Origin of the sequence: Nonomuraea sp. CA-143628 (assembly GCF_050942315.1) — a bacterium.
GTDB lineage: Bacteria > Actinomycetota > Actinomycetes > Streptosporangiales > Streptosporangiaceae > Nonomuraea.
In genome coordinates, this window is sequence record NZ_CP192072.1 from 7,658,948 (window position 1) to 7,771,608 (window position 112,661).

Annotated in this window: 109 protein-coding genes and 1 pseudogene (1 of these 110 cut by a window edge); 58 read left to right on the forward strand and 52 right to left on the reverse strand. The window is 69.0% G+C overall.

The window, feature by feature from the left end:
- The first annotated feature begins 242 nt into the window (after window positions 1-242).
- Window positions 243-1,574: an IS200/IS605 family accessory protein TnpB-related protein gene (locus ACQP2T_RS34985; RefSeq protein ID WP_433509160.1), complete on the forward strand. Its 1,332-nt coding sequence runs from the start codon at window positions 243-245 to the stop codon at window positions 1,572-1,574.
- 32 nt (window positions 1,575-1,606) lie between these two features.
- Here the strand turns inward: ACQP2T_RS34985 and ACQP2T_RS34990 are convergent, their stop codons facing one another.
- Window positions 1,607-2,440: a siderophore-interacting protein gene (locus ACQP2T_RS34990; RefSeq protein ID WP_433509161.1), complete on the reverse strand. Its 834-nt coding sequence runs from the start codon at window positions 2,438-2,440 to the stop codon at window positions 1,607-1,609.
- A gap of 211 nt (window positions 2,441-2,651) precedes the next feature.
- Window positions 2,652-3,626, reverse strand: coding sequence for an alpha/beta hydrolase (locus tag ACQP2T_RS34995; protein WP_433509162.1), 975 nt, complete (start codon window positions 3,624-3,626; stop codon window positions 2,652-2,654).
- Between the two features lie 120 nt (window positions 3,627-3,746).
- On the opposite strand from ACQP2T_RS34995, the gene ACQP2T_RS35000 reads away from it, so the two are divergent.
- The 5 genes from ACQP2T_RS35000 (at window position 3,747) to ACQP2T_RS35020 (ending at window position 6,903) form a co-directional block, all read left to right on the forward strand.
- A complete protein-coding gene (locus ACQP2T_RS35000; protein ID WP_433509163.1) occupies window positions 3,747-4,643 on the forward strand; it encodes an ABC transporter permease in 897 nt (298 codons plus the stop codon).
- A complete protein-coding gene (locus tag ACQP2T_RS35005) occupies window positions 4,636-5,424 on the forward strand; it encodes an ABC transporter permease (RefSeq protein ID WP_433509164.1) in 789 nt (262 codons plus the stop codon). Before ACQP2T_RS35000 ends, ACQP2T_RS35005 begins: the two co-directional genes overlap by 8 nt.
- Before the next feature lie 2 nt (window positions 5,425-5,426).
- Window positions 5,427-6,188: an ABC transporter ATP-binding protein gene (locus tag ACQP2T_RS35010; protein WP_433509165.1), complete on the forward strand. Its 762-nt coding sequence runs from the start codon at window positions 5,427-5,429 to the stop codon at window positions 6,186-6,188.
- Between the two features lie 65 nt (window positions 6,189-6,253).
- Window positions 6,254-6,466, forward strand: coding sequence for a hypothetical protein (locus tag ACQP2T_RS35015; protein ID WP_433509166.1), 213 nt, complete (start codon window positions 6,254-6,256; stop codon window positions 6,464-6,466).
- The gene (locus ACQP2T_RS35020; RefSeq protein ID WP_433509167.1) at window positions 6,463-6,903 is read left to right on the forward strand and encodes a MarR family winged helix-turn-helix transcriptional regulator; all 441 of its coding nucleotides are present in this window, start codon (window positions 6,463-6,465) and stop codon (window positions 6,901-6,903) included. The genes ACQP2T_RS35015 and ACQP2T_RS35020 overlap by 4 nt, the downstream gene beginning before the upstream one ends.
- On the opposite strand, the gene ACQP2T_RS35025 is transcribed toward ACQP2T_RS35020, so the two are convergent.
- Window positions 6,897-7,334: a hypothetical protein gene (locus ACQP2T_RS35025; protein ID WP_433509168.1), complete on the reverse strand. Its 438-nt coding sequence runs from the start codon at window positions 7,332-7,334 to the stop codon at window positions 6,897-6,899. The two genes, ACQP2T_RS35020 and ACQP2T_RS35025, sit on opposite strands and share 7 nt — an antisense overlap.
- Window positions 7,335-7,499: 165 nt before the next feature.
- Between ACQP2T_RS35025 and ACQP2T_RS35030 the strand changes: the two genes are divergently transcribed.
- Both ACQP2T_RS35030 and ACQP2T_RS35035 read left to right on the forward strand, forming a co-directional pair.
- Window positions 7,500-8,033, forward strand: coding sequence for an MFS transporter (locus ACQP2T_RS35030; RefSeq protein WP_433509169.1), 534 nt, complete (start codon window positions 7,500-7,502; stop codon window positions 8,031-8,033).
- A 49-nt stretch (window positions 8,034-8,082) separates the two neighbouring features.
- Window positions 8,083-8,826 carry a YcnI family copper-binding membrane protein gene (locus ACQP2T_RS35035; RefSeq protein ID WP_433509170.1) on the forward strand — a complete coding sequence of 248 codons (744 nt, stop codon included), beginning with the start codon at window positions 8,083-8,085 and terminating at the stop codon, window positions 8,824-8,826.
- Between the two features lie 98 nt (window positions 8,827-8,924).
- Here ACQP2T_RS35035 and ACQP2T_RS35040 read toward each other — a convergent pair whose 3' ends face one another.
- From ACQP2T_RS35040 to ACQP2T_RS35065, 6 genes are all read right to left on the reverse strand, one after another.
- Window positions 8,925-9,878 (reverse strand): ABC transporter permease, encoded by a 954-nt coding sequence (locus tag ACQP2T_RS35040; RefSeq protein WP_433509171.1) that lies wholly within the window; start codon window positions 9,876-9,878, stop codon window positions 8,925-8,927.
- A complete protein-coding gene (locus ACQP2T_RS35045; protein ID WP_433509172.1) occupies window positions 9,865-10,848 on the reverse strand; it encodes an ATP-binding cassette domain-containing protein in 984 nt (327 codons plus the stop codon). Before ACQP2T_RS35045 ends, ACQP2T_RS35040 begins: the two co-directional genes overlap by 14 nt.
- Window positions 10,845-12,020 carry a LolA family protein gene (locus ACQP2T_RS35050; RefSeq protein ID WP_433509173.1) on the reverse strand — a complete coding sequence of 392 codons (1,176 nt, stop codon included), beginning with the start codon at window positions 12,018-12,020 and terminating at the stop codon, window positions 10,845-10,847. Before ACQP2T_RS35050 ends, ACQP2T_RS35045 begins: the two co-directional genes overlap by 4 nt.
- Before the next feature lie 173 nt (window positions 12,021-12,193).
- Window positions 12,194-12,640 carry a hypothetical protein gene (locus tag ACQP2T_RS35055; protein ID WP_433509174.1) on the reverse strand — a complete coding sequence of 149 codons (447 nt, stop codon included), beginning with the start codon at window positions 12,638-12,640 and terminating at the stop codon, window positions 12,194-12,196.
- A 187-nt stretch (window positions 12,641-12,827) separates the two neighbouring features.
- The gene (locus ACQP2T_RS35060) at window positions 12,828-13,184 is read right to left on the reverse strand and encodes a hypothetical protein (protein ID WP_433509175.1); all 357 of its coding nucleotides are present in this window, start codon (window positions 13,182-13,184) and stop codon (window positions 12,828-12,830) included.
- A gap of 34 nt (window positions 13,185-13,218) precedes the next feature.
- Entirely contained in the window at window positions 13,219-13,806 is a 588-nt protein-coding gene (locus tag ACQP2T_RS35065) for a hypothetical protein (protein WP_433509176.1), read from the reverse strand.
- A 195-nt stretch (window positions 13,807-14,001) separates the two neighbouring features.
- Here ACQP2T_RS35065 and ACQP2T_RS35070 point away from each other — a divergent pair, with 195 nt between their 5' ends.
- The 3 genes from ACQP2T_RS35070 to ACQP2T_RS35080 all read left to right on the forward strand — a co-directional run bounded on the left by ACQP2T_RS35070 (window position 14,002) and on the right by ACQP2T_RS35080 (window position 16,383).
- On the forward strand, window positions 14,002-14,247 hold the full coding sequence (locus tag ACQP2T_RS35070; protein ID WP_433509177.1) for a winged helix-turn-helix domain-containing protein: 246 nt from the start codon (window positions 14,002-14,004) through the stop codon (window positions 14,245-14,247).
- A gap of 122 nt (window positions 14,248-14,369) precedes the next feature.
- Window positions 14,370-15,044 (forward strand): response regulator transcription factor, encoded by a 675-nt coding sequence (locus ACQP2T_RS35075; protein ID WP_433509178.1) that lies wholly within the window; start codon window positions 14,370-14,372, stop codon window positions 15,042-15,044.
- Entirely contained in the window at window positions 15,037-16,383 is a 1,347-nt protein-coding gene (locus ACQP2T_RS35080; protein ID WP_433509179.1) for a sensor histidine kinase, read from the forward strand. Before ACQP2T_RS35075 ends, ACQP2T_RS35080 begins: the two co-directional genes overlap by 8 nt.
- Window positions 16,384-16,500: 117 nt before the next feature.
- Here the strand turns inward: ACQP2T_RS35080 and ACQP2T_RS35085 are convergent, their stop codons facing one another.
- Entirely contained in the window at window positions 16,501-17,370 is an 870-nt protein-coding gene (locus tag ACQP2T_RS35085) for a LysR family transcriptional regulator (RefSeq protein ID WP_433509180.1), read from the reverse strand.
- Window positions 17,371-17,769: 399 nt separating this feature from the next.
- Between ACQP2T_RS35085 and ACQP2T_RS35090 the strand changes: the two genes are divergently transcribed.
- Together ACQP2T_RS35090 and ACQP2T_RS35095 are read left to right on the forward strand one after the other, a co-directional pair.
- Window positions 17,770-18,981: a neutral zinc metallopeptidase gene (locus ACQP2T_RS35090; RefSeq protein WP_433509181.1), complete on the forward strand. Its 1,212-nt coding sequence runs from the start codon at window positions 17,770-17,772 to the stop codon at window positions 18,979-18,981.
- A 135-nt stretch (window positions 18,982-19,116) separates the two neighbouring features.
- A complete protein-coding gene (locus tag ACQP2T_RS35095) occupies window positions 19,117-20,988 on the forward strand; it encodes an LCP family protein (protein ID WP_433509182.1) in 1,872 nt (623 codons plus the stop codon).
- A 257-nt stretch (window positions 20,989-21,245) separates the two neighbouring features.
- Here the strand turns inward: ACQP2T_RS35095 and ACQP2T_RS35100 are convergent, their stop codons facing one another.
- Complete coding sequence (locus ACQP2T_RS35100) at window positions 21,246-22,004, reverse strand: maleylpyruvate isomerase family mycothiol-dependent enzyme (protein ID WP_433509183.1); 759 nt, start codon at window positions 22,002-22,004, stop codon at window positions 21,246-21,248.
- A 174-nt stretch (window positions 22,005-22,178) separates the two neighbouring features.
- Entirely contained in the window at window positions 22,179-22,673 is a 495-nt protein-coding gene (locus ACQP2T_RS35105; protein WP_433509184.1) for an ATP-binding protein, read from the reverse strand.
- Between the two features lie 793 nt (window positions 22,674-23,466).
- Between ACQP2T_RS35105 and ACQP2T_RS35110 the strand changes: the two genes are divergently transcribed.
- The gene (locus ACQP2T_RS35110) at window positions 23,467-23,742 is read left to right on the forward strand and encodes a hypothetical protein (protein WP_433509185.1); all 276 of its coding nucleotides are present in this window, start codon (window positions 23,467-23,469) and stop codon (window positions 23,740-23,742) included.
- A gap of 36 nt (window positions 23,743-23,778) precedes the next feature.
- Complete coding sequence (locus ACQP2T_RS35115) at window positions 23,779-24,108, forward strand: hypothetical protein (protein ID WP_433509186.1); 330 nt, start codon at window positions 23,779-23,781, stop codon at window positions 24,106-24,108.
- Between the two features lie 141 nt (window positions 24,109-24,249).
- Here the strand turns inward: ACQP2T_RS35115 and ACQP2T_RS35120 are convergent, their stop codons facing one another.
- The gene (locus tag ACQP2T_RS35120) at window positions 24,250-24,567 is read right to left on the reverse strand and encodes a hypothetical protein (protein ID WP_433509187.1); all 318 of its coding nucleotides are present in this window, start codon (window positions 24,565-24,567) and stop codon (window positions 24,250-24,252) included.
- A 279-nt stretch (window positions 24,568-24,846) separates the two neighbouring features.
- Window positions 24,847-25,614, reverse strand: a complete 768-nt coding sequence (locus tag ACQP2T_RS35125; RefSeq protein WP_433509188.1) for an alpha/beta fold hydrolase — start codon at window positions 25,612-25,614, stop codon at window positions 24,847-24,849.
- Between the two features lie 180 nt (window positions 25,615-25,794).
- On the opposite strand from ACQP2T_RS35125, the gene ACQP2T_RS35130 reads away from it, so the two are divergent.
- The 4 genes from ACQP2T_RS35130 (at window position 25,795) to ACQP2T_RS35145 (ending at window position 28,656) form a co-directional block, all read left to right on the forward strand.
- Complete coding sequence (locus tag ACQP2T_RS35130) at window positions 25,795-26,415, forward strand: DUF6891 domain-containing protein (RefSeq protein ID WP_433509189.1); 621 nt, start codon at window positions 25,795-25,797, stop codon at window positions 26,413-26,415.
- A 132-nt stretch (window positions 26,416-26,547) separates the two neighbouring features.
- Window positions 26,548-27,159 carry an AAA family ATPase gene (locus ACQP2T_RS35135; protein WP_433509190.1) on the forward strand — a complete coding sequence of 204 codons (612 nt, stop codon included), beginning with the start codon at window positions 26,548-26,550 and terminating at the stop codon, window positions 27,157-27,159.
- Window positions 27,160-27,179: 20 nt separating this feature from the next.
- A complete protein-coding gene (locus ACQP2T_RS35140) occupies window positions 27,180-27,887 on the forward strand; it encodes a nucleotidyltransferase domain-containing protein (RefSeq protein WP_433509191.1) in 708 nt (235 codons plus the stop codon).
- A 199-nt stretch (window positions 27,888-28,086) separates the two neighbouring features.
- Window positions 28,087-28,656 carry a hypothetical protein gene (locus tag ACQP2T_RS35145; protein ID WP_433509192.1) on the forward strand — a complete coding sequence of 190 codons (570 nt, stop codon included), beginning with the start codon at window positions 28,087-28,089 and terminating at the stop codon, window positions 28,654-28,656.
- Here the strand turns inward: ACQP2T_RS35145 and ACQP2T_RS35150 are convergent.
- Entirely contained in the window at window positions 28,623-29,846 is a 1,224-nt protein-coding gene (locus ACQP2T_RS35150) for an MFS transporter (protein WP_433509193.1), read from the reverse strand. The two genes, ACQP2T_RS35145 and ACQP2T_RS35150, sit on opposite strands and share 34 nt — an antisense overlap.
- A 172-nt stretch (window positions 29,847-30,018) precedes the next feature.
- Between ACQP2T_RS35150 and ACQP2T_RS35155 the strand changes: the two genes are divergently transcribed.
- From ACQP2T_RS35155 to ACQP2T_RS35165, 3 genes are all read left to right on the forward strand, one after another.
- Window positions 30,019-31,188: an extracellular catalytic domain type 1 short-chain-length polyhydroxyalkanoate depolymerase gene (locus ACQP2T_RS35155; RefSeq protein ID WP_433509194.1), complete on the forward strand. Its 1,170-nt coding sequence runs from the start codon at window positions 30,019-30,021 to the stop codon at window positions 31,186-31,188.
- An 83-nt stretch (window positions 31,189-31,271) separates the two neighbouring features.
- Window positions 31,272-32,111 carry a helix-turn-helix domain-containing protein gene (locus ACQP2T_RS35160; protein ID WP_433509195.1) on the forward strand — a complete coding sequence of 280 codons (840 nt, stop codon included), beginning with the start codon at window positions 31,272-31,274 and terminating at the stop codon, window positions 32,109-32,111.
- Between the two features lie 65 nt (window positions 32,112-32,176).
- On the forward strand, window positions 32,177-32,758 hold the full coding sequence (locus tag ACQP2T_RS35165; RefSeq protein WP_433509196.1) for a dihydrofolate reductase family protein: 582 nt from the start codon (window positions 32,177-32,179) through the stop codon (window positions 32,756-32,758).
- A 30-nt stretch (window positions 32,759-32,788) separates the two neighbouring features.
- Here the strand turns inward: ACQP2T_RS35165 and ACQP2T_RS35170 are convergent, their stop codons facing one another.
- Window positions 32,789-33,961, reverse strand: coding sequence for a hypothetical protein (locus tag ACQP2T_RS35170; protein WP_433509197.1), 1,173 nt, complete (start codon window positions 33,959-33,961; stop codon window positions 32,789-32,791).
- A 222-nt stretch (window positions 33,962-34,183) separates the two neighbouring features.
- Here ACQP2T_RS35170 and ACQP2T_RS35175 point away from each other — a divergent pair, with 222 nt between their 5' ends.
- Window positions 34,184-34,927, forward strand: coding sequence for an SDR family NAD(P)-dependent oxidoreductase (locus ACQP2T_RS35175; RefSeq protein WP_433509198.1), 744 nt, complete (start codon window positions 34,184-34,186; stop codon window positions 34,925-34,927).
- A 145-nt stretch (window positions 34,928-35,072) separates the two neighbouring features.
- On the opposite strand, the gene ACQP2T_RS35180 is transcribed toward ACQP2T_RS35175, so the two are convergent.
- From ACQP2T_RS35180 to ACQP2T_RS35195, 4 genes are all read right to left on the reverse strand, one after another.
- Window positions 35,073-35,339, reverse strand: coding sequence for a hypothetical protein (locus ACQP2T_RS35180; protein WP_433509199.1), 267 nt, complete (start codon window positions 35,337-35,339; stop codon window positions 35,073-35,075).
- Window positions 35,340-35,566: 227 nt separating this feature from the next.
- Window positions 35,567-36,790, reverse strand: coding sequence for a serine hydrolase domain-containing protein (locus ACQP2T_RS35185; protein ID WP_433509200.1), 1,224 nt, complete (start codon window positions 36,788-36,790; stop codon window positions 35,567-35,569).
- Window positions 36,791-36,958: 168 nt separating this feature from the next.
- Window positions 36,959-37,627, reverse strand: coding sequence for a hypothetical protein (locus ACQP2T_RS35190; RefSeq protein WP_433509201.1), 669 nt, complete (start codon window positions 37,625-37,627; stop codon window positions 36,959-36,961).
- 775 nt (window positions 37,628-38,402) lie between these two features.
- Entirely contained in the window at window positions 38,403-39,587 is a 1,185-nt protein-coding gene (locus ACQP2T_RS35195; protein ID WP_433509202.1) for an alpha/beta hydrolase family protein, read from the reverse strand.
- A 102-nt stretch (window positions 39,588-39,689) separates the two neighbouring features.
- Between ACQP2T_RS35195 and ACQP2T_RS35200 the strand changes: the two genes are divergently transcribed.
- The gene (locus tag ACQP2T_RS35200) at window positions 39,690-40,307 is read left to right on the forward strand and encodes a TetR/AcrR family transcriptional regulator (protein WP_433509203.1); all 618 of its coding nucleotides are present in this window, start codon (window positions 39,690-39,692) and stop codon (window positions 40,305-40,307) included.
- Between the two features lie 36 nt (window positions 40,308-40,343).
- Here the strand turns inward: ACQP2T_RS35200 and ACQP2T_RS35205 are convergent, their stop codons facing one another.
- Window positions 40,344-41,072, reverse strand: a complete 729-nt coding sequence (locus ACQP2T_RS35205) for an AAA family ATPase (protein ID WP_433509204.1) — start codon at window positions 41,070-41,072, stop codon at window positions 40,344-40,346.
- Window positions 41,073-41,308: 236 nt separating this feature from the next.
- Between ACQP2T_RS35205 and ACQP2T_RS35210 the strand changes: the two genes are divergently transcribed.
- Entirely contained in the window at window positions 41,309-42,025 is a 717-nt protein-coding gene (locus tag ACQP2T_RS35210) for an NADPH-dependent F420 reductase (RefSeq protein WP_433509205.1), read from the forward strand.
- A 170-nt stretch (window positions 42,026-42,195) separates the two neighbouring features.
- On the opposite strand, the gene ACQP2T_RS35215 is transcribed toward ACQP2T_RS35210, so the two are convergent.
- Complete coding sequence (locus ACQP2T_RS35215; protein ID WP_433509206.1) at window positions 42,196-42,432, reverse strand: putative quinol monooxygenase; 237 nt, start codon at window positions 42,430-42,432, stop codon at window positions 42,196-42,198.
- 71 nt (window positions 42,433-42,503) lie between these two features.
- Between ACQP2T_RS35215 and ACQP2T_RS35220 the strand changes: the two genes are divergently transcribed.
- Both ACQP2T_RS35220 and ACQP2T_RS35225 read left to right on the forward strand, forming a co-directional pair.
- Window positions 42,504-42,791, forward strand: a complete 288-nt coding sequence (locus tag ACQP2T_RS35220; RefSeq protein WP_433519866.1) for a MerR family DNA-binding protein — start codon at window positions 42,504-42,506, stop codon at window positions 42,789-42,791.
- A 468-nt stretch (window positions 42,792-43,259) separates the two neighbouring features.
- The gene (locus ACQP2T_RS35225; RefSeq protein WP_433509207.1) at window positions 43,260-43,766 is read left to right on the forward strand and encodes a hypothetical protein; all 507 of its coding nucleotides are present in this window, start codon (window positions 43,260-43,262) and stop codon (window positions 43,764-43,766) included.
- Window positions 43,767-44,277: 511 nt separating this feature from the next.
- Here ACQP2T_RS35225 and ACQP2T_RS35230 read toward each other — a convergent pair.
- Entirely contained in the window at window positions 44,278-45,249 is a 972-nt protein-coding gene (locus ACQP2T_RS35230) for a helix-turn-helix transcriptional regulator (RefSeq protein WP_433509208.1), read from the reverse strand.
- Window positions 45,250-45,341: 92 nt separating this feature from the next.
- On the opposite strand from ACQP2T_RS35230, the gene ACQP2T_RS35235 reads away from it, so the two are divergent.
- From ACQP2T_RS35235 to hemE, 3 genes are all read left to right on the forward strand, one after another.
- Window positions 45,342-46,325, forward strand: coding sequence for a zinc-binding dehydrogenase (locus ACQP2T_RS35235; RefSeq protein ID WP_433509209.1), 984 nt, complete (start codon window positions 45,342-45,344; stop codon window positions 46,323-46,325).
- Window positions 46,322-47,446, forward strand: coding sequence for a winged helix DNA-binding domain-containing protein (locus ACQP2T_RS35240; protein WP_433509210.1), 1,125 nt, complete (start codon window positions 46,322-46,324; stop codon window positions 47,444-47,446). The genes ACQP2T_RS35235 and ACQP2T_RS35240 overlap by 4 nt, the downstream gene beginning before the upstream one ends.
- 97 nt (window positions 47,447-47,543) lie before the next feature.
- A complete protein-coding gene (hemE, locus tag ACQP2T_RS35245; protein WP_433509211.1) occupies window positions 47,544-48,650 on the forward strand; it encodes a uroporphyrinogen decarboxylase in 1,107 nt (368 codons plus the stop codon).
- A 167-nt stretch (window positions 48,651-48,817) separates the two neighbouring features.
- On the opposite strand, the gene ACQP2T_RS35250 is transcribed toward hemE, so the two are convergent.
- Window positions 48,818-49,408, reverse strand: coding sequence for a helix-turn-helix domain-containing protein (locus tag ACQP2T_RS35250; protein WP_433509212.1), 591 nt, complete (start codon window positions 49,406-49,408; stop codon window positions 48,818-48,820).
- A gap of 117 nt (window positions 49,409-49,525) precedes the next feature.
- On the opposite strand from ACQP2T_RS35250, the gene ACQP2T_RS35255 reads away from it, so the two are divergent.
- Window positions 49,526-50,344: an MBL fold metallo-hydrolase gene (locus ACQP2T_RS35255; protein ID WP_433509213.1), complete on the forward strand. Its 819-nt coding sequence runs from the start codon at window positions 49,526-49,528 to the stop codon at window positions 50,342-50,344.
- A 63-nt stretch (window positions 50,345-50,407) separates the two neighbouring features.
- Here the strand turns inward: ACQP2T_RS35255 and ACQP2T_RS35260 are convergent, their stop codons facing one another.
- A complete protein-coding gene (locus ACQP2T_RS35260) occupies window positions 50,408-50,824 on the reverse strand; it encodes a hypothetical protein (RefSeq protein WP_433509214.1) in 417 nt (138 codons plus the stop codon).
- 377 nt (window positions 50,825-51,201) lie between these two features.
- Here ACQP2T_RS35260 and ACQP2T_RS35265 point away from each other — a divergent pair, with 377 nt between their 5' ends.
- The 4 genes from ACQP2T_RS35265 to ACQP2T_RS35280 all read left to right on the forward strand — a co-directional run bounded on the left by ACQP2T_RS35265 (window position 51,202) and on the right by ACQP2T_RS35280 (window position 55,033).
- Entirely contained in the window at window positions 51,202-52,098 is an 897-nt protein-coding gene (locus ACQP2T_RS35265) for an aminoglycoside phosphotransferase family protein (protein ID WP_433509215.1), read from the forward strand.
- A 200-nt stretch (window positions 52,099-52,298) separates the two neighbouring features.
- A complete protein-coding gene (locus tag ACQP2T_RS35270; protein ID WP_433509216.1) occupies window positions 52,299-52,607 on the forward strand; it encodes a hypothetical protein in 309 nt (102 codons plus the stop codon).
- A gap of 294 nt (window positions 52,608-52,901) precedes the next feature.
- A complete protein-coding gene (locus ACQP2T_RS35275; protein WP_433509217.1) occupies window positions 52,902-53,585 on the forward strand; it encodes a response regulator transcription factor in 684 nt (227 codons plus the stop codon).
- A complete protein-coding gene (locus ACQP2T_RS35280; RefSeq protein ID WP_433509218.1) occupies window positions 53,582-55,033 on the forward strand; it encodes a HAMP domain-containing sensor histidine kinase in 1,452 nt (483 codons plus the stop codon). The genes ACQP2T_RS35275 and ACQP2T_RS35280 overlap by 4 nt, the downstream gene beginning before the upstream one ends.
- A 67-nt stretch (window positions 55,034-55,100) precedes the next feature.
- On the opposite strand, the gene ACQP2T_RS35285 is transcribed toward ACQP2T_RS35280, so the two are convergent.
- Both ACQP2T_RS35285 and ACQP2T_RS35290 read right to left on the reverse strand, forming a co-directional pair.
- Window positions 55,101-55,790: an FAD-dependent monooxygenase gene (locus ACQP2T_RS35285; RefSeq protein WP_433519867.1), complete on the reverse strand. Its 690-nt coding sequence runs from the start codon at window positions 55,788-55,790 to the stop codon at window positions 55,101-55,103.
- A 4-nt stretch (window positions 55,791-55,794) separates the two neighbouring features.
- Window positions 55,795-55,938, reverse strand: coding sequence for a hypothetical protein (locus ACQP2T_RS35290; protein ID WP_433509219.1), 144 nt, complete (start codon window positions 55,936-55,938; stop codon window positions 55,795-55,797).
- Between the two features lie 324 nt (window positions 55,939-56,262).
- On the opposite strand from ACQP2T_RS35290, the gene ACQP2T_RS35295 reads away from it, so the two are divergent.
- Entirely contained in the window at window positions 56,263-57,468 is a 1,206-nt protein-coding gene (locus ACQP2T_RS35295; protein ID WP_433509220.1) for a monooxygenase, read from the forward strand.
- A gap of 160 nt (window positions 57,469-57,628) precedes the next feature.
- On the opposite strand, the gene ACQP2T_RS35300 is transcribed toward ACQP2T_RS35295, so the two are convergent.
- The 6 genes from ACQP2T_RS35300 to ACQP2T_RS35325 form a co-directional block, all read right to left on the reverse strand.
- A complete protein-coding gene (locus ACQP2T_RS35300; RefSeq protein ID WP_433509221.1) occupies window positions 57,629-58,372 on the reverse strand; it encodes a response regulator in 744 nt (247 codons plus the stop codon).
- Window positions 58,369-58,725, reverse strand: coding sequence for an ATP-binding protein (locus ACQP2T_RS35305; protein ID WP_433509222.1), 357 nt, complete (start codon window positions 58,723-58,725; stop codon window positions 58,369-58,371). The genes ACQP2T_RS35300 and ACQP2T_RS35305 overlap by 4 nt, the downstream gene beginning before the upstream one ends.
- 231 nt (window positions 58,726-58,956) lie before the next feature.
- Window positions 58,957-59,631 (reverse strand): hypothetical protein, encoded by a 675-nt coding sequence (locus ACQP2T_RS35310; protein ID WP_433509223.1) that lies wholly within the window; start codon window positions 59,629-59,631, stop codon window positions 58,957-58,959.
- A 469-nt stretch (window positions 59,632-60,100) separates the two neighbouring features.
- Window positions 60,101-61,117, reverse strand: a complete 1,017-nt coding sequence (locus tag ACQP2T_RS35315; protein WP_433509224.1) for a hypothetical protein — start codon at window positions 61,115-61,117, stop codon at window positions 60,101-60,103.
- Window positions 61,096-62,145: a hypothetical protein gene (locus ACQP2T_RS35320; RefSeq protein ID WP_433509225.1), complete on the reverse strand. Its 1,050-nt coding sequence runs from the start codon at window positions 62,143-62,145 to the stop codon at window positions 61,096-61,098. The genes ACQP2T_RS35315 and ACQP2T_RS35320 overlap by 22 nt, the downstream gene beginning before the upstream one ends.
- A 27-nt stretch (window positions 62,146-62,172) precedes the next feature.
- Window positions 62,173-63,042 carry a LysR family transcriptional regulator gene (locus ACQP2T_RS35325; protein WP_433509226.1) on the reverse strand — a complete coding sequence of 290 codons (870 nt, stop codon included), beginning with the start codon at window positions 63,040-63,042 and terminating at the stop codon, window positions 62,173-62,175.
- Between the two features lie 166 nt (window positions 63,043-63,208).
- On the opposite strand from ACQP2T_RS35325, the gene ACQP2T_RS35330 reads away from it, so the two are divergent.
- Entirely contained in the window at window positions 63,209-64,576 is a 1,368-nt protein-coding gene (locus tag ACQP2T_RS35330; protein ID WP_433509227.1) for an MFS transporter, read from the forward strand.
- A gap of 95 nt (window positions 64,577-64,671) precedes the next feature.
- Window positions 64,672-65,799, forward strand: coding sequence for an NAD(P)/FAD-dependent oxidoreductase (locus tag ACQP2T_RS35335; protein WP_433509228.1), 1,128 nt, complete (start codon window positions 64,672-64,674; stop codon window positions 65,797-65,799).
- A 54-nt stretch (window positions 65,800-65,853) separates the two neighbouring features.
- On the opposite strand, the gene ACQP2T_RS35340 is transcribed toward ACQP2T_RS35335, so the two are convergent.
- Window positions 65,854-66,522, reverse strand: coding sequence for a response regulator (locus ACQP2T_RS35340; protein WP_433509229.1), 669 nt, complete (start codon window positions 66,520-66,522; stop codon window positions 65,854-65,856).
- A 27-nt stretch (window positions 66,523-66,549) separates the two neighbouring features.
- The gene (locus ACQP2T_RS35345) at window positions 66,550-67,713 is read right to left on the reverse strand and encodes a sensor histidine kinase (protein ID WP_433509230.1); all 1,164 of its coding nucleotides are present in this window, start codon (window positions 67,711-67,713) and stop codon (window positions 66,550-66,552) included.
- Window positions 67,714-67,924: 211 nt separating this feature from the next.
- Here ACQP2T_RS35345 and ACQP2T_RS35350 point away from each other — a divergent pair, with 211 nt between their 5' ends.
- Window positions 67,925-68,632, forward strand: a complete 708-nt coding sequence (locus ACQP2T_RS35350; RefSeq protein WP_433509231.1) for a hypothetical protein — start codon at window positions 67,925-67,927, stop codon at window positions 68,630-68,632.
- A 264-nt stretch (window positions 68,633-68,896) separates the two neighbouring features.
- Here ACQP2T_RS35350 and ACQP2T_RS35355 read toward each other — a convergent pair whose 3' ends face one another.
- Window positions 68,897-69,466 (reverse strand): TetR/AcrR family transcriptional regulator, encoded by a 570-nt coding sequence (locus ACQP2T_RS35355; RefSeq protein ID WP_433509232.1) that lies wholly within the window; start codon window positions 69,464-69,466, stop codon window positions 68,897-68,899.
- Between the two features lie 90 nt (window positions 69,467-69,556).
- Between ACQP2T_RS35355 and ACQP2T_RS35360 the strand changes: the two genes are divergently transcribed.
- On the forward strand, window positions 69,557-70,522 hold the full coding sequence (locus ACQP2T_RS35360) for a ketopantoate reductase family protein (RefSeq protein WP_433509233.1): 966 nt from the start codon (window positions 69,557-69,559) through the stop codon (window positions 70,520-70,522).
- Between the two features lie 211 nt (window positions 70,523-70,733).
- Here ACQP2T_RS35360 and ACQP2T_RS35365 read toward each other — a convergent pair whose 3' ends face one another.
- Both ACQP2T_RS35365 and ACQP2T_RS35370 read right to left on the reverse strand, forming a co-directional pair.
- Window positions 70,734-71,408, reverse strand: a complete 675-nt coding sequence (locus tag ACQP2T_RS35365; protein WP_433509234.1) for a hypothetical protein — start codon at window positions 71,406-71,408, stop codon at window positions 70,734-70,736.
- Window positions 71,409-72,150: 742 nt separating this feature from the next.
- Complete coding sequence (locus tag ACQP2T_RS35370) at window positions 72,151-72,978, reverse strand: helix-turn-helix domain-containing protein (RefSeq protein ID WP_433509235.1); 828 nt, start codon at window positions 72,976-72,978, stop codon at window positions 72,151-72,153.
- 111 nt (window positions 72,979-73,089) lie between these two features.
- Between ACQP2T_RS35370 and ACQP2T_RS35375 the strand changes: the two genes are divergently transcribed.
- Complete coding sequence (locus ACQP2T_RS35375; protein WP_433509236.1) at window positions 73,090-73,866, forward strand: alpha/beta fold hydrolase; 777 nt, start codon at window positions 73,090-73,092, stop codon at window positions 73,864-73,866.
- A gap of 345 nt (window positions 73,867-74,211) precedes the next feature.
- On the opposite strand, the gene ACQP2T_RS35380 is transcribed toward ACQP2T_RS35375, so the two are convergent.
- Complete coding sequence (locus tag ACQP2T_RS35380; protein ID WP_433509237.1) at window positions 74,212-74,481, reverse strand: hypothetical protein; 270 nt, start codon at window positions 74,479-74,481, stop codon at window positions 74,212-74,214.
- A gap of 314 nt (window positions 74,482-74,795) precedes the next feature.
- Here ACQP2T_RS35380 and ACQP2T_RS35385 point away from each other — a divergent pair, with 314 nt between their 5' ends.
- Complete coding sequence (locus ACQP2T_RS35385) at window positions 74,796-75,092, forward strand: NucA/NucB deoxyribonuclease domain-containing protein (RefSeq protein ID WP_433509238.1); 297 nt, start codon at window positions 74,796-74,798, stop codon at window positions 75,090-75,092.
- A gap of 115 nt (window positions 75,093-75,207) precedes the next feature.
- Entirely contained in the window at window positions 75,208-75,744 is a 537-nt protein-coding gene (locus ACQP2T_RS35390; protein ID WP_433509239.1) for a hypothetical protein, read from the forward strand.
- A gap of 294 nt (window positions 75,745-76,038) precedes the next feature.
- On the opposite strand, the gene ACQP2T_RS35395 is transcribed toward ACQP2T_RS35390, so the two are convergent.
- From ACQP2T_RS35395 to ACQP2T_RS35405, 3 genes and pseudogenes are all read right to left on the reverse strand, one after another.
- Window positions 76,039-76,344 carry a hypothetical protein gene (locus ACQP2T_RS35395; protein ID WP_433509240.1) on the reverse strand — a complete coding sequence of 102 codons (306 nt, stop codon included), beginning with the start codon at window positions 76,342-76,344 and terminating at the stop codon, window positions 76,039-76,041.
- Between the two features lie 58 nt (window positions 76,345-76,402).
- Window positions 76,403-76,624: pseudogene (locus ACQP2T_RS35400) on the reverse strand (IS256 family transposase); the annotation flags it as partial.
- Between the two features lie 314 nt (window positions 76,625-76,938).
- The gene (locus ACQP2T_RS35405; RefSeq protein WP_433509241.1) at window positions 76,939-77,502 is read right to left on the reverse strand and encodes an ATP-binding protein; all 564 of its coding nucleotides are present in this window, start codon (window positions 77,500-77,502) and stop codon (window positions 76,939-76,941) included.
- Window positions 77,503-77,931: 429 nt separating this feature from the next.
- Between ACQP2T_RS35405 and ACQP2T_RS35410 the strand changes: the two genes are divergently transcribed.
- Both ACQP2T_RS35410 and ACQP2T_RS35415 read left to right on the forward strand, forming a co-directional pair.
- A complete protein-coding gene (locus ACQP2T_RS35410) occupies window positions 77,932-78,759 on the forward strand; it encodes a helix-turn-helix domain-containing protein (RefSeq protein WP_433509242.1) in 828 nt (275 codons plus the stop codon).
- 27 nt (window positions 78,760-78,786) lie between these two features.
- On the forward strand, window positions 78,787-78,993 hold the full coding sequence (locus ACQP2T_RS35415; RefSeq protein ID WP_433509243.1) for a DUF397 domain-containing protein: 207 nt from the start codon (window positions 78,787-78,789) through the stop codon (window positions 78,991-78,993).
- Window positions 78,994-79,633: 640 nt separating this feature from the next.
- Here the strand turns inward: ACQP2T_RS35415 and ACQP2T_RS35420 are convergent.
- Both ACQP2T_RS35420 and ACQP2T_RS35425 read right to left on the reverse strand, forming a co-directional pair.
- Entirely contained in the window at window positions 79,634-80,773 is a 1,140-nt protein-coding gene (locus ACQP2T_RS35420; protein ID WP_433509244.1) for an acyl-CoA dehydrogenase family protein, read from the reverse strand.
- A 37-nt stretch (window positions 80,774-80,810) separates the two neighbouring features.
- The gene (locus ACQP2T_RS35425) at window positions 80,811-84,359 is read right to left on the reverse strand and encodes an indolepyruvate ferredoxin oxidoreductase family protein (protein ID WP_433509245.1); all 3,549 of its coding nucleotides are present in this window, start codon (window positions 84,357-84,359) and stop codon (window positions 80,811-80,813) included.
- 155 nt (window positions 84,360-84,514) lie between these two features.
- Between ACQP2T_RS35425 and ACQP2T_RS35430 the strand changes: the two genes are divergently transcribed.
- Complete coding sequence (locus ACQP2T_RS35430; protein WP_433509246.1) at window positions 84,515-84,991, forward strand: Lrp/AsnC family transcriptional regulator; 477 nt, start codon at window positions 84,515-84,517, stop codon at window positions 84,989-84,991.
- Window positions 84,992-85,116: 125 nt separating this feature from the next.
- Window positions 85,117-85,461 carry a histone-like nucleoid-structuring protein Lsr2 gene (locus ACQP2T_RS35435; RefSeq protein WP_214643165.1) on the forward strand — a complete coding sequence of 115 codons (345 nt, stop codon included), beginning with the start codon at window positions 85,117-85,119 and terminating at the stop codon, window positions 85,459-85,461.
- A gap of 249 nt (window positions 85,462-85,710) precedes the next feature.
- On the opposite strand, the gene ACQP2T_RS35440 is transcribed toward ACQP2T_RS35435, so the two are convergent.
- Window positions 85,711-86,724 carry a LacI family DNA-binding transcriptional regulator gene (locus ACQP2T_RS35440; protein ID WP_433509247.1) on the reverse strand — a complete coding sequence of 338 codons (1,014 nt, stop codon included), beginning with the start codon at window positions 86,722-86,724 and terminating at the stop codon, window positions 85,711-85,713.
- A gap of 117 nt (window positions 86,725-86,841) precedes the next feature.
- Between ACQP2T_RS35440 and ACQP2T_RS35445 the strand changes: the two genes are divergently transcribed.
- The 6 genes from ACQP2T_RS35445 to ACQP2T_RS35470 are packed head-to-tail and all read left to right on the forward strand — an operon-like array spanning window position 86,842 to window position 95,341.
- A complete protein-coding gene (locus ACQP2T_RS35445) occupies window positions 86,842-88,749 on the forward strand; it encodes a glycoside hydrolase family 127 protein (protein WP_433509248.1) in 1,908 nt (635 codons plus the stop codon).
- A 13-nt stretch (window positions 88,750-88,762) separates the two neighbouring features.
- Window positions 88,763-90,133, forward strand: a complete 1,371-nt coding sequence (locus ACQP2T_RS35450) for an ABC transporter substrate-binding protein (RefSeq protein WP_433509249.1) — start codon at window positions 88,763-88,765, stop codon at window positions 90,131-90,133.
- A complete protein-coding gene (locus ACQP2T_RS35455; RefSeq protein ID WP_433509250.1) occupies window positions 90,133-91,014 on the forward strand; it encodes a carbohydrate ABC transporter permease in 882 nt (293 codons plus the stop codon). The genes ACQP2T_RS35450 and ACQP2T_RS35455 overlap by 1 nt, the downstream gene beginning before the upstream one ends.
- The gene (locus tag ACQP2T_RS35460; RefSeq protein ID WP_433509251.1) at window positions 91,011-91,913 is read left to right on the forward strand and encodes a carbohydrate ABC transporter permease; all 903 of its coding nucleotides are present in this window, start codon (window positions 91,011-91,013) and stop codon (window positions 91,911-91,913) included. Before ACQP2T_RS35455 ends, ACQP2T_RS35460 begins: the two co-directional genes overlap by 4 nt.
- Window positions 91,914-91,925: 12 nt before the next feature.
- The gene (locus ACQP2T_RS35465; RefSeq protein ID WP_433509252.1) at window positions 91,926-93,839 is read left to right on the forward strand and encodes an Ig domain-containing protein; all 1,914 of its coding nucleotides are present in this window, start codon (window positions 91,926-91,928) and stop codon (window positions 93,837-93,839) included.
- The gene (locus tag ACQP2T_RS35470; protein ID WP_433509253.1) at window positions 93,836-95,341 is read left to right on the forward strand and encodes an Ig domain-containing protein; all 1,506 of its coding nucleotides are present in this window, start codon (window positions 93,836-93,838) and stop codon (window positions 95,339-95,341) included. Before ACQP2T_RS35465 ends, ACQP2T_RS35470 begins: the two co-directional genes overlap by 4 nt.
- 44 nt (window positions 95,342-95,385) lie before the next feature.
- Here the strand turns inward: ACQP2T_RS35470 and ACQP2T_RS35475 are convergent, their stop codons facing one another.
- Window positions 95,386-96,651: a hypothetical protein gene (locus ACQP2T_RS35475; RefSeq protein WP_433509254.1), complete on the reverse strand. Its 1,266-nt coding sequence runs from the start codon at window positions 96,649-96,651 to the stop codon at window positions 95,386-95,388.
- Window positions 96,648-98,039 carry a glycoside hydrolase family 43 protein gene (locus ACQP2T_RS35480; RefSeq protein WP_433509255.1) on the reverse strand — a complete coding sequence of 464 codons (1,392 nt, stop codon included), beginning with the start codon at window positions 98,037-98,039 and terminating at the stop codon, window positions 96,648-96,650. The genes ACQP2T_RS35475 and ACQP2T_RS35480 overlap by 4 nt, the downstream gene beginning before the upstream one ends.
- Window positions 98,040-98,284: 245 nt before the next feature.
- Between ACQP2T_RS35480 and ACQP2T_RS35485 the strand changes: the two genes are divergently transcribed.
- Both ACQP2T_RS35485 and ACQP2T_RS35490 read left to right on the forward strand, forming a co-directional pair.
- Window positions 98,285-99,442 carry a cytochrome P450 gene (locus ACQP2T_RS35485; RefSeq protein WP_433509256.1) on the forward strand — a complete coding sequence of 386 codons (1,158 nt, stop codon included), beginning with the start codon at window positions 98,285-98,287 and terminating at the stop codon, window positions 99,440-99,442.
- Between the two features lie 44 nt (window positions 99,443-99,486).
- Window positions 99,487-100,173 (forward strand): TetR/AcrR family transcriptional regulator, encoded by a 687-nt coding sequence (locus ACQP2T_RS35490; RefSeq protein WP_433509257.1) that lies wholly within the window; start codon window positions 99,487-99,489, stop codon window positions 100,171-100,173.
- 21 nt (window positions 100,174-100,194) lie between these two features.
- Here ACQP2T_RS35490 and ACQP2T_RS35495 read toward each other — a convergent pair whose 3' ends face one another.
- The 3 genes from ACQP2T_RS35495 to ACQP2T_RS35505 form a co-directional block, all read right to left on the reverse strand.
- Window positions 100,195-101,208: a LacI family DNA-binding transcriptional regulator gene (locus tag ACQP2T_RS35495; RefSeq protein ID WP_433509258.1), complete on the reverse strand. Its 1,014-nt coding sequence runs from the start codon at window positions 101,206-101,208 to the stop codon at window positions 100,195-100,197.
- The gene (locus tag ACQP2T_RS35500) at window positions 101,205-104,072 is read right to left on the reverse strand and encodes a glycoside hydrolase family 3 C-terminal domain-containing protein (protein WP_433509259.1); all 2,868 of its coding nucleotides are present in this window, start codon (window positions 104,070-104,072) and stop codon (window positions 101,205-101,207) included. Before ACQP2T_RS35500 ends, ACQP2T_RS35495 begins: the two co-directional genes overlap by 4 nt.
- A 161-nt stretch (window positions 104,073-104,233) precedes the next feature.
- Window positions 104,234-105,418, reverse strand: a complete 1,185-nt coding sequence (locus ACQP2T_RS35505; protein ID WP_357952772.1) for an ROK family transcriptional regulator — start codon at window positions 105,416-105,418, stop codon at window positions 104,234-104,236.
- 282 nt (window positions 105,419-105,700) lie between these two features.
- On the opposite strand from ACQP2T_RS35505, the gene ACQP2T_RS35510 reads away from it, so the two are divergent.
- The 3 genes from ACQP2T_RS35510 to ACQP2T_RS35520 are packed head-to-tail and all read left to right on the forward strand — an operon-like array spanning window position 105,701 to window position 109,258.
- The gene (locus tag ACQP2T_RS35510) at window positions 105,701-107,356 is read left to right on the forward strand and encodes an extracellular solute-binding protein (RefSeq protein ID WP_433509260.1); all 1,656 of its coding nucleotides are present in this window, start codon (window positions 105,701-105,703) and stop codon (window positions 107,354-107,356) included.
- Entirely contained in the window at window positions 107,343-108,365 is a 1,023-nt protein-coding gene (locus ACQP2T_RS35515) for an ABC transporter permease (RefSeq protein ID WP_433509261.1), read from the forward strand. Before ACQP2T_RS35510 ends, ACQP2T_RS35515 begins: the two co-directional genes overlap by 14 nt.
- 2 nt (window positions 108,366-108,367) lie before the next feature.
- Window positions 108,368-109,258 carry a carbohydrate ABC transporter permease gene (locus ACQP2T_RS35520; RefSeq protein WP_433509262.1) on the forward strand — a complete coding sequence of 297 codons (891 nt, stop codon included), beginning with the start codon at window positions 108,368-108,370 and terminating at the stop codon, window positions 109,256-109,258.
- An 84-nt stretch (window positions 109,259-109,342) separates the two neighbouring features.
- Here ACQP2T_RS35520 and ACQP2T_RS35525 read toward each other — a convergent pair whose 3' ends face one another.
- Entirely contained in the window at window positions 109,343-112,072 is a 2,730-nt protein-coding gene (locus ACQP2T_RS35525; RefSeq protein WP_433509263.1) for a cellulose binding domain-containing protein, read from the reverse strand.
- 177 nt (window positions 112,073-112,249) lie between these two features.
- Window positions 112,250-112,661, reverse strand: the final stretch of a protein-coding gene (locus tag ACQP2T_RS35530; protein ID WP_433509264.1) for a glycoside hydrolase family 3 C-terminal domain-containing protein. 2,507 nt of this gene lie beyond the right edge of the window; only the last 412 of its 2,919 coding nucleotides appear in the window; its start codon lies beyond the right edge, outside the window — the gene reads right to left on this strand; its stop codon occupies window positions 112,250-112,252.

The following is a 112,661-nucleotide window of genomic DNA, read 5'->3' on the forward strand; positions in this document are numbered from 1 at the left end:
TCAGCGAAGGTCGGGGGTGGGTAGCGGATGATCCGAGTGTGTCGGTGGGGTGATGTCGTGGAGGTGCCGATCGCGTCGTGCGCCCGCCGCTGTGGTCGCCTGCCGGTGGACTTGTTCACCTGTACGGCGCTGGGGACGGTCGGGCATGGCTGAGGCGTTGCGTCCGATCGCTGCGTCGTACGTGGCTGCGGGGCCGTGCGGGGTGGCGATTCGTGACCGGCTCAAGGGCTTGACCTGGCGGGATGAGGCTGGCCCGCCGTTGCCAGGCGGCCCACCTCCGCTCCCTTGAGGCGGGCATCGCGGCGATCGCGCACCGGCTGGCTCAGCCGATCGGCGCGAAGGGTTCGAAGAAGGCGCCGGGCGGCTACCGCAGTAGGCGGGAGTGGCATGCCAAGACCCGCCGCTTGCACGTGCTGACCGACCGACTGCAGCGGGAACGGGTCGACTTCGAGGCCGGGCGGGTGCACGTCGTGCGGGACGGCAAGCGGCTGCTCACCACCCGGCACCACCTGGCCGCCGCCCAGCTCACCGAAACGCAGTGGCGCGAGCGGTGGCAGGCCGAGCGGTGGTTCCTGCAGGCTGATGGCGAGTCGGGCAAGCGCTACGGCAACGAAACCATCCAACTCACCCCCGACGGACAGGTCAGCATCAAGCTGCCAGCGCCGCTGGCTCACCTGGCCAACGCCGGGCACGGCCGCTACGTGCTCGCCGCGAGAGTGTGCTTCGCGCACCGGGGCCAGGAGTGGGCCGACCGGGTGGAGGCAAACCGGGCTGTTGCCTACCGCATCCATCTGGAGGTGGCGCGTGGCCGTTGGTATCTGACCGCCTCCTGGCAGCATCAGCCGACCACGATCATCCCGCTCCAGGCCGCGCTGGCCGGCGGGGTGATCGGGGTGGACACCAACGCCGATCACCTGGCCACCTGGCGGCTGGACGGGCACGGCAACCCGATCGGCAACCCGCGCCGCTTCGGCTATGACCTGTCCGATGCCGCCGGGCACCGCGACGCCCAGGTCCGGCACGCCCTGACCCGCCTGCTGCACTGGGCCCGGGAGTGCGGCGTCGCCGCGATCGCCATCGAAGACCTGGACTTCGCGCACGACAAGACCCGCGAGAAACACGGCCGCAACAAACGGTTCCGGCGGCTGATCTCCGGCATGCCCACCGGCCGCTTGCGCGCCCGGCTCACTTCCATGGCCGAAGGCGCCGGTATCAGCGTCATCGCGGTGGATCCCGCCTACACCTCCCGGTGGGGAGCCCAGCACTGGCAGAACCCCCTGACCAGCCGGACACGCCAGACCACCCGCCACGATGCCGCCGCCGTGGCTATCGCACGACGCGCCCAGCAGTACCCGATCCGGCGACGGACGCCACCGCCCCCGCACGACCAGAGCGATCGTGTGGGGCATCGGAGCATCCAGGCCGAACCGTGTGCCGCCGGGCGTGAGGAATCCCGCCACCGCACACCGGACCACGCACACGATGCGCCCAGCCCGGATACGGCCAGAACGCGGGAGACCAGCGCGCCCAACACCGTTCGGGGCGCGCCAGTGCAACTCACGTTCACTGGTTAGGAACGGTATCGGAGGTAAGGCGCACGCGGGGCCTAGCCGAGCGCCGCGGCCTCCTCGGCCTCGACCTGGCGGTTCCAGTCGCGCTTCGCGGCCCGCCAGCCCTCGTCGTCGGCGCCGAGCCGCCAGTAGCCGGAGATCGACAGCTGCTCCATCGGCACCTTGCGCTCGACCCTGAGGTGGCGCCGCAGCTCCTTGACGAACCCCGCCTCACCGTGGACGAACGCGTGCACGTCACCCTCGGGGAACTCCAGCTCGCGCACCGCCTTCACCAGCGCCTCGCCGACGGGCGCGCCGTCACGGTGCAGCCAGACGAGCCGCGTCTCACCCGAGACCCGCAGTTTCTGCTCCTCCTCCGGCCCGTCGACCTCGAGGAAGGCGTAGGTGGTCGCGCCGTCGGGCAGTGTCTCCAGCGCGGCCGCGATGGCCGGGAGCGCGCTCTCGTCACCGACGAGCAGATGCCAGCCCGCCTCCGGGCGCGGCGCGTAGGCGCCGCCGGGGCCGAGCATGAACAGCTCGTCACCGGGCACGGCCCGCGCGGCCCACGGCCCGGCGATGCCCTCCTCGCCGTGGTAGACGAAGTCGAGCGTCATCTCCCCGGTGTCGGGGTCCCAGGCGCGCACGGTGTAGCTGCGCAGCCGTGGCCAGACCTCCCGTGGCATGGTCTCGCGTACATGCTGGACGTTGAACGGGACCGGATAGTCGACCCCCTCGTGCGGGAAGACCAGCTTGACGTAGTGATCGGTGAGACCCGAGGTGGCGAAGTCCCGAAGATCCTCACCACCGACCACGACACGGATCATGTGCGGCGTGATCCGCTCCGTACGTATCACTACGCCACGATGGTGATCTCTGGGCTTGTCGGCCATCGGAACACTCCTCAAATATTAGGCATGCCTAACCTACACCCTGATCCCCGGGTCCGGTCAGGGCCGGCGACCACGAGTAACGACAAAGACGCCATCTACCCGATTCCCGCACACCATTCACTCGCCGCGACCCGTCCAGCATCGCATCACCAAGACCGCCCTGAGCCCCAAGAGGGCCGACCCACGCCCACCAGCCAGGACGTCCGCGCGGTCAGGCCGCGTCCTCCAGAGAGGACGACCGCACCGCCGCGACCGCGGCGAAGAACCTCGCCATGTGCCGGAAGGCCAGCCTGCCCTCGGGCAGCACGTCGGCCAGGATCGGGAACACGTGCGGCATCCGCCGCCACTCCTCGTACGTCACCGGCACCCCCGCCAGCCTGGCCTTGACCGCCACGCGCCGGGCCTCGTCCCGGAGCACCTCCGTCGAGCCGGTGACGATCATGAGCGGGGGCAGACCGGCGAAGTCGCCGAGCACGGGCGACACGAGGGGATCGCGCGCGTCCAGGCCGGAGGTCCAGCACCGGGCCAGCCAGCGGATGCGGCCGGCCGGCAGCATCGGGTCCTGCCAGCGGTTCGCGCGCTTGGGCAGGTCCGTCAGGTCGGCCCAGGGCGACAGGCAGACGGCCGCCGCCGGGAGCGGCAGACCGCGGTCGCGCAGGGCGAGCAGGGTGACGAGCGTGAGGTGCCCGCCCGCCGAGTCGCCGCCGAACAGGATGTTCTCGGGCGCGTACCCGCGCTTCAGCAGGCAGTCGTAGGCGTCCAGCGCGTCGCTCAGGGAGTCGGCCAGCTTGTGGACCGGCCCCTGGCGGTAGTCGAGGGCGAGCACCGGGCGGCGGGCCGCGACGGACAGGCGCCAGGTGATCGGCCGGTGCGTCCTGGGCGAGCAGGAGAAGTAGCCGCCGCCGTGGAAGTACAGCAGCACCTTGCCCTCGTCGGGCGCCGCGCCCGCGCGTACCCACTCACCGCCGCACGCGGAGAAGGCGGCCGACTCGACGTCCACGTGGCCGGGCGGCCGTAACGGCACCAGCCGGCCCAGCTCGCCGAGCCGGGCCGCGCAGTCGATCGTCACGGGGTGGCGCATCAGGAGGTGCGAGGCCGGCTTGAGAGTCCCGCGCATCAGACCGGTGACCGCGCGAGCCTGCCAGCTCAGTGGATAGTCGGGAGCGACGTCCCTGTCCAAGTCCATATATCCCTCCGATGAATCTTTTCCCCCCAGAACATCGCTCTACTCGCAAGTAAGTATCTCCTCGCTTACGGGACCATTTCGGCGACGTGTCCCGGACACGCCCGCGCGTCGTTTATCGCGTTGCGGATCGCCGACCGTGAAGCAGATAATTCAAGGCTTCCATCGGCTGACCCGCGTGCGGGTCCGGGCACGGTTGGTCACCATGCCATCACTCTCCGGAGGTGCAAAACCATACCGCTCTATGCCCGGCTGGTCCGGTACGGCTTCCGCAAACACGCCACCTACGTCTGGGCCGCGATCGCGGGCGCCTTCACCAACAGCGTCTTCGGCATCCTTCGCGCCTACATCCTCATCGCCCTCTGGCAGGCCAGACCCGGCCTGGCCAGTTACGACGTCACCCAGGCCGTCACGTTCTGCTTCATCACCCAGGCCCTGATCGGCCCGATGCAGCTGTTCGGCACGGGTCTGGCCATCCCCGAGCGGATCCGCAGCGGCGACATCGCGCTCGACCTCGTCCGCCCCGCCTCGCTCCTGCTCTGGTCCCTGTCGGAGGACCTGGGCCGGGCCTGCTACCTGTTCCTGGTACGCGGCATCCCGCCGATGCTGCTGGGCGCCGCGCTGTTCGGCGTCACCTATCCGGCCGGCCCCGGGCAGTGGCTCGCCTTCCTCGCCGGCTTCCTGGCCGGGATGATCGCCAGCTTCGGCTGGCGCTACCTGGTCTCGCTGTCCGTCTGCTGGCTGATCGACGAGCGTGGCGTGGGGGCGTTCTCGCTGGTGCTCACCACGCTCTTCAGCGGGATGCTGCTGCCGCTCAGCCTGTTCCCCGGCATGCTCGGCGACCTGGCCAGGGCGCTGCCGTGGGCCGCGATGGTGCAGGCACCCACCGACCTCTACCTCGGCAAGGCGCCCGTGCTGGAGACCCTGGCCTTCCAGTGCTGCTGGGCGGCGGCGCTGCTGGCCGCCGGCGCGCTCGGCACGCGGGCGATCCGCCACAAGGTGGTGATCCAGGGTGGTTAGGACCTATTTCCTGCTGGCCTGGACCTGGACCCGCGCCGCGATGGCCTACCCGGCCTCGTTCGCCCTCGCGACCGTGCTCGGCCTGTTCGTGGCGGGCACCGACGTGGCGGTGATCCTCATCATCTTCGCCAACACCACCTCCCTGGCCGGCTTCTCCCGCGAGGAGACGCTCTTCCTGTACGGCACGGCGAACCTGGCCTTCTGCCTGTGCGACCTGTTCGTCAGCAACATCGACCGCATCAGCCAGCACATCAAGGCGGGCACGTTCGACACCATCCTGATCAGGCCCGTGAGCGCCTGGATCCAACTGGCGGCCGACCGTTTCCTGCCGACCCGCGCCGGCCGCGTCCTGCAGGCGGCGATCGTGCTCGGCTACGCGATCAGCGCCCTCGACCTCGACTCCGGGCGGCTCTGGATGGTCCCGGTCATGATCGCGACGGGGATGGTCATCTTCGGGGCGCTCTGGACGCTGGCCGGGGCGCTGCAGTTCGTGCTGACCGACGCGCCCGAGGTGACCAACGCCTTCACCTACGGCAGCGGCCAGCTCACTCAATACCCCTTCGCCATCTACGGCCGCGACCTGGTGCGCGGGGTGACCTACGCGCTGCCGCTGGCCTTCATCAACTGGCAGCCCGCCCTCTACGTGCTGGACAGGGACGACCCGTTCGGCACCCCGGGCTTCATGCGCTTCCTCGGGCCGGTCGCGGCTCTGGTCCTCGCCCTGCTCGCCGGGTTCGCCTGGCGCCTGGGCATCCGGCACTACCGATCGACGGGAAGTTAAGGATGATCGAGCTCGACCAGGCCGGGCGCTCGTTCAAGGTGCGCAGGAGCCTCAAGCTCAAGGGGAACCTCGTGCACGCCGTACGCGACCTGTCGTTCACCGTGGCGCCGGGAGAGTTCGTCGGCTACCTCGGCCCCAACGGCGCCGGCAAGTCCACCACGATCAAGATGCTGTGCGGCATCCTGACCCCCACGTCGGGCCGGGTGCGGGTGGCCGGGCTCGACCCCTCGCGCAAGCGCACGACGCTGGCGCGGCGCATCGGCGTGGTGTTCGGGCAGCGTACGACGCTGTGGTGGGACCTTCCGCTGCGCGACAGCTTTGAACTGATCCGGCTCCTTTACAAAGTAGATCGCAAGGTCTTCAAGACGCGGCTCGACGAGCTGACCGAGACGCTCGACCTGGGGAGCTTCACCCGCACGCCGGTACGTCAGCTCAGCCTGGGCCAGCGCATGCGCGGCGACCTGGCCGCCGCGCTGCTGCACGCGCCCGACGTGCTGGTGCTCGATGAGCCGACCATCGGGCTCGACGTGGTCAGCAAGTCGAGCATCCGGGCGTTCCTGCGCCGGCTCAACGCCGAGCAGGGCACGACCGTCCTGCTGACCACGCACGACCTGGGCGACATCGAACGGCTCTGCCGCCGGGTCATGCTGATCGACCACGGACGGCTGGCGTTCGACGGCACGCTCGACGAGCTGATGGCCACGGCACCCGAGAAGTCCACGATCGAGGACGTGGTCACCCACCTCTACACGGGCAGCCGCTGACCATCACGACTATATGGCTTGCCATGTATTATTCATGGCAAGCCATATAACTTGGAGGCAGCGCCATGAAGGCCAAGCAGATCCGTACCATCCAGCGCGCCGTGCATCTCGTCGGCGGGCTGGCCATCGCCACCTACATCTACCTCGCCCCGCCCGCCGATTCCCCCGCGCACACGGCGATACGCTGGTTAATCGTGCCCGTCCTCGTGGCGTCCGGCGTGGCCATGTGGCAGTGGCCGCGCATCCGCCGCCTCGCCCGTACGAAGGAACGTCTGTGACGTCGCTGCCCCGCCAGTCATCCCTCGGCTACCAGCTCAACCACCTGGCCCGGCTGCTCGGCAACGGGCTGCGGGCCGGGATCTCCGCCACTGGCGTGACGCCGGGGCAGTTCGCCCAGCTCCTGGCCCTCTACGAGGAGGACGGGCTGACCCAGCAGGAGCTCTGCGAACGGGTCAGGATCGACCAGTCGACGATGGCCCACACACTGCGCCGCATGGAGCGCGACGGGCTGATCGTGCGCACCATCGACCCGGACGACCGGCGGCGCTCCCGCAACACGCTCACCCCGCGCGCCCGTGAGATCGAGAAGACCCTGGCCCAGGGCGCCCGCGCGGCGAACGCGCGGGCGCTGGAGGGGATCGACCAGGAGGAGATCGACGCGTTCATGCGGACGCTGGCCCGCATGATCGCCAATCTCGAGGACGGCGATCAGTAATAGCCGGCCTGGGGGCTCTCCTCGTAGTCCTCATCCTCGTCCTCGTGCCGCCGTGACCAGCGCGACGGCATCAGCACCGGGATGAACAGGGCGACCCCGAGCAGTGCGAACACGCCCGTGGTCAGCAGGATCTTGTCGCCGGAGCCGATGTCCCTAATGATCTGGTTCACCGACGGCTCGGCGGGGATCAGGGAGATCGCCTGGTTCACGTCGAGGGAGTAGACCACGGTCCAGGCCAGCAGCACCAGCGAGGGCACGAACGTGGCCATCGGCGAGATCCGTCCCGCCACCACGAGTCCCACGACCAGCCCGACCGCCGCCATCGCGCCGAGCGCGATCCACATCTTCTGCCCGCCCACCGGGTTGGCCGACGCACTGGCTAATGCCTGCTGGACGGCCCAGCCGCCGCCTCCCAGCACCGCTGCGGTCACTACGACTCCGACGAGCAATCCTGCAAAGTGCCGCAACGTTCTCACCTCAATGTCAACGTGTTCGGCACGACCCTAGCGACAATTGCCGCAAATCGACCAGCATTGCGCGGCTTGAGAGTAGCGGTCTCCCCGAAGCCTGCCCTCGTGAGAGCATGTGACACACCCATGCGCGCGGAACTTCCCCTCAGGCTCGCGCGGACGGCCGCCTTCGCCGCCGTCTGCGTGGGACTCGCCGCGCTCGCGCACGCGATGGGCGGCGGTTCGGTTCCCCCGCCGCACACGGCCGCGCTCGGCCTCGGCGCCGTGCTGCTGCCGGCCCTGGCGCTGAGCGCCCGCGAGCGCTCGGCCGCGACGATCAACGTTGCGCTGGTGTGCGCCCAGTTCGGGCTGCACGAGCTGTTCGGCGCCGACGGCACCGCCTACGTCATCTCGCACTCGCACGGCCGCGGGCTCGGCCAGGCCGCCGGCATGCTGCTGGCGCACCTGACGGCCACGCTGATCACGGGGTGGTGGCTGGCGCGCGGCGAGAGCGCGCTCTGGGCGCTGCTGCACCGCCTCGGTCACCGTCTGGCGCTGCTGCGCCCGGTCGCCGTTCCCGCCGTGCGGCCGGCCGTCCCGATGGTGATCGTACGGATCGTCCCGGTCGATCCGCTGCTCCTGCACTGTGTCCCCAGGCGTGGTCCTCCACTGCCCGCCTGATCCTCTGACACCTTTTCGACCCCCCCGCTCATTCCAGTGGAGATTCATCATGTCCTTCGTGCGTCGCACGACCACGGTCCTGGCCGCCGCCACCGCCATCACCGCCGGCCTCGCCCTTCCCGCGCTGGCCCACGTCTCGATCAACCCGGGCACCGCCGAGCAGGGCGGCTTCAGCAAGGTCGCCTTCCGGGTGCCCAACGAGCGCGACGACGCCTCGACCGTCAAGGTCGAGGTGTCCTTCCCCACCGACCACCCGCTGGCGTTCGTCTCGGTCAAGCCGGTGCCGGGATGGAGCGTCAAAGTCACCGAGGGCAAGCTGCCCAAGCCCGTCAAGACCGAGTACGGCGATCTGAAGGAGGCCGTCACCAAGGTCGTCTGGTCGGGCGGGAAGATCGGTAAGGGCGAGTTCCAGGAGTTCGAGGTGTCCATGGGGCAGTTGCCCACGGACACCGATCAGCTCGCGTTCCCGACGACGCAGACATACTCCGGCGGCGAGGTGGTCAAGTGGGCGGACGCCCCGAAGGCGGACGGCAGCGAGGCGGAGCACCCGGCTCCGACGCTCAAGCTGACCCCCGCGACCGCGTCCGACTCCCACCACAGCGGCTCCCCGTCGGCCGCCGCGTCAGCCCCCGCGGCCTCGGCCTCCGCTGACGGCATGGCCCCATCGGTCAGCAAGGTAGCGGCCGGCTCGTCCTCGGACGGCACCGCGCGCCTGCTGGGCGGTGCCGGGCTCGTGGTCGGTGTCATCGGCATCGTGGTCGCCATCCTGGCCCTGCGCCGCCGCCCGTCCTGACCTACGAGCGGCTCGGGCGGCTCAGAACGCTTGGGCGGCTCTCGGTTGATGGCGGACCGCCGAGACGGTCCGGGTCGGATCTCACCGGCCCGGACCGCTCAGGAGGTGATGTCCTTGCCCGAGAAGCGGGCCCACGCGATGGAGCCGAACAGCAGGATGTACGCCCCGAAGACCAGCAGCCCCTGAACGAGACCCGCGAAGTCGATGGGGCTGCGCAGCACCGCGTCGAACTTGGTCCACCAGCTGGGCAGCAGATAGGGCGTGATCGCCTCGAGCTGCGGGATCGCCCGGAGCACCTGGGTGACGATGATCAGGACCATCGTCGCCGCGATGGCGCCGATGGACACCTCGGTGAACGTCGACAGTGCCACCGCCACGGCCGCCAGGGCCGCCATGCCCGCGCCCACGTACCCCACGGCGATGAGGATCCGCAGCAGGCCCTCGGCCACCGAGATGGTGCTGCCCGACAGCAGCGTCACCGGCCCCACCGGGAACAGGATCAGCCCGGTGACCAGCGCCGACAGCGCCACCACGACAGTGATCGCGTAGGCGAACACCACCACGTTGAGGTACTTCACGACCAGCAGCCGCGTCCGGCCGGCGGGCGCGGCGAGCAGGTAGCGCAGTGTCCCCGCGCCCGCCTCGCCCGCGATCGAGTCGCCGCCGACCACGCTCACCGCGATCGGCATCAGCAGCAGCACCAGGAAGGAGAACGAGGCGAACGTCAGCATGAGGCTGTTGCCCGCCACCGCGCCGATGAGCCCGCCGACCGCCTCGTCGGCGCTGGCGATGCGCAGCGCGATGCCGATCAGCACCGGCACGCTCGCCAGGACGGCCAGCATCGCCTGATTGCGGGGCCGCCGGAACGTCAGGCCGAGCTCGGAGCCGAGCAGCCGCCAGAACGCCGACGCCAGCCGCACCGGCGGCCCGGCCGGCTCGGACGGCTCGGATGAACCGGGCGCCGAGGACGGCCGCCGCTCGGCGGTGCGCATCGTCTCGGTCACCGGCACCAGCCCCGGCGTCCGGCGCTCCTGCGTCTCAGCCGTCGACATCGAATCCCTCCCCTGTCAGTCCCACGAACACGTCCTCCAGGCTCGGCCGTACGACGGCCAGGCCGCGCACGGCGACGCCCTCCCGTACCAGCGTCGCGTTGATGTCCTCGGGCGCGTGCGCGCCCAGGTCCGCCGTCACCGCCGCGACGCCCCCGTCAGGCGTGCGCACGTCGGCCAGGCCGAGCGTGCCGAGCACCCGCGCCGCGTCGGCGACGTCCGGTGTCTCGACCCTGACGCGGGTGGTGAGGCCGCCGTTGAGCGAGGCGATCGTGCCCTGGGCGACCAGGTTGCCGGCGCGCATGATCGCGGCGTGCGTGCACATCTGCTCGACCTCGGTCAGCAGGTGCGAGGAGACGAAGACCGTGGTGCCGTCGGCGGCGATCTCCTTGACCAGCGCGCGTACCTCGCGGGTGCCCTGGGGGTCGAGCCCGTTGGTGGGCTCGTCGAGTATGAGCAGCTCACGCGGCCCGAGCAGGGCGGCGGCGATGGCCAGGCGCTGGCGCATGCCGAGTGAGTAGTTGCGGAAGCGCTTGCCCGCGGCCGCCGACAGGCCGACCCGCTCCAGGGCCTCGGCGACCCGCTTCTTCGCGGTGCGGCCGAGAGCGGTGGGGTCGGCGGCGTCGAAGCGGTACAGGTTCGCCTCGCCCGACAGGTACGGGTAGAACGCCGGCCCCTCCACCAGCGCCCCCACCCGGGGAAGTGCGTCCGCCAGGGGCAGGCCGAGCACGGAGTACTCGCCGGCCGTGGGCGCCACCAGGCCGAGCAGCATGCGGATCGTGGTGGTCTTGCCCGAGCCGTTGGGCCCGAGGAAGCCGAAGACCGATCCGCGCGGCACGGTCAGGTCCAGTGCGTCGACCGCGACCTGGCCGCCGCGGAAGCGCTTGGTCAGGCCCTGGGTGACGATCGCCGAGTCGCCGGAGGGCGGGGCCGCCCCGAAGGGCGCCCCCGCTTCATGCGTGACAACGGTCACTTGGTGCCCGCCGCCTTGGTGATCTCCTCCGGCGTGACCGCGCCGACCAGCAGCCGGCCGTCGTCGGTCAGCAGCGCGGTGACGAGCTTGGTCTTGATCAGCTTGCCCGAGCCCCACGTGCCGCTGACCGGGGTGGCCGTCTTGAGCACGTTCTGGACGAGCGCGCTCGGGTCGGCGCCCTCCGAGCCGCCCTTCCAGTGGCTGCCCGGCTTGCCGTCGGACGGGGTCTCGGCCGGCTTGGCCGTCAGGTCCGCCAGCGTGGCGGGCAGGACCGCGACCCTGGTCCAGCCGGCGCCGACGACCTTCGTGTCCTTGCGGACCTCCTTGGCCGACTCCGCCTTCTGCTCGACCTGCTCGGCGTCGCCACTGGCACCGAGCGTCTCCTCCTTCACCTTGGCGCCCGCGGGCGGGGTGAAGGAGAAGTTCTCCTCCGCCGGCGGCGTGAAGGTCACCTGGGTGAAGCCGACCTGGAAGGCCGGCTCGGCCGAGCCCTTGGCGAAGACCTGGACCTGCAACGGCATGTAGTTCTCACCGTCGAGCGCCAGCCGCACCTCCTGCACCAGCGAGCCCTCGTCCTTGGGAGCGAGCACGAGCTGGTAGGCGGCACGGCCGGCCACCTGGGCGTTGTTGGTCACCCGGATGGCGGTGTGCTCGTCGGCGTTGGCCAGGATCTTCGCCGCCATCTGCTGCGGGGTCACGTCGGCCGGCCCCGGCGTGGGCAGCTCATGCGGCTTCTCGGCGCCCTTCGCCACCTTGATCTTGGTCGCCGTGTTGTCGCCGCTGTCCCAGTACCAGACCTGGTCGCCGTTGACGATCAGGTTGGACTCGTCGAACTGCGTCGGCATGGCGACCCTCAACTTGTCGCCGGCGCCGTACCAGACCTTCACCTCGTGCGAGCCGGACAGCAGGCTCAACGGCGACGTGCCACCCATGTCGGGCAGTGCGGGCAGACCGAGCGAAGCGGTCTGCTGCACGGTGCCGGACATGGGCGGCGGGCCGGCCTTGTCCTTGGTGGCCGCCGCGGCGTCGGCGAGCAACTGCTGCGCCGTACGCTCGGGCAGCACCGGATCGCCGCTGACCGCGGCGATGACCGGACCGGCCCCCATAGCTCCGGCGATCACGGCCGCGGCCGCGATCGGCACTCCCCATCTCACGAACGTTCCTCTGCGCATCTCACTCCTTAACGGTATGTCGATGACCAGAGCCTGCGTCATGCATGCTTAGGCGAGGCTGAGACCAGCTGAGACGCCTCTCAGCGCGGACGCGTTTCCGCTGGTAGAAGCACTGCTCCGGTGTGGGATCAACCCAACGTCCATGTCGGGAAGGATGCGATCAGAACTTTCGTCTAGGAAAACTTCCCGGTCGAGTACCGCGGGGATTCCCCTCGAATGGGGATGGGGCGTCCGCTTCCCCTCTCAACGATGAGTCGTCCCCCGAGTGGTGCACGCAGCCGGACATCCACGCTGTAGGGATGACCAACCGCCGAACCCCTCACCCTTCCCCAGGACATGACGGGAGCGCACTCGTTGTATACCTGTACGCCCACCGCCACCTGGGCGGCCGACTCCTCCGCTACCGTGTCCACTACTCGCTCGCAGAAGGTGCCGTCGGGCCTCGGCCTGCTGAACAGCAGTTCCGCGCGCAATGTACGCCCGTCGGCCAGCGGTTCCACCTGGGCGATCCACTGCCAGTACGGTTTGTTGATCTGCGCGGTTACGAAGAGGACGGCGACGGCGACCAGCAACAGCATCCCAAGAATGATGCCGAGCCTTCTACCGCGAGTGGCGAACATGGGGTGATGCTTCCTTACTCACGCTTGGCGATGCGGTCGCCGAAAGCCTTGACGACGTCGTGGACATCGGTGAATCCGGCCTCGCAGTCGGATGTTGGTACCACGTCTCCCTCCAGGAGGCCGGCCCAGGACAAGATGCCCTTCGCTGTCACGTATCCATCGCCGCTGCGGATGGTACAGACGGGAATCAGGGGTCCGCCCGCCAAGGGCGATCCTCCCAAAGGCCCGCAGCGAACAGGGCGTGCGAGACCTGCCGCGGATCGAGCTGGATGACCACCTCGCCGCCCTCGGACTCCGTAAGGTCGCCCGCGGCCAGACCGATGAGAGCGAGCTCACCGGCCAGCAACCTCATGAGCCAATCCTCGAAATCCTCGTCCGGCAGCTCCTCGTCCTCGTCCCGGAACCACGCCGCACGAGCCCTGCCGATCAGCTCCGCAGGCAGGCGAACCGTCACGGGCGGCAGCTGCGCCCGCACCTGGCAACCTATCTCCGCCAGATCACGGCTGTCCTTCCGGAATCGCTCCTCCGCTGTGGACCCCTCCATGCGGACCTCTCTTACTTCTTGAATCGCTTGTCGGCTAGACATTCTCGCGGCGCAGCTCGGGCACATGCACTACCAGGGCCCGGGCAAAGGTGAACTCCAGCGTGTGCAGGTCGTCTCGTGGGACGTCCCGCAGGACTGCCTTACGACCCGGGGATACGACCAGGCCTTTCACACCCCACACGCCATAGTCGCCCGAACTGTAAACATGGGCCTCGCGGCGCAAGTACGGGCATACGGTGATCGCTTCCGGCAGGCAGCCCCGGCAGATGGGCGGCTTGCTGAGGTGTCCAGAAGCGGCAGGCGGCTCAACGTGGAAAACCCACGTGAGGAGCCCAGTGTCCGGGTCGGAAGCCGGCCCCTGACACACCTGGCAGAGCCTGCTCAGCATGCATTCCTTCTGCCGCAACGTGTGAAGCTCGTCGTACAGGACTTTCCCGCGGCGGAGCGTCTTCTGCCGGGCCCACAGCACGCCCATGTCCCAGTCACTCGACGTGGGGTCGGCATAGGACAGCCGCACCCCACTCAATGACCACGCATCCCGGATGAAGGTGAGGTTGAGCGCGACGGTCTCCTCGCTGTAGGCGGTGACGTACGGCACGACTGCCTGAGCGGCGATCACCATGGCTCCCCCGTCTGGAACAGCAACTCGGTTAGGCCCCGTTCCGGCGCGCTGACGCTTGGGCGGGGCCGATCTATGTCTCCCCCAAGTCTGCCCCCATCTGCTACCTCGCGCTACCTCTGATTGCCTCTGCTCTCCTCTGCAGAGTCCTGCACCCCTCTGAATAGAGGATCTGTGCGGATCAGTAGCGTTTAGGCCATGGAGATTCGGCCGAACGCGTACGCCTGGCAGCAGGTTGCGGATGAGATCAAACGCCGCATCGAGGCTGGCCAATACCAGGCGGAGATGCCGATCCCGGCCGAGCGGCGCCTTGCGGACGAGCTGGGCGTGAGCATCAAGACCATCCGCCGCGCCGTCGGCGTGCTGCGCGAGGAGGGCGTCTTGGCGACGTTGCCGCAGAAGGGCACGTTCGTCGTCGACCGCCAGGCGGCCGACGAAGGGTAGAGGCGGGGCCGGGACGAGTGACGGCGCACCGGCCGCGCGACCCCAGGCGAGCCTGAGTCCACGCTGAGACGCCTCTCAGCCTTCTCAGCGTCGTCACAGGGGAGGAACGGGAGAATCGCCACATGAGAGTACTTGTCGTCGAGGATGAGCGGCGGATGGCGGCCGCGCTGCAGCGGGGGCTCCAGGCCGAGGGGTTCGCCGTGGACCTCGCCCACGACGGCGAGCAGGGACTGCACGCGGCCAGGCACGGCGACTACGACGTCGTGGTGCTCGACATCATGCTGCCCCGGCTGTCGGGCTACAACGTGTGCAAGCAGTTGCGCGCCGAGGAGAACTGGGTGCCGATCCTGATGCTCTCCGCCAAGGACGGCGAGTACGACATGGCCGACGGCCTCGATCTGGGCGCCGACGACTACCTGACCAAGCCCTTCTCGTACGTGGTGCTGGTGGCCAGGCTGCGCGCGCTGCTGCGGCGCGACTCCGGGCGGCGGCCCGCCGTGCTGACGGCGGGCGACCTGACGCTGGACCCCGCGCGGCGCCGGGTGGAGCGGGGCGAGCAGGTGATCGAGCTGACGCCCAGGGAGTTCGCGCTGCTGGAATATCTGCTGCGCCGGCGCGACGAGGTGGTGTCGAAGTCGGAGATCCTGGAGCACGTGTGGGACACCTTCGACACCGACCCGAACGTGGTGGAGGTCTACGTGGGCTACCTGCGGCGCAAGGTCGACGCCCCGTTCGGCAGGAACGCGCTGCAGACCGTGCGCGGCGCTGGCTACCGGCTGGCGGGCGACGGTGGCTGACTCGCCGCTGCTGTGGTGGCGGCGCCAGGGGCTGCGCTTCCGGCTGACGGTCGTGGCCGCCGCAGTCCTCGCGCTCGCGCTGGCCATCTCGGCGTCGGTGCTGCTGACCGTCCTGGACCGGGCCCTCATCGGCACCGTCGACGACTCGACCAGGCAGCAGGCCCAGACCGTGCGGGTGCAGGCCGACGCGGGCACGCTGACCAGCCCGATCGCCACCCACGACGGCACGATCGTGCAGGTGATCGACGCGGCGGGCCGCATCACGGACGTCACCTACGGTGCCGACCGGCTGGTCCCGCTGCTGGACGCGCGGGAGCGGGCCGAGGTGCTGCGCGACGGCCAGGCCACGTTCCTGGACGGCCGGCCGTTCGCGATCTCGGGGCCGCTGCGCGTGGTGGTCATCAGCGCCGACCACGGCAGGACCGTGGTCGCGGCCCGGCCCATCGGCGAGATCCAGACGAGCCTCGGTACGGCCGGCCGGGTGCTGCTGGTCGGCACGCCGATGCTCATCGTGCTGCTGGCCGTGGCGAGCTGGGTGGTGATCGGCCGGACGCTGCGGCCGATCGCCGCGCTGCGCAGGGGCGCCGCCGAGATCACGCACACCGCCAGGTCGCGCCGGCTGCCGGTGCCCGAGTCGCGCGACGAGGTGCACTCGCTGGCCACCACGCTCAACGACATGCTGGCCCGGCTGGAGGAGGCCGAGCAGCGTCAGCGGGCGCTGGTCTCCGACGCCGCGCACGAGCTGCGCAGCCCGTTGGCCAGCATCCGGCTGCAGCTGGAGGTGGCGCTCGGCCATCCGGAGGGCCAGGACTGGCCGGAGACGGCCGAGGGCGTGATGGAGGACGCGATGCGGCTGTCCAGGCTCGCCGAGGACCTGCTGGCGCTGGCCCGCCTGGACGAGCGGGGCGGCGTGCCGGCCAGACGCGAGCCGGTCGATCTCGACGAGGTGGTGCGCCAGATCGTCGACAGGTACGGCGAGGCCCGGCTGACCGTGTGCGATCCCGTCGTGGTCCGCGGCGACGCGCTGGACCTGAGCCGGGTGCTGACCAACCTGGTGGACAACGCCGTACGGCACACCTCGTCGAAGGTGGAGGTGGCGCTGACGGCCGACGGGGTGCTGACGGTGACCGACGACGGGCCCGGCATTCCCGAGCAGGATCGCGAGCGGGTGTTCAACCGGTTCACGCGGCTGGACTCGGGCCGCAGCCGCGACGAGGGCGGCGCTGGGCTGGGCCTGGCCATCGTCCGGGAGACCGTGCGGGCGCACGGGGGCGGGGTGCATCTGGAGGACGCCGCACCGGGGCTGCGTGCGGTCGTGCGGCTGCCTGTGGCGAGGTGAGGAGGGGGTTCGACGCACAGGATTCGTGCGGGGGTTTTGTGCGGGGGTTCGTGCGGGGGTGAGTCCTCGCTTCCGGCCGGGCGCGGCGGCGGCCGAAGGCGATGTGCTCAGGACGGGTCAGGCGGCGCTGCCCTTTTCGGCGGCGGCCAGGAAGTCCTGGGCGATCAGCGGCAGGCGGCGACGGGCGTGCACGACGGCGATGACGCGGCGGACCGCGGGTTCCAGCGAGCGCACCACGAGGCCGGCCCGGCTGGCCTGTTCGGCCATGCCGCGGTACCACAACAGTGACGCCTGGCCGGTGCGTACGGCGTTGAGCCAGCCGTTGCGCTCGTCGGTTTCGAGCACGACGACCGGGCTGACGGCGTACTTGCCGAACATCGCGTCGAGTTCCCTGCGCCGGACGCTGCCCCGTGCGGGCAGGGCCAGGCGCATCCCGTCGAGCTTGCCCATGGGCACGGGATTGGGCAGTTCGAGGCCGGGCGGGGAGATCAGCACGATCTCCTGGCGTTCGAGCGGATGGGTGATCAGATCGGTGGGTACGGGCAGATCGGTCAGGCCGAGGTCGGCCCGCTGATCCCTGATGGCGTTGACGACGGCGTCACGGCCGTCACAACGGACGATGTGTACGCGGACACCTGGGTGCTCGGCGGTGTAGGCGGGCAGCAGCCGTCCGGCCAGGCCGGGTTCGAGGCTGGGCGTGGAGGCGATGCGGAGCTCCGCCTCCCCTGTGCTGCCGTGATTGGACAGGCTCTCGATCTCGTGTACGGCATCAAGAGCCTCCCTTGCCAGTTTGACCACCCGCCGGCCTTGTGCGGTGACGACGACACCGCGTCCGGACCTGGCGAAGAGCGTCATGCCGAGTTCCCGTTCCAGATCGCGGATCGCGCGCGAAAGCGCAGGTTGCGCGATATAGAGCGATCTGGCCGCGTCGGTCATGGTGCGGTGCTCCGCAGTCGCGACCACGTAGCGGAGCTGCTGGAGGTTCATGTCAAAGAAGCTAGGACACCAGCTGCCGCGCGGTCCGGGACATAGCAGAGATCACCTCGAATGATTTCGGACCGTAGCCGGGCACCGCGACTTCTGTGACGGGTGATAAATCGGTATGCTTCTGCCCCAAATTCGGCAAATGTCCAACCAGTGACGTACCAAGTCACCCTTTACGGACAACCGAGTCAAGGGGGATACACGGTGACAGGCAACGGGCAGCATCCACCCCCGCCTCAGGGGCCAGGTCAGCCCCTGCGGCCACCGTCGCGTCCCTGGCCGCCGCCGGGTCACCGCGAGCCGCAGCCCCAGGGTTACGGTCATCCGGGGCAGCAGCCGCCGCCCCCGCCAGGACCGGTCTATCCGCCGCCTCCGCCGGGGCCCGTCTACCCGCAGGGGCCGGTGCATCCCCCGCAGGGCCAGCCGTACGGGGCGCCGCCCCAGGGGCAGCCGTACCCGCCTCAGGGACAGCCGTACCCGCCGGGCGGGCAAGGGCAGCCGCACCCGCCGAGCGGGCCGTACGGGCCGCCACAGGGCGGCGCCTGGCATCCGCAGCAGCCGCCTCCTCCCCCGCGTCCGCCCATGCCGCCGGGGCCGTGGGGGCCGCCGCCGCGGAAGAAGTCGGGCATGGGGGTGGTCGGCATCCTCGGGGCGGTGTTCGGGTCGATGGCGGCGCTGTTCGTGCTGCTCGTGATCGCCGGGGCGATGCTCAAGGGCTCGTCCAGACACGACACGACCACGCCGGTCGCCATCCCCTCCTACACCGACTCCTATGACGACGACGAGACGCCGTCTCCGTCCGAGTCGCGGAGCCAGACCCGGTCGGACGAGCCGACGGCTACGCGGTCCGCCGAGCCCGAGACGCCGACCCGGCCCACGCTCAACACGAGCACGAGGAACAACACCCTCTACCGGGTCGGCACCCTGCCCAGGGTGAGCTGCCCGGCGGGCGGCGCGAGCATCTTCAGCCACAGCCAGCTCAAGGCGCTGATCCTCAAGACGGGCAGGTGCATGGACCGGGCCTGGGGGCCGATCATGCAGCGGCAGGGCATCCGGTTCACGCCGCCGAGCTACTCGGTCGTGGCCACGCGCGGCAGGGGCGCCTGCGGCGACTATCCGTCGCCGGGGAGCATGGTGCCGTACTACTGCCCGCGCAACAACACCATCTACGCCTCCACCTCGGCCATGGCCAAGGGCAACGGGAACGCCCGCGGCTACGGGGAGATCATCTCCTGGCACGGCGGGATCATCAGCATGCTGGCCCACGAGTACGGGCATCACGTCCAGAACATCTCGGGCGTGATGGACTCCTGGTGGAAGCAGACGGTCGACTCCAGCAGCCGGAGCGGCAAGCTGGCACTGAGCAGGAAGCTGGAGCTCCAGGCGACGTGCTTCGGCGGCATGTGGATGCGGTCGGTGGCCGCGTCCTACCCGGTCAACACCGCGAACCGCGCCCGCCTCTTCTGGTTCTACGGGCAGGTGGGTGACTACCCCGGATATCCCCGCGACCACGGCAACAGAGTGAACAACAACCGGTGGTTCCGGCAGGGCTGGGAGAGGAACCAGGCCTTCCAGTGCAACACCTGGATGGCGGCATCCTCGACGACCTCCTGATGTCACGGCCTGTTCATCTCAGGTTGGGTACATGTCTTGGATGTCCCTATATGGGAGCTAGACTCCTGGCAATCTTGTGCCCTACGGGGTGCAAAAACCATGGGTTTCGCCAGGTAGGCGTGTGAAGGAGCCGGTGTGAGCAAGCGCGATGGGGTGGACACCGCGCCCGAGGGTAGAAAACGGCGCGCTCCCCGCCGCTCGGGCACAGGGTCCGAAACCGGACCAGGAGAGGGTTCGGACGCCGGCCGTACGGGCGAACCTTCGGAAGCGGACGACACACCACAGAACCGCGCCCCCGCGGACGACACACCACAGAACCGCGCCCCCGCGGACGACACACCGCAGAGCGACGCCCCCGCGGACGGCCCCCCAGCCGCGGGCGGCCACGGCACGCGTCCGGCCGGCACGCATCCGACGGGTCCCGGTGGAAGCGGGCCGGGCGGCACCGGTCCGGGTGGGAAGAGTCGGGGCGGCAAGGGCGCTCGCGGTCCCGCGCCCTCCGGCGCCGGGCGGCCCAAGCCCCGGCCGCGGGCGGGCTCGGGAGCGCCGCAGTTCGCCAGGCCGCTCTCCACGGGCGGCCTGCTCGGCTGGACCCTGCTGTCCGCCATCGTCCCCGGCGCCGCTCACCTGCGCGCCGGGCGCCGTCGTACCGGCCTGATCATGCTCGGCGCGTACGTGGTGCTGCTGCTCGCCGGGCTGGCGTACGGGCTGACGCGCAGCGAGGAGGACCTCGCCGCGTTCGCCGGCGCCGACATGCAGATGACGGTCGTCGTCATCGCCGCCGTGCTCGCGCTGATCTGGTTCGCCGTCATCGTGCTGTCGTACGTGGCGCTCGGCCCCAACCGGCTGAAACAGCAGGGCCAGATCGTCTCCGGCATCGTGGTCGGCGTGCTCTGCGTCTCGGTCATGGCCCCCTTCGCCTTCACCGCGAACTTCGTCCTGACCCTGCGCAGCACGTCCCAGAAGATCTTCGTCCCCATTGCCCTGAGCACGGACCCGAGTGTCGCGCCGATCAAGGAGGACGATCCCTGGAACGGCAAGGACCGGGTGAACTTCCTGCTGATCGGCGGCGACGCGGCCGGCGACCGTACCGGCGTGCGCACCGACAGCATGACGATCGCCAGCGTGGACATCGCGACGGGCAAGACGGTCCTGTTCAGCCTGCCGCGCAACCTGCAGCATGTGCATTTCCCGCCGTCCTCGCCGCTGCGCAAGCAGTTCCCCAACGGCTTCATGGCGGAGTTGCCCAACGGCGGCCTGCTCAACGAGGTCTGGCAGTACGCCACTGAGAACCCGCAGATCATGGGCGGCAAGAACAGGGGCCCGCGTGCGCTGATGGACGCCATCGGCTACACGCTCAACCTGAAGATCGACTACTACGCCATGATGAACATGTACGGCTTCGCGGACCTGGTCGACGCCATCGGTGGCCTCAAGATCCGCGTCGAGCGCGACATCAAGTGGGGCGGCCACTTCGGCACCGCGGGCACGATCAAGGCGGGCTACAAGAAGCTGACCGGCGAGCAGGCCCTGTGGTACGGCCGGTCGCGCGTGGACAGCGACGACTTCTCGCGCATGGCCCGCCAGCGCTGCGTCATCGGCGCGTTCGCGCAGCAGGCGACGCCCGACAAAATCCTGTTGAACTTCGGCAAGATCGCCGATGCGACGAAGCGGCTCGCGCAGACGAACATCCCGCAGGAGCTGGTCGAGCCGCTCGTGGCGCTGGCCGTCAAGGTGAAGAGCGCCAGGATCACCAGCTTGCAGTTCGTGCCACCGGAGTTCCTGTCGGGGCGTCCCGACTGGCTGAAGATCCGGCGGGCCGCGGACAAGGCGATCAAGGACTCGGTCCGGCCGGCCCGGAGCGCGCAGGCGGCTGACGTCACGTCCTCGCCCGGGACGCCCACGACCAAGCCGACTCGTTCGTACGCCGCCGCCAAGCCCACCCAGACGCCCACCCAGAACAGCCAGAAGGGCGCCAAGAGCCTGTCGGAGCTCTGCGGCCTGTAAGCCCCGCCGCCGTCTCCCGCCAGGCACTGCCGCTCGCCGGGACAGCGCCTTGCCCCCGCCCGGCACTGCCGCTCGCCGGGGCAGTGCCTTGCCGCCGCAAAGCACTGCCGCTCGGCGGGACAGCGGCTTGCCCGCCAAGCGCTGCCCCGCCGCCCTGCCGAGCCGCGTTGCTCTTCGGCCGCACCCACCCGGTGCGGCCGGAGAGCGCTGGTGGGTCACCGGGTCACTTAGGTCACCCGGTCACTGGGCCATCCCGGTCACTGGGTCGCTAGGGAGAGGAGCCGGCGCAGGTAGGTGGCCTGCTCCGGGTCTCCGGTGACCGACACCTCGCCGCCCCTGCCCCACACCCAGCGCAGCAACTCGTCGGGCGCCCCGGACACGACGGTCCGCGCCTGCTCGACCGCCCTGTCCGCGGCCTCGTCGGCGACGGTGACCTCGGTGGGCGTGGCCCGTACGAGCCAGGCGCGCTCTCCGCCGACGACCGCGATCGCCTCCTTGAGGTCAGGGCGCAGGGCCTCGGCGAAGCTCTCCGGGTAGTGGGCGAACTCGTACGCGAGCATCACCTTGAGCCCCTCGTCCACCCCGTCGAGGGCCAGGTCGTCGGCGGCGGGCGTCACGGGCAGGCCGGCCGCGAGCTCGGCGTCGACGCGGTGGATCACCGTCTCCTGGGCCATGCGCCTGATCCAGAACCTGACGGTCTGGTCGGGCTCGTACCAGGTGAGCGCGTAGTCGTCCGGGGCCCGCGCGGCGAACTCCGCCATCAGCTCGGCATAGGCCCGGTCGAGCACCGCGAACGGCTCCTCACCGGACAGGTCGGGCGGCCATGGCGTCGGCCACTCCCCGCGCAGCATCGTCTCGGCCTTGTGCAGGTAGACCTCGGTGATGTGCGCGACCAGATCGGCGGCGGTCCACCCCGGGCAGCTCGGCACGGGCGCCGCGTCCGGCGCGGCGGAGGCCGCGGCTCTGAGCAGGCCGTATTCGTCAGCCAGACAGGCCAGCAAGCGAGGGGCATCCATGGCACCCACCCAACCACGCATTGTCGGCGCGCTGCATCGCATTAAACCGGCGGCGTGTCGCCATATAGGCCAGCGGCGTGTCTTGCCTGGCCGGCGGCGTGTCGTTGTGAACAGCTCGCGGATCGAACAGGCGCCCCCACAGCGCCCGTTCCTCTCCCGCTCCGGCGTCAGGTGCTAGGCGGCGCTTCCGGGCCCTCTCCCGGCGAACAGCCCGCCCCGCCGTACGGCCGGCATCCTCGGACGCCGGTACGGCAACGCGAACCACGTCGCCTTCCCGATACGCCCCGGACTGGTGACGTACTTCTGGGGATGGCATCCCCAGAAGCCTTCGGAGAGCGCGGCGACGATGCACAGCCCCCGCCCGCGCTCGGCGTCGGCGTCGACCACACGGGCCACCGGCAGCGGCGGACCGCAGTCCACCACCATGCACACGATCTCCTCGGGATCGGCGTGAAGCACCAGCTCATAGGGTGCCTCTCCATACAGAAAGGCATTTGTCACCAATTCGCTGGCCATTAGCACGGCGTCATCGACGAGATCGGGACTCAGTTCCAGTCCGGTCAGCGCGTCACGGACGACCGTTCGGGCATACCGGACGGCCTGCACATCTTCGCGCAGAGGCCAGGCATGCTCGGGGTGTGTTCGCGGGACGGATCGCAGTGGGGTCATTGGCTTCTCCTTCCGCGTTCAACTGTCGAAACGTGTACGGAAGAGAGGTCAAAAAAGGCGGATCTTGAAAAATCGTTTTTCGCCGGACCTCCCGCGCACCGCGACCCGCCACACATGGCGACCCACCGCGCACCGCCACCCACCGCGACCCGCCACGCACCGCAACCCGCCGCACACCGTGGCCCGCCGCATACCGTGCCCCGGCGACCTCTACTCTCGGCGACTCTCCGTCACGGCCTGCCCGGTAGGGCCCGACCCCCGCCGCAGCCGAACCCCGTCCTATCGGTCCATGACCCCGCACGCTGACCCCCTTTCGCCGCACTGACTCCTTCCACAAGGACATGTCAGCGCCACGCCAGCGATACGAAAGCCGAAGCGGCGAGCATGATGTCCGCAGCCTCGAAATCCCTTGGAGATCCGCGACAAAAGGAGAGTCGCATTGAGAACGACAGCACGGTTACTCGCGATGACGACACTGGTCGCAGGCATGGCGCTCATCGCGGCACCCGCGAACGCCGCCACGGGAACACTGATTCTTTCCACCAGCCCCGCCGGGCAAAGAATCGTGTATAACAATCCCACGGCCGGTTGTTACAGCACCGCATCAGCCTTCAACAATGTCACAAATCGCACGAATGTCGCTGTCACCGTTTACCAAGGAACGCACTGCCAGGGACTGTCCCTAATCATCGCTCCGGGTACGAGTCCCGTGCCGGTCGGAGACCGCCTCAGCGTCTCCGTCCCCGCCTAAGGGTTTTCGATCCATAAGAAGGGATGAAGTATGCACAATCGCATGGCGAGGCGAATAGCCGTCGGCGTGGTCGGCCTGGGCCTGGCACTGGCTCCCGTGGTCCCCGCATTCGCAGCGCAGAGCAGCTCGTCGACCCGGCAAGAAGCGGGCCCCGCGCAGGTGGAGAGCCACACGGAATGGGGCGGCTGGTATTCCAGCCTGGACAGCTGCGCCGAAGTCGGCCGGGCATACGTCCACCAAAACGGAGCTATTGGATTCACCTGCCGGCCCCTCAACGGCCAGTGGGCCCTCTGGGTCATCTACGACCCCTCCCCCTGACCTTCGGATCCGATGAATCAAACTCAGGAGAGAACAGTGCGGAAAATCAAGAAAGCCGCGACGACGCTCGCGATCACGGCCACGCTCGCCGCCGGCGGCATGACACTGGCCGCGCCGACTTGGGCGGAAAGCGCATCGACCACCACGCAGGCGAACGCCGCGGCGGGAGTCTGGTACATCTTCAATTTCTATCCGGACGAGGGGACCTGCGAGGCTCAGCGCAGATGGGGCGCCAGTCAGGGCTGGTGGACCTGGGACCATTCGGCCTGTGCGACCAACGGGCGGGACTGGGCGCTCTTCATCCTCTACGACGCAGCCCCTTCCGCGAAGCAGGCGCCACTTCCCGAGGGTTGGCAGCGGTCCTGATTTATCGGCGAAATATGAGATAGCGCGAAAAGGTGCCTTCTAACCTGTCTGGCGGCGACTTGCTGGAGTCGCATCCAAGGCAGAGTGGAAGGCACCTTTTCGCGCCGGAATTCGGGATCCGGCATCCATACGATCGCCAGGTCAGCAAGCCCTGACTTCGTCGAGATAGGAGCCCCAGCCATGCCGGAAGAGGAAGGTCTTGTGCGGCTTGAGCACCTTGCATTCACTGTCGAAGTTGTACTGGATGACGATCTTGACACGGATGGTGTGCCCGCAGTCGTTGCGGACCTTGACCCACTTGTTGTAGTCGTGTCCGGTCCAGGTCGTGGCGCAGTCCGGGGCACCGTCCCGGGCGGCCGACTCGGTCGAGGCCGAGGCGCCGTAGGTGGGAAGTGCGACCAGAGCGGCAGAGACGAGTGCCGCCATCGCCGCGAGTCGGATCTTTCCTCTCATGCTCATCTTGCGCGTCCCCTTTCTCCGTTTTCTCCGTCCGAAATGTCACGCCGACCGTAGGAGCGGGGATGTTGAGGTCATGTTGAGGATGCGTTGACCGCTGGTCCGGCGGTCGCAGAGGCCAAGCCGCCGAAACGGCAGACGTACGATCACGCCGACCTGGCCCTGCCGCGGCAGTGACATCGCGGACGCGTAAGGCCTGGCCCTGCTACGGCAGTGACGTCGCGGAGGTGTAAGGCCCGGCCCTGGTGCGGCAGTGACGTCGCGGACGCGTAAGGCCTGGCGCTACGCGCGGGCGCGGGCGTGCGGGCGGAGGGTGGCCAGCCAGCGGCGAAGGAGGCCGGCGAAGGCCTGGGGGCGTGCCAGATGCAGGAAATGCCCGGTGCCGTCCCACGTGACCATCTGTGACCCGGAAGGTGCGGGGATCGAGGACTCCCACGCGGCCGGCTCGCTCAGCGAGCGGACGCAGAGGACCGGGCGGGTGCGCCTGGCCAGGTAGCGGCGCGTCGCGGGCCGGGCGCCGAACGCGTCCGGGCCCAGGTACATGCCCTCATAGCAGGCGGCCAGTACGTGACCGGGGGTGGCGAGCAGCTGGGCGCGCACCTCGGCGGGCAGGGTGCCGAGCTGGCGGACGGCCGCCGCCGCGCCGTTGGCCCGCAGGGCGGCCAGCCGCTTGCCGAACAACCGCTCCTCGGCGGCGTCCGCGCCATAGGCGGGATCGACGACCACCAGCGCGGAGACGTGTTCGGGGCGCTCCACGGCCATGGTGGTGACGACCTGGGCGCCCATCGAATGCCCCACGGCGACGACCGGTCCGGCGTCGAGGCGGTCCAGCAAAGCCACGAGGTCCCCCGCCAGGTCGATGGGCCGGTAGCCGTCCATGGGCGCCGGCGACCCGCCGTGCCCGCGCAGGTCGGCGGTGATCACCCGGTGACCCGGCTGGAGCGCGTCGGCGATGGGCGCCCACGTACGGGCGTGACCGCCCCAGCCGTGCACGAGGAGCAGGGTCTCGCCCTCGCCGCGATCGGTGTGGCACAGCGCGATGGGGGCCATCAGCGTGAGCCCTGGCGGATCATGGGACGCCCTCCTTGAAAGCGCTTTCCCAGCAATCTTAGGCGCTGCCGGCCCGAACCCGGCCGATGAGGTCGCTCTCCTGGACACCGTCGGCGTACGCGTCGCGGCCCCGCACGCAGCCGTCCAAGATGTGTCGTAGTGATCATGTAGGTTCCTGGCATGCATGATGACGACGATGAAACCAACGACGGCACGGACGAGTCGGCGATGGAACGCGCATTCTTACGGGAGCAGATCGAACTCGCGGTTCTCGGCGGTTTCGACGACGAATATGACATAGAGGACTGGCTAGAGGACGAAACGACCGACGAAGATCTGCTGGAGGAGCTGAAGGCGTACGCGGAGGAGCTGTTCCGGCAGGAGCGGGCGCGCGAGGACACTTGGCTCACCTCCACCGTGAACGACGCCATCGACCAGGCATTCGAGGAGCTGAACGAGCGCGGACTCGTCGCGTTGCAGAACGCGGGTTTCACGATGTCCGACGGTTGGACCGACGCGCTCGAAGCCGCCTCGGAGTTGCCGGACAAGCCTCGCGGCGCGGTCTTCTATCACGGCCAGGACCTCGAGTCCGGGGTTCAGGGCGACGGGCTGATGCTGGCGTTCGGCGCCTTCGAGGACGACGACACGAAGAGCGAAGCGGCGAGCGCCGCCATCGCACGAGAGGTGTGCGACACCCTCACCGCTCACGGGGTCGAGGCCAAGTGGGACGGCTCCGTCCACTCGCGCATCGAGATCGCGCCGTTCCCGTGGCGCAAGCGCCGCTGGACCGATGCCCCTTGATTCTCGGCCCGCTACCCCAGGGGTCCCCCTGGATCTGCGGATAAAGACGCTGATGCGGCACTCTTGTCACCTGACGTGCAGCAAAATGTGACCAACGCACGTGTTCGTCCTATCGGGGTGAGGGTGAGGGTCTTGACTATCTCGGTGCCGGCGGCTCCGGAGGCCGCTGGGACGCTGCGCTACCCCGCCGGCTCCCTGGTGATCCTCACCGGCCTGCCCGGCGCGGGCAAGACCACGCTGCTGCGCCGCCTGTACGCCCTGGACGGCACGGAGAGCCGTCCGGTCGTGGCGGGCGCGGTGGTGGTGATCGACTCGGCGCAGTCACGCCTGCGGTGGAGCACGCGTCTGGGCTGGGCGCCCAAGCCGGTGCGTACCGCGGTGGTGTTCACGACGCACGTGTGGCGTATCGGCCGGGCGTTGCGGGGCGGGACCGCGGTGATCGCGCACAATCGCGGCTGCGGGTCCGCCGTGTTGCACGGGTTCGCCTGGCTGGCGCGCCGGTCGGCGGTCCCGTTCCACCTGCTGCTGCTCGACGCCCCTCCCGCGGACGCGCTGGCCGGCCAGCAGGCCAGGGGCCGGGTCGTGGCGACGCGGACGTTCGCGCAGCACAATCGCCGCTGGGAGGCGCTGCTGGCGCGGGTCCGGGCCGGCCGCACCAGTCCGGCCACCGGCGCGCGCGTCCTGGACCGGCCGACCGCCGACCTCCTCGAAGGCATCCATTTCGACGGCCCCCTCCCCCGCTGACCGCACGGCAAGGACCTCCCGTGACCAACATCCCCGGCACCGTGCTGCTGGCCGGCATCGTCGGCTCCACCGCCTACGGTTTGGCCGGGCCCGACTCCGACCTCGACCGGCTCGGCATCTTCGCCACCCCCACGCTGGCCATGGTCGGTCTGTCCCGGCCCAAGGACAGCATCGTCCACACGAACCCGGACCGGTCGCTCCACGAGGTGGGCAAGTGGTGCTCCCTCGCGCTGGGTGGCAATCCGACCGTGATGGAGCTGGTGTGGTTGCCCGACGACCTGTACGAGACCCGTACCCCGCTCGGTGACCGGCTGATCGCCATCCGGACCGCGTTCCTGTCCGGCCCCCGGGTCCGCGACGCCTACCTCGGGTACGCCACTCAGCAGTTCCAGCGCCTCGACCGGCGCGGCGACGGCTCGTTCTCGGCCGACACCCGCAAGCGGACCAGCAAGCACGCCCGACACCTCGCCCGCCTCCTGCACCAGGGGCGCGAGCTGTACGAGACCGGCCACCTGCCGATCCGGCTCCCCGACCCCGAGGCGATCCGCGCCTTCGGCGAACGGGTCGCGGGAGGCAGCACCCAGGAGGCCCGGGACCTCCTGGCGGCCACCGAGAAGGCGTTCGACACCGCGCGCACGCCGCTGCCCGCCCAGCCCGACGCCGCCACAGTCGAAGCATGGCTGCGCGAGGTCCGCATCGCCCACTGGAACCCACCGGCCGGCCGCTGACCGCCCTGCTGCGCACTACGACTGTCGCCGTCTGCCGGGGCGGCTCAGGAGCTGGTTGGGCAACAGCGCTGCGGCAGACATGTCGCCACAACCTGCAACCTAGATTGCCGTTAATCGTGCAACCTCGGTAGCCTAACCGATGATGAGGAAGCGGGGCACATACACCATCACCGCCAGTCGGAGCGATGGCTGGTGGGCTTTGACCGTCTCCGGACCCGGCCTCAAGCGCAGCTACCACACGCAGGTGAAGCGCTTGGAGCAGGCAGAGGAAATGGCGCGTGACCTCGTGGTCACCATGCTGGATGTGGACGCCTTCGAGATCGACGCCGACTTCGACCTGACCGTGGCCGACGATGAAGTGGCTACAGAACTGGAAGCCACGCTGGTGACACGCCTCGCGGCGACCCTCGTCAAACAGAAGGCCGCCGAAGCGACGCAGGCGACAGTGGCTGATCTGGCGCGAAGAGGTTACGTTCACCGCGACATCGGCTACCTGCTGGGCATGTCACATCAGGCCGTCGGAAAGCTGCTGAACGAGGCGGAGAAGGAGACAGCCGCTTCCGCGGACGATGCCGGTACACGTTCCCTGGCACTCTCCCTCATGGAAATGCTCGATCGGCTGCACATGACCCAAGACACGGAAGCGCTGTTGAAGTCTTATCTGCTCGAGGTGGCCGCAGGCGATCCGATGGACCGCAAGCTGAGCAGGCTGAGGGCGCTGGGCGAGCAACTGCGTCACGGCAGGCGGCGGAGGCTGACAGACGCCTGATCAGGGCCGACCGGCGGTGATGAGGCGATGCGCGCGGTGACCACCATCACGGCGAGGCCGAGCGCCACGACCGCGGCGCCCACGTACAGCGGCGCGGTGTAACCCAGGCCCGCGCTGATCGCGAGGCCGCCGAGCCAGGCGCCCAGGGCGTTGCCGACGTTGGAGGCCGCGACGTTGGCGCTGGCGGCGAGTGGCGCGCCGTCGGCGGCGTCCGTGACGCGGGTGATCATGCCAGGGACACCGGCGAACCCGAAGACGCCCATCAGGAAGACCAGGACCACTGACGCGACCCGCCCGTCGGCCAGCAGCCCGAATGCCGCGAGCGTGGCGGCGAGTCCCGCCAGGGACACGATCAGCGTGCGGTCGCGGTCGCGGTCGGCCGCCCGGCCCCCGGCGACGTTGCCGATCACCAGACCGCTGCCGTAGACGACGAGCAGCCAGGCGACGTCCGCGGGGGTGAAGCCGGTGACCTCGGTAAAGGTGTACGCGATGTAGCTGAAGGCCCCGAACATGCCGCCGTAGCCGAGAGCGGTGGCGGCCAGGGTCAGCCAAACCTGCCAGGAGCGAAAGGCATGCCCACCGGCCGGCCGGTGAGCCTCGTGCACGGCGCCGGCCCAAGCCGGAACCCACACGGCGATGGCGGCCAGGGCCAGCACACCGATCCCGGTGATGGCCCAGAACGTGGCGCGCCAGCCCCAGCGTTCGCCGACCAGAGCGCCGAACGGTACGCCCAGCACGTTGGCGATCGTCAGCCCGGCGAACATCACGGCGACCGCCTGCGAGGCCCGCTCCGGTGGGACCATGCGGCGGGCGACGAGCGAGCCGATGCCGAAGAAGGAGCCGTGGCACAGGGCGGCGACGACGCGGCCGAGCAGCGCCACGCCGTAGCTGGGCGCGACGGCGGACAGCAGGTTGCCGAGGACGAACAACGCCACCAGACCGACGAGGACGGCCTTGCGGTGGACGCGGGTGGTGGCGGCGGTCAGCAGGATCGCGCCGATCGCGACGCTCAGGGCGTATCCCGAGATGAGCCATCCGGCCGTGGCCTCGGAGACGTCCAGGCCGCGGCTCACCTGGGGCAGCAGGCCCGCGATCACGAACTCGGTCAGGCCGATCCCGAAGCCGCCGAGCGCGAGCGCGACCAACCCGGCGGGCATCCGCCGCGCGTTCCTGTCCTGTCGGATGTTCACGTACAGATCATGGGGGGTCGGTCGCCATGCTTGAAAGGCTGTCCGCGACAGAGGTATGGGCCGGACTCACATGTGCGCCTCCGTGAATTCTGGTGCGTGCCACATATCAGGTCGTTCGCCCGGAACGTACCGTCACGGGCAATCGCCAGGTGTGTGAACCACGGAGTCGCCGATGTTTCCACTCCCCAGCCGAGCCGTCGTCAGAGCCGTGACGGCGCTCGTCCTCATCCTCGCCGTACTCGCCGTCGCGCGCCCGTCCCGGGCGGCCTCCCTGACGAAGGTCACGGGGTTCGGCTCGAACCCGGGCGCCCTGAACATGTGGGTCTACCGCCCCGACGGCCTGCCCGCGGGCTCCCCCGCCGTCGTCGCTCTGCACGGCTGTACGCAGAGCGCCAACGCCTACTACACCAACTCCGGCTGGCGGAAGTTCGCCGACCTGTACGGCTTCGCGCTGATCTTCCCCGAGGCCACCACCCCGCCGTCGAACTGTTTCCAGTGGTTCCAGGAGGGCGACATCGGGCGCGGCCAGGGCGAGGCGCTGTCCATCGCCCAGATGGTGTCGTACGCGACCAGCACCTACCAGCTCGACCCCGGTCGCATCTCCATCACCGGCCTGTCCGCGGGTGGTGCGATGACCGCGGTCATGGTCGCGGCGTACCCGGAGCTGTTCGACGCGGCGTCCATCGTCGCGGGCCTGCCGTACCGCTGCTCCCCACCCGCCTCGACCAGCACCTGCATGAACCGCCCGGTCACCAAGACCCCCAAGGACTGGGGAGCCCTGGTGCGCGGCGCGTATCCCGGCTACACCGGGCCGCGGCCGAGAGTCTCGATCTGGCACGGCCAGGCCGACTACGTGGTCAACAAGGCCAACGGCGTCGAACTCAGGGACCAGTTCACCGACGTACTCCGCCTGTCGCAAACCCCCGCCTCGACGACGAGCCTGCCGGGCGGCACCACGATGGAGACGTACGGCGGCGGTGAGGTGCGCTTCTACCGAATCGCCGGGATGGGGCACGGCACGCCGGTCGATCCGGGCGGCGCCGCGGAGCAGTGCGGCACGGCGGGCGCCTATTTCCTCGACACCATCTGCTCGGCGTACTACGACACCCGCTTCTTCGGCCTCGACACCGGATCGCCGCCCCCCACCCCCACCCCGTCGCCGCAGCCCTGCTTCACCGCCACCAATTACGCGCACACCCAGGCGGGCCGGGCCTATCAGTCCGGCGGCTACGCGTACGCCAACGGCTCCGGCCAGGCGATGGGCCTGTGGAACGCGTTCGTGACGACGACCCTGCGGCAGACGGGACCGAACTACTACGAGGTGGCCGACACCACCTGCTAGGTGAGAGGCGCCCGCCGCCGTTCTACGGCGGACGGCGGGCGACGACCTGGCGGTCCGCCCGTGCATCGGCGATGCTGTGACGCGTGAAGTACGTGTCCAGAGTGCCGCGACCGCCGCTGGACGGGCTGATCGACGACCTCTACTACCTGGAGGGGGCGCCGCCGTACCCCCGGCTGAGGCTGCCGCCGATCCCGGGGGCGTTGCTCATCGTCAACCTCGGGGCGCCGTTCCGCATCCGCGCCGGCACCGACATCGAGACGGCCGAGTACGCCGACGGCTGCGTGATCACCACGCCCACCCGCGCCTTCGAGTTCGGCTACCCGCCGGGGACCCGGTCAGTCGGCGTGCACTTCAAGCCGTGGGGGCCGGCGCCGTTCCTGCCGATGCCCGCGGCCGAGCTGTGCGACCGGCCGGTGACGGTGGAGCAGGTCTGGGCCCGCCCTGCCATCGCCGAGCTGCGAGAGCGGCTGGCCACGGCGGCCGGGCCGCACGAGATGCTGACGCTGCTCGAGGACGAGCTGATGCGACGGCTCCGCGAGACCGCCGGCCTGGGGCTGGTCCGCCACACGAGCAGCGTCATCGCGGCGGCCGGCGGGGCGGTGGCGATCGGCGACCTGAGCGTGGCGGCCGGTGTCAGCAGCACCCACCTGGCGCGGCGGTTCAAGGAGCTCATCGGCGTCACGCCGAAGCGGCTGGCCCGTACCTACCGCTTCGCCGCCACCGTGTTCGCGATCGACCCCGCCGGACCGATCGACTGGGGCGCGCTCGCCGGTGGCGCAGGCTACTTCGACCAGGCCCACTTCGGCCACGAGTTCCGGGCGTTCACCGGGCTCACGCCGACCCGGTACATCGAAGTCCGGCGGCGGTTCCTGCGCGAACATCCCGGCCACGTGCTGGACAGCTGGCCGCTGCCGGCCGATTGATTTCTTACAAGAGCGACAGCTCACAACACGCTAATTTGGGGCACCCCAGAACAGAGGAGAGCCCCGTGGGCAAGGTGGTCATGTACAGCACGGTGTCGGTGGACGGCTTCGTCGCGGACGAGAATGACCAGCCCGGACCGCTGTTCGACTGGTTGTCCGGCGGTGACGTCCCGTTGGACGAGAGTGGCGAGCTGAAGGTGTCGCAGGCGTCCTACGACTACACCCGGCCGTACTGGGACCAGATCGGAGTGACGATCGTCGGCCGCCACGTCTTCGACATGACGGACGGCTGGGGCGGCACGCCACCGGCCGGGGTCGACCACGTGGTCGTCGTGTCGCACCGGCCGATGCCCGACGGCTGGCGTCCCGATGCGCCGTTCCACTTCGTCGACGGCGTCGAGGCCGCCATGGCCAAGGCACAGGAGCTCGCGGGCGACCGTACGGTCGAGGTCGCCGCCGGCGACGTCGGCGGCCAGCTGCTGGCCGCAGGGCTCGTCGACGAGGTCGCGATGGACGTCGTGCCCGTGGTGTTCGGGTCCGGCAAGCGCTATTTCGGGTCGGTCGACGCACAGCACCTGTTGGAGGACCCTGACGTGGTGATCCAGGGCGACCGGGTGCTCCACCTGCGCTATCGGGTGCGCCGATGACGGCTTGAGCGGGAACGCGAAGAAGCTCGTTCAATCCAGCCAGTCGCCGCCGGAGCGAAGCCAGGAACCTCCCAGAAGCGCCGCGCACAGCGCATCCGCCTTTCCACCCTCCGCCTGGGAGGCGCAGAGCGTGTGGAGCGGCCGGGCGAAGTAGCGAACCTCTGCGGCGGCTCGCTGAACGGCGCGCCCGAGTGCTTGGCGGGAGACCCAGGCCAGTTCGGGGCCCGGGTCGTCCCTGTCGGTCGGACCGGTCAGCAGGAGCCTGTCGCCGTCCGCCGCGACATGGAGCCAGGGATGACCGATCCACACCATCGAAGGAGACGGCTCGCGAGATCGGGCGGCTTCGCGCCAGCTTGCCAAGTCCGTCAGGTCGCTGCAGCACCCCGGCGCGACGAGGAGCTTGCCCGACACCAGCAGGCAGTATCCCCCTCCCAGACAGCTGACGTTGTCGAGCGCGCCCTCTTCATCCCCGTCGAGGGACCGTCGGAGCGTGGCTCGGACCAGTGTTGCCAGGTAACGTCCCGTGAGAAAACCCGACAGCGGGATCAGCCGCGGGTCGTCCGGCATCGGTTTCGGAAGCCCTGCCGCGGCGATCCGCTTCACCCAGTAGGCATCCCACAGCGACTCATCGTCCGGTAGTGCGGGATAGTCCTCGGTCAGCTCGTGTACGGCACCGGATAACGCGTCGATCACCGGTACCAGCCGTACGTCATCATGGACCACCGGCGAAGGCGGTGGCGCCGGAGCAGGTGCGGGACGGGCGGTGGCACGCAGGGCCTGTTCGTACTGCCGGCGGGAGAAGACGAACGGTCCGAGCGTCGCTGACAGGTCCCAATCCCTGGCATTGTTGGAGAACCCCGACCAGCGGACCTCTGTGTCTGTGACCTCGATCCTGGCCAGCAGCGCCCAGCACTCCGGAATGCCGCAGCTGCATCCGAGCAGCATGGTCTCGTCGTCTTCTTGGTTGTAGGCCACCTCTGCGGGCTCGCCCAGGTAATGCCGGCTCGGCCAGGCGGTCCCCGGGAAACAGCTGTACGCGCCCGCGAGCAGGGGGGCGGGCTCGGGCGCGAACTCCTCGGCTCGTTCGAGCTGCTCGGACCGCGCGTACGGAAGCTCCGCCTCCCGTACGAGGTCGAGCAGCGAAACGCCGTCGATGACGATCTCAACGAGGTCGCCTGCCCGCCGGAACTCGATCTCTCGCATCCCGCCTCCTCATCGGAATCCTACGGGGGCCGTGCCGTACCCATCGCCTCGCCTCGATCCCGGAGATGCTGGGCCCTTCTCGTGCGGGTCGCTTCGCGTCGAGACGCAGAGGGTCGTGGCGTCCCGGTGCAACCAAGCGGGGCAACACGGGGTTCAAGGGGCACACCAGGGCCGGTGAACCGCCCCTGGCTTCTGAAATCTCGCTCACGATGGGAGTCCGATATGTCGGCAGTTCTGGACGGCAAGGCAGCGCTGGTGACGGGCGGCAGCCGTGGCATCGGCAAGGCGATCGCGCTCCGGCTGGCCGCGGACGGGGCGGATGTGGCGGTGACCTGCCAGCACGGCACCGACCAGGCCCACGCGGTGATGGAGCAGGTCAAGGCACTGGGACGCCGGGCCATGGTCCTGCGGGCGGACGCCGGTGACCCCGCCGCGGTCGCGGACGCCGTCGAACGGGCGGCCGGCGAGTTCGGCCGGTTGGACGTCCTGGTCAACAACGCCGGAGTGTTCCCCTCAGGGCCGCTGCAGGACGTGCGGCCGGAGGACTTCGACCGGGTCGTCGCCATCAACGTGCGTGCGCCGTTCATCGCCGCTCAGATCGCGGCAGGGCACATGACCGAAGGCGGACGGATCATCAACATCGGCAGCTGCCTGGCCGGCCGCACTCCTTTCCCCGGCATCACCCTGTACGCATTGAGCAAGACCGCCCTCACCGGACTGACCAAGGGCCTCGCCCGCGACCTCGGCCCGAGGGGCATCACCGCCAACGTCATCCACCCCGGTCCGATCGACACCGACATGAATCCCGCCGATGGACCGGGCGCCCACGCTCAGACCGCCTACACCGCCCTCGGGCACTACGGGGAGGCGGCGGACATCGCCGCGACCGTCGCGCATCTGGCCGGCGAGGGAGGCCGATACATCACGGGCGCCTCCATAGCAGTGGACGGCGGCGTCACCGCCTGACCCTTTGCCGGTCCGCGAGGTCGAAAAAGGCCGTCGGGAATCCCATTCCCCGGCGGCCTTTGCGCCAGAGCGCGCCCGAGAGGACCTCTGACCTTCTGATCCATAGCCAGTTCGAGATGGATCAGGTAGCGCGTCGCCTACCGCCTCACCACTGGTGACGACGAAACACGCACACGAAAAGAGGCCGATCCCCAGTCATTTTGTCCACTTTGAGGGTGTTCACAGTGTCGAGCTTCCACCCCTGGGCTTCAACTGCCTCGATGCCACGGCCGAGCTTCTCGATCTCACCGGAGACGTTGAGATGGCCGATCTCACTGATGATCTGAGCCGTGAACACCGTACGTCCCTCTGCTGCGGCGTTTCGGGCACTGGCCGCCAAGGCGTCGTTCGTGGCCTGTTTGAAGATCCCCATGTCTACTCCCTCTCCGCTGGATCCCGCGAGGGATCACGGAGATACCCCGGTGACTCGGGCAGCGCGACTCCGTTCAATGCGTTGGACGCGCCTGTCAGCCAAACGGTTGAGAGTGTCCGGCGATTACTCGGAACCGACCTTCTGATCCGTGGGAAAGGGCGGACGCTTTGCCAGCAGCGACCTTCTGGCCTGACTGTTTGTCGGGTCGACTATGCCGTGGCCACGCGTCAACCGCCACCGCCGCCGTCGCCAGGTGAAGCCCCGATGACGGCCCGCGTCTGCTGTCCGGTGATCTCCTGCAGCGGTATGTCGTCGTAGTTGCTGAGGACGACGCCGACCCACCCGGCGTCCGGGTAGATGCTCCAGTGGGTGGAGCTGCCGGGGTGGACGCCGCTGCGCGCGAGCTCCCATTGGCCTTCGACGATGTGGGCTGTCGGCCCGTAGGTGCTGAACCCCGGGGAGCCTCGGAAGTTGGGGGCCTTGACCGAGGTGAACACGTCGGCCCAGGCCGGGTCGAGCACGGTGCCGTCGTACAACGCTTCCGCGAACCGGATCAGGTCCGGTGCGGTGACGAACCCGCCGTCCGGGACGAAGTTGCGGGCATTGTTCTTGCCCGCCAGGCCCGGGCTCGGGCTGTCCTTGTCCAGGTTGCGGACGGCGTCCACCCAGCCGCCGTCGGTCTGTTTCATGTACGAGTGCGCGATGTGCTCGTCGGCCAGCCACTGCGGCCTGGTGTAGTACGCCGAGCCGGCCATGCCGCAGCGCCCGAAGATGTGCTCCTGCACGTAGTCCCAGAACGTCATGCCGGTCACCGCCTCGACGATCTGCACGGTGACATCCGCACCCCAGCCGGGTTTCTCCGACCCCGCGCCGGGGGCGGCCACCAGCTTCGCCTGCCGGGTGTACTGCTGGTAGTACTCGTGCTGCTCCTGCTTGCTGTGGAAGACGCGTTTGTAGTCGTGCTCCGGAAAGGACAACCCGGAGGTGCCCATGAGCAGGTGGTGGATGCGCACCTGCTCAGCGATCTCCTTGGCGAAACCGGTCAGGTAGGTGCCCACCGTGTCCCACAGCTTCACCTTGCCCCGCTGCGCCAGCTGCACAATCGACAGGCTGACGAACGGCCCGCCGTAGAGATTGAACGCGGCACCTTCGTGGTTACGAATCCCCTTCTCCTTGTCGGCCATGCCGTAGCTGCGCGACAGCACCGTCCGGCCCCGGTGCGACAGCTGTACCACGCCGGAGAACTTGTCCTCGGCGGCCAGCTTCGCCACGTACCGGTCGTAGGCCCCGCCGGGCAGGGTGTCCGGCGGGATCCGGTCCTGCTCGGACGGATCGGACGCGGCGGCGGGGGCGGTGCCGAACAGCGTGCCGGCCGCCATCACACCGGCGGTCAGCCCGCCCCATCCGAGCAGCCGCCGCCGCTCGACACCACGTACGGAATCCGAGTCCATGTCATCGCCCTCCCCGCGCGAGGCAGGAGACGAGTGCTCGTTGAGGGACGCGTTGGTCCCGCGCGCTGTTGGTCATGGCTGCGATCTTTCGTCGCGAATATCATCGGCCCGCGCGCGTGATGTCACCGTTTCTCGACAACCCCCTGATCTCGACCGGCTTTCAGCTTGTCAGCCTGCGACGAACGGATACCGGGCTGCCGCAAGGTCGTCGGCGAGATCCTCCACGGCGAGATCAGCGTTCAGCGTGGTGACCACCGCCCGCGTCAGCGGTCGGAGAGCATAGACGTGCCGCACCGCATCGAGATCCACGGGCACCTCGTAGTAGTCCTCCGCGAACCGCCGAAACGCCTCCGGAGACGGATCGACGAGCCGTGCGAACAAACCCGCCGCCCCATCGGGATCGCCAACACCATCCGGGTAGTCGATCTCACCCACCCGCCAGCGACCATCGCCGACCTCACGCCATAGGCAGGCGGTCACGACCGGCATTCCGTCCGCGTCACAGAACGCCGGCTCCTCCACACAAGAGCGGAAGACCTCGGGGACGGAGTCGAGCACCCCCGGCCACGGCCCGTCGTTGCCGTACGGGCTCATCACCGACTCGTGGGCGAAGCCGCGGATGTACGCACCCGCCGCGGAGAAGACGATGGAGTACTCATCTCCCGAGCCGTCGCGCATCGAGGCCATCTCCTCCCCAGGGTTCCAGCCCGCGTCGAAGGAGTGGTAGCGGCTGGACCATTCCGGGCTCAGGATTGCCTCCAGCACCGCCATGGACCGGCACAGATCGCGAAGTATCGGGACATCAGGCAGCAGCCGGGCCACATCGTGAGCGGTCATGAGCCTCATCCAATCGGATGCCACCGACATTCCCTGTGTCCTTCCGAGCAGCATGGGACTCCCAGCATTTCAACAGGGCACCGGCTGAGGCCTGGGCCACCGTCGCCTTGGTCAGGGTTGCCGATCATGACGGGAGTCTCCCTCGTCCAGACCGCCGAGATACCGTTCGGGCGCCTTGCGGACTTTTGCCTCGTCACCACCACCACGGGTCCGCTGCTGGTCGGCACCCATCCGGGCGGGGCATGCACCTGGGATCCGCTGCGGGACCGGTGGGCGGTGCATCGCCTTGACAGCCCGTGGCGGCCGGGGGAAGGACCGGATGGCCCTGCCGCGCCGTCGGCACTGGGCGCCCTGGTCGTTGACGGGCGGGTAGTGGTAGGCGGAGGTTCGGAGCACCAGCCGTTCGCACAGTGGGATCTGGACAGCGGAGCGGCCTCGTCCCGGTGGACATCGACCGCGGCGAGCGGGGCGAGCCGTTCGCGGGAACGTACCGCACGACGAAACCGACATCATGGTGGCCGTCGGCGCCGCGAGTGGTCCGCCGATCGCCGTCACCTGCACCGACGACCCCTACCCTGCCCCGGGCATCACCAGCACGATGCGCGCGTGGGACCTGGAACGTGGCCACGCATTGGGCAGGCCGGTCGCCGCGCACGAGGGCGGCGTGATCGGCATTCAGCTCACCGAGCTGGACGGTCGGCCAGTTGCCGTCACCGTGGGGCGCGGCGATGCGTCCGTACGGGTGTGGGCACTCGACCCATCAGTGGCCTGCAAGTCAGACGGCCAGCAGGGTGTCGAGCCAGTCGAAGGTGCGCTGGTGGAACAGGGAGAGCGCGCCCTCGTGGCAGTGCTCGCCCGCGCCTTCGTCCTCACGGAAGGAGATCAGCTCCTTCTGGCAGGTCAGCTCGTCGAACAGGCGCTGGGGCTGCCCCTTGAAGAACTGGTCGTTCTCGGCGTCGAGGACGAGCGTCGGGCAGGTGATGTGGTCGGCGATACCCGCCATGGTGTACGCCTCGGTTGCCTTGACCAGCTCGTCGATGCCGGAGACTCCAAAGGTCCAGCGGCCGTTGCGCACCACCCATCGCACCTTGGTGTTCCGCGCCATCAGTGCCTCCATGCCGCCGGGCATCGAAGCGGCACGGCCGGCGGTTTCGGCGATGACCGCGTGGAAGTCGTACACGCCATCGTGCAGTACGCACGCGGCGACGCGGTGCTCGAAGGCGGCCGGCCTCGCGGCGAGGTAACCGCCGAGGCTCGTGCCGACGAGCACGAGTCGCTCGGCGTCCACCTCGGGCACGGTGAGCGCGAAGTCGACGGCCGGAGTGACCACGGCCTCCCAGTCCGGCCGGAAGTGCAGGCTCTGCTCGCGGACGTTGCTGCCCTGGCCGGGGCCGTCGAAGGCGATGACGTTGTAGCCGCGCCGCAGCGCGCCTGCGGCCAGTGCCAGGTAGTCCTCCTCAAGGGTGGAGTCGTACCCGCCGTGGTAGAGCAGGGTCGGGCGCGGGGTGCCCGAACCGTTGGTGAGGGAATCGTCGGTGAGGAACAGGTAACCGGGAAGCGTGGTGTCCTCGTACGGGATGCGCAGGGCGCGGGCCGGAGTGTCGAGCAGGGCGGCCGCGTCGGCGAACGTCTGCTGCGAGGCCTTGGCGAGCCGCGCCGACTCGGCGTCGGCGGCGGGATTCTCGCGGCGGTAGAAGTCGGCGGTCCGGTAGTAGTTGGACGCGCGCAGCAGCGCCTCCCGGGCGCTGACTCGGTGACCGGCGGCCAGCGCGTCCCGGCCGATGCGCTCGATGCGCGCCGCCGTCGCGGCCCACTGGGCCGACCAGGCCTCCTCGTCACCCTCCGGGATCTGCCGGCAGGTGACCAGGACCTCACCGAGGTCGGCACCGCCATAGGCGGCGTAGCCCGTGGAGCGCAGCGCCTCGAAGGAGAAGGACTCGTCGTCGTAGAGGAATTTCATCGTCGGCTCCCTTCCGAGAATGGAACGGAACGGCAGCGTTCCGTCATCCCTGGCAAGGTTAGCAAATGGAACGAGGCCGTTCCGTTCGCTATGCTCGGGAGCATGACAGTGCAGCAGCAGAAGAAGGGCCGGCCGGCGACCGGCGGGGCGGTCCTGCGCCAGCGGGTGACCGAGGCGATCACCAAGGCAGCCCTCGCCGAACTCGCCGAGACCGGGTATGCGCGGATGTCGATGGAGTCGGTGGCCCGGCGCGCCGGTGTGGGCAAAGCCGCGCTCTACCGGCGCTGGCCCTCGAAGCAGGCGATGGTCACGGAATTAATCCGTAGCAAGGTCAGCGACGCGATCCCGCCCACGCCGGCCACGGGTGCCCTGCGCACGGACCTGCGCGAGCTGCTCGCCACCTTCCGCGGCCAACTGGCCAATCCGCTCCTTGCCCGGATCGCGGCCGGACTGCTCGCCGAGGCCAGGTACGACGACGCTCTGGCGGAGGGCCTCTATACCGGAGTGACCGCACCGCGGCGGGCGGCGGCGCGCGCGATACTGCAGGGCGCGATCGACCGCGGCGAACTCCCCCAAGGGCTGGATCTGGACCTCGGCACCGACCTGCTGATCGCACCGCTCGCATTCCGCGTACTGGTCATACAGGGCCGCAGCGACGATGACTATCTGGAAACGCTGACCAACGCGATCGAAGCAGCGTTGAGAGCGGCCGTCCGCTGAACTCACCGTTTCGGTTGGGGCGGCGTCAAGCCAGTCTCAGTCCTGGTCCAAGGCATACCTCAGATAGAAATCGGGCTTGGCGAGGAATCGTCGCCAGTGGTCCACCAACTGGAGCTTTTCCCAGTCGGTGGTGCGGATGCCGTGGTCACCGAGTTCGATGACCTGCGCCCCCGGAAGGCTGGTGAGAATCGGTGAGTGGGTGGCGCAGATGATCTGTCCGCCTTCACCGGCGACACGGTTCATGAGGGCTACCAGGCGCACGCATGACTGGAACGACAAGGCGGCTTCGGGTTCGTCCATGAGATAGAGCCCCGGCCCCGACACCATCCGCTCAAGAACGGTGAAGAACCCTTCACCATGGGATTGCTCCGTCAGGTCCTCCTCCCAGAACCCATACCGGCCAGACACGTTCCGCCCCAGGTTGAAGAGTGTTTCGGCGCGGAAGAAGAACGCCCGCCGCTTGAGCCGGGGGCCGTGAAGCAGTCGCAGACCCGTCGCGGTGAGGTCGGCGTCAAGAACCTCCCCCAAGGGGGTAGCGGGTCCGGTGCTGGCGTACTTGGTACCTGCTTTGCCGCCTTCCGAGTTGAGGCCGCAAACATCGGCGACCGCTTCCATGATGGTGGACTTTCCGGAGCCGTTCTCCCCGACGATGAAGGCCACAGGGGCGGCGAGCTCGAGACCTCGTTCCGCCAGGTGGCGAACAGGCGGCAGCGTCGCGGCCCAACCTGCTGGAAGGCTGCGGGCAGTTAGCTGGGTGAGCAACACGGCTGATGCCTTCCTGCGGGCTGGATCAGCCGGGCCGCGTGCGCGCGTACTGGGCTGACAAGTGTTGGGTGGTCGCTACTCCGGGCGGCTCGATCGAGAATATGCGCGCCGCTCCATCGCGCAGCGCCGATTCGCCTCTGACACTGATATGAGGTCTTAACGCGACCCAGGGCGGCCGATACGTTCACAGGTGTTTGGGCTCGGAGGAGGCCACCACTTAGAGGGAGGAATCGGCGATGTCGACTCTGGGAATCATCGGAAGCGGACAGATCGGCTCGGCGGTCGCGCGGCTGGCGGTGGCGGCGGACATCGACGTGGTGATCGCCAACTCGCGTGGCCCGCAGAGCCTGGCCGCTCTGGTCGAGGAACTGGGGTCGCGAGCCACGGCAGGCACCGTGAAGCAGGCTGCCCACGCTGGGGAGGCGACCTTGCTCAGCATCCCGCTGACCGCCTACAGCTCGGTGCCTGCTGATCTGCTGCGGGGCCGGACCGTGCTGGACACCGGCAACTACTACCCCTTCCGTGACGGCCGGATCGCCGAACTCGACTCCGAGAAGGTGACCACGACCGAGCTGGCCCAGCAGCTCTTACCCGGCGCCTTGCTGGTGAAGGCGTTCAACAACATCCTGGCCCACCACATCCCGCAACTCGCCCGGCACACCAGAGCCCCGGACCGCAGCGCCCTGCCCATCGCCGGCGACGACCCCGGCGCGAAGGCTCGGGCAGCGCAGCTGATCGAGCGGCTCGGCTTCGACACCGTCGACGCCGGAACTCTGAGCGAGAGCTGGCGTTTCGAGCCCGAGTCCGGCGCCTACATCCAGATCTACCTCAATGACCCCGACGTACCGGTCGAGCGCATACTTCAGACCCCCACCGCGCCGCTACCGGCCGACAAGCTTCGCGCCGCGTTGCAGGCGAGCCAGCGGGTGAAGGTCGCCGAGCGCACCTTCTAACAAACCTGACATCGGGGTGAGAGGTAAGCCGGGATGGAGGCGGCCGTGCGGATCGGAGTCGCTCTTGAGCGACCGCTTCAAGCACGCTCACACCGGCCGCCCAGCACGCCGACGTCAACACGGTCAGTGCCCACAGCCCCGGCGGGTGGCCGAGTCTGCTGCGAGCCTGATCAGGCCGCGATGGCCGGATAGGGACTCCTCATCGCGCCGAAGTAGGCCTCGGGCGCTCCTTCGATGTGCTCAGGCAGTTCGTCCATGAAGGCGCGCAGCGGCGGGGTCGCGTTGTGCCGGTCGAGGTCCTCCCGCGAACGCCAGACCTCATAGAGGAAGAATCGGCCGTCCTCCTGCTCGTGGAGGTGGTACTGAAGGCTGCCCTCGTGCCCTCGAGACGGCTCGACGAGGTCCATCAGGAGCTTCCCGAGCTCGTCGGCGTGTCCGGGCTTGGGGGTCAGGAATCCGCTACTACGAGGCCCAGGGGCTGCTCACCTCCCACCGCAGCGAAGGCGGCCACCGCCATTACGATCCCGAGGCCCCCGCCACCGTCGCCCGCATCCGCACCCTGCTCGCCGCCGGGCTCCCTACGAAGGTCATCCGCGAGCTCATGCCCTGCTTCGCCGGCGACGGCACCGAACTCCAGGCCTGCGTTCTCGACCACCTCAGAACCCAGTACGCCGAGCTGGACGCCCGCATAGCCGACCTCACCCAGGCCCGCACCGCTCTGGGCGACATCCTCGAAGTCTCCACCCGAGCACTCACCCGCGTCTGACCGGCCGTCACGTGTCGGGAAGCCGTCGCCGAGCCTGCGGGCCAACGGTCGCTCTCGTGTGTGACCATCCGCCCGTCCCGACGATCGGTCCTGCGAATGAACCGCAGTCGGCCGAACACGATCAACTCATAAACGACCTCATCGCAGTGGCAGGTCCAACCCAGAACCCGGCCATCCGGCTCGCCGCCGCGTGGATCGTTCGATGCCGGCCAGTCGCAATGCGGCGTGCCCAGACCCGCAACAGCGCCTGCTGCCTTGCCTCGGCGAGGTCGGTGGCATTTATCGTCTTCGCCAATCTCCGTTCCCCAATCTCGTCACTACCGATATGCGGCAGAGCCGACGGTGGATGAGGGAAGGGTTGGTGCTCGAGAGCATCCGCCCGCGGTAACGCCGCTACGACTAGAAGGCGTGTATCGGAAGTGTTCTAGGTTGGCTCAGGTGAGCATGCGGGGGTGGAACTATCGGTACGTGGGACCGGCCGATCTTAAGGCCGCGATCCGGCCTGGCAGCGGCGGCTGCCGGATCGGCTCGGCGGCTGATTTCGACCGCTGGGTCGCCGAGCGTTCCGCGGCGGAGCTGGTTGAGCCGTTCACCTTCGTGGTCGGCGCAGACGGCGTTCTTCGGCTGGCGCCGCGACGAAGCGAGCACGTGGCCTGTGCGGGCGGACGATCGGTCCTGAGCGCCGGCGAGATCAGCTTCACCCGCGAGGCAGGCAGATGGGCCGTGGGCGACGTCAGCAACCATTCAACCGGGTACTGCCCGGACGTTGACTCCTGGTCGTCGGTCGCCCAGGCTCTCGATTGTGCAGGGCTCGGGCGTCCGTCCAGCTTCACTCACGAAGTGGTGTTCCGACGCTGTCCTGGGTGCCAGGAGCACAACATCGTGCGCGAGAGCGACTTCGTCTGCGTCTTCTGCGGCAGTGATCTGCCCGAGAAGTGGAACGTGGACGTGCTGGTTGAGAGCGATGGGTCATAGCCACTCGTTGGCGGCCCGCTAATTCCCGGTGGAACTCGGTCAGCAGTGGAACCAGCGCGGGTCGATGAGCCGGAGTCGTGGACGAGCACGAGTGCGGGGCGTCGCAGGGGCCGTCCTGGATGATGCCAGGCCTTGGAAAACTGACCCCGTGGCGGACGGTGGCCAAATCGAGCACTTGGCCGTTGACATTCGGTTGGGCGCGGGGCGTCGTGCCAACGGATGTTGCCGTCGATCGCCGCGTTCTGCTCACCCGAACGTCCATGGCCTGGTTCTGTGCGGTGTCTGGCTGTCCAACGCTTTCTTGGAGAGTACGACCTGGACTACATGTCTTCGGTAGGTCGACACCCCACAATCGTGACGTCGCACCTGCCGTCCATGCCGGGCCGGTCAAGGTCGGCAAGGGGCTGTGCAGGCGAAGCCTGCCTGGGTAGGGCGTCCGAAGGCGCCCCCAGAAGAACGCCCGGAGCGAAGCGGAGGCCCTTTTGAGCCACGCCCACCGGAGGCGATATGGCTACCGTGGGAACGGTCGCTCAGGTGCGCGGGTGGCCCGTATGAAGCGGGCGCCCCATTCCTGGACGTGCGCGGCGAACTCCGGCGGTCCCAGCACCTCGAACTCGGCGCCGACGTTGCCCAGTGCCTGGGTCGGCCAGTCGAGGGAGGTCGAGGTCATGGTGATCCGGCAGCGGTCCTGATCGAGCGGTTCGATGGTGCCCCATTGGCCGACCGCCTGCCGTACCCGGGCCGCGGGGGCGTGGACGAGCGCCTGGACCGTGTACGGCGCCGGGGCTCCGCCGGCCGCCTGGACGAAGGCCGCGGCGTCCTCGGCCGGGAGCGTGCGCGGACGGAAGCGGGTGCCGGTCGCGGCCGGCTCGGTCAGCCGGTCGAGGCGGAAACTGCGCCAGTCATGCCGGCCCAGGTCGTAGGCCACCAGGTACCAGCGTCCGCCGAGTGCGACCACGCGGTGCGGCTCGACCTCGCGCTCAGTGGGGGCCGCGCCCCTGGCCGTGTAGCCGAAGCGCAGCCGCTCCTCGTCCCGGCAGGCCTGGGCGACCGCGGTGAGCACCTCCGCCGCGACGATCGGCCCGGAGGCGGCGACGGCCAGGGTCATCGCCCGCAGGGCGTCCACCCTGGCCCGCAGCCGGGGCGGCAGGACCCGTACCACCTTGGTGAGTGCGCGCAGCGACGCCTCCTGCATCCCGGCGATCCCGCTCTGCGCCGCGTCGCCGATGCCCACCGCCAGCGCCACCGCCTCCTCGTCGTCGAGCAGCAGCGGCGGCAGCACGGCGCCGGGGGCCAGCTGGTAGCCGCCGTCGGTGCCCCGGGCCGCGCCAACCGGGTAGCCGAGCTCGCGCAGCCGGTCCACGTCGCGGCGCAGGGTCCGCTCGGAGACGCCGAGCCGGTCGGCCAGTTCCAGACCGGGCCAGTGCCGGTGGGTCTGCAGCAGCGAGAGCAGTCGGAGGGTCCGTGAGCTGGTGTTCGCCATGCCCCCATCCTTGCCTGACTTCCGGTCAAAAAGTGGCCGGAAGTCTCCCTAGGGTCGATCTCAATGGCAACGCCCGAGGTAAGGACAGAAGAATGATCACCCGTGAGATCCAGCTGACCGCCCAGGTCACCGGCGCCCCCACGCTCGACCATTTCACCGTCGCCAAGACGGAGGTGGACGGCGAGGTCCTGGTGCGCACCGACCAGATCGGGCTCGCCGCGACGTACCTGGAGCTGATGCGGGCCGACTGCACGATCCCGGTCCCGGCCTGGCAGCCGGGGCAGCGGGTGGGCGTGGCGACCATCGGCACCGTGGTCCGCTCCGACAGTCCCGAGCTCGCGGTCGGCGACCTGGTCCAGTCGATGACCGGCTGGAGCGAGTACTCGGCGGGCCCGGCCGCCCAGTACATGAAGCTTGATCCCGTCGCGGACCCCGGCTACTACCTCGGTCAGGGGCCGACGGCCTACTACGGGATGGCCGACGTGGCGGGCGTCGGCGAGGGCGACGTGGTGTTCGTCTCCGGCGCGGCGGGCGGGGTCGGCTCACTGGCCGGGCAGATCGCCAGGTGCCTCGGCGCGGCGCGGGTGATCGGCAGCGCCGGCAGCCCGGCCAAGGTCGACTATCTGGTGAACGAGCTCGGCTTCGACGCCGCGTTCGACTATCGCGACGGCTCGCCGGTCGAGCGGCTACGGGAGCTCGCGCCTGAGGGCATTTCGGTGTTCTTCGACGTCGTGGGCGGCGAGCAGTACCAGGCCGCGCTGCAGGCGGCCAGGCCCGGCGCCCGCTTCGCGCTGTGCGGCTCGCTGTCCAGCCAGCTCGGCGACGCGGCCGAACGCTTCCCCGCGCCCGACCATGCCGCGGCCCAGGCCAGGGGCATCCAGTTGCTGCCGTTCTCCTGCCATCACACCCCCGACCAGATCGCCGCCTGGCGGGAACACTTCAGCGCCTGGCTGGGCGAGGGCCGCTTCGTCTATCCGCAGACGGTCATCGAGGGCGGGGTCGAAGACGTGCCGCAGGCGTTCTTGTCCCTGCTCCAGGGCTCCTACCGGGGCAATGTCTCAGTGCGGCTGTCATGAGGACTCTCTCGCGCAGGGCTCTGAATCGGGCCTTGCTGGGCCGCCAGTTCCTGCTGGCCCGCACCGATCACACCCCGCTGGAGGTGATCGGGCGCCTGGTCGCGCTGCAGGCGCAAGAGCCCAACTGGCCCTACGTCGGGCTGTGGAACAGGATCCGCGACTTCACCCACGCCCAGCTCACCACACTGCTGCAGGACCGTGAGGTGGTCCGCTCCGGCCTGCTCCGCAGCACTCAGCACCTCGCCGCGGCCGACGACTTCCGCCGGCTGCGGCCGCTACTGCAGCCCGTCCTCGACCGCACCGCCCGCTCGGCGTACTTCGCCCGCGACAACGCGGGCCTGGACACCGCCTCACTGGTCGCCACCGGGCTTGAGCTGCTGGCGGGCGAGACGACACCGCGAAAGGAACTGGCCCGGCGGCTGGCCGAACGCCACCCAGGCCGCGACGGGCGCGTCCTCGCCGGGGAGGTCGAGCTCAGAACCCCTCTCATCCACAACCCGGCCGTCGGCACATGGGGATCCTGGGGCACCCGATCGGCCGTCTCCGTCACGCCCGCCGAGATCTGGCTCGGCCGGCCCATGGCCCCGGCGACCGCCAAGGACCTCGTCCGCCGCTATCTGGCGGCATTCGGCCCAGCCGGGGTCATGGACGTACAGGCCTGGTCCGGGCTGACCCGCCTCGGCGAGATCGTCTCCGGCATGCGCGCCGAACTGCGCCACTACCGCGACCCCGACGGCAGGGAACTGATCGACGTCGCCGACGCGGAACTGCCCGACCCCGACACGCCCGCTCCTGTACGGCTGCTGCCGGCCTTCGACAACGCCCTGCTCGGCCACGCCGACCGGTCCCGCATCATCAGCCACGCGGACCGAAAGCGCGTGATGCCTGGTCAGGCACGAGTACGGCCCACCTTCCTGGTGGACGGCCAAGTGCACGGAAGCTGGTCCCTCCAAGGTGACACCCTGCTCCTCACGCCGTTCCGCCCGCTGTCCGCGACCGATCAGGCGGCCTTGGAACAGGAGACGAAGCGCCTGCTGCCGTTCGTGGGCGGCAAGAACGTCTCCTACAGCGACCCGGCCGTCACCGGTCCGCCGACCGTTCTGGGTGGTGGGCGTAGATAGGGTGGTAGCGCACACCTTCGCTTGTTGGGGTGCGTGTGCTGATCGGGCTGGTTGGGGCTCGCGTATCTGGTCAGGACGGAGGCGCGTGGGCGTCGGTATGCGGGAAAAGTCGGACGTCGATCACGTGGCGGGCGAGGCGCGGCCGAAGAAGCTGCTGTTGCGTGCGCTCGCGGGCGAGCGCACCGAGCGACCACCGATCTGGCTCATGCGGCAGGCCGGACGCTACCTGCCGGAGTACCACGACGTCCGCGAGGCCGCGGGCGGGATGGTGGGGCTGTGCAATTCGCCCGAGCACGCGGTCGAGGTCACCTTGCAACCGCTCCGCCGCTTCACGCTCGACGCCGCGATCCTGTTCGCGGATCTTCCCCAGATCGCGGCGGCGTTGGGGCAGACCTTGGAGTACCGGGTCGGTGACGGCCCTGTCCTCGCGCCCCCGATCCGTTCGGCTTCGGACATCACCGAGTTCTTGAGCGCGTCCCGCTTGCACGAAGAACTGGCCCCGATCTATGAGACCGTCAGACGACTCACTCGCGCGTTGCCTGACGAGGTCGCGTTGATCGGCTATGCCGGTGCGCCGTGGACGGTCGCGGCTTACATGGTCGAAGGGCGCGGCGGCGCCAGCTCGGAGCACTCCATCGTCAAGCAGTGGGCGCTGAGCGATCCGGAGGGATTCCAACCCCTGATCGACCTGCTCACGGCGGCCACCATCGAGTTCCTGGACCGTCAGATTCAGGCGGGTGCCGAGGCGATCCAACTCTTCGAGAGCTGGGCCGGAATACTCCCCGGCCCGCTGTTCCAGCGTTGGTGCGTCACGCCGGTTACCGCCATAGTCGCGGCGCTGAAGGCGAAGCATCCGAGTGTTCCCATCATCGCCTTTCCGCGCGGCGCCGGGCTCGCCTACAACGGCTTCGCCGAGGCGACCGGCGTGGACTGCGTCGGGCTCGACTCGACAGTGCCTGTGGAGTGGGCCGCGCGGAAGGTGCAGCAGGAGCTCGGCCGGTGCGTGCAGGGCAACCTCGATCCTCAGCTCCTGGTCGCGGGCGGGCCCGCACTCCACGCGGAAACAGACCGCATCCTGAACGCGCTCAGTGGTGGGCCGTTCGTGTTCAATCTCGGACACGGAATCGTCAAGACCACACCCCCCGAGCATGTGGCCGCTCTGGCCCAGCAGGTACGGTCCTGGCCGGCGGCTTTGACGCAGTAGAGAGCCTGGACGCGCCGGCGTCGGCTCGTGCGCTCCGCCTACCGAGGATCTAGCCTGGGGCTTCTTGTTTGGTGTGGGCGATAAGGCAGCCAGTTGGCGAGCAGCGCCGGGGCGGTCGGTGCCTGGCCGCCGACGGTCAGCCGCATGGGTGGGGCGGCTGCTGCCGATCAGGTTCTGCGCGAGATGACCATGATGTATTCGCAGGGATCGTTCGTTCGGTTGGCGAAGCCATGGTCCGCGTCGGCTTGGAAGAACAGGGAGTCGCCCGTGTTCAGGGTCTCGCTGATCCCGCCGATCGCGACGGTGAGGGTGCCTTCGAGCACCACGAGTTGTTTCTCCGTACCGGGCGGATACGCGGGCAGCAGTCCGGTAGAGACCTGCGCGGGGAGGTAGTGGACGACCATCTCGGCTCCTCCCGCGCCCGGGGCCGCTGACACCATGTGCCGCTCGAAGCCGGTTTCCGGGTCACGGAAAACGGGGCGATCGTTCTTACGCATGACAATGGCCACACCAGACGCGGCGGCAGCCGGCGCGCCGATCAGGTCCGAGAGCGACGCGTCGAGCGCGTGGGCGATCCTGGACGCGACGCCGATCGTCGGGCTCTTCTCACCGCGTTCGACCTTGGACAGCATCGCCCGGCTGACCGACGACTGTGTGGACAGCTGCTCCAGCGTCAGGCCCGCCTCCTCGCGGCGTCGCCGCACGTTACCGCCGAACGCGCCGGCCAGGTCGTCCGCGTTTCCGTCTTGCTCGGCCACCGTGCTCCTTGATCGTTGGGTACCTCGCTGCCCACAGTGTAGAGTTTCTCCTAAAGAAGATAGAATCTTCTATTGGAGACACGCGACATGCGCTGCGCCCAACACGACGGAGGTTCCATGCGCTTGATCTCGAGTGGCCGGCACTATGCCACCTTCGAATTCGGCGATCTGCAGGTGATCTCGTTGCGAGACGGGTACATCGACATGCCGCCGTCACGGCTCCGCGACGAGGATGGGCGCACGCTCGACGAGCTGCCGGCCGCCGTCCCGCTGGCCGGCGACAACTTGCGGCTGTCGGTCAACGCCTTCTTCGTCACCGACGGCACGCGGTCGGTTCTCATCGACACCGGCGCGTCCAACGCCTGGCACGACCCCACCATGGGATTGATCTACGACGCGCTCGACGAAGCGGGAATCGACCGCGCGCATGTCACCGATGTGGCCATCACCCACAAACACGAAGACCACGTGAGCGGCCTGATCGCGCCGGACGGTTCAGAGGCGTTCACCAAACTCGAGCGCGTGTGGATCGGCGCGGGCGACACCTCGGTGTTCACCGGGCGGCTCGAGCCGATCCGCGACCGGGTCGTACCCGTGTCGGAGAAGGTCGCGATCAACGACTGGATCACCGCGATACCGACACCGGGCCACACACCCGGTCACACCGTCTACGACGTCAGGAGCGGCACCGGCCACCTTCTCGCCTGGGGCGACACCGTTCACGTTCCCACGCTCCAATTCGATCAGCCGAACGTGTCCTGGGAGCTCGACGGCGACCAGCCCCAGGCCCGCGCCGCGCGAGCGGCCCTCCTCGAACAACTGACCCAACCACACCACTTCGTAGCCGGCGCCCATCTCGACTCACCCGGCATCGCCCGTGTAACCCGCTCCGGCGACGGTTATGCGCTGGAATACCTCGCACCACCGATCGGCTGACCGAGCCTGTCGGCTCCGGGCTTCTCTGAACTTACGCTTTGGGTGCTGATCGATTCCGGGACGTCAATGCTCGCGGTTGAGTTCGTGGTAGCCGCGAAAGTCGAAGAAGCGAAGGCCGTCGATCACTGTTTCAGACTCGATTTCCCGCAGGGTCCAGGGGTGGACGGAGTAGTCGTCTGTTGCCACGCCTCCGTGCTCAAGCAGCAGCGCGACCATTTGGCAAACCTCCGCGGTGCCGTCGATCCGTCCGGAGATGTCGATCTGCACCGCCCAGGTGGGGTGGTGTCCGACGGCCGCTTCGAGGACCGCCACGTCCTCGGGATCCCAATCGGAGAAGAGGTGACCGGTCTGCTCATCGTCGATGTCGATATAGAGCTTGCCGTCCAGCGTCCACGGTCCGCGCTGTTGAGGCAGGAGCTGATCAAGTGAGGCGACGGTCTCAGCTCGCTCACCGGCAGGAAAGACGAACACAGTGCGCATGGGGAGGAGCGTAGGCTGTGCGGGTTTGCGACGACCACGGATATTCAGGGCGGGGTGCTGCGGGCCCTGAACGCGGTCTCCAACCTGCTGCGGCCGACCAAGGGCCCAGGCGACGGCCCTCGACCTCACCAAGCCGGCCTTCGTGCTCGGCCTCGGCGATGCGGGCGACAAGGTTGTCACGGTTCTCCTCCAGCCGGCCGCGCTGGGCCGGCTCCGGCTGGAGGAGCGAGCAACGAATGCCGGCTTCTCTGAACTTGGGGCCGTTCCGTCCCAAAGCCTCCGATCTGCAGCCGAATGGGTGATGCCAGAGGAATGACAGCGAGATGTTCCGGAGAGCGAGGGCCACTCCGCCTGCCGCCTCAGTACTGTGACTTCGCATGACCGACACCGAGATCGAGATCACCGCAGACCTGGTCCGCGACTTGCTGCAGGAGCAGCATCCAGACCTTGCGGGGCTGGCCATCCGTGAGGTGGTGGGCGGTTGGGGCAACCAAATGTGGCGCCTCGGGGACGAGCTGGCCGTACGCATGCAGCGCATGGACCCCAGCCCGGAGCGCCAGCTCAAGGAGCGGCGGTGGCTACCCGTGGTGGCCCCGCGCCTGCCGCTCCCGGTGCCGACCCCGGTGCGGTTCGGCGAACCGTCCGAGCGCTTCCCCAAGCACTGGACCGTGATGACGTGGGTTCCCGGCGAGCCGCTGGACCACGGCTCGATCAGCCGCGGCGCCCACGCGGCCGACACTCTGGCGGGTTTCCTCCAGGCGCTCCATGTGGAGGCGCCCGCCGAGGCGCCGATCGCTACGGATCGCGGTGCCCATCCCAGGAACTGCACGGTCGGTTTCGAGAACTTCTTCCAGGCCGTTGCCCTCGACGACATCGCCGCCGATGTCCGGGACGTCTGGGACGACGCCGTCGCGGCCGGCGCGTGGGAGGGCCCGCGTGTCTGGGTGCACGGCGACCTCCATCCCGCGAACGTCGTCGTCTCGGACGGAACGCTCTCGGGCATCATCGACTTCGGTGACCTGTTCGCCGGTGATCCGGCGTGGGACCTCGCCGCCGCATGGGTGCTGCTCCCCGCGGGCACGGCCGCACGGTTCTTCGACAGGTACGCGCATGCGAACGAGGCGGCGATTCGGCGCGCCCGTGGGCTGGCCGCCATGAAGAGCCTCTTCCTGATACTCATGGGTCAGGCCGGAGACCGAGGTCTTCCCGGCGGGAAGCCTCACTGGGGACCCGCAGGCCGGGCAGCACTTGATCGCGTTCTGAAGGGCGTTTGACGCACACTTCTTGAACTCGTACTCGATCTTGGTTCAGGGCCGTGCGGCAGCCCACCTTCGCGGGCTGGGGATGCCAAGGTCCACGGCCGCAGCCGGCCGCGCTGGGCCTGGACCGAGCGGCTCAGCGTCGAAGAGCCGGGCATACAGGTCGAGCACCATGGCCGCCTTGGATCAACGCGAGCAGCACGGCTCGTTCATCGATGGAAAGCTCGATCTGGTACCGGCTGGACGAAGGCATCGGCATGTTCTGCCAGAACGAGCCGCCGGTCTCGGCCGCGACACGCCGCCCCCGGTGGGGCGGGATCGAGGTCGTACCCAAGCCGCCACCCGAGTTGACCAAGATCAGCCAGCGGCAACACCTGACCCAGCACGCCCAGGCCCGCTGGCCCGTTCTGGCCGCTGTCAGCGTGCGCTACCGAGGCGTGCTCGCCTATATCGACAGGCACCTCAGCGACGGGACGATCCTGTCGCTGTACCGGCTGCGATACAACGGCTCGGCGAGCATCTGAAGCTTCGCGATCTACCTGGCCAGCCGCGACGGATACGAAGACAACATCCTGCCCAGCGGCGTACCCGCCGGCAACCCCGAAGAAGCCCTCGACTGTGTCTGCGGCCTCTACCTCAACGACCCCACCGGCTGGTCCCTACTCCCGACGAATTAACGGCGCGGACCACTTAGGCATCCGTAAGAGCACGGCCCGCGGGCACCACAGCGGCGACGGCTCTAATCCTGGCCTCAGGTTGATCGGGGAGAATGAGCGGCAAAAGCATCGGCTGGAAGGGGGCGGGCCGGCGTGCGGATCATGATCGCGGATGATGACGCGGCCATCCGTGAGTCGCTGGAGCGGGTGCTCCAGGTCGAGGGTTACGACACCAGCACCGTCGCCGACGGTCTCGCCGTGCTCGACCGGGTCGGTGGGGCCGGCGGTGACACGCTGGATCTGCTGATCCTCGACGTGATGATGCCCCGCCTCGGCGGGTTGGAGACTTGCCGGCGGTTGCGGGCCGCGGGCCAGGATCTGCCGGTGCTGATGCTGACCGCCCGTGACCAGGTCTCCGACCGGGTCACGGGACTGGACACGGGCGCCGACGACTACCTGTCCAAGCCGTTCGCCACCGAGGAGTTGCTGGCCCGGGTGCGGGCCCTGCTGCGCCGGCGCACGCCGACCGACGGGGAGTCGCAGATCCTGTCGTTCGCCGACGTCCGGCTCGATCCTGACAGATTCGAGGCGTGGCGGGGCGGGCGGCCGCTGCGCCTGACCCGGACCGAGTTCTCCATGCTGCAGGTCCTCGTGCGCAACGCGACCCGGGTCTTGACCCACGACGTGCTGTTTGAGGCGATCTGGGGCTTCGACATGAGCACCACCAGCAACAACCTCCAGGTATACGTGAGCTACCTGCGCCGCAAGATGGAGGCCGAGGGTGAGCCGCGATTGATCTTCACGCTGCGCGGCCTGGGATACACATTGCGGGAGACTCCTCCGTGAGCAGGCCCGCCGGCCGGGAACCGCGCCGGCTGACCCGATGGTGGCGCCAGCGGTCCCTGCGGACCAGGCTGACGGTGATCGCGGCGACGGCCATCGCGGTCAGCGTGTTCCTGGCCTTCCAGGTGGCCAGCGAGCTACTGGACTGGGAGCTGCGGCAAACCGCCGAGAATCAGCTACGCGCCGACTCCCGCGTCCTGGCGGCGAACGCGAAGCGCGCCGGTCTGGCGCAGGTCCGGCTACCGCCGTATCCCGGATCCGGTCGGCTGGTGCGGGTCATCCTGCCCGACGGCTCGACCCGGACGCCGGCCGGCCAACCCGCGCTGCCCCCCGTCAGCAAGCGCGCCGGGCGCGTGGCGCAAGGCGCGTCGGCCGGCCTGATGGAGTCGCACGACAGCGACGACGACGGCTACCTCATCTACACGCTGCGGGCGGGCGACGGCGCGGTCCAGGTGGCCCGCGTCGCCGACGACAGCCCGATCAACCAGTTCGGGTTGGGCATGCTGCTGATCGGGCTGCTCTGCGTGGTCGGCGGCGCCCTTGTCGGGCGGACCGTGGCGCGGACCGGGCTGACACCGATCGACCGGCTGACTGCCGCCGCGGTCCGTGTCGCGCACACCCGGGATCTCGACGCCGACATCCCGGATGAGGGCGGTGGGGAGATCCGGCGGCTGATCCAGTCGATCAACGACATGCTCGCCGCGCTCCGGGACTCCCGGCGAGCCCAGCGGCTGCTCGCCGAGGACGCCGCCCACGAGCTCAAGACCCCGCTCACCAGCCTGCGCCTCAACGTCGAGCTGCTGATCCGGCTCGATCGGCGCGGCACCCTGGACAGCGCACTGCCAGCGGAGAGCCGGACCCGGCTGCTCAACGATCTCGGCGCCCAGGTGGCCGAGTTGAGCACCCTTGCCGCCGAGCTGACCGACCTGGCGCGCGGTGACGTCAGCGACGAGAGCACCGAGCTGCTCGACCTCGCCGACGTGGTGGTGGCCGCCGCGACCCGGGCGCGTTCCCGGGTGCCCGACATCAAGATCGCGCTCGACGTGACCTCCGTGTGGGTGAGCGGGCGTCCCGCTGCGCTCCAACGGGCGGTGCTCAACCTCGTCGACAACGCCGGCAAATGGTCCCCCGCGGACCAGCCGGTCCAGGTCCGGCTCCATGCCGAGGGCGCGTCGGCGGTGCTCGAGGTCGACGACGCCGGGCCGGGCATCGACGCCGCCGACGTACCGCGGGTGTTCGACCGGTTCTACCGTGCCGACAGCGCCCGGGCGTTACCGGGATCCGGTCTGGGGCTGTCGATCGTGCAGCGGGTCGTCGACGCCCATGGCGGCCGGGCCACCGTCGCCCGCTCGGCACGCGGTGGCGCGCTACTGCAGGTCGACCTTCCGGCCGCGGCCCCGCCCGCCCCGATCGCGCGGCTCACTGCCCGGGAGGACACCGCGGTGCGCTGACCCGCCCTGGCGGCGGCGCAGGACAACTCGTCCGTGCCGCCGCGCTCACCGTTGCAGCGCAGGCTCCTCATCCGTCGGGCCGGATGAGCAACGTGTCGACGTCCACCCGGTCCGTGCGGGCAGTGACGGTGTTGACCCGTCCGGTCCACGCGGCCGCGGCGTCGCGGACCTCCGCGCGGTGGACGAGGTCGAGCAGGAGCTCACGACCCTCACGCAGCAGGTCCGCCGACCGGGTCACCGCAGTGACGACGTCCGGGTCGGGCCGCTCCAGGGTCAGCTTCATGTCCGGGCACAGGGTGCCGACGAGCCGGTGGTCGTCGCCCAGGTCGTACCGGACGTCCATGCCGGCGAGCATGTTGGCGACGTACCAGTGGGCGTCGTCGAGGTCCATCAGGTCGGAGAACATCTCCCACAGCGCCCTCGTCTGCGGGTCGGCTCGCATCAGGGCGATCTGGGCCCAGGTGTTCTGCAGCAGGCGCGCCGCGACCGGATGCCGTTCGGTGGTGTACGTGTCGAGGATGTCCTCGCCGACCCAGCCGTGTACCACGGCCGCGAGCTTCCTGCCGAGGTTCGCCGCGTCGACGTTGAGGCCCTGTCCGCCGACCGGCGCGTACACGTGGGCCGCGTCCCCGGCCGGCAGGACCCGGCCGGCCCGGCACGTGGTCGCCTGCCGCGCCGTGTCGATCCAGCGGGTGCCGGACGACATCGTGGTGATCGTGACATCGGTGCCGCTCACCCGCCGGATGCTGTCCTGCAGCTCCTCAACGGGTGAGCGGCTCGACCTGCCGCGGGCCGTCGAACTCCACTGTGCGCAGTTGACTCACCCCGAGCCCGTGCACGCCGTGCGGCGTGTCGTGGACTCCTGGCCGCAGCTTCTCCTGGTCCACCATGTCGACCACCGTCATTCGACCGGTGACGGTCGCGTCGGTGCCGCGACAACCCGGCCAGGGTTCGTACCGGCCCATCAGTACATAGCACCGCGTCGGTGAGCTCGAACAGCGCGTCGACCCGCGCGGTCAGGCAGGCGTAGAAGTCGGTTCTGAGCTGGGAGTTTGGCTCCCGTCCATCGCCGACGGACTTTCGTGGGCATGTCAGTTGCGACGGGCCTTGATTCTCGTGCGGGTGTCGAACGGCGCTCCGGAGAGTAGTACCGTCGTACCGCCTCCCTCCCGAGAATGACGACCGCAGTACGACGAAACAGGACGGAATCGGGCCTAGCGTTCAGGGCTATGACGAAACCTGATAGTCCACTGCGGAGGTTCGGGGCGGCCACCATGGCGCTGGCGACGGCGTTCGCTGTCACCGCCTGCGGGTCGAACGCCCACAACGGTGCGGCGCCCGCCGCGGCGGGCTCGCACAGCGCGCACGTGGGCGGGTCGTCGGCTCCACCGCAGCCGCTGCGCGCCGGCGAGCGGTTCGTCGACCTGAAGATGCCCGAGGCCTACACGCCCGCGCCGCCGAAGGGCGGCGGCACGGACGAGTACCGGTGCCAGGTGATCGATCCGGGCCTGACCAAGGCGGCGTTCCTGACCGGGACTCAGGTCACGCCGGAGAACGTCACCATCGCGCACCACGCCATCGTGTACGCAGTGCCGCCCGGCGGCGCTGCCGAGGTGCGCAAGCAGGACGCGAAGACTCCCGGCCTCGGCTGGCAGTGTTTCGGCGGGACCGGCGTGCCCGGCGCCGAAGTAGAAGAGGGGGAAGCGGCGTGGGTGGACACCTGGGCGCCGGGCGCCACGGAGACGCTGTTCACCCAGGACGTCGGCTTCAAGCTGGAGCCGGGCAGCCTGATCGTCCTCCAGATGCACTACAACCTGCTCGCGACCGACGGCAAGCCGGCCGGGTCGGACCGCTCGGCGGTGCGGCTGCGGCTGACGGACGGCACGCCGCAGACCCGGGAACTCGACACGTTGCCGCTCGACGCGCCGACCGACCTGCCCTGCGCCGCCGACGAGTCGGGTCCGCTCTGTGACCGGGCGGCCTCGATCGCGGACGTGACGAAGCGGTTCGGGCCGGAGGTCGGCGGCACCGCGGACGAGCAGTTGGAGGAGTGTGGCCAGAGCACGCCGAAGCCCGGTGACACACAGACCTGCGACCACAAGGTGGAGGCGCCGATGACGCTGTTCGCCGGTTTCGGCCACATGCACCTGCTCGGGCGGGCCATCAAGGTCGAACTCAACCCGGGCAAGCCGAACGCCAAGGTCGTGCTGGACGTGCCGCGGTTCGATTTCGACAGCCAGCGGCTGGTGAAGCTGCCGTCGCCGGTGGAGATCGGTCCGGGGGACACGCTGCGGGTGACATGTACGCACGACGCGGGGCTGCGCAAACAGCTGCCGCAGCTGAGCAAGCTGCCGCCCCGCTACGTGGTGTGGGGCGACGGCACCAGCGACGAGATGTGCACGGGCATCATGACGGTCTCCCCCCGCAAGTCCTGACGAAGCATCGGACGTGTGTGAGCTCACTGAGGTCAACAAGCCGAAAAACAGCTCTGAGCTCACACACGTCCGCACTGAACTCACACCGGTGCGGCGTCGTGGCGGTCGGACGGGCGGTGCCGTGGGCGGCTGCACGCGGACCCGGCAGCGGAGCGGTCGATCACGCGGAGCGGATCGGCCCGGAGCGGTTGCGGCTGGGAACTACGGTCGCGCCCCCGACGGACGCGCGAGATGAAGCGCTAATCGGCCGGGTGAGTCTCAGGTCGTAGGCGAGGATGACGGCCTGGATCCGGTCCCGTGCGCCGATCTTGGCGAGGACCCGCCCGACGTGGGTCTTCACCGTCGACTCCGACAGCGTGAACCGTTGCGCGATCTCGCCGTTGGTGAGGCCGTGGCCGATGGCGACGAGGATCTCGCGCTCGCGGCCGGTCAGGGAGTCCAGCCGGGGATCCTCCCGCGCGGACCCGCAGAGGTCATCGTCGAGCCGGTCGGCGAACGCGTCGAGCAGCCGCCGAGTCAGCGCCGGCGCGATCACCGCGTCCCCGGCGGCGACGGCCCGGATGCCGGCGAGCAGCTCCTCCGGGCGGGTGTCCTCGAGCAGGAAACCGCTCGCCCCGGCCCGCAGCACGGCGAGCGCGTACCGGTCCATGTCGAACGTCGTCAGCACCAGGATCCGCGAACGCCCACCGGCGGCGACGATGCGCCGGGTGGCCTCGATCCCGTCGGCGCCCGGCATGCGGATGTCCATCAGCACCACGTCGGGATGCAGCTCAGTGGTCCGCCGAACGGCCTCGGCGCCGTTCTCGGCCTCGCCGACGATCTCGGTGTCGGGGGTGCTCTCCAGCAGCATGCGAAACCCGAAGCGCTGCAGCGGCTGGGCGTCCACCACAAGCACAGAGATCATGAATGGCTGCCTTTCAGGGTCGCGTGGACGGTCCAGCCGCCGTACGGTGCGGGGCCGGCGCTGACCGTGCCGCCGTAGAGCGCGGCGCGGTCGGCTATGCTGGCGAGGCCGAGACCCGCGTCACCCGGCGATGCCTCTTCATACCGAGCGGACCTGAGACGACTGTTAAAACGGTGCTCAGGCCGGTTGGCCGCCGGCGTGGGTTCGTCGTCGGGCGGGCCGCTGTCGTGCACGACGATGTGGACCCGGCAGGAGTCGACCGCCAGGCTCAGGTCGACGGTGGTGCGCGGGCTGGCGTGCTTGAGGGCGTTGGTCAGGGCCTCCTGCACGATGCGGTAGGCGGCCAGCTGCACGCCGAGGTCCGGCTGGCGGACGTGGCGAAGATCGATTCATACACCACGTCCGTGGACGCTAACGCCGTCCGGGCCACCGATGCCAGCCTCGCGCCAGGTCTCCTCGCCGAATGCTTGCGACAAACGTTGCTCCAGAGTTTGGACCTCTCTGGTCAGCCTGACGCACTGCTTGGCGGAGGCCCCGAGATCCCGCAAGGGCGCATACTCCTGCGCCTGGGGTCTCACCAGTTCCTAGAAGCATGGCAAGCTGTATCGGCGATCTTCCACATGCTCGTAGATGGCGCGCAGCCACGGCTCACGAGCCGCCGGTAGCCGCGCCAGCGTCTGAAGGAACACGTCTACATCAGGTCTGAAGGGCCTCCATGGCAGCCGTGGCGGCGGATCATCGCGCCGGACAATGTCGGGCATTCCTGCCGCCGCGAGGGTAAGACGCCGATCGTCATTGAAGGCCATGTACGTCCACACGTCAGCCGCCAGCGGCACCACCTCTCCCGCGCCGCACGGCCACACCTCGCCGCTTTGCGGATGCCGCGGCACCAGGGCGATATCCGCGCTCACGCCGGGCAGGCCCGGCCCGGCCAAGACGAGGTTCCGGGGCGACGGACCTGCGGGGAGCAGCGTGTCGAGCGCCTTGCGAAAAGCCTCGGCGACCGGTCCGTCAGGGACGGCAACCCGCTTGCCGCCCGACAAGGCCAACAGGTGTGCCAACGCCACCGCGACCGCTGCCTCCCACCTCGGGCTCCACCATCCGGGCTGCTCAACGGGCGGCGTGTCCGGATAAGCCGCCCGCAGCGCCTCCCAGCCGACCACCGTGCAAGCCGGGCCTTCGACGCAGACAGGTCGCACTGCACACGGATCCAGCCACACCACCTGCCAGAACCCGCAGTCATCAATGCGGGTCGCCACCGCACGCCCGCACTCCACACACGCGAGGTTGGCGCCGCTCCGGCCGTCCAGGCCACAGCAGCAGCCATCACACCGCTCTCGGATGAGGACGGTTCCGCGGACATCGCCCGGCGCGACCCCGATGATCCCCGGGGGTCCGTACGGCAGGGAGTACACCTGTAGGTACACGCCACGGGCTGCGGCCTCCTCCGCGCCCACCTCGTCCCAGACCCGCCATGGCGGGCCGGAGGCTTGGGAATGCACCGCGTACGTTCCGGGCTCCAGAAGGGCGGGGAGCAAGTCGTGGCCGTACTTCTGGTCGGCGTGGTCGGGAAGGGCGACCCGCGACACCTTCGCCGTCAAAACGGCACCGCACCCCGCACATGCGAAAACGACCAAGTGCCCCTCCCACGCCTCAACGATTCGATAGCAGCCTCTCACCTCTGGTAGCGCGGGTCAGAGGCTTGATCCAGCAGCCCGGACTTTCCGCTCAATCGCGCGGCACCGGCACCGCAGGAGCCGGGCCCCAAGCGTCGTAGATGCCGTTGGCCAGCACGTAGAGGAGGTTCACTGTGAGGATCGAGGGAGCGATGACGGCCACGAACCCGGGAAAGTCCCGTTCGAAGGTCAGGGCGAGGATCACCGCGGTGATCCCGTTCTGCTGGGCCAATCCCAGATGAACACGATCCGTCGTCGGAAGCCCGCGAGTGAGCACCAGCGCGGCGAGCATCTGAGCGACGAAGGCGGTCAGACCGAGGAGCGTGCCCATCGCCACATTCGCCCCGCCGATGAGGAGAAGTCCCATCAGGAAGGCCGACAGGACGAACGCCCCCGCCACCGCCCGCGCCAGCCATCTAGAGTCAGGCATCCGCAGGTACAGTCCGGAGATGGCCAGACCGAGCATGAGGGAACTCCACGCCGCGGAAACCACCGCGATGCCCGCGGCGAGGTAACCGAACAGCGGCGGCGCCTTGCTGACCAGACGCCACACACCGTAGGCGACGACGGCGAACAGCGCGTTCAGTCCGAGATTCACCACGTAGTCAGCGGTGAAGCCGCTTTCGGCGGGCCTCAGGAAGGACACGGCGTAGATGCCGAGAATGACCGTGACCGGGTCGTCGAAGGCCGACCACGCGCTCAGGATGGTCCTGGCCCGCTCTGACAGCCGATTGTCGCCCATGGCCGAGGCCACTGAGAGTGGGTCGATCTGCGCCATGGCGACCGCCAGGATCACCGCCCGGCCGTCACCTGACACGAGGTACACCACACCCGCCATGAAGGTCGCTTTCAGCAACACTCCGACGGTCACGGCGAGCAGGATCAGCTTCTTGTGCCGGCGGGCCTCAGTCAGGTCGATGCCATGCGTGCTGCCGTACAGGCCGACAGCCAGCAGGAGACCACTGAGCAGGAGATAGGCTCCCGAATGCTCCAGCCCGGAGATGTCACCCAGATGAGCGGCCACCCAGCCGAGACCGACGACGAGGATCAGGAACCCGAGTCGGGCCAACGCTCACCCCTCGGGAGAGGCCGCAGGTGGCCCTTCGAAGTCGGCGGCTTCTCCCGCTGATTGATCGGCGGCAGGCTGAAATGACCGCGGATCGCGTCCACGAGTTTGGCCATCTTGTCGTCGGCCACCTCCACCTTGCGCTGGTCCAATGTCACTCCGAGCAGGTAACGGCCCGCGTCGATCCAGTAGAAGTAAAGGGCGCCGCGCTCCACGTCGAGCACGGTTCTGATGAGGATTCCGCTCTCGACGCCGACGAGTTGCTGGTCCAGGCGCGTGTTCAGCCACTGCACCTGCTTGCCCACCCGCATGTACGTCTCTCTGCGCTGCTCCTGCGTGGTGTCCTGGAAGAAGCGGACCAGATCGGCGTCGTCGAGAACATCGGTGTAGAACACACACCGTCCAGCGGCGAAATAGCCGACGAAATGCAGGTCGCTTTCGTCGAGCGTGGCCACACACATGTCGACGACCTTCGCCATCGACGCTTCGGCGCTGGGCACCACCCTGATCAGGATCTCCGAGTCACCGATGACCTTCCGCTTGGTGGCTGTCGGCTTCGCTCCCTGCGCGGAGACGAGGTACGGGAGATAGAGCCCTTTTCTGTACAGGAGCAACAGGTAAACGCCCGTCGCGACGGTGAATGCGCTTATTCCGGCGGTGACGAGGCCGAGCAGCTCTGACTGGACGCCGACCTGCCACCAGACCGGCCCGAAGGCCGCGATGAACCCCAGGACGCCCTCCCCGACCGCGGTCAGGGTCATTGCCGCGACCAGGAAGACCGGTAGCCGAGCGCGGAGGCGGCCCAGGGCCAGGGCGAGAACCGCCAGCGCGGAGATCACACCGATAACGGTGAGCGCGCGCGAGACGCTGTAGTCCTCCCGCTCGATGTACCAGGAAATCATCTCCAGGACGATGGGTAAAAGCACGAGCGACGCAACGACTGCGGCGAACCTTCCGTAACGGTCGTCGTCCACATAAACCCTTTCTAGCGGGTTAATGTAAGAATCCAGGCTGATGAGCGATCGCGTCAATGCCCTTTTCAGGCACCGTTCTCGCGGTCAGAAGAGGTCGGTGAGTGCGTTCTCCAGGACGTGCAGCGCGGAACTGTTGGCGGCCCGACGGCGTTGGCGCTCCACCCAGTAGACCGCCCGCCCGGGAGGGTCCTCGGCCAGGGGCGCGGCCCGGCAGCCGGTCTTGGCGGTGAGGTCGGTGACCATGAACGAGGGTACGAGGGCCCACGTGCCAGGCGCGCGCAGCACGGGCGCTAGCGAGTGTGCCTTGGTGATGGTGTGGGCGGGTTTCCGGAGTAGGTGCCGTTCACGCCATAGGTCGTAGTCGGGGCCCCAGGGCAGGTAGATCTCGTTATAGCCGGCCAGTTCGTCGAGGGTGATCCCGCCCGAGCCGTCGCCGGGCTTCTGCTCGCGGAACACGGCGACCATGGGATAGCGCGCCAGGACGCGGACCCGCAGGTCGGTGTGGAAGGGCTCATAGAAGACGAAGGCCACGTCCAGGTGGCCCGAGACCACTCGGTCGCACAGCTCGCCACCCCTGCCCGTCTCCAGCGTGAGGTGCAGTCGGGGCGAGCGACTCAGCAGCTCGGACACCAGCGGGTCGAGCAGGTAGATGTTGATCGCGTCGGAGCTGCCCATAGCCAGGGCGGCCTCCTGGTCGGCCCGGATCCGCGCCGCCTCCCCGACCAGGTGCTCCCACTGCTCGGCCAGGTCGAGATAGCGTCGCCCAGCCGGAGTCAGGCCGATGCCCTTGGTGCCGCGTGCCCGCAGCACCAGCGTCTGGCCGAGGCGCTTCTCCAGACAGTCGAGGCGGTAGCTGACCGTGGACTGCGAGGCGTGCACGACGCGCGCCGCCTGGGTGAGGCTGCCCGACCGGGCGATCGCCAGGAACGTCTCGACTTCCTCGATCACGAACATCTTCGGGAAATCATCGAGCTCATCGATATTCGATGTCAAGAAATTCGACGTGACGGACATATACCCCCGGCCCTAGCTTGAGGTTCATCGCTGGGGCACCTGAGCGTCCGCCGATGTTCGCATCCCCCATGGAGCAGGCACGACCTGCGTGAGGAGGTGAGAGGCCGTGGGTCCCAAGATCCCCCTGGACGACCTGCCGACTTCTCCGTTCCACCGGAAGGTGGCCTTCGTCGCCACCGGAGGCCCTTTCTGTGACGGCTATCTGCTCGGCATCATCGCGGTGGCGCTGCCGGCCGCCTCCACCGAGCTGGGTCTCGGGTCTGTCTGGAAGGGGCTCATCGGCGCCTCCGCCCTGATCGGCATGTTCTTCGGCGGGCTGATCTTCGGCCCGCTCACCGACCGGCTGGGCCGAAGTGGCATGTACACGCTGAATCTGCTGGTGTTCCTCGTCTGCTCGGTGCTGCAGTTCTTCGCCGCCGACGCTTGGCAGCTCTTCGCGATCCGGCTGGTCATGGGGCTGGCGCTGGGCGCCGATTACCCCATCGCGACCGCACTGGCCACGGAGTTCCTGCCCCGGCGGATGCGCGGCCCCGCCCTGGCCTCCCTGGTTCTGGTCCTGTGGGTCGGCTACACGATGAGCTTCGTCGTGGGCTACCTGCTCAGCGACCTTGGACCGGGGGGCTGGCGCTGGATACTGGCCAGCGCCGCCGTACCGTCGCTGATCTTCCTGCTGCTGCGGCTGGGCACCCCCGAGTCCCCGCGCTGGCTGCTCAGCGTCGGGCGGACGGAGGAGGCCCGCGCGATCGTGGCCAAGCATCTGGGCCCGGACGCGGACTTCGAGCAACTCGCCGCCGAGACGCGTTCGGCCGTCCCGCGCAAGGGTGTGGGACTGTCGTCCGTCGCGGAGCTCTTCCGCCGCGGGTACGGGCCGATGCTGGTCTTCTGCGCCGTCTTCTGGGCCTGCCAGGTGGCTCCGTCGTTCGCCGTGAAGACGTTCCAGCCGCAGCTGCTGACCTCGCTCAATGTGGGGAACGCGCTGGCCGCCAGCGTGCTCATCCAGTCGTTCGCGATCGTCGGCACCGCCATCGGGCTGCTCGTCGTCAACTCGCTCGGGCGCAGGACGCTGCTGCTCGGCTCGACCGCGATCTTCACGACCGCCCTGCTGCTGCTCGGGCTCAACCCCTGGCCGGTCAGTGCGATCATCGTCACGCTGTTCATCGTCTTCAACCTGGCCGAGGCCGCCGGCTCGGGACTGCAGTTCGTCTACCCGAACGAGCTGTTCCCCACGGAGCTGCGCGGCACCGGCATGGGGGTCGCCACGGCGCTGAGCCGCCTCGGCTCAGCCGCCGGGACCTTCCTGCTCCCCGTCACCACCGACCGCTGGGGGCCGTCCGTGGCGCTGTTCATCGCCGCCGGCATCGGGGTCGCCGGCCTGCTCGTCTCCTGGCGGATGGCACCGGAGACCCGCCACCTCGGCCTGGCCCAGGCCAGCGGCCCGGCCACGAGGCGCACCGCCGAGCCCCGTCCCCTATGACGCGGCCTCCTGCGGCGACCCTCCTCGCCCTCATCGCACACTGAGCCCTCATCGCACGCTGAAGCCCTCATCGCACGCTGAAACGGAGCATTCCCATGCAGACCGCGTCCTCCCCTCGTCGCGTCACCATCGTCGGCGCCGGGATCATCGGCACCGCACTGGCCAGGCAGCTCGCCCTGCGCGGCGCCGAGGTGACCGTCCTCGACCGGGAGGCCCCCGCGGCCGGAGCGACCAGCGTCTCCTTCGGCTGGCTCACCAACCAGACCTACTTCCGCAACGGCACCTCGCTGTCGGACACGTCCTCGCGCCACTACTTCGGCCTGCACCGGCTCGCGCTGGGCGCCTGGCGGGCGCTGCACCACGCGCTCGGCGACGGGCTCGGGGTGCGCTGGCACGGCGCTGTGCAACTCGCCGCAGCTCATGGCGAGGATCGGGACCTGCTCGAAAGCGACCTCGCCCGGCGCCTGGCCTGGGGCAGCCCGTCGTACCGGATCGACGCCCGCCAGGCGCGGACGCTGCTGCCGGGAGCTGTCATCGCCGACGATCACACCGGCTTCCACACCCCCGACGAGGGCTCGGCCGACCCCAACGCCGCCGTCGCCAGTCTGGTCGAGGCTGGTACGAAACTGGGCGTCCGGTACGTGACCGGCGTCGAGGCCCTGTCGGTGGAGGGCGGCGGAGGCAGAGCCACGGCTGTCGTCACCGGCGCCGGGCGCGTGGAGTGTGACGAGGTGGTCATCGCGTGCGGGGCCGACTCGGCCGCGCTGCTCGCGCCGATGGGGATCAACGTACCGCTGGTGGAGTCGTACGGGTCGATCGTGCACCTGACGCCGGTGCCGCTGTTCCTCGGACCGGTCCTGCTGTCGTCCGACGTCCACGTGATCCAGCGTGCCGACGGGCGGGTCGTCGTCGCCCGCCACTACTCCGGCAGTCCCGTCGGCGACCCGGACGGGCTCGACAGCGAGCGTCTGCACGCCGACGCGGCCGCTGTCCTGCCCGCGCTCCGCGACGCCTCGATCGAGAAGGTGACGGTGGGCCGCAGAATCGTCCCCGCGGACGGCCTTCCCGTGATCGGGCACAGCGCGCTGTACTTGAACGTGCGCAGCGTCACCACCAATGCCGGCATCACGCTGGGACCCGTGCTCGCCCAGCTCATGGCGGCCGAAGTGCTCGACGGAGCACGCGTGGACGTGCTGGACCCGTACCGGGCCGACCGCTTCTGACCGCTCCCGGCCCCGATCCCCCACGCATGGACATTTCAGCGACGCCCCGGATGCTCAGTGCTCCCCGGGGCGGACGAGACCGCTCTCGTAGGCGAAGACGACCGCCTGAACGCGCGTGGTCAGGTCGAGTTTCATCAGGACCCGGGACAGGTGGGTCTTGACCGTCGCCTCCCCCAGGTAGAGCCGGGCCGCGATCTGGGTGTTCGTCAGACCTTGGGCCAGCAGCTTCAGCACGTCCGTCTCCCGGTTGGTGAGCGACTCCAGTTCGGCTGCCCGGCTCGTGGTGCGGGCGGGATCCGGCTGGCCGGCGAACGCCGCGATCACGCGCAGGGTCACCGCCGGGTCGAGCAGCCCGCCACCGGCCGCCACCGTCCTGACCGCCTCGACCAGATGCTCGGGCGGGGCGACCTTCAGCAGGAAGCCGCTGACTCCCGCGCGTAGTGCGGCGGCGACGTGCGCGTCCTCGTCGAACGTGGTCAGCACGATGACCTTGCTCTCGGGATGGTCGCGGACGAGCCACCGCGCCGCCTCCAGCCCGTCCATCCTCGGCATCCGCACGTCGATCAGCACGACGTCGGGCCGGGTACGCGCGACCAGGTCGAGGGCCTCGACACCATCGGACGCCTCGCCGAGGACCTCGATATCCGGCTCGCCGCTGAGCACCAGCCGCAGGCCCACACGGATCATCGCCTCGTCATCGACGAGCGCCACCGAGATTGTCATGCCGTTTTTCCTACCATGTGCCTTTCGCTACCATGCTCGAGGAATGGGGAACCGGGCGCGGACCGCGAACCCGCCGTCCGGCTCGACACCGGTGTGCAGGCTCCCCTGCACCATCGCGAGCCGTTCGCGCATGCCGACCAGCCCGTGGCCGCCGCCACGCCTGGCGGCCTGCTCCGGCAGGTCATGCGCCGCCCGTCCGGGCTCGTTGCGCACCTCAAGCGTGAGGGCCTGATCGGTGTAGCCGATGGTGACCGTGGTCGGCACCTCGCCGGCGTGCCGCAGCACGTTCGTCAGGGCTTCCTGAAGCACCCGGTAGGCGGTGAGGTCCAGGACGGGCGGCAGCCGTGGCGGCTCGGCCGGGGAGTCCAGGGTCACCTTGAGGCCGGCGGCGCCGACATCCGAGATCAGCTCACCGACGCGGGCCAGCGACGGCACCGGCGCCGGCCGTTCGCCGTCGACGTGCTCGCGCAGGATGCCGACCAGACCGCGCATCTCCTCCACCGTCTGCCGCCCGAGCCGCTCCAGCCCGGCCACGATCTCCTGCTCGGCCGGGCGCCCCGCCAGCACCCGGCGCAGGCCGCCCAGCTGCAGGGTCATCACGCTGACCGAGTGCGCGACCGCGTCGTGAACCTCGCGGGCGATGCGCGTACGCTCCTGCGCGACCGCAGCCTGGGCGTTCGCCTCGCGCTCGGCGTCGAGAGCGGCGGCCAGTTCGGCGAGCTTGACCGCCCGCTCGCCGCTGCGGCGGGCGAGCAGGCCCATGCACCAGCCGGGCAGCAGGATCGCCGGGACGAAGAACAGCTCCCACAACGATTGGCCGGCGGCGATCGAGGTGCTCGCGAAGGACACGCCGGCCACGCAGGACACCAGCGCCGAGCGCCGGGGCGGCTCGCGCCAGGCGACCCACGCCACCACCCCGATCAGCCCGATCATCGCCGCGCCACCGACTCCCGGCGCGTCGAACACGACCACGGGGACCGGCAGGCAGACGGCCGCGATGACCGTACCGGCCAGCGGGTAACGGGCCGCGACCACCACCCCGGCCCCCAGCAGGACGCCCCAGATCCAGGTGACGGTGGCGTCGGCGCCGAAGTAGTCGTCGAGTCGGGTCTCCGTCACGGCCAGGACCCCGATCAGCGGGCCGGACACCAGCGGGATGAGGCGGGGGTCCCTCAGCCGGGTCATCGTCATGGCCACCGATCGTAACCAGGTGCTCCTTCGGCCGACTCCCCCCGATGGCGGACTGCCGCAGGCCGCGGGGTCCGCCGTTCGGCGGACCCGGCCGGGGACCGATCCCCCGGATCGGGGAGTGCTCACGGTACGCGATGGCTGACGCCTCAGAGGGTGCCGCGGCGAGAGAGTTCTGACCACAACGATCCACCCCTTGACACGGAGGTACGACATGAACTCCCCCGCCCACACCACCACGGCCGCCACGGACGTGCTCCCCGAGGGCTCCGACCGAGCGGGCCGGTTCCTGCGCCGCGCCGCCGGCACCGCCCTGATCGGCAGTCCTCTCCTGGTCTTCGCCGGGATGATGACCTGCCCGCCCCAGGACTCGTACTCGACCGTGGACTACGTCACCTCACTGGCCCGCGACTCCTTCCTGACGGAGCTGTCGGCGATGCTGCTGCACTACGGCCTGATCGTCGGCGCGCTCGGCGCGTTCGCGGTGCCCGGGCTGATCCGCGGTCGCAAGGGCCGGTGGCCGACGCTGTTCGGCGTACTGGCGACCGCGCTGGGACTCCTGAACGTGTCCGGCGCCGTGCGCGACGACTGGTGGCGGATGGTCATCGGGCAGCAACTCCCGATCGGCGACGCGGCGCGGATCTCCGACACGGTGGACGCCTCGGCGTTCCTGCCCCTGTGGAGCGGAACCGAGATCTTCGCCTTCCTCGGCCTGCTCGCGCTCTGCGCCGGGCTCGCTCGGGCCGGCATCGTGGGCTGGTGGCTGACTGCGGTCTATCTCGGGGCTTTTGCCGGGATGATGGTTATTCCGGCTGACCTGACGTACGTGATCGGCAGCGCGTTCACCCTGCTGTACCTTCCGCTCGCGGTGGCCGGCGTACGCGTCTTCCAGCGCGAGCGGGGCGCCGCCGCCGCGGCGTGAGGTCCCATCAGCCGCGGGACTGCCAGGGGTACGTGAACGGGCCATCAGACCGCGGCGCCCGTCCTGCGCCGCCTGGTCGGTGACGGTGTCTCGGCCGCCGAAGCCGCTCGCACCCTCAAGATCGGCCGCTCCACCGCTCACGCGGCCCTCGCTGAGCGCTGAACAGCGGCTCGAGCTCGACCGGTCCACGCCGTGCCCCCGGCAGTACGAAAGGTACAAGGCGATCCGGCCCGCGTAGGTCTTCCGACCTCATGTCGCACCTTGTCATAGCGGGCGGCGCAGCCCGTCCAGCACGAGGGTGATGACATCGTCGGCCTCGGCCCGCCACTCGGGGCGGTCATGGGCCGCGCCGATGCCGTGCAGCGCCATCATCACGGCACCGGCGTCCACGTCGTCGCGAACGGCGCCGTCCCGCACGGCGGCGGCCACCAGGTCGGTGACAGCCTGCTCAAGCGCCTGGCTGCCCTCGGCGAGGGCACCCGAGCGATCGGCCATGAGCGTGGCCAGCGTCCGGGCGAGGCCCTGATGGGCGTCCATGTGGTCGACCATGCCGCGTAGGAAGGTCGCCAACGCCTCCGCCGCGGGCAGTGTGGCCTGTAGCCGGCGGGCGCGGTCGCACAGCGTGGCGACTTCCCCGTGGTAGACCGCCTCGGCCAGTGCCTCCCGGGTGGGGAAGTGGCGGTACAGCGTGCCCGTGCCCACCCCGGCCAGGCGAGCGAAGTCATCGAAGCGCAGGTCAAAGAAGCCTCCGGCGTCGAAGACCTCCCGGGCCGTGGCGAGCAGGGCCTCGCGCTTGCGCCGGGCGTCGGCACGCAGCGGCTTGTCGGCGGTCATGCGCTGCCCCTTGTTGACAAATGGAGATTATCTCCATATTTTCGAAAGTGGAGATGACCTCCAAATCGATCGTACCCCACGAGGTGCAGCGTGAAGATCCTGATGTTCGGCCGAGGCGTGATCGCCACCGTCTACGGCTGGGTCCTGCAACAGGCGGGACATGACGTCGAGTTCTACGTCCGGCCGGGCCGCGCGGCGACGTACGGGGACGCAGTCGACCTCGACCTGTTCGACATGCGGCGCCGGGTGTGGGGGCAGCGCGTCGTCGAGAAGTGGCCGGTGCGCTACCGCGAGGCGCTGGAGCCGGACCACGACTTCGACCTGATCGTGCTCAGCGTGCCGCACCACCGCCTCGCGGAGGCGACGGCCTTTCTGTCCCCGCGTGTCGGCGGGGCCACGGTGCTGATCTTCGGCAACCTCTGGACCGAGCCGCTCGCCGCGATCGGCGCACTCCCCCGCGACCAGATCGCCTGGGGCTTTCCCCAGGGCGGTGGCGGTTTCGGCGCGGACGGCGTGCTCCGTGGGGGGCTGCTGCCGTCGGTCATCTTCGGCACCCTCGGCCAGCCCCCGACCGACCGGGAGCGGGCCGTGCGCCAGGCGTTTCGCGAGGCCGGGCTCCGGCTCAAGGAGCGGCCTGACTTCCGCGGCTGGCTGTGGGTCCATTTCGTGTCGGATGCCGGCCTGTTCTCGCAGGGCCTGCGACTGGGTTCCCTGTCCAAGCTGGCCGGGGCAACGGGCGACCTGCGCGAGGCACTGCTGACCGGCCGCGAGCTGCTGCCGCTCCTCAAGGCGCGCGGCATTGACCTGCGACGTCACCGGGTCGGTGTGCTGCCGTTCCGGGCGCCCACCTGGCTGATGGCCCCCGTGCTCGCCTGGCTGACTGCTCATGTCACGCCGCTGCGCGTGAATTTCGAGGCGCACTCCGACCCTGACGCCGAGGAGCCGCGTGAGGTCTGCCGGGACACCCTGGCCGAAGCACGACGGTTGGGCATCCCGGTACCGCGACTGGAAGCGGCGGAACCGGATTTCGCCCGTGTGGGGACAGATCGAGCCTGAATCCACCGATGTTGTCGGTCGTTGCTGGGGGGCTGACATCGACCGCCAGCACACTCATCCGCCCGGCCTTGGTAGTGATCGGCAGCGTCTTCAGCAACGCACATGATCACGTCAGGGCCGTCTCATGTCCCGCGAACGACCAAAGTCCCCAGCTTGACGAGCCACTCGAAAGGCACAGATTAGGATCAAGCTCAGCCCAGGCCTGCAACAACTACTCCGGGGTCGGCGAAAACCCGACGGCGTCCAATGCCTGTTCGGCAGCGCGAAGGCTGACGTACTCGGCCGAGTCCGTCTGCCACCACAGGGTCCAGAACGCCTCGATCCTGAGCACGATGTCGCCGTACTCCTGGCGCCAGACCAAGGCGACCGGTGGTTTCAGGCGGTACCCCAAAGCGTCGATCGGCCCGACCGCCCAGCGTTCGTCCTCGAGCACGACCACTGGCACGGGGCGTGATGGCAACTGCTCGATCGTCAGGTCGGTCGCGGAGACGCGCGCTGCGGTGACCGTGGCCCGGATCGTCCCAACGTCCCAGTCCGGGTGTGGCGGCGTGAGCGCTCCCGCCACCACGTCGGCGGTGAGTTCGTCGACCAACTCGATCTCGGCCGGCTTCGCGTACGCCGACTGGTTGGCGACGCCTGCCGGGATGGCCGGCGTCGCGAGCCTGCGAGTCTCGGTCTCGGGGAACATAGCGAACGTCTTGGGATCGAGCGGACCGAACGAGATCTCGAGCGCAAGCGGACGGACGACCGGAGAAAGGATTTCCAACGTACGCATCACCGCGGCACGTCGCTCAGCGACTCCGTCGAGCACCTGCGGCGGACCGTAGCGCGTGATAAGGAGCCCGCGGTCGGCGATGGCGAATGTCGACTGGTTGGTTGCTTTCATGGCTAAGAAGAGTTACCAGAGTGGGTGTGAGAACTCTCGCGAATGCTCGTGTGCTTCGCGGCTGTGCGAGTAAGCGCAGGATCTCTCCCATCCTTACAAGTGGCCTCTGACCTGGAGATTCCTGGCCCTCTTCCGGCGAGGGGTTCGCATGTCCTCAGTCGCTCTTCGCGCTGGGAGCTTCTTCACGTCACCGGCCGAACACCGGCATCGCGATCATGCTGTGACCAGGGCACTCGCCGCAGAGCCTGAAAAAAGGTTCACAGTAGGTCGTTGCGTCTGACGTCTTCAGCATGAGCTCCTTCCCGTCCAGCTCTGCGGGGGCGGGGTGCGCCGGGGGGGATACGGACATCGTCGAGCTCGCTCCGATGCATGACAACGCCACGTTCGTCGGCTGCTACCCAACCTTCTGTGATGTTCCGACGCGGTGCGATGAGTGTGCCGAGGGGGCCCTGCCGGTCAGAGGCGCTGGCGTGTCAGTGGCAACGCGACTCAGCTTCAGTCTTGTCCCCTTTGAAGTGGAGTAGGAGACGCCAGGGGTGAGGCGCACCGTCGTCGTACGGCGGCCGCGACTGTTGAGGGTGACTCGGCCGGCCTTGCCTCCGATGCTCAGGCTGCTCGACTGAGAGGTCGCGCGGGTAGGCACGGTGGCGCACCGATACAGCGAGGCGAGCACGGAGTTCCGGTGATCATGGGGTTGCGACGCCACATGATCACCGATGTGAGTGTTCTTGTGGGCGCCTCCTCACTCGGCGGCCACCGTCGCCTGCCACGCGCCCGGGCGTTTGCCTGTGGCTTTGTGGAAGAACACCGAGAAGTTGGATGCGTCGGAGAAGCCGAGTATGTCGGCACAGCGGGCGGCGGTGAGGCGGTCGTGCGCGAGGAGCCGTTTGGCTTCCAGGGTGATCCGTTCGACGATGTACGCCTTCGCGGTGCGGCCGGTGGCCTGCTGCACCGCTCGTGAGAGGGTGCGGGGCGCGTATCCCAGCGCACGGGCGTAGTAGCCGGCGTCGTGGTGTTGCCGGAAGTGCGCTTCGACGCTGGAGCGGAACAACCGGAACACCGGATGGGTGAGCCGTGCTTCGGCGTGCGGTGGGTGCAGCCGGGTGATGAGCGCGGAGAGCAGGATTTCGGGAAGCTCCGTCGAGGAGCCACTGGGTGGGGCGGATGCTTCGAGGAGGAGATGGCTGCGCGCCGTGTCGACGAAGGGCCAGTCGGCGTCGGGGATGCTCCAGTGCGCGGCCAGGTCCGGGGAGGCGACGAGTTCTCGGGTGGTGTGGGTGACCGGCGCGGTCGGCACGAACAGCACGAGGTGCCCTGCCACTTCGGCGATGTCGTCCCACCGGTGCACCGCGCCAGGTGGAATCCACACCGCGGACCGATCTTGGAGCGGGTGGAGGTGGAAATCGACCGTGACTGAGCCGGGTCCGGCGTCGATGACGGCAAGGACGTGGAAGTCGGCGCGCTGCGTGCCGCCGTCGTTCAGCTCGCGAAGGCGGCCGAACGTCATCGTCTCGACCGAGGCGGCGCGGCGTCCTGCGGGCTGGTAGGCCATCTGCCGGATCCCGCTCACGTGTCCAGTTTTCACCATCGGGCGACCAGTCACGCCGATGCCCCGTCCGGGTGCGGAAGTTTCAATGAATACACAGGGCAATCGCCTAGAGCATCGACCGGAAGAGCCATCATGAACACGACGCAGCAGACGCTTCTGCCCGCTTACGGCCGTCGGCCGGGGACCGGGCCGACTCTGGTGTTCCTGCACTATTGGGGTGGTTCTGCCCGCACCTGGGACCTCGTCGTCGACCGCCTGGCGGGCCGTGACGTGCTCACGGTCGACTTCCGCGGGTGGAGCCGGTCGAGCGCTCTGCCCGGTCCCTATACGCTCGGTCAGCTCGCCGACGACACGCTCGCCGTGCTCGTGGATGCGGGGGTCACCGACTACGTCCTGGTGGGGCATTCGATGGGGGGTAAGGTCGCACAGCTGGTCGCGGCCACCCGGCCCGCCGGCCTGCGCGGCATCGTTCTCGTCGGCTCCGGCCCGGCGAAGCCCCCCGCACAGGTCACTCCCGAGTACCAGGAAGCCCTGTCGCACGCCTACGACTCCGCCGAGTCCGTGGCCGGGGCACGGGATCACGTCCTCACCGCGACCGAGCTGCCCGCTCCGGTCAAGGCGCAGATCGTGACCGATTCGCGGACCGTCACCGACGCCGCCCGCACCGAGTGGCCGCAGCGCGGCATCGCGCAGGACATCACCGAGCACACGCGCATGGTCAGCGTGCCCGCTCTCGTTGTCGCCGGAGAACACGACCAGGTGGAGCCCGTCGGCGTGCTCCGCGACAACCTGGTGCCCTACCTCTCCCAAGCCGACTTCGTGGTGGTCCCCCACACCGGTCACCTGATCCCGCTGGAAGCCCCGGCCGACCTCGTCGACGCCATCACCGCATTCGCGCCGGCAGCCTGACCGTCCCCGCAGCCCGACGACGGGCTGTGCCCCTGATCACCCGCCCACGGGGCCGGGACAGGCCCTGCCGCGTTGCACCGCACCCGACAGATCTGCGTTCTTGGTATGCCTGATCTCAGCGGTGAAGCCGACCAGGCACATGTGCCCCGACATGTGCTACGCCTCCGTGATCACAGTGACGATCACCGGGCCGCTTCCGTGTTATCTACTTCGCCAACAGGGTCTCCCGCCGAGAGGCGGGGCCTGTGGCGCCTGGCGCGCTGTTCTAACAGCGGGACTGTGAGGGCCTGGCGCCCGCGATCTGGTTGACGGCGGGCGCCAGGTTGTCTTGGAGAGCCGGGTTGTCTAGGACAGTGGCCAGCTCGAGCCGGGCCAGTGCCGGTCCGGGGCGGGCCGCAGGTTTGATACGTGCACGATCAGCGCTCGAGCGAGCGTGAACTCCAGCGTGCAGAGATCGGTCAGGGGTACGTCCTGGAGAGTCGGCCTGCCGGAGGCGGAAAAGACGAGTCCCTTCACTCCCCACGGCAGATAGTCGGCTGAGGTGTAGACGTGGGCTTCACGCTGGAGACACGGGCACGCGGCCCGCGCCCGCTGCGACAGCTCACACAGGATCAAGAATCACACCGGCGGTTGTGTCGTCTGGAGTTCGCGGCCGGTCTGGCACCTCGACGGCAACCGGGCACAGACACCGGATCCCAAAACCGGAAAAATGACTGGTGTGGACCAAACCGCAGCCCACATCTGGAAGGCTCTCTACGACCCGGACGACACCGTGCCGCCGTCTCCCACAAGGAAAAAAGATCCCCGGCCGCTACAACAAGAACGATCCTGGGTGCGCGTCTGTAAACAACAGATGCCTGACCAGAGCCGAGGGAGACCGTGAGGAGCCAGGCACCGTCCCCTACAAGAATGACCAGGCCCGGAAAAAAGTGTGCAAACTAGCCCCGACTCCAAGCGGCCTACAACAGGCATCATGCGACGAGTATCCCTTCGCCTCCACACACGAGGGTTCCGCCTCTGCGGGCTATAATATCTCGGTCGCAATCGTCGAGTGCAGAGACAACAACATGGCGGGCGCACTGCTCAACGCCTGGTATGACCGGCAGCGCATCCTAGAGAAGGATCCCTTTTGGGTCGATGCGACCAAGAAGGGCGACACACCTCCCGAACGTGTCCCTCCGCCAGACATCCCTCAAGTCGATGCCTCCGGCTTCGGTGAGCTGTAGATAGTTGAAGCGTCGCCGTCCGCCACTAGCCTCATCATCCTAGTGGCGGACGGCACGCCAATCTGCCAATCATAAACGTGGCCGGTAGCAGGGCACGTCAACCAAAGGAAGACCAATGATTGATGAGAGCTATACTCGTTGGTTCCGTGGATACACCACTAACGTCCTCGCACTTACATGGTGCTCCGCCACCACGACCGATGATGCCCTGGCAGCCTACGGGATCTCGCCCGAGATCACGGAGCCGATGCGCTTCCTAGGCGGCGATATCGATATTCTCATTGGGCGTCTCGGCAACGGCACCATCATCATGGATTACAGCGTCGATTCCCCCACGCCCGGGACTTTTCCCACCCTGGCCAAGTACGGGCCTTGTCTGAGTGCTGCATGGTGCGGCGACGTTCCGGCGATAGTGTCCTATTACGCTCAAGACGGTCGCGTAGTCGAGTTCGACGCACTCAGTCGGGACTGGTATCCGAATCCCGATCTCGCCAGCGTCGAACAATGGATCGCCGCTACGCCCGCCGGCACGGAAATATGGGATAATCGCTGGAGCCGCGCCATTCTTATCACCGCCGAAGCGCTACTGCAAGCCGCTATTGACGAAGAATGGATGCGATCTACACACGTCGGCGTTACATTCCCCGAATAAACACCTGCCCTCCGATCGTCGCCAAGAGCGTGCGACTCCTCACCCATATGGCGATGTTGCGCTGCCTACGATCAACGAGACCGTCCGGGCAAGCGGCCGCAATCGTATCCGAGCCCTTCCACTGATTACACAGCGTCACACCGTAACGCCATCCGCTCGACTTTGAAATCGCCCTACCCATCTCCTCTGGCACGCAGACGCTTTCGCCGAACCACCCCCCTGTCCAAAGAATCACCCGACCCCGGGCTGTTCACGCGGCTTTACAGGAGCCGTGGACTCTCAGGGTGCGCGTGATCATCCCGCCTCTTCTGTCACCTGCTCCATCGCCTCCTGTTCGCTGACGTGGTGGCCGCAGTTCTCGCACACGTAGTAATCGGCCCGCGGCTCCCACTTCAGCCGCCGCAGCCCGCAGCCGGAGCACCGCGCGAGCGTCGGGCCGGGTTCGTCATCCACCAGGCACCGCAGCTTCGTCTCCCAGGCGAGCGACCACTCGACCACGCCGAGTTCAACCGGCTTCTCCGGATTGTCCACCGCCGACACCACGGTCAGCCCGTCCAGCGCGAGCACCGGCTCCACCTCAACTCCTACAGAGCCGATCATGTGATGATGGACAAAATGGGATCGGGAGCAATCGTCAAGACCTGTGGATCAAGATCTTTTAGGCGGCTATCGACGGGTTCTCGGTGGCCGGTGATTCCTCAGGCCGCTCGACGAGCTTGCCCTTGACGAATGTCGCCCCGGCGCGAACCAGGGCCAGGAGGTGAGGAGCGTTGACCGCCCGCCAGCGCGCTTGAGCTGACTCGATCAGCTTGAACGCCATTGCCAGCCCGGCCGCCCGTGACCCCGGCCCCTTGGTGACCTTGGTCCGGTGACGGACGCTTCATCGGACATGACCGAGAAGTAGGGCGCTCCACATGCTGTCTGCTGCATGGATGGGCCAACGGTCGCTCTCGTGTATGACCACCTGCCCGCCTCGACGATCGGTCCTGCGAATGAACCGAAGTCCGCCGAGCGCGATCAATTCATAAACAACCTCATCGCAGTCGCAGGTCCAACGCAGGACCCGGCCGTCCGGCTCGCCAACGCGTGGAGCGTTCCATGCCAGCCGGTCGTCATGCGACTTAACGGCTGGCACGTGAGGTGCCATGCAGTAAGGAGGGAACAGCTCTTGATCGAACACCCAACTCACCGCCATCACCTGGAGTCTCTTGGGGTAACCGTGCTCGTCACGCGCTCTTCGGCACAGACAGGAACGCCCGGACTCGTGCGCACCTCCGCCCAGACCGTGAGTTGCCGACCGCCTGACCGGCGGACACCCCATGCGGCCGCGATCTGCTCCACGAGCCGTAGGCCCCGCCCGCGGGAGGCCAGGCCATCGGACAGGCGCGGACGTGGAACAGTGTCCGCCCCATCGTCGGTCACTTCGATCCGAGTCAGCGCCGAACCGAGACCAATGACATCCACCGCGACAAGACCTCCCCCATACCCCGAGGCGGTGTGCTGGAGCGCGTTAGAAACCAACTCGCTGATGATCAACCGTGCGTTGTCCACGTCCTGGCATCCCGCCCCCAGCAGGACCGCTGCGACGCAGCGACGCAGCGACGCAGCGACGCAGCGACGCAGCGACGAGCCACGGGCACCACCCACTTCTCGCCGGGGAACACCATCTCGCTCAGAAACCGCTCCGTCACTGCGTCTCCTCCCAGACCCGTTTAGCCGCGCCCGCGTCGTACGCCTCCACCCACCGACCCCGACCATGACCCCACGTGAAGACCCAGGAATCACCCCTCGAAGCGGCCCGCACCAGCAACGGCCCCACCGCACGCCGCACCACCACGAACGGCTCCCTCGCCACAGGCAACTCCACCGATAGGCCCAGCCCCAACTGCCGCAGATCCCATCCCAAGCGCACTAGGTGAATGAATAGTTGCTCTTCGTAGTCAAATCGAGGCATGCCGAACCTCTCTCGTCCACGTGTGGGGAACTGGGTCGCCATCGGGAGAGCCACACTCTGTCGACAACCGCAAGGTCGCGCCGACTCAGTGTGCTGCCAACTCAGTTTCTATGGCAAGTGCCAACCATGGGAAAGTCGCGAGAGGTAAGGAGTTGCAAGCCCTTCCGCCATGCCTAGCCTGGTCATGACACACTGTGCGATGTCTTATGTGCGTGTGTAGAGGAGTGGTCGAGGTGGCAGGTCCAACCGTTCGGCGACGCCGTCTCGGCGCAGAGTTGCGCCGTCTCCGGGAGGCGAAGCAGCTTCACCTCGACCAAGCGGCGGGCGCCCTGAAGTGGCACCCCACAAAACTGAGCCGCATAGAGACCGCCACCCGGGAGGGGTCAACGGCGGATGTCCGCGCGATCCTAGACCTGTACGAGGTCCCGGAGGACGAGAAGAGATCACTACTGACTTTGGCCCGCCAGGCAAGAGAAAAGGGCTGGTGGGAGGCTTATAGGGACGTGCTGCCTCGCGCCCACAGCACATACGTGGGCCTGGAGGCTGATGCCGTATCGGTTCGCAACTACGAGAGTCTGCTGATCCCCGGACTGCTACAAACCGAGCGCTACACCAGGTCAGTTGTCAGCGCTGGACTGATCAATGGCCTCGAAGACGAGATAGACAACCTGGTTGCAGTGCGTCTCACCCGTCAATCCCTACTCCAGGAAGGGCGCTTGCATCTGTCAGCGATCGTTGACGAGGCTGCGATTCGACGACAGATAGGCGATAGCGCTGTCATGGATGAGCAGATCAGGCACATAGCTGAGATGGCCAAGCTCGGCAACGTGACATTCCAGATCCTTCCGTTCCACGCGGGAGCCCATGCGGGCATGACGGGCTCGTTCTCCATCCTCCAGTTCCCGCCCGAGGTTGGCCAAGCAGAAGTCGTCTACATCGACTCCGCAGCCGGTGACTTGTTTGTGGAGCGCGAAACCGAGGTGGAGAGGTTTACGATGATATTTGATCGGCTTCGGGTGGTTGCTGCAAGTTCGACCGATTCACTTAGATTGATGCGCTGACACGAGGAAAGTATGAGGGCGGCAGAGATGCAAGAGGAGATCGACCTGACCACCGCAGAGTGGCGAAAGAGTTCTCTGAGCAGCGCAACCGGTCAGTGCGTAGAAGTCGCCGTGGCTGATGGTCGCATCGCTGTACGCGACAGCAAGGATCCCCAGGGGCACCACCTGATCTTCACCACGGGAGAGTGGCGCGCATTCGTAGGCGGAGTTCAGGCCGGCGAGTTCGACCTGTGAGTCTACGTGCGAAACCCCGGCCTTCTATCCAAGGATGACCGGGATTCCGCGCGTCTGGGCCGCTGCGCAGTGCATGGGCCGCGCCGAGCACCTTCGCGACCACCCCGACCGCGGCCAGCCCCACCAGCTCTGGTGGATCGACGTCTGAGCGTGGGGGCCGGGTGGGATCGACCGGCCCCGGCACGATCCCGGCCAATGGCCAGGGCGACGGACTCCAAGAAATCCCGGATAGCGATAGGGCGCGGTGCCTAGACAGAGAACCCCGTCTCTCAGCACTGGAAAGCGGGGTTCGCGTATATCGGAGCCCATTTGGCCAGTTCGCGGCTGATCACCAGGCACTGGATCTGAATCATGCCCTCAAAATCTGCATGCTCGGCGCTCCCATCGTGAGTTCCGTCTCGAGTCGGCCAAGGTCAACAAGGTCCTCGCAGGCGAAGCCTGCCCCAGGAGGGCGTCCGAGCGAAGCGAGGCCCTCCAGGGGTCGGGGCTTTGGCCCGACTGGGAGCAGCGTCTGAAGCTCTTAAGGCGCGAAGCGCCCACAAGCGAAGCCCGTTTTGCGCCGGAGGCGCCCCCAGAAGAACGCCCGGAGCGAAGCGGAGGCCCTTTGTGGCGGGGCGGGCATCACAAGGAGCTGCGCAGGTCAGCGGGCCAGGTCGCGGCTGATCACCAGGCGCTGGATCTGGTTCGTGCCCTCGAAAATTTGCATGATCTTCGCCTCGCGCATGTACCGCTCCACCCTGAACTCCCGCGTATACCCATACCCCCCGAACACCTGCACCGCATCGGTGGTCACCTTCATCGCGGCGTCCGTGGCCACCAGCTTGGCGACGCTGGCCTGTCGTCCGTACGGGCGGCCGGCGTCGCGGCGGCGGGCGGCGTCCAGGTATGTGGCGCGGGCGCTGTCCACGGCCGCCGCCATGTCCGCGAGGAGGAAGCCCAGGCCCTGGTGGTCGATGATTTTGCGGCCGAATGTCTGGCGTTCCTTGGCGTAGGCGACCGAGGCGTCCAGGGCGGCCTGGGCGAGGCCGGTCGCGCAGGCGGCGATGCCGAGGCGGCCGGAGTCCAGGGCGCTGAAGGCGATGGGCAGGCCCTGGCCCTCCTCGCCGAGCAGGCGGTCGGCCTCTATGACGGCGCCGTCCCAGTGCGCGCTGGTGGTGGGGATGGCGTGCAGGCCCATCTTCTCCTCCGGGCGGCCGAAGGTCAGGCCGTCGGCCGCGCCGGGGGCCAGGAAGCAGGAGATGCCCCGGCTGCCCTGTCCCGTGCGGGCGAACAGGGCGTAGAAGTCGGCCTTGCCGCCGTGGGTGATCCACGCCTTGTTGCCGGTGATCCGGTAGCCGTTCTCCACCTTCTCCGCCTTGCAGGTGAGGGCGGCGGCGTCGGATCCGGCCTGGGGTTCGGACAGGCTGTAGCCGCCGACGAGCCGGCCCGCCAGCATGTCGGGCAGCCAGCGTTCGCGCTGCTCGGGCGTGCCGTAGGTGGCCACGGGGAAGCAGGCCAGGGTGTGCACGCTGGTGGCCACCGCGACGGCGGCCCAGCGGGCCGCCAGTTCCTCCAGCACCTGCAGGTAGACCTCGTACGGCTGGCCGCCACCGCCGAACTCCTCCGGGTACGGCAGGCCGAGCAGTCCGGCGGCGCCGAGCGTGGCGAACAGGCCCTCCGGATAGGTCTCGGCGCGCTCATGCTCATCGACCCGGCTCGCCAGCTCTTTGTCGGCGATGTCCCGGGTGAGGGCGATGAGGTCCTCGGCGTCCTGGGTGGGCAGCAGGCGGTCGACGGTCACGTTCTCTCCAGAGGGCTGGGCAGCAGGCGGTCGACGGTCACGCTCTCTCCAGAGGGCGGGGACCGGTGGGCTCGCTCAGCTGCGCGAGGGCGGTCCTGGCGCGGTCGCGGAACTCCGCGACCCGCGCGAGCTTGATGTCCTCATACCCGCGAACCGCCTCCGGCAGCGCCGCGATCGCGGCCACGGCGTCGGCGGTCGCCGGGCTCAGCCGGGCGAGAGCGTCACGCATCAGGTCACGGTACTCGGTGATGATCGCCCGCTCGACGCGGCGTACTCCCGCGTACCCGAACACGTCGAACGGCGTACCCCGCAGGAACCTGGCGGCGCGCAGCACGCGGAAGACGGCGTTCGCCGAGCGGCGCAGCCTGATCTTGCGCTTCATGCCCAGCGCGCGCAGCAGCGGCGGGTGCAGCAGCACCGACACGACGGCGTCCGCGCCGAACTCCCGCTCCCGCCTGGCCCGCTCGGCCGGGTCCAGGTGGAGCCGGGCTACCTCGTACTCGTCCTTGTAGGCCATGAGCTTGTGCAGCCCCTTGGAGTAGGCGAGGGCGATCGGCGCGGCGGCCTCCTCCCCCGCGCGGTCGGCGGCGAGCGCGGCCACGCGGCGCACGTCCTCGGCGTACCGGGTGGCGTAGGCCGCGTCGCGGTAGCCGGTCAGGTCGGCGATCCGCGTGGCCATGGCCTGCTCGAACGTCTCGGCCTGCGGAGCTGGGGTTTCCACGGCGGCCAGCACCGCCTGGCGGTCGATGACGGCGGCCCGGCCCCAGCGGAACGCCGCGAGGTTCTGCTCGGCCGCGGCTCCGTTGAGCCGGATGGCCCGCTCGACGGCCTCGGCGGACACCGGCACGCAGCCGTCCTGGAACGCGGCGCCGACGAGCAGCATGTTGGCGGGCATGTGGTCGCCGAACAGCGCTTCGGCGAGCCCGTGGGCGTCGAGATAGAGGTTGTCGGCGGCCCGGGTGGCCGACTCGACGCGGGTGATCGCGTCGGCGGGCGAGTCCGGTACGGTGACGCGGCCTGTCACCATCGCGGCGGTCGGGACGACGGCGCTGCTGACCACAGCGACGGTACGCTCCGGCGAGGCCACCGCCAGGTTCGTCTCGGCCGCCGCGCCGAGCAGGTCGAAGCCGATCAGTACGTCGGCGGTGCCGCGCGACGCCTTCGGGGAGCCGGCGATCGGGTGTGGGGAGATGCGGACGTCGCTGACGACCGGGCCGCCCTTCTGCGCCAGCCCGGTCTGTTCGAGGCCGGCCGCGTGCAGGCCGTCGAGGTGGGCGGCCATCTGCAGGATCTGCGAGACCGTCACGACGCCCGTGCCGCCGATGCCGGGCATCCGCAGCAACACCTCACGGCCGGGGAAGCGAACGACCGGCTCGGTGAGCTCCACCGGAAGCTCCGGGACCGGCCGTGGTCCACCATCCCCCCGGAGCTCCGGGACCGGCCGTGCCCGCTTGGTGCCCGGCTTGACCAGCAGGAACGACGGGCAGTCGCCCTTCAAGCAGCTCAGGTCCGAGTTGCAGGACGGCTGGTGGATCCGGGTCTTGCGGCCGTACACGGTCTCCACGGGCTGCACGGACAAGCAGGTCGACACTTCGCCGCAGTCGCCGCAGCCCTCGCAGACCCGCTCGTTGACCACGACCTTCTCCACCGGGACGGGCAGTTTGCCGCGTTTGCGCAGGCGGCGTTCGTCGGCCGCGCACCGGTCGTCGTGGATGAGTACGCTCACCCCGTCGAGCTCGGCGAGCTCCTGCTCGGCCGCCGCCAGCCCGTCGCGGTGCCGTACGGTGGCGATCGGTGCGAGCCGGACACTCCGGTAGGTCTCCGGTTCGGGGGTGGTGATCACGATCCGGCGGACACCCTCGGCGGCCAGCGACCGGGTCAGCGCGGGCACGTCGAGCCGGCCTTCCGCGCGCTGGCCGCCGGTCATGGCGACGGCGTCGTTGTAGAGCAGCTTGTACGTGATCCGCACCCCGGCCGCGACGGCGGCCCGGACGGCCAGTGAGCCGGAGTGGTGGAAGGTGCCGTCGCCCAGGTTCTGTACGAAGTGCCGGTCATCGGTGAAGGGGGCCAGGCCGATCCACTGGGCGCCCTCGCCGCCCATCTGGGTGAGCCCGACCTGGTTGCCGCGTCCGGCGCCGTCCAGGGCGATCATGGCGTGGCAGCCGATGCCGACGCCGACCAGTGTGCTGTCCGAGGTACGGGTGGAGGTGTTGTGCGGACAGCCCGAGCAGAAGTACGGCGTGCGCGCGGCGACCACCGGCAGCAGGCGACGCGGCCGCGGCTTCTGGGCGGGAGCCAGGTGGACGGTGGTCCGCGGCAGCATGTCGGCGAAGGTGGCCAGCGCCTTGGCCACGTCCTCCGCACCGAGCGTGCCGCGGGCGGTGAGAAGCTCACGCCCGACGACAGCGGGAATCCCGGGGGCGGTGAGCACCTCACCGCCGCGGGGAGTGAGCGGATCGTGGGCGGTGAGCGGGTCGCGAGCGGTGAGCGGGCCGCGGGCAGTGAGCGGGTCGCGGGCGGCGGGCGAGCGCGCGACGTCATAGAGCGCCTGCTTCAGCTGCCCTTCCAGGAACGGGACCTTGTCCTCCACCACGAGCACCCGGTCCAGGTCCGCCGTCATGGCGGCCAAGTCGGCGGGCGCCAGCGGGTACGGCATGCCGAGCCGGATCAGCCGCAGCCCCAGGTCCTCGATCGCGGCCTCGTCCAGCCCGAGGTCGGCCAGCGCCCTGCGTACCACCGCGAAGGACGCGCCGGAGGCGACGATGCCCAGGCGGGCGTGCGACGAGCCGGCCACCACCCGGTTCAGGCCGTGCGCGCGGGCGTAGTCGCGGGCCAGGTCGAGCCGCCGGGTCAGCATGTCGTGCTCGGCGTCCAGCGCGGCCGGGCCGACCAGGGCGGCCGGAGTGGGGCGGCTCGGGTGGTCCGGGGCCGGGATGCCGTCTCGCAGCGAGCCTAGATCGACAGTGGCCGACGCGTCCGCCAGGTCCGCGACGATCTTCAGGCCCGTCCACAGGCCGCTGGCGCGCGAGAGGGCGACCGCGTGCAGCCCGAACTCGATGATCTCCGCCACCGAGCCCGGTGCGAGCAGCGGCACGCACAGGCTCTGGCACATCGGCTCGCACGTGCTGGGCACGGTCGAGGACTTGCTGCCGGGGTCGTCGCCGATCCAGGCCACCGCGCCGCCGAGCGCGGCGGTGCCGGCCAGGTTGCCGTGCCGGATGGCGTCGGCGGCGCGGTCGAGGCCGGGGCTCTTGCCGTACCAGAAGCCGGTCACGCCGTCGTGCCGCCGGCCTGGCAGGCGCTCCAGGAGCTGGGTGCCCGCCACGGCGGTGGCGGCCAGTTCCTCGTTGAGCGCCGGACGGACGACCACGCCCGCGGGGTCGAGCAGCCGGGCGGCCCGGCCCATCTCCAGGTCGACGCCGGCCAGCGGCGAGCCCGGGTAGCCGGAGACGAACACGCGTGTGTCCAGGCCGCGCTCCTGGTCCAGGCGGCGCTGTTCGAGCGTCAGCCGGACGAGGGCCTGCAGGCCCGACATGAGCACGCGGCCGTCCGCGGCCGTGTACTTGTCGTCGAGGGTGACGCTCATGCGGGCCTCCCTGGGGCTCGTGGAGACCCCAGCACAGCAACGCGGGCGGGCATCGCGCAAGTATCGGCCAAGAAGACACGACAAAGACGCAAAACCTTTGCGGCCTCGGCCTCTTTCGCTATGGTTCTTTCCATCAAAAACCGAGGAGTGCCCACATGCCAGAAATAGATGACATTGATCATCGGGTGTTGCGCCTGCTGCGCGAGGACGGGCGCCGCACCTTCTCCGACATGGCGGGCACGATCGGGCTTTCCGTGGCCGCGGTCAAGCGCCGGGTGGACCGGCTCAAAGAACTCGGCGTCATCACCGGTTTCAGTGTGCAGATCGACTACGCCAAGCTCGGATGGGGCATCGAGGCGTTCACCGAACTGCGTTACGCGGGCACCACGCCGGTGAGCGAGATCGTCCGCACGGCGACCGACGTGGCGGAGGTACAGGCTGTTTTCACCATCGCCGGCGACCCCGACGCGCTGATCCACGTACGGGTCCGCGACCTCGGTCATCTCCAGCAGGTCATCGATCACCTGCGCCGCGCCGGGAACGTCACGGGCACCAAAACGCTGATGGTGCTGGGCTCGTGGACCCGCGACGCACTGACGCCGCGACCGCCCCGGATAGCGGGAATGAAATAGCTCGCTATGCAATTAGGCGAGCTTTCTTTGTCCTGGCTATCCACCGCCCCAGGGGTGCGCCGGACAACGGCACCATACGCTACAGTACTCATTGTCTTCTCGCCTCATGAATTCGGAGCACCAGCATGGCCAAGCAAATTCAAGAGATCTTCCTTGACGACCTCGACGGATCCGCCTTGTCGTCCGAGAACACAATCCGGTTCGGCCTCGACGGCTTTGCCTACGAGATCGACCTCTCGGATAAGAACGAGGAGAAGTTGCGCAAAGCCCTTGCCCCGTTCCTGGTCAAGGCGCGTCAGGTCCGCAAGGAGCGCGGTGGTAAGGTGCGTCGCGGAGTCGGCTCGGCACGCTCGGTCAGCCGCGACAAGTCCACCGAAATTCGCCAGTGGGCGAAGCAGGCGGGACTACCCGTGAGCGAGCGCGGACGTATCGCCGCGACCATCGTGGAGCAGTACGAGGCGGCTCACTGAGATTGCCGCTCCGGCAATCACCGCGGCGATAATGACCGGCACCTCCTGAATTCGAAATGTGCCCGCCCATCGGCCTTTGGCCGCCGCGACGGCGGGTGCGCGGCGGGAGGATGGCGATCAGAGTCGGCCGGCTGCCTTTAAGGCCGTACGGCCCGCCGGTCCAGGCGAGGGGACCGGTGGCGCAGCCGTTAGCCGACGTTGCCCAGACACTCCAGGTTCGCTCCGAATGTCCCACCCCCAGGCAACCCCTTAGGCGCGGGTCGACTCCCGCAGCACCAGGCTGCACGGCATCCGCCGTACCCCGCCCTGGTGCGGCACGCCGCCGATCACGTCCAGCAGGTGCGTCGCCGCCGCCCGCCCGATCTCACCGAGGTTCATGTCGACCGTGGTGAGCGGCGGCCGTGAGCCGAGCGCCATCGGCGCCCAGTTGTCGAAGCCCACGAGCGCCACGTCGTCGGGGATGCGCCGGCCCCGATCCCTGAGTGTCTCGGCGACCCCCCTGGCGATCTGGTCGCTGCCGCAGAACACCGCGTCCACGTCCGGCTGGGTGCGCAGCAGGATGTCGGCGCCCTGCCGCCCCCACTCCTCCGACCACTCCCCGAACAGCGTCTCGCCCGCCGCCGTCGCCCCCGCCTCCGCCAGGGCGTCGGCGAAGCCCGCCGCGCGCGTCCGCGCGGCCAGGAAGCGCTGCGGCCCGGTGATGTGGCCGATCCGCCGCCGCCCGGTGGCCAGCAGATGCCGTACGGCGAGGAGGCTCCCGCCCAGGTCGTCGGGGATCACCGAGAAGTCGGCAGGCTCCGTCGACTGGGTCATGGCGTAGACGACCGGGACGGGCAGGCCGGTGCCGATGCTCGGCCGGGGCTCGGTACGCCGGCCGGTGACGATGATGCCCTCCACCCGCCTGGCCAGGAGGCGCTCGACGTAGTGCTGCTCCCTGATCGGGTCGTCGCGCGTGTCGCACATGAACACCGAGATCTGACCGGCGCCCAGCGCGTCCTCGGCACCGAGCATGACCGGGATGCTGAAGCGCCCGAAACTGTCGCACGTCACCAGGCCGACGGTGAAGGTACGGCCGTGCAGCAGGCCCCGGGCGAGCGTGTTCGGCCGGAACTCCAGACGCTCGGCGGCGGCGATCACCCGCGCCCTGGTCTCCTCGCGCAGCCGGCCCTGGCCGTTGAGCGCCTTGGACGCCGTGCCGATCGACACTCCGGCGGCCGCGGCGACCTCACGGATGGTCACTGCGCGCTGGGAAAATTCAGACAACCGGTTTCCCTCCCTCGACATCCTGGTCACGGTCCAACTACCCAGAGGGTTGACCAGTGATGTGTAACACCTTACTGTTCGCCAAGGAAAGCCTATTCCCCATGTGCGAGGAGTTCGATGGACCAGGCCTGCGGCCCTGCCGTACCGACCGCGGAATCGAAGGCCGTGCAGCGGCCGCTGGGCATCCACGACGTCGTGATCACCGGTGGTCCGTTCGGGCGGTGGCAGAGCATCAACCGCGCGGCGAGCATCCCGCTCGGGCTGGAGCAGATGGAAGAGGCGGGCAGCCTGCCCAACCTCAGGCTGGCCGGAGCCGGGGCGGGCGCCGACGGTGAGTTCCGCGGGTACCGCTTCCAGGACTCCGACCTGTACAAGCAGCTCGAGGCCGTCGCCTGGGAGCACGCCAGGCGCCCGTCGGCGGAGTATCCGGAGTTCGTCGAGCAGGCGGCCGAGGTGCTCAAGCGCGCTCAGCGGCCCGACGGCTACCTCAACTCCCACTACCAGGTCGTCAAGCCGGACAAGATCTACGCCGAGCTCGAGTACAGCCACGAGATGTACTGCGCGGGCCACCTGTTCCAGGCCGCCGTCGCCGCCACCCGCGCGGGGACCGGCGCGGAACTGCTCGAAGTCGCCCGGAAGTTCGCCGACCACCTCGCGGAGGTCTTCCTGCATGGTGGCAACGACGGCATCGACGGGCACGCCGAGGTCGAGACCGCGCTGGTCGAGCTCTACCGGGTCACCGGCGAGCGCTCCTACCTGGACCTGGCCGCGAAGCTGATCGACAACAGGGGCAAGGGGCTCATCCGCGACAGCGGGCTCGGCATCCTGTACGCCCAGGACCACCTGCCGGTCAGGGAGGCGGACACGGCGGTCGGCCACGCGGTGCGCCAGCTGTACCTGGAGGCGGGCATCGTCGACGTCTACCTGGAGACCGGCGACGAGTCGCTGCTGGAGTGCTCGATCCGGCGCTGGGAGGACCTGGTCGCCACCAAGACCCACCTGACCGGGGGCATGGGCAGCCGCCACTCCGACGAGGCGTTCGGCGACCGCTGGGAGCTGCCGCCGGACCGCGCCTACAACGAGAGCTGCGCGGCCATCGCCAGCATCCACTGGAACTGGCGGCTGCTCCTGGCCACCGGCCACGGCCGCTACGCCGACCTGATCGAGCGCACGCTCTACAACGCCTTCGCCGCCTCGACCTCGGCCGACGGCATCCGCTTCTTCTATGTCAACCCGCTCCAGCGCAGGGACGACCACGTCGAAGGAGCCTACGCCGGTCGGCGGCGCGAGTGGTTCGCCTGCGCCTGCTGCCCGCCGAACATCATGCGGCTCGTCTCCTCCCTCGGCGGCCACATCGCGACGTCCGCCGAGAACACCCTGCTCGTCCACCAGTACATGCCGGGGACCGTCACCGACGGCGAGCTCGCGCTGGCCGTCGCCACCGACTACCCCTGGGACGGCCGCGTCACGTTCACCGTGGAGCGCGCGCCCGGCACCCCGTGGTCGCTGGCGCTGCGGGTGCCCGCGTGGAGCGCCTCCACCACGGTGACGGTCGGCGGCGAGTCGGCGGCGGCCGTGCCGGACGAGCGCGGCTACGTCGTGCTGACCCGCGAGTGGCGGGCGGGCGACACCGTCGAGCTGGAGCTGGGCATGGCGCCCCGGCTCGTCCACCCGCACCGCCGCGTCGACGCCGTCAGAGGATGCGTCGCCGTGGAGCGCGGGCCGCTCGTCTACTGCTTCGAGCAGGCCGACCAGGCCGAAGGCGTGGACCTTCCGGATCTGGCGCTGCCCGCGGGCGCCGAACTGCGCGTCCTGGACAAGGACGACCTCGACGGCGCCGGGCGCACCGTCCTGATCGAGGCCGACGCCCAAGTCGTTTCCCAGCCGGTGGGCGGCCTGCCGTACACCACCACACCCCCCGGGGAGCTCTCGACCGGCTCCCGCGTGACCGCCACGGCGATCCCCTACTACCAGTGGGACAACCGTGACGGCCGCGGGATGCGGGTCTGGATCCCTCTCGTGTAAAGGAATCACCCCCATGAATAGACGTGACCTCTTCAAGATCGGTGGTCTCGCGGCGCTCGGCGCGGCGGCGGCCGCGTGTGGGAGCGGCGGTGGCGGCGGATCGACCGGCGCCAAACAACTGCAGTTCATGTACTGGGGCTCCACCTTCGAGCAGAAGGCCGTGGAGAAGATGCTCAGGCAGTTCGAGCAGAAGAAGCCGGGCGTCAAGGTCAAGGCGCTGTTCACCCCCGACGAGTACGACGTCAAGCTCAACACCCTGGTGGCCAGCGGGCGCGTGCCGGACGTCGGCTACGTGCCGATGTCCATGTCCTTCCGGCTGGCCGAGCAGGGCAAGCTGGTCGACCTGTTCCCCTACTTGAAGAAGTATCCGCAGCTGGCCGGCTACCTGCCGGACGCCTACCTCTGGTACGGCCAGGACAAGCTGCACGGCCTGGCCACGGCCAACGAGATCGAGCTGCTCTGGTACAGCAAGCAGGCCATCGCCGACGCCGGCATCACTCCCCCGCCGGCCGACGCCGCCTCCGCCTGGACGTGGGACCAGCTCGTCCAGAACGCCTACAAGCTGACCATCGACCAGAACGGCAAGCATCCCGACGAGTCGGGCTTCGACCCCAAGCAGATCAGGCAGTTCGGCATCTCCAGCAGCATCACCTACGGCGCGGCATGGCTGGGCTTCCTGCGCAGCAACGGCGGCGACTTCGCCGACGAGAGCGGCAAGCGGTGCCTGCTCGACTCGCCTGAAGCCATCAAGGTGTTCCAGAACCTGCAGGACCTCATCTACAAGCATCGTGTCATGCCCGGCCCCGGCCAGCTCGCGGCCACCGGCGACGACGTGCCCGGCACGAACATCCTGCTCAAGACCAAGCGCGTTGCCATGGTGGTCGACGGCCACTGGTCGCTGCTCGACATGAACGAGAGCAAGGTCGACTACGGCATCGGCGTGCTGCCCAAGTACGGAGAGCCGTTCACCACCACCCAGGTCGCGGGCGCCTCGGCGGTCTTCAGCGGGTCCAAGCACGCCGAGGAGGCGGTGGAGCTGCTCGCCTTCCACAACGACCCGGCCAACGTGGACCTGTTCAAGCAGGGACTGTGGATGCCGCAGGAGAAGAAGTACTACGAGGACCAGGCCGCCATCGACTCCTGGACCAAGAACGCCCAGCACCCGCCGGAGTTCAGGACCGCGGTTGTCGACTACGCCCGCGAGCACGGCGTGCCGGACCTGCGCAACCGGGTCAAGAACATGTCCGTGATCAACAGCGACGCGCTCACCCCCGCCATGCAGGAGATCGAGTCCGGCAAGCGCCCGGCGGCCGAGGTGCTGAAGACACTCGCCCCCAAGATCACCGGGATGCTGCAGGGCTGGCAGCACACTCAGGCGCTCTGATGCGCAGGTTCGAGACGCGGTGGGGCATCCTCATGGCGTTGCCGGCCATCCTCGGGTTCGCCATCTTCACCATCGGCCCGATGGTCGCCTCGTTCTTCTTCAGCCTGACCGACTGGCAGATCGGCGGCAGCCCGTCGTTCGTCGGCCTGGACAACTACGCCAGGATGGTCGACGACGAGCTGTTCTGGAAGTCGCTGAGCGCCACGACGTACTACACGCTCGGCGCGGTGCCGCTCACCCTGATCGTCAGCTTCGCGGTCGCCATGCTGCTCAACCAGAAGGCGCGCGGCCTGTCGCTCTGGCGGACGATCTTCTACCTGCCGACGCTGGTCCCGGCGATCGCCAACGTGGTGCTCTGGATCTGGATCTTCAATCCGGACTTCGGGCTGCTCAACTCGCTGCTGCGCCAGGCCGGGCTGCCGACCTCGCAGTGGGTCTACAGCGAGGAGATGGCGATCCCGTCGCTGATCATCATGAGCACCTGGGGCTTCGGCAACACCATGGTGATCTTCCTGGCCGGGCTGCAGGGCGTGCCGCGTCACCTGTACGAGGCGGTGTCGATCGACGGGGGCGGCCCGTTGCGCCGCTTCTGGCACGTGACGCTGCCGATGATGACGCCCACCATCTTCTACAACCTGGTGGTGGGCGTGGTCGGCACCTTCCAGGTGTTCAACCAGGCGTACGTGATGACCGAGGGCGGGCCCAACCACGCCACGCTCTTCTACGTCTACTACCTCTTCCGCAAGGCCTTCACCGAGAGCGAGATGGGCTACGCCAGCGCGCTCGCCTGGGTGCTTTTCATGATCATCATGGTGGTGACGTTCCTGATGTTCCGCAACGCCCGCCGCTGGGTCTACTACGAGATGGCAGGTGCCCGATGACCACGCTGGCGGCGCGGGAGAGGACCCGCGCGAAGGGCGTGGCGCCGACCCAGGGCCTGCGGCGGCCGCGCAGGTACGGCAGGGTGCTCCTGTACGTGGCGCTGGCCGCGGGCGCGATCCCGACGCTGCTGCCGTTCGTCTGGCTGGTGCGCAGCGCGCTGATGACCGACAGCCAGATGTTCGTCGCGCCGCCGGAGTGGATCCCGCGCCCGTTCCAGTGGTCGAACTTCAGTGAGGCGCTCACCGCACAGCCGTTCGGCCTCTACCTGGTCAACACGGTGATCATCGCGGTGATCTGCGTGCTCGGCACGGTGTTCACCTGCTCGGTGGCCGCCTTCAGCTTCTCCCGGCTGCGGTGGAAGGGGCGCAACGTCGTCTTCGCGCTGCTGCTGACCGGCGTCATGCTGCCGTACGCGGTGACGATCATCCCGACGTTCGTCATGTGGCAGGAGCTGGGCGCGCTGAACACCTTCGTCCCGCTCACCGTGCCCGCCTGGTTCGCCGGGGCGGGCGGCGGGGTGTTCAACGTGTTCCTGCTGCGGCAGTTCTTCCTGACGATCCCCTTCGAGCTCGACGAGGCCGCCTACATCGACGGGGCGTCGCCGTGGCGGGTGTACTGGACGATCGTCATGCCGCTGTCCAAGCCGGCCATCATCGTGGTCACCATCTTCACCTTCATCGGCACCTGGAACGACTTCCTCGGCCCGCTGCTCTACCTGCAGGACGAGGAGAAGTACACGCTCTCGCTCGGGCTGGCCTCGTTCCAGAGCGTCTTCATCACGCAGTGGGGCTACCTGATGGCGGCCTCGGCGGCCGTCATCGTCCCGATCGTGGCCCTGTTCTTCTTCCTCCAGCGCTACTTCATCGAGGGAGTCACGCTCACCGGCATCAAGAACTGAAAGGCGCACACCATGAAGCGATTAACCGTCGCGCTCCTGCTGCTGAGCTCCTTGTTCGTCGGAGTGCAGCCCGCCCACGCCCTGTCGGCGGCCCAGGTCGTCGACATGTTCGGCAGGACCGTCAACACCTACGGCGTCAAGCTGGTCGACTGGGAGGGGTACCTGGCCAACCCGTACATCCAGCTGACCGTCAAACCCCCGCAGGACGCCCAGTTCCCCGTCACGATCGATCTCAAGGCCGAGGGCACCTCCCGGCTGATGATGGACCTGCCCAGCCAGCTGACCGCGACGGGCGCGACCAAGACGCTGACGTTCGCGAACGCGTCGGAGCAGAAGACGTTCAAGCTGGAGATCGCCTCCAAGCGCGGGGCGGGCCAGGACGAGCTGCACACGCTGAAGCTGGCGATCAGGGACGGCAGCGGCGCGATGTTCCAGCAGTCGATGCCGATCAGGGTCCAGCAGGACGAGAAGACCGCCCTGCAGCCGACGATCCCGATCAACTTCGACTACCGCTTCGACACGGTCACCGGTTACTTCTCCAACCCGGCCTTCAGGACCGCCGCCGAGGAGGCCGTCAAGGACTGGTTCAGGTTCTTCGACGTGACGCCCTTCGACACGGTGGCGGCCGGGGCGGAGAACAACCACCTGCCGGGCAACGACTGGCAGAACGAGATCACGGTCACCAACAACGCCGCCTACAACGGCATGTACGTCTTCTTCCGCGGCATCCAGTCGCCCTACTCGACCGGCTACCCCGCCGCCAACGGCAAGTACTTCACCAGGAACGGCGCGCAGGTCGCGGGCCCGCTCCACCGCTCCACCGCGATGATCTTCGAGTACGACGAGGCGAACAAGCAGCTGTTCACCTCCCTGGCCGACGAGGACTGGTACAAGACGGACATCGCCGGCTCGGTCCTCGACGTGGAGGGCCTGGTCATGCACGAGTACGGCCACGCCGTCGCCTTCCACAGCGACTGGGCCGGGATGCGCTCCTACGTCAACGGCGGCGGCAACGACCCGGACGTCGTCGACTACATGGGCTACGCCGTGCCACTCGACAGCAGCTACCACATCCCCGGCGACCAGCGTAACTGGGACCGGCTGAGCGGGCAGAGCGGCGGCTGGACGCACTACTTCCCGACCCGCAGGTGGATGCTCACCAAGCTGGCCCTGCTGGTGGCTGAGAACGCGGGCTGGAAGCTGAACCGCAACCTCACCCCGTTCCTCAAGCCGTCCATCACCACCACCTCCCTGCCGCAGGCCACGCCCGGCCAGAGCTACCAGCAGACGCTCGCCGCCAAGGGCGGGGTGCCGTTCTACGACTGGCAGGTCACCAGCGGCTCGCTGCCCGCCGGACTCAGCCTCGACCGGTTCACCGGCGCGATCAGCGGCACGCCCACGACGGCCGGAACCTCGACCTTCACCGTGCAACTGCGTGACTACGACAGCAGGAGCACGCCGGTGACCAAGTCGTTCCAGCTCCAGGTCGGCGGCGGTGGCCCCACGCCCGTCAACCTGGCCACGAGCGCGACGCCGTCGGCGTCGTACACCTCGCCCTGGGAGAGCATCGCGGCGATCAACGACAACATCGACCCGCCGAGCTCCAACGACACCGTCAACCGTCGCTGGGGCACCTGGCCCAACACCGGCGCGCAGTGGGCCGAGCTGACCTGGCCGGCCGCGCAGACGATCCGGTCGGCGGACGTGTACTTCTTCGACGACAACGACGGCGTGCGCCTGCCGGCCTCCTGGAAGCTCCAGTACTGGAACGGCACCGCGTACGTCGACATCCCGGGCACCTACCCGACCGCGCTCAACGCCTACAACCACGTGACGTTCACCGGTGTGAACACCACCAAGCTCAGGGTCGCGCTCCAGAGCGGCCAGGCATCCGTCGGACTGTTAGAAGTGAAGGCATTCGCTTGAGAAGAAAGATCGGCGTCGTTACCGTCCTGGCCGGGCTCGTGGGCGCGCTCTCCGTGCCCACGCCCGGCCTGGCGGCCCGCCAGGCGGCCCCGGCCCTGGACGTGTTCGACATCTTCTACCGCAATGTCAAGGACTACGGCGTCAAGCTCGTGGACTGGCAGGGCTACCTGGCCAACCCCTACATCGAGCTGACCGTGCGGGCGCCGAAGGTGGCGGGCATCGCCTACCCCCTGACCGTCGACCTCAAGGCCGAGGGCACCTCCCGGCTGATGCTCAACATGCCGAGCGAGCTCACGGCGACCGGCGCCACCAAGACCTTCACGCTCACCGGCCCGGCCGACCGCGAGGTCGTCCGGCTGGCCATCCACTCCAAGCAGGGCCCCGGCCAGGACGAACGCCACAAGTGGGTGATGAAGACCACCGACGCGACCGGCGCGACGATCACCCAGACCATGCCGATCATGGTCCAGCAGGACGAGAAGAAGAAGCTCGAACCCACCATCCCGATCGACTTCGACTACCGCTACGACACGATCACCCGTTACTTCTCCGACCCGGGCGTGCGCAAGGCCGCCGAGACGGCGGTCCGGAACTGGTTCGCCTTCTTCGATCTCAAGCCGTTCGACACCGTCCCCGCCGGGGACGAGGTCAACAAGCTGCCGGGCGACGACTGGCAGAACGAGGTCGAGGCCACCAACGCCAAGCCGTACAACGGCATGTACGTCTTCTTCCGCGGCATCCAGACGCCGTACTCGACCGGTTACCCGACCATCAACGGCAAGTTCCACACCCAGAACGGCAAGCCCACCCCCTACCACCGCTCGACCAGCATGATCCTTGAGTACGACGAGCAGCTGATGAAGCTGGTCAGCTCGCTGGCCGACGAGGACTGGTACAAGACCGACCTCGGCCAGGTCATCGACGTGCACGGCCTGGTCATGCACGAGTACGGCCACGCCGTCGCCTTCCACAGCGACTGGGAGGGCATGGCGAAGTACGTGGAGAGCAAGGGCCGGGACGACCAGGAGGTCATCGACTACCAGGGCTATCCCGTCCCGCTCGACACCAGCTATCACGTGCCCGGTGACGAACCTTACTGGGACCGGCTCAGCGGCCAGAGCGGCGGCTGGCGCCACGTCTTCCCGACCCGGCAGTGGGAGCTGACCAAGCTGACGCTGCTGATCGCGGAGAACACCGGCTGGAAGCTGAACAAGAAGCTCACCCCGTTCCTCAAGCCCTCGATCGAGACCGCCTCGGTGAAGGCGGGGAAGGCAGGCACTACCTACGACCAGCGGCTCCAGGCCAAGGGGGGCGTGCCCTTCTACGACTGGCAGGTCACCGGCGGCGCGCTGCCCGAAGGTCTGGCCCTCGACCGGTTCACCGGCGCGATCACCGGCAAGCCCGCCGCGGCGGGCACCTTCTCCTTCACCGTGCAGCTCAGGGACTACGACAAGCTCAGCACGCCCGTCACCCGCGACTACAAGCTCACCGTCAACGCGTAAAAAGGGCGGCGGCCTTCATGGCCGCCGCCCTGCTTCACGCGGGGTCAGCGCCCGTAGCGGCTCTTCAGGTGCCGCCACCAGTCGCGGAGCATCCAGGCGTCGAAGTCGGTGATCGAGGTCGCGCTGCCGGCCTTCATCAGGAAGCAACACTGCCCTGTGGGAGTCCAGTCGTAGAAGTCATCCAGACCGAACGAATGGCCCATCTCGTGCAGCAGGATGTGGACGTTGTCGGCGTTGAGGTTGCTCATGTAGTACTCGCTGCCGATGCGCTGACCCCAGTCGCCGCCCGCGCCGCCGCCGAAGCCCGCGGTGAGCCACAGCGACATGTCGTAGTGGTGGGACGCGCCACCGGGACAGTTCGGGTAATTGCCGCTCTGGTTGAAGAAGCGGCCGCACGGCTCGGCGCACTGCGGCGCGTTCTCGCGGATGTTGTTGACGTAGATGTCGACCGAGTTGTCGCTCCACTGGAGCTGGGCGCGGTCGCGCACGGCCCAGCCGACGACCTTGACCGGCACGTTGGTATAGGGCCAGTTGTTGTGCCCGGCCATCACGTCCATCCACTTCTTGAACTGCCTGGCCAGCGTCGCGTGGATCTGGTCACGCTGGGCGGCGGTCACCGTGGCGGAGCTGTCCCAGCGCACGCAGTAGTTGATCGAGCCGCCGTTGGCCATGACCTGGTCCCAGCCGTAGTTGCGGAAGCCGTACAGGTCGGGGTAGGTGCTCTCGACGTGCGACCAGACCTCGTTGAGCGGCGTGACCAGGTTGGCGGGCGGGTTCCAGGTGCTCGGGCTGCCGCCGCCGCCCGGGTCGTTGGTGAACGCCTTGACCTCCAGCAGCCCGACCGAGCCCTGGCCGCTCTGCAGGAGTACGCGCAGCCGCGTGGTGCTCACCTGGCCGAACGTCACCTTGTTGTAGGTGTTGAGCGCCGTCGGGTAGCCGGTCGCGTTCGGCACGTCGTTGTAGGCGCTGCCGGTCCAGTACTGCAGCTTCCACGAGGCGGGGACGCGCACGCCGCCGTTGTCGTCGAAGAAGTACACCTGGGCGACCCTGAGCGTCTGCGCCTGGGCCCAGGTCAGCTCGGCCCACTGCTGCCCGGTGTTGGGCCAGGTGCCCCAGCGGCGGTTGACCGTGTCGTTGGAGCTCGGCGGGTCGATGTTGTCGTTGATCGCCGCGACGCTCTCCCACGAGGAGGTGTACGACGCGCTCGGGGTCGCCGTCGTGGCCAGGTTGACCTCGGCGGCCACGGCGGGACCGGCGGGGACGAAGAAGAAACTGAGTAACAGGATCGGGAGGAATGCCATGCGTTTCATCGCGGTACCTGCCATTCGAGGACGCCGGTCGAGAAGCCGGTCTTCGAGGTGACGCTCAGCCGGAGCCTGGTCGTCGAGACCGCCGTGAACGTCGTGGTGTTGAAGGTGTTGGCCGCCACCCCGCAGGCCGACTGTCCGGGCACGTCCACGTACGCGCTGCCGTTCCAGTACTGGACCTTGCACGAGGCCGGCAGGTCGATGCCCTGGTCATCGTCGAACCAGTAGACGCCGACCCGGTTGACGGTCTGCGCGGTCGGCCACTGGTACTCCAGCCACTCGGTGCCCTGGTGGTTCCAGTTGCCGTAGGCGCCGTGGCTGTGGTCGGCGGAGTTGGCCGGGGTGAAGCCGTCGTTGACCGCGCCGAGGGTCTCCCACGGCGAGACATATGAGGTGGACGGCGTCGCGCTGAGCGCCAGGTTGCTGGAGTTGGAGGGACCCGTCGTCTGCACGACCTTCTGCATGGTGCCGTCGGCGTTCCAGTAGAGCTTGTCGAGCGTCACCGAGCGGCGGAAGTTGCCGCCTCCCGGGCTGTTGGCATTGTGGTAGACCATGTACCACTGGCCCTTGAACTCGATGATCGCCGGGTGGTTGGTGGTCGAGGAGACCTGGTCGAGCACCACTCCCCTGTGCGTCCACGGTCCCAGCGGGTTGCTCGCGGTGGCGTAGCGGATGCACGCGTAGCCGGGCGCGGAGCAGGCCGAGTCGTTGGCGGAGTAGGCGAGGTAGTAGGTGCCGTTGCGCTTGAACATCCAGGGCGCCTCCCAGAAGTTCGACACGCCGCTCGGGGTGACCACGCCGCCGTCGAGGTTGATCATGTCGGGCTTGAGCTTGGCGGCGCGCAGGCCGTAGTAGGAGCCCCAGTAGATGTAGGCCTGGCCGTCGTCGTCGGTGAAGACGGTCGGGTCGATGTTGAGCGGCGAGGAGTTGGGGGTGCTGTCGCTGATCAGCGGGCCGCCCTTGGCGTCGTGGAAGGGGCCGAGCGGGCTGTCGCCGACCGCCACGCCGATGTCCATCCATCCGGCGCCGTTGCCGTTGACGGGGGCGTACCAGTAGTACTTGCCGTTGCGCGGCTCGACCTCGCCCGCCCACGCGTCGGCGCCCGCCCATGAGAAGTCTGAAAGTTTCAGCTTCGCGCCCTGGTCCGTAAAGGTCGTCGCGTCACCGGACGTGAAGACGTGCCAGTCCCGCATGACGAAGTTCGTACCGCCGGCGGGCGCCTCGTCGTGCCCCGTGTAGAGGTACATCGTGTCGCCGACCACCAGGGCGGCCGGGTCGGCGGTATAGATGGAGGTGGTGATCGGCGCGGCGGCGGGCGCCGGGGCTGCGGAGATGAGGACCAGACCGGCGGCGGCCGCCACGGCCATGGTCATGGATTTCAGACGTCTCATGTCAGGGCACTCCTCGTCTGAGCTAGCGATTGCTTGGTTAGCGCTAACATTTTTGATCCCGGATCTGTGCGGTCGGCGGGGCGTTGTCGAGTGTTAGCGATACCACCAAGGTCGTCAAGGCCCAATGTTTACCGCGATGGTCTTGCGGCTAAGCGATAGGTTGCTATCGTTTCTTGTCAGGGTATTTCGTGACGACCGGTCATCCTGGGGGATGTATGAGCGACATCTCAACACTGCCTCTATACATGCGGCGGACGGAGTTCAATCCCGCCACCGAGCTGGCGGAGCTGCGCGAGAAGGAAGGGATCACCCGCGTCACCACGTCGTTCGGCGTCGAGGCCTGGCTGGTGACCCGCTACGCCGACACGCGTGCGGTGCTGGGCGACGCCGAGCGGTTCAGCAACGCCCGCCAGACCATCTTCCAGCCACCCGGCGCGACGGAGGAGGAGCTCAAGGTGCTCCGCGCGGGCAACCTGCTCTCCTTCGACCCGCCCGAGCACAGCCGGCTGCGCCGGTTCCTGACGCCGGAGTTCACCATCCGCCGGATGAAGCGGCTGGAGCCGCGGATCAAGGACATCGTCGAGGACCACCTCGACGCCATGGAGCGAGCCGGCTCACCCGTCGACCTGGTGTCGTCGTTCGCCCTGCCGATCCCGTCGCTGGTGATCTGCGAGCTGCTGGGCGTGCCGTACGCCGACCGCACGGAGTTCCAGCGCAGGACCGGGCGGCTGCTCGACGTGTCGCTGCCCATGGACGAGCGCCTCAAGCTGCAGCAGGAGTCGCGCGCGTACATGACCGAGCTGGTCCAGGGCATCCAGGCCGACCCCGGCGAGGAACTGCTGGGCATGCTCGTGCGCGAGCACGGCGACGACCTGACCACGAACGAGCTGATCGGCATCGGCAACCTCCTGCTGATCGCCGGGCACGAGACCACCTCCAACATGCTCGGCCTGGGCACGCTGGCCCTGCTCCGGCAGCCGGACCAGCTGGACCTGCTCAAGAAGGAGCCCGAGCGGATCGAGGCCACCGTGGAGGAGCTGATGCGCTGGCTCAGCATCCTGCACGCCAGCATCGGCAGGGTGTGCACCACGGAGACCGAGGTCGCCGGTCAGAAGATCCAGCCCGGCGACCTGGTGATGTGCTCGCTGCCCCTCGCCAACCGCGACCCCGCCTTCATGGACGGGGCCGACGAGCTGGACATCACCCGCGGCGCGCCCGGCCACCTCGCCTTCGGCCACGGCGTGCACCACTGCCTGGGCGCGCCGCTGGCCCGGATGGAGATGCGGATCGCCTTCCAGTCCCTCTTCCAGCGCTTCCCCGGCCTACGTACCGTCAAGCCCATCGCGGACTTCCGCTCCTTCCACGTCGTGTACGGGCTGGCCTCGCTCGAGGTGGCCTGGTAACGCTGCCGTGGAGTGACCGCGTGGATGCTGCTAGCGTTCGGCATGTGCCAGAGCAGCGACGTCGTGCGGACGCACTGCGTAACTCCGACAGGATCGTCAGGGCTGCGATCACCGCCCTGCACGAGTCGGGCACGGCCGTCCCGCTGGAGGAGATCGCCCGCCGCGCCGGAGTCGGCATAGCCACCGTCTACCGGCGCTTCGGCGACCGCGACGGCGTGATCCTGGCCTGCTTCGAGACCTACTTCGCCGAGGAGATCGAGCCGGTCCTCCAGGCCGCCCGCGTGGCCGCCGACCCCCGGCAGGGGCTGGCCGACGCGCTGACGGCCGTGGTCGACACGCTGTCCGGCCACCGGGCGCTCCTGTCGGCCGCGAAGGAGGCCGGGGCGTTCACGATCGGCATCGCCGAGCGGTTCATGGGACCGCTCGGCGACGTGCTGGCCTGCGCGCGGGAGCGCGGGCTGGTCCGCGACGACCTGCTGGTCCGCGACCTGGCGGCGATCGTGGTGATGGCGCTGGCGACGACCGTCCACCACGGGGTCGACGCCGTCCGCCACGGGACCGACCCCGACGACGGCGCCGACCGGCGGCGCTACCTGGCGCTGCTCCTCAACGGCACCCGCCCGTCGGCCGAACCGCTCCCGCTCCCGCCCCCGTCCGCCGTCCCCTTCTTCCCCCCTGAGTCGGCGGACCGCTGCCCGGCCAAGGGCGCCACGCGCCACCACCGCCGCTGACCCGAAGGCCCGGCTCTGTGGTCAGGTGCTCGCGCGGACCGTCAGGCGCGGGACCAGCAGGGTCGCCGGTGGCACCGGGCGGCCCGCGAGCTTGTCCATCAGCAGCCCGACGGCCTCCCTGCCGACCTCCTCGGCCGGGATCAGCACCGAGGTGAGCCGGGCGGGCTCGGCCACGTCGTCCGGGCAGATCGCCACCACCGCGAGGTCCTGCGGCACCTTGCGGCCCAGCTGCCGCAGCGAGCTCAGCACGTGGTTGACGGCCGCCTCGTTGTGCACGACCAGTCCCGACAGACCGGGCCGGGCCGCCAGCAGCCCGCTCACGGTGGCGTGGACCTCCTCGAAGCCCTCCTCGCACGGCAGGGCCGTACCGTCGAGCCCGTGCTCGGCCAGGGCGGCGGTGAAGCCTTCGAGCGTACGGCGGGCGAAGCCGGTCCCCCGCTCGTAGACCACGGCCGGCGCGCCGAGCAGGGCCACCTCGTGGTGCCCGCGCTCGGCCAGATGCGCCACGCACAGCGCCCCGGCGGCGGCGAAGTCGAGGTCGACGCAGGTCACCCCGGCGGCGTCGGCGGGGAAGCCGATCAGCACGCTGGGCTCGGCGAGCCGGCGCAGCAGCGGGACCCTGGGGTCGTCGAGCTCGACGTCCATCAGCACCAGGCCGTCGACCAACGCGCTGGCCGCGGCCCGGCGCAGCCCGTCGAGGCCCTCGTCGGCGGTCAGGAGCAGCACATCGTGGTCGAAGTGGCGGGCGGCGGTGACCACCGAGGTGGCGAAGCGCATCAGCACCGGCACGTGCATGCCCGCCCGCAGGGGCAGCACCAGCGCGATCACGTTGGCCCGCTTGCTGGCCAACGCCCTGGCGCCGGCGTTGGGGTGGTAGCCGAGCGTCCGCACGCTGTCGAGCACCCGCCGCCGGGTGTCGGCCGAGATCGCCCGTTTGCCGCTGAGCACGTAAGAGACCGTGCTCACCGCCACTCCCGCGTGCCGCGCCACCTCGACGATGGTGACCGCCCGGCCGGTCGCGTGCCCCTCCGTCATGTGGCCGCCCGTCCGGTGCCGGCGTGGTCTCGGTCCATGCGGCCTCGGCCCGTTCGTCCTCGGTCGGCGCGTACGGCGCCGGGCGATCGGGGGGCGGCCCGACCCGTGCCGGTCAGTTCCAGCCTGCCCAGCGTGATGCCCACGTTCTCGAACACGACATAAAGATCGTGCACCCCCGTGGCTTCCGCAAGCTCGCCCGAGGACGCCGCCGGAGCGTAGCGCCCGGCCGGGGGCACGGGGATCGCGCCCAGCGTGGGGCCGTGGAGGAGGTCGTCCAGCCGGAGCGTGACGACCCCGCCCTCGGTGCTGGCCGCCTCGATCAGGCACGACGCGGCCCCGGTGAGCTCGACGTCGCGGAACAGGATCCACGCCCCCTCGGCCTCGGATCGCACGGCGTCGCCCGACACCTTGGCCGCGTCGACGAAGGCGACCGCGTCGTAGGCGTCGTGGTCCGCCGCGGCCAGGGCGCCCCGGCGGGGCGGGATGGTCTCGCCCTCGATGTGGAAGGCCGCGCTCAGCCGCAGGTCCGTCGCACTGCGGCCGACCATGAGCTGGTGCGGCGCGTCCTCGACGGCGAAGGCGCCGCGCGTCACGTCCCAGAAGGCCAGGTCCCGTACGGGGAAGGTGAGCGTGACGGCCCGGCTCTCACCGGGCGCCAGCAGTACCCGCTCGAAGCCCCGCAACCGGCGCAGCGGCTGCTTGACCCGGGAACGCCGCTGATGAGTGTAGAACTGCACGACCTCGGTGCCCGCCCGCGAGCCGGTGTTGGTGACCGTGACCGTGGCGGCGATGGTCTCCCCGTCGACCGCGACGGTGAGGCCGGAGTAGTCAAACACGGTGTAACCGAGGCCGTGGCCGAAGGGGTACAGCGGAGTGCCCCGGTAATAGAGATAGGTGGCATCCGTGGCGATGATGTCGTAGTCGAGCAGGTCGGGCAGCTCGCTGGCGGAGCGGTACCAGGTCTGGGTGAGCCGCCCCTGCGGGTCGGCGTCGCCGAACAGCACGTCGGCCAGCGCGTGGCCGTACTCCTGGCCGCCGTGCGAGGACCACAGCACCGCGGGCACTTCCGGGTCCGACCAGGTGACCGGGTAGCCGCTGGTGATCACCATGACCGTGCGCGGGTTGGCCGCCCGCACCGCCCGCACGACGGCGTCCTGGGCGGGGGCCAGGGCCAGGTCCGTACGGTCCTCGGTCTCACGGCCGTTGACCAGCGGATGGTCGCCCACCACCACGACCGCCACGTCCGCGGTGGCCGCCAGCGCGGCCGCCGCCGCGGCGCCGCTCTCGACGACCTCCACCGTCAGCCACGTGGCGGCGTCGGCGTCGTCCACCAGCCGGAAGACCCCGTCGGGCGACAGGCCGATGTAGCGGCCCGTGGAGATGTGGCGCAGGACGACGGCGCCGCGGGTGCGCTGTTCCAGCCGGAAGGTCTGGCGCACCTCCCAGCCGTTCGGGCCGGGCTGGTCGTTGACCAGGACGCCGTCGTCGTCCACGGACAGGAAGCGGCCGGTCGCGACCGCGCGGAAGGCGAAGGACCCGCCGCCCCAGTCGAACAGGTCGAACCGGCCTCCCGGCGTCCCGATGCCCAGGGGTCCGCCGTCGAGCCCGGCCACCACCGGGCCCGCGTCGGCGGTCAGCGTGACGCGGTCGACGGCCTCGCAGAAGACGGTCTCGCAGCGTTCGGCCAGGCCGGCGCGGGCGGTCACCTCGTACGGCAGCGTGCCGCTGTACCAGTCCTCCAGCAGGGTGTCGCCGAGCTGGCCGAGCACCGCGATCCGGCGGCAGGCGGCCGGCGCCAGGGGCAGCAGGCCGTCGTTCTTCAGCAGCACGATCGAGCGGGCGGCCGCCTCACGGGCCAGCGCCTGGTGCTCGGGGCAGTTGACGACCGCCTCGGTGATGTCGTCGTAGGGCGTGGCGGGGTCGAACTCGCCGAGCCGGAAGCGGATCGACAGCGTGTGGCGTACGGCGGTGTCGAGGTCGGCCTCGGTCAGCAGGCCGCGTTCCAGCGCCTCGCGCAGGTGGCCGAGGGTGGCCTCGGCCCGGTCGTCGTCCTGGGTGAAGCTGTCGAGCCCGGCCCGTACGGCGTGCGCGTACGCCTCGGCCGGGTCGTCGTAGTACCCCTGCAGCCCGGTGAGGTTGCCGGGGGCGTAGGCATCGCTGACCACGAGGAGGTCGTCCGGCGCCCAGGCCCGCAGCACCTGCCCGATCAGCGGGCTGAGGTGCGCCGGGCGGCCGTTGACCAGGTTGTAGGAGGGCATGACCGCGACGGCGGCGCCGCTCTCCAGGGCGGGCCGGTAGGCGGGCAGCTCGTACTCGTGCAGGACCCGCGGCGGCAGGTTGCTGGAGGTGACGCAGCGGTAGGTCTCGTTGTTGTAGCCGAGGAAGTGCTTGAGGGTAGGCGCGGTCCGCATCACGGGAGCGCTCCCACGAAGCCCGCGCGCGTAGGCCGTGGCCATGACGCCGGTCAGCAACGGATCTTCGGAGTAGCCCTCCTCGTTGCGGCCCCAGCGCGGATCGCGCAGCAGGTTGACCACGGGAGCCCACACGTTGCGCCCGGCACCCGAGGGGTCCTTGTGGTGGAAGGCCAGGACCTCCTCGCCCGCCGCCTCCCCCACCCTGCGGACCAGCTCCGGGTCCCAGGTCGAGGCCAGCCCCACGGCCTGCGGGAACACCGTCGCCGGACCCAGCCAGGCCAGGCCGTGCAGGGCCTCGGTGCCCGTGCGGAAGGCGCCCACGCCGAGCCGCTCGACCGGCGCCTGGTACTGGTGCAGCAGTGCGAGCTTCTCGGTCACGGTCAGCCGGGCCTGCAGATCGGCGATCCGCTCGGCGAGGGGAAGGTCCGGGTCGCGGAACGGTTCGTTCATGGAGCCACCTTCTGAAAGCGTCGAAACGCTTCGACTAGCGGGGGGAGCGCACTTCGGGTCTGTGTCGAAGCGCTTCGATAGCCGGTCCAGAAAAACCCCGCCCGTTACACGAGTGTTTCGAACGGAGTTCTTCTGAAGGGTGCACGCGTGTGCGAGCAGGGTCAAGAGATTCGCGGCAATCTTCCTGAATCGATGGAGTCGAGCACCCGGGCGGCTCCGCCGAGCGCGGCCGCGTCGTAGCCGAGGGACGAGATCACCACCTGGCAGCCGCCGGCCTCCGGCGCGATGGTCCGCTCGCGTACCTCGGCCTCCACGGCGGGCAGCAGCCAGGGCGCCAGCGGCACGTAGTAGCCCCCGAGGATCACCACCTGAGGGTTGAGCAGGTTGGCCAGGATGGCCACCCCGCGGCCGAGGTCGCGGCCCACGCCGCGGAGCAGGCCCAGGGTATGGGCGTCGCCCGCGCGGGCCCGCCGGACCACCTCCTCGATCTCCAACTCCACCTCGACCGGCGAGGGCGAGACGTGCTCCAGGACCGCGCCGATGCCGGCCACCGCTTCCAGGCAGCCGGTCCGGCCGCACCGGCACTCCGGCCCCAGCGGGTCGATCTGGATGTGGCCGATCTCGCCGCTGTAGCCGCGCCCGCCCCGGCGCAGCCGCCCGTCCAGGATCACGCCCGCGCCCACGCCCATCTCGCCGGTCAGGTAGACCAGGTCGGTGACCGCCCCGTGGGGGCCGAACCGGTGCTCGGCCAGGGCGCCGAGGTTGGCGTCGTTGTCGGCCTGGATGGGGAAGCCGGGGTCGCGCAGCGCCTTGGCGAGGTCGCCGCTGACGTCGGTGTCGAGCCAGCCCAGGTTGGGCGCGACCCGCACGACGCCCTGCCCGTCGACCAGGCCCGGCACGGCCACGGTCAGGCCGAGGATCTGCTTGTCCTCCTTGGCCATGCGGTTGACCACCCGCCTGACGATCGCGGCGACGGCGGCCACCGAGCCGGGGAAGGCGCGCCGCCAGGACAGCAGCCGCTCCCCCGCCAGGTCGACGGCGACGGCCGTCACGTAGTCGACGTTGATCTCCAGCCCGATCGCCGCGTACGGCGAGCCGTCCAGCACCAGCATCGTGGCCGGCCTCCCCACCCGGTTCTCGGTCAGGCCGGTCTCCCGGACGAGCCGCCTGTCGATCAGGTCGGCGACCAGGCTCGACACGGTCGCCTTGTTCAGGCCCGTGGAGGCCGCGATGTCGGCCCGCGAGCACGGCGCGTGCTCGCGGACGAAACGCAGCACGACGGCCAGGTTGGTGGCCCGCACATCGGCGAAGTCGGCCGGTTGCGGGTCGGTCGATGAGGTGATCAAAGTCTGTCCCGTCCGTCAGGCCGTCGCGGGCGGTCATGCCGCGGTACCAGTGTGCGCCGTCCCCCAGGGTCCCCACGCCGTCGGCGCGAGCCATGAACGGCGGGCAGGGAGCCGTCAGCGAATCTCATCTCACTCCCGACATCAATCTGTGACCGGTGGCACACCTTGTGGTCAGCGTCGCCTCGGGTTTAGTTTGTTTGGTCATTAGACGAACTAATTCTAGCCCGTGGACCTCCCCTTCCGACACCCCTCACCCTGCTCCGACCAACGAAGGGAGCCGTCGTGACACCGTCGATGACTCGCCGTGGATTTCTCGGCCTGGCCGGCCTGACCACCCTCGCCGCCTGCTCCGCCCCGACCGGGACCCGGCCCGGCTCGAGCGGCGCGACCGCGGCCGCCGCGGACAAGCTGACCGCACTCGCGCCGGCGTACGTCGAGTTCGCCGGCGTCAAGCCCGACCTGACCGGCACGGTCTCCAACCTGCCGGGCGTGCCGGGCATCGCCGGCGGCTTCACCACCTACCCAGCCGCCCCTACCGCGGCGCTCACCCAGAAAGCGGGCAAGGGCGGCAGCTACAAGGCGATGACCCCGCTGTGGGGGCCGCCGCCGCCCGGACTGCCGGGCAACACCTACTTCCAGGCGGTCAACGCCGACATCGGCGCGACGGTCGAGTTCCAGATCGCCGACGGCAACACCTACGCCGACAAGGCGATCGCCCGGCTGGCCTCCGGCGACCTGCCCGACATCTTCGCCCTCCCGAGCTGGGAGATCGACAAGATGGCGGACTTCAACACCGCCGTGGACAAGGCGTTCGAGGACCTCACGCCGTACCTGCAGGGCGACAAGGTCAAGGCGTACCCGCTGCTGGCCAACCTGCCGACCGCCTCGTGGGAGTGGTCGGTGTGGAACGGCAAGCTGATGGCGGTCCCCTACCCCACCGAGCCCTTCCCGTTCTGCCTGCTCTACCGCAAGGATCTGTTCGACAAGAACGGCTGGAACCAGAACCCCAAGACCGCCGACGAGCTCTACCAGCTCGGCAAGACGATCACCGACGCGAAGGCCAAGCGCTGGGCGTTCGGCGACATCCACGAGATGGCCTGGACCATCTTCGGCGTCCCGCAGGACTGGCGCTACGCCGGCGGCAAGCTGACGCACAAGTACGAGACGCCGGAGTTCGAGGAAATGCTGGCGTGGATGCGCAAACTCTTCGCCGAGGGGCTCATCCATCCGAGCATCGCCGGCAGCAAGGGCGCCAACGAGAAGGACCTGATCGGCGCGGGCCAGATCACCATCTACCGGGACGGCATGGGCGGCTGGAAGGAGCTGCTCCAGCAGCACACCGGCAAGAACCCCGACTTCGCGCTGGGCGTCTTCCCGCTGTTCGCGCACGACGGCGGCAGGCCGATCATGTACCACAACAACGCGGCGGGCATGTTCACCTTCATCAAGAAGGGGCTGCCGAAGGAGAAGATGGCGGAGATCCTGTCCATCCTCAACTGGAGCGCCGCCCCGTACGGGACCAAGGAGTACGAGCTCTCCAACTTCGGGATCAAGGGCAAGCACTTCACCCTCGACGCCAAGGGCATCCCGCAGAGCACCGACCTAGGTCGCAAGGAGGTCGCCTACACCTACGGCTTCCTGGGCGGCCGTCCCCTCTACGTGGACTGGCCCTTCCCCGAGGCGGCCAAGGCCAACATCGACTGGCAGAACGCCTCCTTCAAGTACATCGAGAAGACGCCGTTCGACGGGATCAGGATCCAGCGGCCGTCGAAGTACTCGGGCCTGCAGGTGCCGACCGAGGACAAGTTCACCGACATCATGCGCGGCCGCCGGCCGGTCAGTGACGCCAAGCAGATCGCGGCGGAGTGGCGGCGCGACGGCGGCGACGAGGCGCGCGAGTTCTACATGAAGGTCCTGCGGGACAATGGCCGCGCCTGACCACATCGCGGTCGAGCGGGCGACGGACGCCGGGCCGGCGGGAGACCTGCCCTCTCCCGCCGGCTCGGGCATCACCCAGAGACGGGTCCGGATCAAGCAGGGCTCGCTGCGGGCCCGGTTCCGGCGCGACTGGCAGCTGCTGCTCATGACCGTGCCGGCGATCGGGCTGCTGCTCCTGTTCCACTACGTGCCGCTGCTCGGCAATGTGATCGCCTTCCAGGACTACTCCCCCTACGTCGGTGTCAAGGACAGCCCGTGGGTGGGGATGTCGAACTTCCAGTGGCTGATGTTCGATCAGAGCTTCTGGGACGCGACGATCAACACGCTGTCGATCACCACGTTCCAGCTGATCTTCTACTTCCCGCTGCCGATTTTGCTGGCCATCCTGCTCGACAGCGTCGTACGGCCCCGCCTGCGGCTGTTCATCCAGGGCATCGTGTACATGCCGCACTTCTTCTCCTGGGTCCTGGTCGTCACCCTGTTCCAGCAGATGTTCGGGGGCGCGGGACTGCTCGCGCAGATCCTGCGCGACCACGGCTTCACGGGCGTGGACATCATGACAAATCCGGACACGTTTATTCTGCTGGTCACCGCCGAGACGGTCTGGAAGGACGCGGGCTGGGGGACGATCATCTTCCTGGCGGCGCTGGCGGCCATCAATCCCCACCTCTACGAGGCCGCCGCCGTGGACGGCGCCTCCCGCTGGCGGCGGCTGTGGCACATCACGCTGCCCGGCCTGCGCCCGGTGTTCGTGCTGCTGCTGATCCTGCGGCTGGGCGACGCGCTCAACGTCGGCTTCGAGCAGTTCTTCCTGCAGCGCGACGCCGTCGGCCGCGACGCCGCCGAGGTGCTCGACACCTTCATGTACTGGCGCACGCTGCTGACCGGCGAGTGGAGCTACGGCGCGGCGGCGGGCCTGGTCAAGGGCGTGGCCGGGCTGATCCTGATCCTCATAGCCAACAAGGTCGCCCACCGTTTCGGCGAGCAGGGAATCTACAAACGATCATGACTATGCCTGTCTGGGCCGAGCGGCCCACCCGGTTCGGCGCGAGCGTCAAAGGGCTGGTGCTGGCCCTCATCGTGGCCGCCGTGCTCTTCCCGATCTACATGGTCGTGCTGACCAGCCTGTCCACGCAGGAAGCGGTGTCGAAGGCGGGTGGCCTGGTCACCGTGCCGGGCGAGCTGTCCTTCGCCGCCTACGAGCAGTTGTTCGCGGGCGGGGTGGTGACCCGGTCGATCGGGGTCAGCCTCGGGGTGACCGTCGTCGGGACCCTGCTCAGCCTCGCGGTCACCGTCCTGGCGGCCTACGGGCTGTCGCGGCCCGGCTCGCTGCTGCACCGGCCGATGCTGTTCCTCGTGCTGCTGACCTTCCTGTTCGGGCCGGGCATGATCCCGAGCTACCTGCTGGTCAGCTCGCTGGGGCTGATCGACTCGTACTGGGCGCTGATCCTGCCGACCGCTGTCACCGCGTTCAACCTGGTCGTCATGCGGGCCTTCTTCATGAACATCCCGGAGGAGGTCACCGACAGCGCGCGGATCGACGGGGCGAGCGAGTTCCGCATCCTGTGGCGGATCGTGCTGCCCATGTCCAAGGGCGTCACGGCGGTGATCGGGCTGTTCTACGCGGTCGGCTACTGGAACGCCTTCTTCAACGCCACCCTCTACCTCAACGACAGCACCAAGTGGCCGCTGCAAGTGGTCCTGCGGCAGTTCGTGCTTCAGGGGCAGTCGATGTTCGTCGGGCAGACGGGTGACACCGCGGTCGGCGGGCACGCGCTGCCGCCGAGCCTGGCGATCCAGATGGCCATCGTGACGCTGGCGCTGATCCCGGTGCTGGTGATCTACCCGTTCGTGCAGAAGCACTTCACGAAGGGCGTCATCATCGGTGCCGTCAAGGGCTGACCGAGGGAGGGGCCTCTCCCTCGGTCAGCCCTCCTGTCGTCAGGCGGGGGGAGGGGCCTCTCCCAGGCCCCTCCCTCCTGTCCGTCAGGCGGGGGTGCAGGTGACCGTCGCGGGCGGGTTGTTGCTGCTCGTCCAGTTGCCCGTGAAGCCGAACGTGGTGCTCGCGCCCGGATCCAGCGCGCCGTTGTAGCTGACGTTGGTGACCTTGACGGCGGCGCCGGTCTGGGTGTGGGCGCCGTTCCAGAGCTGGGTGATGGTCTGGCCGTTGGGGAAGGTCCAGCCGACCGTCCACCCGGTGATGGCGACGGTGCCGGAGTTCTTCACCGTCACCCCGGCCTGGAAGCCGCCCTGCCACTGGTTGCTGGGCGCGTAGGTCGCCGTGCACGCCTTGCCGGGAACCGGCGTCGGCGTGGGGGTCGGAGTGGGCGTGGGAGTCGGGGTGGGCGTGGGAGTCGGGGTGGGCGTGGGAGTCGGGGTGGGCGTCGGAGTCGGGGTGGGGGTCGGGTTGGGGCCGGTACGGTCGCCGTAGATGATGCCGCGGCCGTTGGTGCCGAGGTAGACGCGGCCGTACACGCGGGGGTCCCCGGTGAGCGCCTCGCCCATGTTGGCGTACTGGTGCCGGTCGTCGTTGATCCGCACCCACGAGGCGCCCGCGTCGTCGGAGCGGAACACCCCGTGCACCCCGTCGATCAGGCCGACCAGGAAGATCGCCATGTACGAGCCGCCGGGCGCCGCCTTGCCGAAGCCGACGTTCTCGGCCGCGGTGACGTTGCCGAGCTTGGTGAAGGTGGCGCCGGAGTCGGTCGAGCGCCACAGGCCGTAGGTGCCCGCGGGGTCGTACTTGCCGGTCGACGGAGAGCCGCCGACGAGCCAGATGTGGCCCTCCTTGCCGGGCACGACCTTGAACTTGACGGTCGCGGTGCCGGCGGGCAGGCCGGTGGCGGCGGACTGGGTGAAGGTCGCGCCCGCGTTGGTGCTGACGTAGAACTTGCCGGCGGACCAGCCGTAGAACTTGTTCGGGTTGACCCGGTCCGAGCGCACCTGCGCGGCGGCCGGTATGCCGGTAGAGGCGGTCCACGAGCTGCCCGAGTCCGTCGAGCGGCTCACCGCCCCACCGGTCGGCGACCACACCGTGGTGCCGGCGTTGGCCGAGATCGCGACGCTGCCGCCCTGCGTGACCCCGCCCGGCTCGCTGCTGGCCTGCCACCAGTTGGCGCCGCCGTTGGAGGAGAAGCCAATGCGGGTCACCCCGGCCGTGTCGTTGTCGCCGGCGCGGACCATGTTCGACGGGCTGAGCTCGGCGTAGTCCATGCTCCGGGTGGTGACCAGGTTGGGCTGGGTGTACATCATCGGCGGCACGGCGTCGAGGTTGCTGTGCACGAAGCCGCCGATGTCACCGACCGCCGAGAGCAGAGGCGCCCCGGTCGGCGGGCTGATCAGGTCGAGGACCGCGGTCTCCTCCAGCCCCTCGATGAACGGCTTGATGGTGATCTTGCCGCCGGCGGCGTCCCACTGCTTGAGGTTGGAGGTGCCGTAGATGGTGGCGCCGGTGCCGTACAGCAGCCGGTTGGAGTCGAACGGGTCGATCTCCATCGCCTCGGTCATCCAGCCGAGCTTGGGCGTGATCTCGGGAGGCTGCGGGTTGCCCATGGCCAGCCACGGGTGGGAGGAGACGTCCTGGGTGTAGCGGAAGGTCCGGTTGGGGTAGCCGTTCCAGTCCCAGATCCGCGTCCAGGTGGCGCCGCTGTCGGTGCTGCGGAACATGATGTTGTCCGGCCACCACGACACCTGGCTGGCGACCATGATCGTGCTCGGGTTCTGGCGGTCGATGGTCATGCCGCTGAAGCCGTAGTAGCGGTCGGCTTTGGGCGTCGGGGTGATCTCGGTCCAGGTGCCGGTGGCGGTGGCGTAGCGCCACACCTCGCCGTCCTCGCCCACGTACGGCCCGCCGGTGTTGCCGGTGGCCAGGTAAAGGTAGCCGTTGACGGGGTCGAGCACGCCCTTGTGCGGGATGTAGCCGGCCGGCTGGCCGGGCACCCGGCTCCAGGTGGCGCCGCCGTCGGTGGAGCGGTAGACGTTGTTGTCCTTGTCCGCCACCCCGGCGTAGATCGTCTTGGTGGCGGTGCCGGCCGAGCCGGTGCGCGGGTCGAAGGTGATCCAGGGGATGCCCTGGGTCATCGTGTTGTAGTTGTTCTGGGTGTCGTTGGGGTCCTGGGCGAAGTTGCCGACGTTCGGGAAGGTCGTGACCTTGGCCCAGGTGACGCCGTAGTCGGTGCTCTTCCACAGGCCGTTCTTGTTGGCGGTGCCGTAGAAGAGGATGTTGTTCTTGTTCGGGTCGATGACCAGGCGCTCGCCCATGCCGCGGCCCGGCATGTTGCCGAAGCCCTTGAACGGCAGCTCGGTGGCGGCCCAGGTGTTGCCCCGGTCGGTGGAGCGCAGGATGGCGCCGTTGTTGGCGTCCCAGTCGTTGGTGTACATGCCGGTGGCGACGTAGACCCGGTTCGGGTCCACGGGGTCGGTGGCGACGCTGACGCCGCCGACCCAGCTCCACTTGTCCCAGCCGATGCCGTCGAGCAGCGGCGTCCACTTGGTCTTGTCCCAGCGATAGACGCCGCCGATGTCGGTCCTGGCGTAGATGAGGTCCTTCTCCTTCTGGTTGAAGACGATGCCGGGGACGAAGCCGCCGCCGCCGATCTTCACTCCCTTGAAGGCGTACGGATCCGCGGCGACGGCGCCGACCGGCGCCATCCGCACCACCACCATCGCCACGACGACGACGGCCACCGCGAGCAGGCTGAACAACCTTCTTCGCATGAGCGGTTTCCCTCTCCGGGGCTAAAGGCCCCACAGCAGCAGATGACCGCCATGCACGACCGGGTACAGGACCCTGCCGTCGCCGCTCCAGCGCGCATGGTCGCGAGGTCCCCGAACCCTCACTCAGAGGCTCACACAGCCTCCGAGTGAGGTCAATAGTTTGGTTATTAACCAAACTTACTTGGTGAGGGTCAGGTCCTTGATCCGCAGCTCGCCCTTGAAGACCAGGTAGAGGTCCCGGATCCCGCCGGCGCCGGACAGCGTCGCCGACGCGGTGCCGTACTGGTAGATCCCGCCGGTGGCCGGGACCGAGACGGTGGCCAGCAGCGCGCCCGACGGGGAGCCCGCGCGGACCTCGAAGGAGCCGCCCGCCACCGAGGACACGCCCGCGGTGATGCCCGTGAGCCCGCCGCGCAGGTCGGCGTCGGCGAACTTCAACCAGTCACCCGTGACCGCCCCGATCGCCTCACCGCTCGCCTTCGAGGTGTCGACCAGGTCCACGCCGGAGTAGTCGTCGAAGTCGATCGCCCGGGTGCTCCTGGTCAGGTCGCGGGGCGGGATCCGCTCGCCGCTCACCTGGAGGGTCGCG

Coding starts and splice junctions, on each gene's coding strand:
- ACQP2T_RS34985 (WP_433509160.1), top strand. CDS start 243: ATGAGGCTGGCCCGCCGTTGCCAGGCGGCCCACCTCCGCTCCCTTGAG.
- ACQP2T_RS35195 (WP_433509202.1), bottom strand. CDS start 39,587: ATGAAATTCCTCTACGACGACGAGTCCTTCTCCTTCGAGGCGCTGCGC.
- hemE (WP_433509211.1), top strand. CDS start 47,544: ATGCGGGAAAAGTCGGACGTCGATCACGTGGCGGGCGAGGCGCGGCCG.
- ACQP2T_RS35375 (WP_433509236.1), top strand. CDS start 73,090: ATGAACACGACGCAGCAGACGCTTCTGCCCGCTTACGGCCGTCGGCCG.
- ACQP2T_RS35100 (WP_433509183.1), bottom strand. CDS start 22,004: ATGGATGCCCCTCGCTTGCTGGCCTGTCTGGCTGACGAATACGGCCTG.
- ACQP2T_RS35525 (WP_433509263.1), bottom strand. CDS start 112,072: ATGCGAAGAAGGTTGTTCAGCCTGCTCGCGGTGGCCGTCGTCGTCGTG.
- ACQP2T_RS35075 (WP_433509178.1), top strand. CDS start 14,370: ATGAGAGTACTTGTCGTCGAGGATGAGCGGCGGATGGCGGCCGCGCTG.
- ACQP2T_RS35185 (WP_433509200.1), bottom strand. CDS start 36,790: ATGGACTCGGATTCCGTACGTGGTGTCGAGCGGCGGCGGCTGCTCGGA.
- ACQP2T_RS35450 (WP_433509249.1), top strand. CDS start 88,763: ATGAATAGACGTGACCTCTTCAAGATCGGTGGTCTCGCGGCGCTCGGC.
- ACQP2T_RS35215 (WP_433509206.1), bottom strand. CDS start 42,432: ATGGACCTCGTCGAGCCGTCTCGAGGGCACGAGGGCAGCCTTCAGTAC.
- ACQP2T_RS35340 (WP_433509229.1), bottom strand. CDS start 66,522: ATGACAATCTCGGTGGCGCTCGTCGATGACGAGGCGATGATCCGTGTG.
- ACQP2T_RS35055 (WP_433509174.1), bottom strand. CDS start 12,640: ATGTTCGCCACTCGCGGTAGAAGGCTCGGCATCATTCTTGGGATGCTG.
- ACQP2T_RS35325 (WP_433509226.1), bottom strand. CDS start 63,042: ATGTTCGTGATCGAGGAAGTCGAGACGTTCCTGGCGATCGCCCGGTCG.
- ACQP2T_RS35255 (WP_433509213.1), top strand. CDS start 49,526: ATGCGCTTGATCTCGAGTGGCCGGCACTATGCCACCTTCGAATTCGGC.
- ACQP2T_RS35065 (WP_433509176.1), bottom strand. CDS start 13,806: ATGGTGATCGCCGCTCAGGCAGTCGTGCCGTACGTCACCGCCTACAGC.
- ACQP2T_RS35120 (WP_433509187.1), bottom strand. CDS start 24,567: ATGAGCATGAGAGGAAAGATCCGACTCGCGGCGATGGCGGCACTCGTC.
- ACQP2T_RS35445 (WP_433509248.1), top strand. CDS start 86,842: ATGGACCAGGCCTGCGGCCCTGCCGTACCGACCGCGGAATCGAAGGCC.
- ACQP2T_RS35180 (WP_433509199.1), bottom strand. CDS start 35,339: ATGGGGATCTTCAAACAGGCCACGAACGACGCCTTGGCGGCCAGTGCC.
- ACQP2T_RS35170 (WP_433509197.1), bottom strand. CDS start 33,961: ATGCGAGAGATCGAGTTCCGGCGGGCAGGCGACCTCGTTGAGATCGTC.
- ACQP2T_RS35240 (WP_433509210.1), top strand. CDS start 46,322: ATGAGGACTCTCTCGCGCAGGGCTCTGAATCGGGCCTTGCTGGGCCGC.
- ACQP2T_RS35265 (WP_433509215.1), top strand. CDS start 51,202: ATGACCGACACCGAGATCGAGATCACCGCAGACCTGGTCCGCGACTTG.
- ACQP2T_RS35515 (WP_433509261.1), top strand. CDS start 107,343: ATGGCCGCGCCTGACCACATCGCGGTCGAGCGGGCGACGGACGCCGGG.
- ACQP2T_RS34995 (WP_433509162.1), bottom strand. CDS start 3,626: ATGGACTTGGACAGGGACGTCGCTCCCGACTATCCACTGAGCTGGCAG.
- ACQP2T_RS35155 (WP_433509194.1), top strand. CDS start 30,019: ATGTTTCCACTCCCCAGCCGAGCCGTCGTCAGAGCCGTGACGGCGCTC.
- ACQP2T_RS35010 (WP_433509165.1), top strand. CDS start 5,427: ATGATCGAGCTCGACCAGGCCGGGCGCTCGTTCAAGGTGCGCAGGAGC.
- ACQP2T_RS35040 (WP_433509171.1), bottom strand. CDS start 9,878: ATGTCGACGGCTGAGACGCAGGAGCGCCGGACGCCGGGGCTGGTGCCG.
- ACQP2T_RS35015 (WP_433509166.1), top strand. CDS start 6,254: ATGAAGGCCAAGCAGATCCGTACCATCCAGCGCGCCGTGCATCTCGTC.
- ACQP2T_RS35275 (WP_433509217.1), top strand. CDS start 52,902: ATGATCGCGGATGATGACGCGGCCATCCGTGAGTCGCTGGAGCGGGTG.
- ACQP2T_RS35460 (WP_433509251.1), top strand. CDS start 91,011: ATGACCACGCTGGCGGCGCGGGAGAGGACCCGCGCGAAGGGCGTGGCG.
- ACQP2T_RS35300 (WP_433509221.1), bottom strand. CDS start 58,372: ATGATCTCTGTGCTTGTGGTGGACGCCCAGCCGCTGCAGCGCTTCGGG.
- ACQP2T_RS35030 (WP_433509169.1), top strand. CDS start 7,500: ATGCGCGCGGAACTTCCCCTCAGGCTCGCGCGGACGGCCGCCTTCGCC.
- ACQP2T_RS35200 (WP_433509203.1), top strand. CDS start 39,690: ATGACAGTGCAGCAGCAGAAGAAGGGCCGGCCGGCGACCGGCGGGGCG.
- ACQP2T_RS35405 (WP_433509241.1), bottom strand. CDS start 77,502: ATGGTCGGGGTCGGTGGGTGGAGGCGTACGACGCGGGCGCGGCTAAAC.
- ACQP2T_RS35175 (WP_433509198.1), top strand. CDS start 34,184: ATGTCGGCAGTTCTGGACGGCAAGGCAGCGCTGGTGACGGGCGGCAGC.
- ACQP2T_RS35425 (WP_433509245.1), bottom strand. CDS start 84,359: ATGAGCGTCACCCTCGACGACAAGTACACGGCCGCGGACGGCCGCGTG.
- ACQP2T_RS35105 (WP_433509184.1), bottom strand. CDS start 22,673: ATGACCCCACTGCGATCCGTCCCGCGAACACACCCCGAGCATGCCTGG.
- ACQP2T_RS35455 (WP_433509250.1), top strand. CDS start 90,133: ATGCGCAGGTTCGAGACGCGGTGGGGCATCCTCATGGCGTTGCCGGCC.
- ACQP2T_RS35235 (WP_433509209.1), top strand. CDS start 45,342: ATGATCACCCGTGAGATCCAGCTGACCGCCCAGGTCACCGGCGCCCCC.
- ACQP2T_RS35475 (WP_433509254.1), bottom strand. CDS start 96,651: ATGAAACGCATGGCATTCCTCCCGATCCTGTTACTCAGTTTCTTCTTC.
- ACQP2T_RS35290 (WP_433509219.1), bottom strand. CDS start 55,938: ATGACGGTGGTCGACATGGTGGACCAGGAGAAGCTGCGGCCAGGAGTC.
- ACQP2T_RS35390 (WP_433509239.1), top strand. CDS start 75,208: ATGATTGATGAGAGCTATACTCGTTGGTTCCGTGGATACACCACTAAC.
- ACQP2T_RS35070 (WP_433509177.1), top strand. CDS start 14,002: ATGGAGATTCGGCCGAACGCGTACGCCTGGCAGCAGGTTGCGGATGAG.
- ACQP2T_RS35335 (WP_433509228.1), top strand. CDS start 64,672: ATGCAGACCGCGTCCTCCCCTCGTCGCGTCACCATCGTCGGCGCCGGG.
- ACQP2T_RS35415 (WP_433509243.1), top strand. CDS start 78,787: ATGCAAGAGGAGATCGACCTGACCACCGCAGAGTGGCGAAAGAGTTCT.
- ACQP2T_RS35060 (WP_433509175.1), bottom strand. CDS start 13,184: ATGGAGGGGTCCACAGCGGAGGAGCGATTCCGGAAGGACAGCCGTGAT.
- ACQP2T_RS35430 (WP_433509246.1), top strand. CDS start 84,515: ATGCCAGAAATAGATGACATTGATCATCGGGTGTTGCGCCTGCTGCGC.
- ACQP2T_RS35500 (WP_433509259.1), bottom strand. CDS start 104,072: ATGAACGAACCGTTCCGCGACCCGGACCTTCCCCTCGCCGAGCGGATC.
- ACQP2T_RS35345 (WP_433509230.1), bottom strand. CDS start 67,713: ATGACGATGACCCGGCTGAGGGACCCCCGCCTCATCCCGCTGGTGTCC.
- ACQP2T_RS35480 (WP_433509255.1), bottom strand. CDS start 98,039: ATGAGACGTCTGAAATCCATGACCATGGCCGTGGCGGCCGCCGCCGGT.
- ACQP2T_RS35210 (WP_433509205.1), top strand. CDS start 41,309: ATGTCGACTCTGGGAATCATCGGAAGCGGACAGATCGGCTCGGCGGTC.
- ACQP2T_RS35085 (WP_433509180.1), bottom strand. CDS start 17,370: ATGAACCTCCAGCAGCTCCGCTACGTGGTCGCGACTGCGGAGCACCGC.
- ACQP2T_RS34990 (WP_433509161.1), bottom strand. CDS start 2,440: ATGGCCGACAAGCCCAGAGATCACCATCGTGGCGTAGTGATACGTACG.
- ACQP2T_RS35270 (WP_433509216.1), top strand. CDS start 52,299: ATGGAAAGCTCGATCTGGTACCGGCTGGACGAAGGCATCGGCATGTTC.
- ACQP2T_RS35130 (WP_433509189.1), top strand. CDS start 25,795: ATGCATGATGACGACGATGAAACCAACGACGGCACGGACGAGTCGGCG.
- ACQP2T_RS35350 (WP_433509231.1), top strand. CDS start 67,925: ATGAACTCCCCCGCCCACACCACCACGGCCGCCACGGACGTGCTCCCC.
- ACQP2T_RS35035 (WP_433509170.1), top strand. CDS start 8,083: ATGTCCTTCGTGCGTCGCACGACCACGGTCCTGGCCGCCGCCACCGCC.
- ACQP2T_RS35495 (WP_433509258.1), bottom strand. CDS start 101,208: ATGACGGAGGGGCACGCGACCGGCCGGGCGGTCACCATCGTCGAGGTG.
- ACQP2T_RS35520 (WP_433509262.1), top strand. CDS start 108,368: ATGCCTGTCTGGGCCGAGCGGCCCACCCGGTTCGGCGCGAGCGTCAAA.
- ACQP2T_RS35230 (WP_433509208.1), bottom strand. CDS start 45,249: ATGGCGAACACCAGCTCACGGACCCTCCGACTGCTCTCGCTGCTGCAG.
- ACQP2T_RS35395 (WP_433509240.1), bottom strand. CDS start 76,344: ATGATCGGCTCTGTAGGAGTTGAGGTGGAGCCGGTGCTCGCGCTGGAC.
- ACQP2T_RS35365 (WP_433509234.1), bottom strand. CDS start 71,408: ATGAAAGCAACCAACCAGTCGACATTCGCCATCGCCGACCGCGGGCTC.
- ACQP2T_RS35050 (WP_433509173.1), bottom strand. CDS start 12,020: ATGCGCAGAGGAACGTTCGTGAGATGGGGAGTGCCGATCGCGGCCGCG.
- ACQP2T_RS35435 (WP_214643165.1), top strand. CDS start 85,117: ATGGCCAAGCAAATTCAAGAGATCTTCCTTGACGACCTCGACGGATCC.
- ACQP2T_RS35110 (WP_433509185.1), top strand. CDS start 23,467: ATGGCGAGGCGAATAGCCGTCGGCGTGGTCGGCCTGGGCCTGGCACTG.
- ACQP2T_RS35190 (WP_433509201.1), bottom strand. CDS start 37,627: ATGACCGCTCACGATGTGGCCCGGCTGCTGCCTGATGTCCCGATACTT.
- ACQP2T_RS35355 (WP_433509232.1), bottom strand. CDS start 69,466: ATGACCGCCGACAAGCCGCTGCGTGCCGACGCCCGGCGCAAGCGCGAG.
- ACQP2T_RS35465 (WP_433509252.1), top strand. CDS start 91,926: ATGAAGCGATTAACCGTCGCGCTCCTGCTGCTGAGCTCCTTGTTCGTC.
- ACQP2T_RS35260 (WP_433509214.1), bottom strand. CDS start 50,824: ATGCGCACTGTGTTCGTCTTTCCTGCCGGTGAGCGAGCTGAGACCGTC.
- ACQP2T_RS35295 (WP_433509220.1), top strand. CDS start 56,263: ATGACGAAACCTGATAGTCCACTGCGGAGGTTCGGGGCGGCCACCATG.
- ACQP2T_RS35485 (WP_433509256.1), top strand. CDS start 98,285: ATGCGGCGGACGGAGTTCAATCCCGCCACCGAGCTGGCGGAGCTGCGC.
- ACQP2T_RS35125 (WP_433509188.1), bottom strand. CDS start 25,614: ATGGCCCCCATCGCGCTGTGCCACACCGATCGCGGCGAGGGCGAGACC.